This is a genomic window from Virgibacillus kimchii, assembly GCF_055379185.1.
This window is the reverse complement of sequence record NZ_AP043951.1, coordinates 3,510,687-3,626,029: the sequence shown is the minus strand read 5'-3', so window position 1 is coordinate 3,626,029 and position 115,343 is coordinate 3,510,687. Positions and strand designations below refer to the sequence as shown.

The window sequence follows — 115,343 nt, the reverse complement described above, 5'->3', positions numbered from 1 at the left end:
AGGGAAAAGAGGATATTACCCAATATCAGTATGAACCTTGGCATTTGAGATATGTCGGGGAACAGGCTGCAAAGGAAATAACGGAACAGGACATCACCTTTGAGGAATATTTGGGACAAGACTGATTCTGTCCTGATCACCCCATTCTTCCTTCATGCAGTAAGGTAATGACTTAGGCAAAAACGCATATCTCAGCATCCAAAAGGTGATCCGAAAATTTTCATTGGATCACCTTTTGCTTCTAAACCCCAAGTTAAGTTCTGAAGTTCCATGCTTTGGATGATGAACCGCTCCTCCGCGCCATCCTTACTCATTCCTCTTAATCTATAAATACTGAATCAACAATCGTCCGTTTGAAAACCTCTCCCGTACTGGTTAATCCTTCTATATCAACCGTTACATTATACACTTCAACTCTTTTTTTAAATGCCAAAGTTTCGTCTATATTTAAATTCAAATTTACACCTTTTGCCGAATGTTCTGTGCTATTTTCAGGGCTGCTGGATTGCGTAATATGGTACGTTGCTTTCATGGTATCCTGCTGCACTTGAGTACGATCAACTTCCACCTGGTAGATTCCCTTTGATTCGGATACCTCATTTCCGACAATCAGCGGGGCAGCTGTATAATCTGCCAACAGCAAATAGCCATCATCTTTCATGGCATCCATGTTGATAAACCATTCCCCGGCCATCGGATTATCAAGCGTAATATAGTGACTGGTCGCCCCGGCAAAAACATCTTCCTTATTTGTTTTTGTTGCTATGTTAGGTGTTACCTCTTCCCCGGAAGGATCTATTAAACTTATATCTGACAATTCGGTGGATGTCATTATATGCAAAGATATATTTTTTACGCCATCCTCGACAGCAAGGGAAAGCTCATTTGCGGCTCCCGCATCCAAGGCTCCACCATGAATCCACTGGTTCACTGCCGAAGAGTTGTTATCCGCATTCTTTGCAGAAGAAGATATGTCTAAAGACTGCTCAGCCATCAAATACGGTTCGAATACCGGAAAAGTTTCACCCGTTCTTATGGACGTATGGTTCCAGTCTCCAATGTCCACCTCCTGTCCACCAGGTAAATTACTGCTCTCCACCGTTACAACACCATCATTAGGTCCATACTGCGACAAATAAGTACCTCCAAACCAATTGGACGAAAACATGGACCCCCAGTCCGTTCCACCCAGCGTATAAAAATCATTATAATAAGCGAAAGGCTCTTGTTCCATTTGCGTCCGGAAGTTTTCCATATTTGCCGTTTGCATTGCATAGGTTCCGTCCCCGCGTGCTCCTATCAAATCTGCAATCCACCCTGCCCAGGAGCTGTAGGCCAAATCAGCAAGCTGGGAACCATGATGGGGGCTTGATAGCGTAATTACATTATCAACATATTGCCATGCCCCGTAATAAGCCAGTGCGGTTTGTGTATCCACCCCACCCTTACTGTAAGCTACAATGGTGATGGGGGCGCCATTAAAATGGTTGGAGATCTCTTCTATCTTCTCAGCAAGAAGTTCCCCATTATCCCACATATCCGCCGACGCTCCGCCTGCATCATGCATCTGAATAAACGCTGTCTGGTAACCGGCATTTAACGCTGTTTCGTACATGTCATTATCTTCCCAAAATATTTGTGCCACATTATTCAGACCGGGCACAAACAAAAGAACTGGTGCATTGGAAACCGGTTGAGAAGGGGTATCCCCTATATACCATTGCCCAGGTGTTTCATCATTTCCATTACCCGCTTTGCCTGAAATGGAGATGTTGTCTGTTTCCACGATCGGAACCGGTTGGTCTGGACCTGATTCCTCACTTGCAGCAGCTTGAATCTGAAAAATGACGACCATTGAAAAAATAGCTAAAAAACCGAGAAACAGGGACCGTTTTAACATTTCTATCATTTTCATTCTCCTTTTATACCATTATTTGTTGTCAAACATACGCTACTTTCGATCTATCCTCCTTCCTGCACATAGGCATTTATTAACGTGCTAATTTTCCCATTAATACAACTATTCAGTTTAATAAATGAGTTCCCTGGTTGTAAGTAGAATAAACACCCTTTTCCGGAAAATATTAGAAATTTCATTATCTCTTCCCACTCTGCGTTAATCGCACTTATGTAAAAGTAAAACTTTCTTTTCTGCTTTGGAAAATTCGAATTCACTACTCTTTGGTGAAAGAGTCACATAATAAATTTGAGCTTCCGCAAATCGACTTCTCAGTTAAAGGTTCTTAACATGCAAAAAAACCAGCATATGCTTTAGCAAGCACATACTGGCTCCTTTCACCATCCGTTTATTTAAATTAAAATGGCTTTAAGATCATTAACGCAATAACGACTAAAAAAATTCCATTTTCTATACGTTCATAGAAAAACAACTTATTGGATAAGGTGTAATATTCGGTCGGAATCTCTTCTCCATTATGGTCCTGCAATAGTTTTTTAACTGGTTTTGAGCGCGGAGATAAAACAGTCGGACCAAACGCCAAAGCGATTAAAAACAATATCAGACTGACTATATACCATCCCTGTGACAATAGATACGTATTAAGAAACCCCATCCATAAGCCGGTAATTAATAAAAGGCTACCGCCGATCATCACGAAGATATGAAGCCTGTTTCGAATCTGGTAGGCATGCCTCAGTTCAGTCATCGTATTCGCTTTCCTGACGACATGGATCATGACGAAGCCGGGCCCCATGCCCAAAATAGCTGAGAAAATATGAATAAAAACAAGTAACTCATACAAAGTCATTTCACGTGCCTCCAACTGGAATACTTTCTTCTAAACTCAGTATATAGTAACCTTTTGAAGAGACTGTGATATTTCTCACGCAGGCCCGTGTAATTTTAACAAAAAAACAACAGTTTTCCCTGTTTTCCTTTTGGTTGTACAAAATATTTCCCCTGCAGCACGATGCTTAACTGCTAACACCAGCATTAATGCCAAATTCATTGGACTACAGGCTGAAACCCCATCATTTTATTCATACATAATTTTCATATCGCCCTGCTTAACCCAGCCCTTTTTCCGGAAATACTCGGATATAAGCAGACTGATCAATGCCGGCAAAATAAAGTGCAGCAGAAGAACAGCCCATAATAAATCCCATGAAAAACCCATCGATTCAATTGTCATAATTTGTCCTACAAATCCGCTTGTCCCCATACCGGCACCGGCTGCATTATTGGTGAGTCCCAGCCAAACGGTAGCCAATGGGGCAAGTACAATCCCAGCAATAGTCGGCGGTACGATGATCAGCGGTTTTTTTATGATGTTTGCCACCTGAAGCATGGAAGTTCCAAGGCCAAGTGCCATAAAACCGCCAATCCCATTGTCACGGTAGCTTGACGCGGCAAAACCAATCATTTGCGCTGCACAGCCGATCGTTGCTGCTCCAGCCGCCAGGCCATCCATGGACAGCATAATTGCAATCGCAGCTGCCGAGATTGGGGCAGTTAACGCCCACCCCATAAGCACAGCCACTAATATTCCCATAATAAACGGCTGCTGCTCCGTGGACCAATTAATAATCTCTCCAAATCCGGTCATAAACCTTTGAATCGGAGGACCGATAAAGCTGCCTGTCACAAACCCGACTATAATTGTCGTAAGCGGTGTGACGATGATATCTATCCGCGTTTCTTTATAGACAATTTTTCCAACTTCTGTAGCCAGTAATGCTGTAACGTAGCTTCCGGCAGGACCTCCCAGTTCTGCACCAAAAGCACCGGCAAATAAAGCAGAAAACAACACCATGGGCGGTGCCTTTAACCCATAGGCAATCGCCACCCCGATTGCTCCACCCATTATTTTATTGTCCATGGCAAAACTGCCCATCTCCATGAGAGCATTCGCCAATCCAGGGGCAAAATGAATAAAAATCTGCTCCCCGGCCGTTTGAATGATTAACCCGATGATTAAAGAGGAAAACAGCCCAAGCGCCATGAAACTAAGTGCCGTAATCACATATTCCCTGATGGACAGGGAAACCCCTTTCCTTTTCAAAAACGAAACCATATTTCTTTCTCCTTTTTCTGTTTTTGTGAAGTAGTTCACAAGTAGTGGATGCTTTTTTCCGCAAAGCAATTTTTCTATACCCTATTATTACGTTAATCTTTTCACATATCAAGCCTATTTATGTATTTTTTCAATATGAAAGTTTGGCTATGAGAAAAAAATCGAAAGCTGCGGAAAATTGTACTCATTTGCTTTAAAGCGTAATATCCCTTACAATTTAATTGAAAACGATTATCAATTATATCATCTGCCTCGGGAGGAAATTTTTTATGATAGAACTTACAAAACAAACAGAGCTGGCCAAGCTGATTCGTGAGCGACGGGCTGTTAAAAAGGGCTATAATAATAATAAAGTAACGGAAAAAACTGTACTGCAGTTATTAAATGATGCTGTTTGGGCACCCACCCACGGGTTAAGGCAGCCATGGCGTTTTATTTTTATTGATTCCGAGCAAAAGCCGGACTTTGCCAAAAAAGTCGCGGCAACCTACCCGGAATCTAAACAGAAAAACCGGGAGGACTATTTGAACGAACCAAATGCCATACTCGTTGTCATTATGGAAGAACCGGAGATTCAAAAGGCTTGGGAAGAAAACTATGGGGCGACCGCTGCCATGATCCAGAATTTATGGCTGCTTGCCTGGGAGCAGCAATTAGGTATGGTATGGAAAACAAATCCGCATATTTATGATCCAAAAGTAAAAGAAATTTTAAATGTAAAAGATAACGAAAAGATTGTTGGATTTATTCATATGGGCTATTTTGATGAAGCTCCGCCGGAAAAAGAGCGTATCTCTGTGAAAGAAAAGTTCTCGACTTATCTGTCCTGATGAAAAAAAGATTGCGGGTATACGAATAAATTAAATTCCAGCCAGTGCACCACACTGTGTTGTCCGACAGATTCGATGAGTAACACCACTTTAGTCGGAATATATTATTGATGTACCGTAGAGAGTCAACATACGACAAAAGAAAAACTCCGGCAAATTCTGCAACACGGAAAAAAGCTGTTAAAACACTAATAATCAACCAGGTTTTAACAGCTTACATATTCATTAACTACACACTGCTCTTTAAATCGTTATCGTCCTTATGGCGCTGTATAGCCAATTCAATGAGTTCATTAATCAGATCGGGATAGCTGATTCCGCTGATTTCCCAGAGTTTCGGGTACATACTTATTTTGGTGAAGCCCGGAAGTGTATTTATTTCATTGACGTAAATCTCCCCGTCCTGTGTCAGGAAGAAATCGACGCGTGCCAGCCCCCCGCATTCAAGGGTTTCGAAGGCTTTAACAGCTACCTCCTGCATCCTTTTTGTTTCTTCATCTGTAAGGTCAGCCGGAATCGCCAGTTCGGCCCCCGTTTCATCAATATATTTGGATTCATAGGAGTAAAACTCCGTATTTGGCAGTATTTCCCCGAGCAAGGAGGCTTTCGGATCATCATTTCCAAGTACCGCACATTCAATCTCACGTCCATCGATGCTTTCCTCGATAATGATTTTATGGTCATACTCAAAAGCTGATTCAATTGCCTGCTTAAATTCCTCCGCTGTGTTCACTTTGCTTACCCCGACGGATGATCCCTGGTTTGCGGGTTTAATAAACAGGGGTGTTCCCAGTTTTTCCACCGCTTCATCATAGTTGATTTCATCTTTCTTACTTTTTCTATAAACCAGCCCTTTGGCAACATTAATTCCTGCTGCGTTCAACAGTCTTTTAGCAATGTCTTTATCCATGCATACAGAGGAACCCAGCACATTCGATCCCACATAAGGAAGGTTCGCTGCACGGAACATTCCCTGCAGGCTTCCATCCTCCCCAAGCGTCCCATGAACAATTGGAAAAACAACATCAATTTGATCCAACGGCAAGGATTTGGATGCATGAATCAATTGATTGTCTTCATCCCCCGGAACGATGGCTACATGCTCATTTGACTTATTTAATTGAATCAGTTTTGGATTTTCCTCGTTTAATAAATAGGAGGATTGATCATTTAAATGCCACTTGCCTTCTTTATCAATACCTATTAACATCACATCATATTTATCTTTGTCTATGGCTTCCACAATATTTTTTGCAGACTGAAGGGAAACCTCATGTTCAGCCGATTTACCACCAAATACAATTCCGACCTTCTTCTTATTCATAAACTCCACCCTTTCGGAAAAACCTATATAATAAAAATAGCATTTTTTATTAGTGCCTGTCACTACCCGATTTTTGACGAAATATGTCGAATTATTTTTTGTTAATCGCTCCGATACATTTTCACAAATACAGGGATATATAATACAAAGGATATTAAGAGAAATGCTCCAGTCACTGTCATTAATAACATTGCCACAGTCTCATTCATTTCAGGAAAGACAATTAACAAAAATGTGGCAGCATAAAACACTGCTGTCGATGCCTTTCCAAACCACATGGAACCATCCAGCCTTTTCCCCTTCCGTAACAGAACAAGCCCATTCATTCCCATAAATAATTCTTTCACTACAAATAATACGATTATAATCCAAATATATTCATATTGAAAAAGAAGACAAATGATAATTGCCATTTGCGTTAGTTTATCTGCCAACGGATCAAGGAGTTTACCAAGTTCTGTAACTTGATTAAACCTCCTTGCTATCAAACCATCCAGCAAATCCGATAAACCGGAAACTAAAATGATTAGTGCTGCAATATAATAATCCCCTGGCTCAACAGCAGTTATGTAATAATAAGCAAAAAACGGGATTAACATAATTCTTATATACGATAAAATATTGGGAATGGAAAATATTTCTTTCACTGTTAAGCTCACAGCAGCAGCCCCCCCTAAATCAACATACGTACTTCAGCCACAAATAAATGAAGCCAAATCTCCCATTGGTATCATTACAGAAACACCTGGAATATCACAAACCGGAGACAGAAATTTAAGTTACAGATAGCTACATTGTACCCTTTTTGCAATCATTAACAAACCCATTCGACAAACTTCGGAGGGGTGAAAACTCTTTTCATGGTGCGACGAACATTTAGCGCAGTCCAGGCACCGACCCTACAACATATTTCGACATATTCCGGGAAGTGACAGGCACCTGTCGAAAAATATTTTTATAAAACTGGGGTTGACTTCTTTGAAAATTTCACTTATTATAAATCCCAATACGATATTACGAAATTGCGAAGAAAAGCGATGAAGAAGAGGAGTAATCTATCGGAACACTTCAGAGAGCTGATGGCTGGTGAAAATCAGTGTGGGACAGTAGATGAATGGACTTCTGAGCTTCCAAACCGAACTTATGAATCAGTAGGCTTTGGCGACCAGGTCTCATCGTTATACGAGACGAATATGAAGCATCCCTGCTTGATATTGCTAAAGTGAGCTGTTTTTCAGCTAATAAAGGTGGCACCACGGTCCCTCGTCCTTTTTACAGGCGGGGGGCTTTTTGTTTTTACAAATAAATATTAAAAAATCGTTAAGTAAGAGGAGTAGGTTTATGACGTGCGTTTTAGAGAGCCGGTGGCGGTGGGATATCGGCACGTAACCATAAACTGAATGGACTTACGAGAGGTTTCCTGAAATTACAGTATGGAAACACGGAGCTCCGCCGTTACACGGATAGGATATCGAGCAACCATGGCTTTTAACCAATTTGGCGACTAGTGAACTTCCAGTCGCAAACAAAAGCTGCAAAGAAGAAAAACCGCTCCGTATCCGAAAAGAGATGAAAAGAAAGCCCTTTTCTTTTCAAAAGAGGTGGCAACGCGGTCATGATCGTCCTCTATAAACACATTTACCAGATGTTTATAGAGGACTTTTTTATTTCCCCTCCTATAAGCGGAGGGACATCAATATATTTCAAAACGAGGAGATGAAAAAAATGCCGGTTTCAAGCAAAACGAACGTCCCTTACAAAATGAGAAAAAAGAACGCCGACACGTTAACCCCGATTATTATTTTTAACCGATTAACAGGAGAAAAAAGATTTCTTCTGGAAAGTACCATCCATCATGATAAAAAAGGAAAATACTCTTTTATCGGAACGGGTCCTTACCAGGAAATAATGGGAAGCGGACAAGAAACTACAGACATCCACCATGAGAAACAAACAAGGGTAACCGTTAAACAAAGCCCGCTGGCGTATTTGGAAAAACAGCTGCCAAAGCTTGACCTGGATCTTCCCCTCCCTTTTTATGGAGGAGCCATCGGCTATATCGGCTACGACACCATTCGGAGCTATGAGGCCATTGGTAAAGATTTGCCGGATGATATAGACATGCCGGACATTCATTTTATGCTTTTTAAAAATATTATTGTTTTTGACCACAAGAAAGAAGAAATTTACCTGATTGCCACAAATCCGGATGATGAAACCGAGACACAGCTGGAAAAGCGTCTGGAACAGTTAAATAGAAAACTGACGAAACAAAAAAAAGAGCAGCCAATGAAACAACAAAAACTGCACTTTCGCCCGGAAATTCCCAGAGAAAACTTTTTAAATAAAGTCCGTCAGGCGAAAGAACACATTCAAAAAGGCGAGGTCCAGCAGGTGGTTCTTTCGCAACGTATGACAGCCGAAATGGATGGAGATCCTTTTTCATTCTATCGGATGCTCAGAAAGTCAAATCCTTCTCCCTACATGTTTTATATTGATTTTGATTCATATACCCTTTTGGGTTCATCACCGGAAAGTCTGATTCAATCAAAAGGGAAAGAAATCATGACAAATCCGATTGCCGGTACAAGGCCGCGCGGAAAAGATCGAGCAGAGGATGAAGCTCTGACACGTGAATTACTGACAGATCAAAAGGAGGTAGCCGAACATGAAATGCTCATAGATTTGAGCCTGCAGGATTTTGAGAATATCTGTGAGACAGGAAGCATTGAAATTCCAACGAAAATGGAAGTGGAAAAATACGAACATGTCATGCACATAGTATCGGAAGTAAAAGGCTATCTGAAAAAAGACCACACAAGTTTTGACGCCTTAACTTCCTGCCTGCCCGCCGGGACTGTATCCGGTGCCCCAAGGAGACGGGCCATGCAGATCATTAATACTTTGGAAGAAAAAAAGCGAGGCGTATATGCAGGAGGCATCGGTTATATCAATTTCAGCCATGATCTTAACATTACCCTGGCCATCCGATCCCTAGTTATTAAAGAAAAAACTGCCTACTTGCAGGCAGGTGCAGGGATTGTATCCGACTCGGTTGCGGAAAAAGAATTTGACGAAACGATCCATAAAGCGAGGTCTCTCACAGAAGTGAGTAAAGATGTCTCTTTTAATTAGGGTAATTTTCAACCTAATAAAACACATGATCAGAAAGGGGTTTACTTATGAAAATGTATCTTGAGAAGTTAATGGAACGAAAAAACCTGACCGTGGATGAAATGCAGCACGCAGTCCGGCATTGCTTTAAACCAGAAACAACCGAATCCGAGATTTCCGCTTTTTTAACTGCATTAAAAATAAAGGGGGAGACCGCGGATGAATTAACCGGACTCGTCGAAGTCATCCGTGCCAAATCCGCATTTCATGCCAGCCCCCTTCCAAATGTGATGGATAACTGCGGAACAGGCGGAGACAAATCAAACAGTTTCAACATCAGTACGACCGCTGCCTTTGTGATTGCGGGAGCCGGCGTTCCTGTGGCAAAACACGGAAACAGAAGTATATCAAGTAAAGCAGGCAGTGCAGATGTACTGGAGCATTTAGGTGTATCACTGTCATTCAGCCGGGAGCATATGGAAGAAGCACTCACCGCCAATAACATATGCTTCCTGTTTGCACCTCACGTCCATCAGGGGTTAAAACCATTTACCAAGGTGCGGAAAAATCTCGGTCTGCCAACTATTTTTAATATCATTGGCCCATTAACGAATCCGTTTGATCTTGGCTCCCAGTTAATTGGTGTTTACCGGCATGACTTGCTTCAACTTACGGCAGATGCACTGAGAAAATTAAAAAGAAGACGTGCCATCGTACTGCATGGTGCAGGCGGGATGGATGAAGCATCGCTATCAGGTACAAACCATATGATTTTGCTGGAACAAGGAAGATTGACGTCATTTACCCTCCATCCTGAAGAAATAGGATTGCCTGTATATACAAAGGAACAAATTCGCGGTGGAGATGCCAAAGAGAATGCCGCCATTACAAAAAGCGTGTTGAAAGGAGAGCCCGGCCCCTATCTTGACACCGTGCTTCTCAACGCCGGACTTGGTTTATTTGCCAATGGAACAGCTGAAACGATCTCCTCCGGGGTTGCCATGGCAAGGGAAAGTATTACTTCGGGCAGTGCCATGGAAAAACTGGAAAATCTCGTTCAATACAGCAGAAAAATTCCATCAGAGGTGGTTTAGATGTCTATTTTACAAAAAATTTTAGTTCAAAAAGAAAAAGAAGTCAGTGAACTTCTCGGGCAAACATTTATCCAGCATCCTAAAAGAACGGTTATGACTTTCAAAGAGTCGGTAAATAGTTCCGAAGATATAGGGATTATCGCAGAAATCAAGCGTGCTTCTCCATCAAAAGGAAACATTCAACTGGACGTCAATCCTGCCGACCAAGCCAGAAAATATGAAAAATACGGGGCCTCCGCCATTTCCGTATTAACCGACCGATACTTTTTCAGTGGCTCGATGGATGATTTGCGGGCAGTAAGAGAAGCTGTGAATTTGCCAATTCTATGCAAGGATTTTATCATCCACCCCATTCAAATTGACCGGGCAAGAGCCGCCGGTGCCAACATGATCTTGCTCATTGCAGCTGCATTATCCGAGGAGCGCCTGGTCCAATTGTATAACCATTGCCGGAAGCTAAATCTGGAAGTGCTGTGCGAGGTGCATAATGAGGCAGAGATGAACACAGCACTGAAACATGGGTTTGAGATTATTGGAATTAATAACCGGGACTTGAACACCTTTCAGGTAGACCTGGGAACAACAAACCGGCTTGCAGCGCAGGCAACAAACCCGAAAACAATTCTCGTCAGTGAAAGCGGCATAAAAAGCAGTTCCGATGTTTCCCATGTAAGAGATGCAGGTGCGGATGCTGTTCTGATCGGTGAAACGTTGATGGCAACCGAAGATCTAGACAAAACGTTTCAAATGCTGACAACCAAAAAATATGTGAAGGGAGTGTGAGCGGAAAATGCTCGTTAAAATTTGTGGAATTACTTCAGTTGAAATGGCAAATAGAGCGACAGAAGCGGGAGCGGATATGATTGGGCTGGTATTCGCACCAAGCAAACGGCAAGTTACACTTAGAGAAGCTGCGGTTATTACACGTACACTTCCTCCTTCCGTGAAAACGGTCGGAGTGTTTGTAAACGAAAGCACGGGAAAAATGCAGGCAATCAGTAAGCTTATCGGTTTGGATTATATCCAGCTGCATGGGGATGAACCACCTTCTGTTGCAAAGAAACTCTCTGCTAAAGTAATCAAAGCCTTTCCCGCAGACTGCCTGGCCAGAATCAAGGAGGAAGCACGACACTATGATTTTTACCTGATCGACGGACCTGCCGGTAAAAATCGTGGAGGAAACGGAAAAGTGTTTGATTGGAAGAAAGCACAAAACCTGCCAAAGGAAAACGTTATACTCGCAGGGGGCCTGACCCCCGAAAATGTACAGCAGGCTATTGAAATCGTTCAGCCTGCCGGTGTGGATGTATCCAGCGGGGTGGAAACAGTCGGGGTGAAAGACCCGGTGAAAATAAAACAATTTATTCAAAATGCCAAGGGAGGTAATCGCATTGAAAAACTATACCATGCCTGATCAAAAAGGAAAATTCGGGCTGTTTGGCGGGAGATTCGTTCCGGAAACTCTCATGCCTGCCCTGCTTGAGTTGGAAACCATATACGAAAGTGCCATGAAAGATCCTGATTTTTCACATGAACTGGAGCATTACATGAGGCAATATGTCGGCAGGGAAACACCGCTTTTTCATGCCAAAAACCTTACGGAAAAAACCGGAGGAGCAAACATTTACCTGAAACGGGAAGATTTAAACCATACCGGCGCCCATAAAATCAACAATACCCTTGGGCAGGCGCTGCTCGCCAAGCGCATGGGCAAGAAGAAAATTGTGGCAGAAACCGGTGCCGGCCAGCACGGTGTTGCCACCGCAACAGTCTGTGCCTTACTCGGACTGGAATGCATTGTGTTTATGGGGGAAGCGGATATTCAAAGACAAAAATTGAATGTATTCCGAATGGAACTGCTGGGAGCGGAAGTGCGCAGCGTGGCCAACGGCAGCGGAACACTGAAAGATGCAGTAAACGAAGCACTCCGCTATTGGGTCAGCAGCGTAAACGACACACATTATATTCTCGGTTCAGTCGTTGGCCCCCACCCATTCCCTAAGATTGTAAGGGACTTTCAATCCGTCATCGGACAGGAGACGAGACAGCAGTCATTGGAGCAAAATGAAGCGCTGCCTGATGCAGTTGTTGCCTGTGTCGGCGGCGGAAGCAATGCGATGGGAATGTTTTATCCTTTTATTGATGACGCAACCGTCAAATTATTCGGTGTGGAAGCAGGCGGAAAAGGTATTCATACAGAAGAGCACGCTAATGCTTTAAACGGAAATACAGGCGTACTGCACGGGACAATGACCAAATTGCTCCAGGATGATCATGGACAGATTCAGGAAGCCTTTTCCATATCTGCCGGGCTGGATTATCCTGGGGTTGGCCCGGAGCACAGCCACCTGCATGAAATAAAACGTGTCACTTACACAACGGTTACTGACGAAGAAGCATTGGAAGCTTTTCAGACTTTATCCAAAACAGAAGGAATTATCCCTGCTCTGGAAAGTGCTCATGCCGTCGCTTTTGCAATACAGCTTGCAGAAAAAATGAAGCCGGAGGAATCCATCGTCATTTGTCTTTCCGGCCGAGGAGATAAGGACGCAGAACAGGTTAAAAGTGTATTGGAGGGATATAAAGATGGGAATTGATAAATTAAACCACACTTTTCAAATGAAGCTATCCAATGATGAAAAGCTGTTTGTCCCTTATATCATGGCTGGAGACGGCGGATTGGATATCCTGGAAGAACGCATTGCTTTTTTGGAGGATTGCCATGTATCCGCCATTGAACTTGGCATCCCTTTTTCCGATCCGGTTGCCGACGGCCCGGTGATACAGGAAGCCGGGATACGAGCACTGCACGCGGGCACAACACTGGAAAAAGTATTAAATATACTTAAAGACAGCGCCGGAAAACGAAGGGTCCCCATCATACTAATGACTTATATTAATCCTATTCTGCAGTATGGTCCGGAAAAATTTGCAGCGGATTGTGCAGCAGCCGGAGTGGATGGTGCCATCATTCCTGATGTGCCGCTGGAGGAAGAGAAAGTCATCTCTGTTCCGTTTAAAAAATATTCCCTTGCACTCATTCGGCTTGCATCCAGAACAAGCCCGGATAAACGACAGCAAAAGTTGGCTGCAACCTCGGATGGATTTCTGTATGCTGTGTCAGTGATGGGAACCACCGGGACAAGAAGTATACATGATAAAGACGTGGAAAATTATTTAACGAAACTGAAAGAATTAAGCTCCGCTCCGGTTTTAGCCGGCTTTGGCGTCTCCAACAGCAAGCAGGCACAACAATTAAGCTCTTATTGTGACGGGGTGATTGTCGGCAGCAGAATTGTACAATTGTTTCATGAAGGGAAAACCGAAGATATTAAAAAGCTGGTGGCAGAAAGCATAAAAACAAGGGCATCTGAATCTGTTTAAAAACATGCAAGGAGAAGGGCACTGATTGCGTATGATATCAGCGCCCTTTTCAAATTCAACTGCTTTTATTTATTTTCCTCTTCTCTTTCGTGCTTCCTCATATTCTTCTTCACTTATTTCCCCTCTTTCCATTCTTTCTTTCATAATAACAAGCGAATCACGGGGAGAAATTTCTGATTTTTTTCTTGTGAAACGGATCAGAATAATAATAAGCACGATGAGAACAATAATGGTTAGAACAATTCGGACAGAAGGTGGTAAAGGCCACATGTGAATCCCTCCTTATTTTTACCATTACCTTTTTCTTATGATTTATAACCTGAACTTATATCAATTGTAAATTTAATGAAATATGTTATGATGAATCAGAAAGCTTTATAAGTTTTCGCACTGGGGGAGCCGGATTTCGGCTGAGACCCTTGGCACCCGATCTGGATTATTCCAGCGCGGGGAACGTGCAGTCGGCATGGCAGTGCTGAAATAACAATAAAACATGTTCATAAGTTGGCTGCATCTTTTAAGGATGCAGCCTTTTCAATTGTTCATTTTTTATCGTTCTTCCTCCATAAAATATGGATATTTATCTTTTATAATTACTGTTGAAATGTTAAAAAAATACAATTATGGAGGGATTTACATGAAGGAGTATTTGTTATATGTATAATTATGATGTTGCAAATAGAGAGTCCAAATATCAGGATAGGCTGTTCTTCATGGACAACTAAGATATAATCTTCCATTTTAAAAGCCCCCAGTTTTCTATATGAGGATATTCAAATGGAACCTAAAAAAAGCTGCCTACTGCAGCAGCTTTTTAATCAACTACCGGATATCCCAGTTTTTCGATCGTCTCCTGTAATTCTTGTTCAGATAACTGCATTTCATCATACTTCACTTTTACCTTACTGGATTCTAAAAAAACGGTCGCTTCCTCCACCCCGTCTTTTTTTTCAAGCGTCCGCTCAATTTTTATAATGCAAGATGGACATGACAATGACTCCAATTGAAGTTCAGCAGTTTCCATTGTCCATTCCTCCTTGTTTTTATTGTACTTCCATTATAAGCGATCTCCGGAAAAAATAAATTGACAAGGGTCAATTATTTAAAGTTTATGCTGATATTTCACTGGGAAGGATGAAAATAAACTTGGTTTGGAGGGATTTTGACATGGCACATCGAAAATATGAAGAAACCATTCATGTATTGCATGAATGCATGGAAGCTTGTAACCATTGTTATGACGCCTGCCTGAAGGAAGGTGATATCGGTATGATGCGGGATTGTATCCGCTATGATCGGGAATGTGCGGACATGTGCGGATTTTTGGAACAGGCCTTAATTCGGGATACGCCGTTTGCCGGTGAGTTAGCAAAGGTTTGTGCGGATATTTGTGAAGCCTGCGGAAATGAATGCAAAAAACACGAGCATGAGCATTGCCAAAAATGTGCAGAAGCCTGCTTTCACTGCATGGAAGCGTGCAGGGAACTGGCTGCATAAATGAGAATAAATAAAGCATGCACTAAAATCCTGATGGTTCATCAGGATTTTTTGCTATCGCTGACCCTCATTACTTTATAATCCCGGCACTTATCCAACTGTCTTAGTTTATAACAACCAAGTTTAAATATTTACGTTACTATATCCAAATTTAGTATGTAAACAAATTACCGCAAAGATCATAGACAGAAACATAGTCAAAACCTCTCAGTGAACCATAGTATATAACTATAATAAGAGGAGGGTGAAATGGTATGAGTGATTCATCTAAACAACCAATGGTATCCGAGAAAGTAGTTCAGGTGATGGTGGATAATATATTCAAAAAAAATGGCATTAAACCGGAAGAAATGAAAAAAAATATAAGTGATGATCAAAAGCAAATGCTTAGAGAAATGGTTAACGACCTAAAGGCACAAGTGGAACAGTTTAATAAAGGCGAGAAAGATATTACTAAATCAAGCGACTAATATATCTATAAAAAACACCTAATTCATAGGTGTTTTTTTTAATTCCACTAAATCTAGTTCATGTGTACAATCTTATCGGCAAACAAATCAATAGTATATTCTATAACTAAAGAAAGGAGTGTTCATATGACGTCAGGTAGACGCTATGATACTGCTCGCCCTGCCAGCAAAAAAAGTAGACAATTTTTCATTCATGGTAAGCAGAAAACCGAGCAACATTGTTGCACACAACCAGCCCGCGAGTTTCACACAAAGCATTGCCATCAATGCAATAAATGTAATAAATGCTGCAAATGCAGTGAGCACCGTAAAGAATTCAGCAAAGACCACAGCAAAAAGTCACCGTTTGATTACTATTTCAGCAATAACCCCGATGCAACAGTACTTCAGGACGGCGATCAGGTTTCATCTTTGGACCAGGAATCAACTGAATTGATATGGGTGAAAGAATCGTGCAATATCACGGTTAACTCAACGGACACACAAGCTGCAGTTACACTTCAAGCCGGATTGGAACTGGCTATTGCCCTGGTTGTTAACATTGCCATTGGTAGTAGTCAGCAGGCTGAGGGAGTGTCGCAAGAACTCTTGCAGCAAGTCAGAACAGAACAAACAAATAAGCAGAAAATATTTATCTATAATACGAAAGATGCCAACGTGACAACCAGAAACACTGATGTGGCTATTAATATTCAAGCATTGCTGCAAGTATTAATCGCATTGGTTGTAATGATAGATATTTTATAAACCAAAATGGAAAGAGGTGTATAGTATGTCAAAAACAAAAGAATGGCGTGCACTGGACCATTGTGATGATACGACACGAAATGATGAGACAGTGCTTCAAGAAGGAGAACAGTCTGTTACTACGCAACAAGAGTCATTCGAGTGGATCATAATTAAAGATTCCGAAGATATTAATGTTACAACTACAGATACGCAAGTAGCAGCATCACTGGAAGTTGGCATTCAGGTCGCAATTGCTGTTGTTCTCAGTATCGCTATCGGAAGCTCTTCCCAGGCTGATGATGTAGTTCAGGATCTTAAGCAAGTTACCAGAAATAGACAAAGCAACCGGCAAAAAACAATCGTAGAACATTCTAAAGATGTCGATATCACTACGAGAGATACAGATATAGCTATCAACCTTCAATTGTTGATCCAAATTCTTGTTGCCATTGTTGTTAGTCTTGACATTCTTTAATAAATTAAATTGAAAATAGACGGGGGATTAGACTACTACGGGCAAATATAAGTTCTAGTTCCCCGGATATTTAAAGTCACGGTACTCATTTTGCAGATAGGAGAGTATTTGATCATTATATTTAGAAAGGAAGGATTAATTTGTCACCACTGACAGACCGACAAAGAAACCTACTGTGTTTAGCAAACCAATTGTCACAAAATATGATGACAACTGATGACAGCAATTCAAATCCCAGTGTTTCCGTAGATTTACCAGGGATAGACTTTGATGTAGATTTGGGTTTTGGAAGAAGAGAAACTGAGACACCTCCATCTACTCCTACTACTCCTGCTACTCCTGCTACAATTAGAGAAGTAATGCAATCTTTAGTAAATGAACAAGTTGAAATTACGACTCCGTTTGATATGATAACCGGCACACTGCTACTTGTGAGAGACGACTATGTTGTAGTGGTTGAGAACTCAGGTGCTCAAGTATTGGTTAGAATCGATAAAATTGAACTCGTAAGCGAATTGTAAAGGAGGTATTTACGTGTTTGAAGATACTTTTGCTGCCGAACTGGCAACACGTATTGGATCAAACGTTTTGGTTGCTACCGATAATAATATGACAGAAGGAATTCTTTCCACAGTGACCCCGGATTTGGTTTTGGTTATTGAGGTTAACGATGGATACGGAGATAATACTAAAATGTATGTATCTGTTGATGCTATCAATTTTGCTCGTTTTCCTGAAACAGCATAAATAATTAGTAAATGCCCCGGCAGATTTACCGGGGCATTTACTTTTAAAAAGAGTCTGTTACAGTTCACTGTGAATATTATATAGTAGTTATATTTTCATTAGTATAATATTTTTCAATTCCCTTTAAAAGATCCATAGTGCTATTTTAAGTGTCCTCTTCTCTCGCGCTCTCTTTCTCCCTCTAGTTTATTTCTTACTATATTTCCATTGACCGTGACTAAACATATTTGACCCGGGTGCTTTTAATGATGACTTTCATTTATTATGCCACATATCCTTCTTTCTTCAGGTATGATATAATCGTCTGTACTGAATCTTGAAGATTTTGCCTATTCGTATCCAGTGTAACCTCCGGGAAAGCAGGCGGTTCATATGGTGCATCAATCCCTGTAAATCCTTTGATTTCACCCTCACGAGCTTTCTTGTACAATCCCTTCGTGTCACGTGATTCGCAAGTCTCCAGGCTCGCATCTACAAACACTTCAATGAATTCATCTTCTGCCAACAGATTTCGTATTTCATCGCGGTCTGCTCGATAGGGTGAAATGAAAGCTGCCAATGTAATTATTCCTGCTTCCACCATTAGTTTCGACACTTCTCCGATACGGCGAATATTCTCTTTCCGGTCTTTTGGACTAAAACCAAGATTCTTATTTAATCCATGACGAATATTATCTCCATCCAACCGGAAAGTTCGGATACCCATGTTATGCAACTCTTTTTCCAATTCAACCGAAATAGTTGATTTGCCTGAACCGGAAAGGCCAGTGAACCATATTACAGCGCTATGATGTTTATTCAATTGTCTGCGATCTATCTTTGTTACTTTCGAATGATGCCATTTTATATTTTCTGATTTTGTCATAGTGTTCCCTCCTAAAACCATACATGATAAATGATAAAAACAGAAGTTACCATCACTATAAAACTAAGTGGAAGACCAACTTTTACGTAATCCATAAACGTGTAGCCACCAGGACCATATACAATCAGGTTAGTCTGGTACCCAATTGGTGTAATAAAGCTTGCTGAAGCTGCTATAGCAATGAGTACAGCCATCCCACTCGGGTTAACAGCAAGTGTTTGCGCCATTTCAATTCCTATAGGAAGCATCATTACCGCCGCTGCACTGTTCGTTACCACTTCAGTAAATATATTGGTCAGGACATAGAGCATAACTAGAATGGCCACTAACCCCAACGACTGTCCAAAACTCAACAGGCAGCCCGCAATCCATTCCGTCAGACCTGTTTTTCTCATCGCTATACCAATCCCGAATGAACTGGCAATCAATAACAATACATTGAAATGAACATATTCCTTTGCTTCCTGGGGTGTGATGATCTTTGAAGTCAGGAACACCAGGACTGTGAGTGCCATCGCTTTAAACATACTGAGCCAGCCTACTGTTACAGTAACGATCATTACAAGCAGCATGGCTATGGAAAACCACCCTTTCTTCCTGCTTTGATTCAGCGAAGCAGGTGTATCAAGGGTTGACACAACAAAAAAATCCTTTGAATTCTGGTATTTTTCAACAAAGTCAGTACCTGCCAGAATCAATAGAGAGTCGCCAGGCTTTAATATAATATCTCCGATTTTGTTCCTGATTCGTTCATTATTACGATTCACCGCAATGATACCGGCATCATACCTGGAACGAAACTGCGACTGCTTAATAGTTTTAAATAAGAGGGAAGACTGGTCAGAGACAACTGCATCCACCAGATTAGTCGATCCATCCCTGAGATCATCAAGATCAATGTTTGTTCCTGTTTCGAGTTCCAAACCTCTTACCTTTTGCAATTCAGCAATGGTTGAAATTAAGCCAGTGAAAATCAGCCGGTCACCACATTGAATAACGGAGGTTGATCTAACCGGTGATATCCTATCCTCCCCCCTAATAATTTCGATAAGGTAAAGTCCTTTCAGATCACGCAATCCAGCCTGCTCAACAAACATGTTATGATATCTGAAATCATCTGTGACGTGCATTTCCGCAATATATTCTTTGGAAGCATTCTTCGTACGTTGGCTAAACCCTTTGTTACTCGGAAGCAATTTATATCCAACAGTAAATAAATAAATGAGTCCTAATACGGCAGAAGGAAGACCTACCACAGCCAATGTGAAGAAAGAAAAACCTTCGAATCCAAAGTCAAGCATTAATCCGTGAATCACAAGATTCGTAGATGTTCCCATTAATGTGATCATCCCGCCTAAGATGGTTGCGTATGACAATGGAATTAAAAACTTGGAAGGAGCAATTCCTCGTTCCTCACACCATTTCTTAATAATTGGAATAAACGTAACGACAATCGGTGTATTATTTAAGAAGGCCGAAAATGCTGATGCAGGCACAAAAAAACGCAGCATGGAACCAGCGTGAGTTCGACTGTTTTGAAGCCATTTTTCCATCATATGGTTAATCAAACCGCTTTTTTGCACCGTTCCCGCCACAATGAACAATAATGCTACAGTAAGCATTCCTTCATTGGAAAAACCACTCAGTGCTTCATTCACTGTTAGGATTCCGGTTAAAAGTAAGATAACCAATACTGAAAAAATGACCATGTCCGGCCGGGCCACTTCAAAAATCAGCACAGCAAACATGGTCAACAATACTATCAGTAGAAAAATCATATCAAACGACATGGGGTATCAAATCTCCTTTTAAACACATCTTCAGGAAATCAGCTATGCTTCATCTATGAATAAAGAGTTATTAGGAGTTTGGAACGAGTGGTGGTTTGTTTAAGTTGAGAAATGCAGCATCCTATAAGAGATGTATTTTTATCAGATAACTTCGTCCATAATGTTAACCAGATTAAAGTTAAAAAGGTACACTGTGTTGCCACAATTACGATTCAATAAAAAAGCCAGAAGTGTATGGCGTTGGGTAAAAGAAGAGATGCTCTTTGCAGGATAACAATGACTGTTACCGCGACATCCGTAACAAACATAAGATACATTCTATGATTGCATACCTTTGATCAGTATATCTGCCACTTCCGGGCGTGAAAATTCCTTGGGGGGCCGCATACTATTCCGGAGTAGTTCACGCACTTTTGTGCCACTTAAGTGCACATGATTATTCCTGTTATGCGGACAAGTTTTTGCGGATGCCATGTTTTTGCAGAGGTTACAGTAAAATGCATGTTCAAATTTAAATATTTGAATGCCGAGTTCTTCTTCATATTTTGCTATTAGATTCTGGGCTTCATAGGTACCGTAATAGTCTCCGACACCAGCGTGATCCCGCCCAACAATAAAATGGGTACAACCGTAGTTTTTTCTGACAATTGCATGAAGAATAGCCTCCTTTGGCCCTGCATAGCGCATAGCAGCCGGATAAATGACGAGACGGACACGATCTTTCACAAAGTAATTTTCCAGTATAGCTTCATAGCTTTTCATTCGAACCACAGCGGGGATATCATCCGCTTTCGTTTCGCCGACAAGCGGATTCAGAAATAACCCATCCACTGATTCAAGAGCTGTCTTTTGAATATACTCATGTGCCCGATGGACAGGATTGCGCGTCTGAAAGCCAACGATTGTTTTCCATCCCAGTCTTTCAAACATACGTCTCGTCTCTGACGGATCCATATAATATGCCGAAAATTCGCTGTAATCCGGGCGATGAAGCAGTGTAATTGGTCCGCCAAGGTATATATTTCCTTTTTCATAGATTTTCTTCACACCAGGATGCGCCATATCATTGGTACCATATATTTCTCTTGCTTCTTTCTCCTGGTCATATGCATATTTTTCTTCCAGGGTTAGGATCCCATAAATAATCCCATCGCTTCCCTTTAACGCAATCCTTTCCCCTATAGGGAGGTTTCCAGCCTGCTCTTCCGTTACCGGGAGTGTAATCGGTATGCTCCATACCGTACCATCTGCAAGACGTGTATTTTCTACGACATTCTTATAATCAGCCGATACCATAAATCCTGTCAGCGGACTGAAACCACCTGTTCCGATTAACTCCATGTCAGAAATAACCCAGGAATTGACGATTATATACTTAAGCTTTTCTGCATCCCTGAGCGCCTCATTTCTTTCTTTTCCAGTTAATTCTCGGCTGATTAATTTGCCTCCATGCGGTTGATTGACCATACAGCAAACCTCCCTCTATATAATTAAAATATCTTCAAAATGCTCTTGTTTTCTTAGAATTTCATAAACATCCACTTTGGAATGTGTTGGAGCTAATCCTTTATAACACGGAATACAGAATATTCTTACTGGGGTATATCCATCCTATCAGCCAAATTGTGAACATTTGGTGCTTAAATGGTATGACCATGCTTCATTCTCCACGCTTCTTATGGTCGCTTACCCTCCCATGTATCACGGGATGTTATCCACACATTCCCTCGTCCTGCGTATCCACAAGGTGGAGGTCGGATATGCTCCTTAGCTGGGTCATATGCCCGAATGGTGTAAATAAGCTCCGACTCTGCATTGTTGGTGTTTGTTTAATTCCAGAATTCCAAGTGCATTTATCCATCCATTTTGTTCATAAAGCTTAAGCAGCCTGTAATGATTCTATTTGAGGTAAACCTTTTAGTAACTTGCTTCCATCAAATTCACATTGTTTCTTGCCTATGGTGAACATAACGCGTATTAATTTCCCGCATAACGCAATAAGTGATTGCTGTTTCTTTAACGGATTATTGGGGCGGGTAGTGTAATACCTGTGCAGTGCCTTAAACGTCGGGTTACTTGCCACTAGGGGGCGTACAGCCAGATACAGGGCTTTTCGCAACTTTTTTCTGCCACGTTTGGTGATTTTCGTTTGTCCTTTCAATCTCCCGGAGCTGTGTTCCCGTAACGTTAAGCCCGCCATGTTTACCAATTGTTGTGGGTGATCATACTTGGTGAGATCCCCTACTTCAGAAAAGAACGTGGCAACGGTTATGGCACCAAGCCCCTTAATATTTATCAATTCCTCAGCACCCGGTATATCTTTCAATAGCTCTGTGATTTCCTCATCCAACTCTGTTAACTGATTTTGATACAGCTCATACTGGTCTAAAAGGCTGTGTAGTTCTTTTCTTGCGAACCTGAGCCCAATTTCAATGCCAATGCTCTTCTGTGCTTTCTTGACTAATTTCCTTGCCCGTTCTATACCCATGCCGCGTTTGATAACGGTTTTCCACGCTGCCAGCACTTCTTCCGGAGTCATTTGACGGATTTCATAAGGGAACGGGAACTCGCGCAGTGTGAATAACGCTGTCTTACCGGACCAGTCTTTAAAGACGTCATCAAATTCCGGGAAGTACCGCTGAATATGATTCTGAACGCGACCTTCGATGATCATCAGCTGCTTCATGAGTTGATCTCTTAATTTGATCCCTTCCCGTAATTCGGCATAAATGCCGTCGAGAAGATTTGGTACGGAGTATCTCCCATCTTTCACAAGCTGTGCAATAACGCGGGCATCTTTGGTGTCATTTTTCGTTGGTGAGTTATCATCAAGTTCTTTGGACTTCTTAACGTGCATTGGATTTACAACCACAAAGCGAATGTCTTTGGCTTTTAGATAGTAAGCCAAACCAAGCCAAAAGTGTCCGGTTGGTTCTGCGCCAACAATCACTTCGCTTTTGTTGTTTTTCTCCTGCAATCTGGAAATCCAGTCTAAAAGCTGTTGAAAGCCATGTATGCGATTGTCAAAGACCAATTTCTTACCCAATTCCACGCCCCGATCATCCTGGGCACGTGCCACATGTTTATCCATGGCAATATCGATTCCTACTATCAATGTGGATGGTGTGATTTGCGCTAATTTAAGATTTTGATTATAATTCATTACGAGTCCTCCTTGGTATTTATTTAATTTCGGGGTCAATACATTGACACCCTGTACTATACCAAGAGGGCTCATTTTTGTTCAAACCTCAAATTTCTTCATTACAGGAATGCTCCTTATTTTTTAAATCTATATACTATCATATGGAGATAAAGCTAAAGCCGGCACCACTTCCACCTAATTTTCTATTAATGATATAAATAATATAATAGGTGAAAATATTTTAATTGTACTATTAACACAGAATGATATGATTAAAGCATAGATGGCACTGCCACTACTTTGAACAGGCAGATATTTAAGTTATCCCTTCTTCCTCCAGAATTACTGCTACCTTTCTCACATCCACAACAAGGTTTTTGATCACTTCATGTCCTTTGGCTCCGGGGTTTGCAATTCGGCACTTCAATAGATGATAATCCAGATCCAAATACTGACCAATCTTCACAAATTCATCTGACGTGGCTGTAAATAACTGCAGAATTTTTGTTTTCGGTCTACAGAACATCAGATTTGCCAGACCGGCGCCATTTGGACTTATAATCACTTTTGCCGATGAAAATAGATCAATTTGTTCCTGCACAGTCAGCGAGCCAAGTGTAACTTTCTTAAATCCTTTTTTATCAAGGAGTTTTAAGAGTTTATTTTCATTGGCAACTTTTCTCCATGCCGCATCTTCACGGCTGATGTAAATGCGTTCAACATTACTCGAATTCTTTTTGGATTGTGATGTAAGAAACTTCTCCCTGATAAATTCAATCGTCCATTTCACACATGTTCCTATATTAAACGGAACCGATGGCAATATCAGCTTTTCAGCCTGCAGACGTTCTCCCGGCGTAAATTCAATAATTTTATCCCTAGGGATGCCAAGCAATTGAACCGTTTGCCATTGAAAGGGCTTCGTCATAGGTGGCAAGACATATTTATCTATCTTATAGCCACTGAGTTCCAGCAAATGAAACCTTCCCAACGTATCGTGCAGCCAATGCCAGTAATTGGTATGACCGGCCCAGGCCAAAACCCCCAGCCTTCCGTGATTGGAAGCCGTATGAGGTATCTGTTTAGCTGCAGCTTTTTCGAAATATCTCCAGTACAAATGAAAGACCATATCATATATGCATTTGTTATCAGGTGTTAATGCATATACCATGCCCTCTCCTTTGTCACACATCCAAACACTACCGTTATCGATTACGGAAACGTAGGACTTGCCAAAGGTGTGATTTTCCCCAAAACGCGGGGGATATACCCAATCCACCCATTCCGGCAAGTCCCCTTTCGGAAGAGTGTATGTTACTTTTTCATTTTTATAGAATTCTTTATATACATTCTCTATATCTGTTATCCGATTCTCTTTTTTGATCCAATCCAGTGAATGAATATATAAATTTGTCATATTTTTACTCCCCTTTCAACTCCGGCCTATGCCCTATTTCTGCACATAACTTCGAATGATCCATAATATGTAGAAAAGCCATTAATAGTGTTAAACTATTGACCAATTATATCTGCTGAAATTGTTGTGTTATTGATTAATAGAAATGGAGGAATATGGAATGCTTAACGTACTGGTCACCGGAGCAGGAGGTTTTATAGGAAAAAATTTAATTGACAGATTGCACAGGGAAGAAGGTATCTCCATTAGACAATACCTGCGCGGAGATGATCTATCACTGCTGTACAGATATTTAGATGAAGCCGATATCATCTATCATCTCGCTGGGGTAAACAGACCTCGGGATAACGATCAATTTGAGAAGGTAAATAGAGGACTTACTGAACGTATGGTCAATTATTTAAGAGAAAATCAGAAAAGACCAAAGATCGTTTTTTCTTCCTCCACGCAGGCAGCACTTAATACGCCTTATGGGGTGAGTAAAAACGCTGCTGAACAAGTGCTTATAGATTATAGTAGTGAAACCGGGGCAGAAGTTTTTATTTATCGCTTGCCGGGTGTCTTTGGGAAGTGGTGTAAACCATATTATAACTCCGTGGTTGCCACATTCTGCCATGAAATATCCCGCAATAAAGAAATTGAAATCCATGATGAGGAAAAAGTAGTTGAACTAGCGTATATAGATGATATTACAGCCGATTTTTTGGACTGTCTTAAAAGGAAAAAAACGAAAGATAAAATTTTTTACCCCATCAGGGAAACCTTCCATATAACGTTAGGGGAACTGGCTCATATCCTTTACGAATTCCGGGAAATAAGAAAATCCCTGATTATCCCGGACTTATCCGATAAATTAACAAAATACCTGTATTCGACCTACCTGTCCTACTTGGAAGAAAATAACTTTTCCTATGCATTACCGGCCCATCAAGATGAAAGAGGAAAGCTTATCGAGTTAATTAAATCCCGCCAAGCCGGTCAAGTTTTTATGTCAACCTCACGGGAAGGCGTCGTAAGAGGGAACCATTACCACCATACAAAAGTAGAGAAATTTTGTTTAATTAAGGGAGCAGCAAACATTTATTTAAGAAAGATTCATACTGATGAACTGATCTCTTATACTGTCACAGATCAGGATATTAAGATGGTAGACATCCCGCCGGGGTATACCCATTCCATTGAAAATATAACAGACGGGGAAATTATTGTATTGTTTTGGGCCAATGAAAAATTCGATCCGGAGCACCCGGATACTTTTCCCTTAGAAGTTCAGCCAAGCGAGAAGAATAATTAAGAAAGGATGATAAGTATGTCAACGGAAAGGAATTACACATGTCAGGAAGATGATATTTGCCTCGTAGCATATCCTAAATCAGGGAACAATTTTTTGCTTTTTCTTGTAACTATGTTGTTATACCAAAAAAAAATGGACTGGGCCACTAAAGGAGAATTGATTCAAAACGTTCAAAGTGAGCCTATTGAGAATTTACCTACTCCGCATCTTGTATGGAGCCATGAAAGTTACGATTCTTCCTACCCAAAAGTCATTTACCTGGTAAGGGATCCAAGGGACATCGTCATTTCCTATTATCATCATTTTAAAAGATATTACAACAGTAACCGTAACTTTGACGATTTTTTTGAGGCATTTATGCAAGGAAATATTGGGTATGGAAAGTGGAGTACAAACGTAGATAGCTGGCTTGATAATCAGGAAAAAATCAAGCATGGTTTTCTCCTTATCAAGTACGAAGATCTCCTTGAAAATACCCGAAAGGAGGCCGAAAGAATAATAGACTTTCTAAACTTAGACCGGACAGAAAAAGAAATTAACGAAGCTGTCGAGTGGGCTTCTTTCGATAATATGAGTGCTTTGGAGAAGAAACAGCGTGACCATTTAATAGGCAATTCACCAACAGTAAATCAAAGCATTCCTTTTGTACGGGAAGGGAAAGCAAATAATTGGAAGTCATTTTTAAGTGAGGCACAGCAGAGAAAAATCAACCAATCATTTGAAATTACGTTATCAAGGTTAGGTTATATATAAAATATTCTTTTGACACGCCTTCTTATCCTGGAAGGTGTTTTTTATCTCAATAAGGTGGTGGCGAACTAATGACATTCAAATTATTGTTAATCGCAGCTGATACCTCTTATTTTACCAACAATAATTACCACTTTCTCGAGAAAGAATTAGCAAAAATTACGAAGCTCACAGTTTATCGAAAATCCGGGCATATAAAAAAAATATTAAAAAACATATCTGAAAAACCGGATTTCATTTTAATCATTAATGATGTCGGAAAGACATTTTCACCTGTGGTGACCGGCTTGTCCAATATTAGTATACCAAGCGGACTGGTAGTTAACGATGCGCACCGATTTGTCAGTCAGCGCAGGAAATTTATTGAAAATAATAATATTAGGAATTTTTTCGTCATATGTCGGCATAACTTTTACAATTATTATCCCCATCTAAGCCAAAAACAGGTATTATTCCTTCCCCAATTTTCCAACACAACCATTTTTAAAGATTATTGCAGTGAAAAAAGCATTGACTTGATGATGTTGGGAGAAGTTTCTCTCCAAAAAATATACCCATTAAGGGAAAAAATTTTTAAATATTTTAAGGATGATCCAGGGTTTTACAACCGGCCTCATCCCGGATGGAGAGATTTTACAGAAGAACAGCCGAAAAATGTATTGATCGGTGAAAACTATGCCAGGACCATCAATCAGGCAAAAATCTTTTTTGCTTGTGGTTCCGTTCGTCAGGTTGTAACATTTAAATATTTTGAAGTACCGGCCTGCCGCACACTGTTAATGGCTCCAGCCCTGCCGGAACTTAATGAGATTGGCTTCCTGCCAGGCAAGCACTTTGTGGATATAAACGAAGACAATTTTCCGGAAAAAGCAGCATACTATTTGGAAAATACGAAAGAACGGGAAAAGATAACTGATAATGGCTATCGTTTCGTTCATAACTATCATTCCACTGCACATCGGGCAGAGCAGCTGGTCCGGCAGATAAAGCGTGTTCTTTATAGTATGTAACCCTCAATAACTGTCACAGTGCTATCATTCAACCATGAGAGGGTTTAAACATTAAGCACACCTTATATTAACAGGCCTCACCATTTAACTTTTTTTATAAAGCCCCTTACCACCATCACGGTGATAAGGGGGGATTTAACACTTATTTTATCTATTATAGTTTTTATCTTTAAAGAGCTTTCGATTTGATTACACCTGCTTCTTTAAGAATTCCTTCAATTTCGCCGGTTGACATTAATTCATCGTTGGATTGATATTGTTTAAATGTTACCCGAGGTAAATTTCCATAGCTTTTCATTAATTCCTTTGAAGCATTGTCTGGCAAAATAACATAATAATTTTCATCATATTTATACGTGTTCCGGGATTCAGCATTTGATACCAACACTTCATGAAGCTTTTCACCAGGCCGTATCCCTATTTCAGCTATATCAATATCTCTGACCGCAAAATGGTTTTCCATAACAGAAATCAAGTCAACAATACGGCATGCTTTCATCTTCATGACAAACGTTTCCCCGCCAATTGCTTGTTTGGATGCGTATATCAGTAAATCAATCGCTTCTGAAACAGTCAGGAAAAACCGGGTCATATCCTTGGAAGTAAGCGGTACTTTGCAATGATTTACAATCTTTTCTTTAAAAAATGGAATGACACTGCCGTTTGTGCCAATAACATTTCCTCCACGGATACAGACAAAGCGCGTTTGATTACTTAATTGATTGGCGTGAAGTATTAATTTTTCACCGATCGCTTTCGTCATTCCATAAAAATTGATTGGTTCCACAGCTTTATCTGTAGAAACATCAATAACCTTTTTAACCTTTTGATTTAAACTTGCCTTAATAATATTCTCCGTTCCATATACATTTGTTTTTAATGCTTCGTAAGGATGGTCTTCACATATTGGTACATGTTTAAGTGCTGAAAGATGAAATAAATAGTCCACATTCTCCGCTGCTTTATTTACTGATTCATAGTCTCTCACGTCTCCAATCACAAAAGTCAAGTTATGATGATCTGAAAATGCCCTTCTCATTTTCACCTGAGCAAATTCATTGCGTGAAAAGATCCTTATTTCCTTTGGTTGAAATGTAAGCAGTTTATTAACTAGTTCATGTCCCCAGGACCCTGTTCCTCCAGTAATTAATATTGTTGCATTTTGAAACACGTTTAAACAACTCCCTTCAGGGATAACACCCACTGTTGATATACTCAGGATCAGATTAAATCAAGATGGCTAATGACTGATAGAAGTCTTATTAAATAGATTCCCGAACAGATTCCATCAGACCTTGTTTAAAAACTAAACAGGTTATACCTTAATATATGAATAATATAGTAGACTGTACATGATATGCGCTTACTAAAGACAAAAGAGGCAATTGTTAAAGTCAATTCAGCAGCAGAGATGAATAGAGCAGGACACCTGCCTGTTACACTCTAGTAAATCCGCCGCACAGGCCCCTTACGCTTATACTTATTAAGGATTCGCTTCAAGATTTAAAGAGTAACGCTAAAGTTGGTAAAAAATCAATAAGTTATTTATTCGAGTAAAACACTTTCTGCAAATGATTCAGTTATTTCAGCTTGCTTAAGAAATCCTTCCAGCTTGAAAGATTGCTTTTGGTTATACTATCTTTGTGCTCCCTCACATTATATACAGTAAAATCATGGTACTTTAATTGAGAATCCTTACTTAATTGAAGTAATACACTCACATCTTCATAAAGCCTTCCATCTTTAAACGCAATTACCGGAAATCCGCCGATCTCTTTTAATGAGTCAGTCCGATATATCCTGGGTCCAAGAGGAAAACGATACGACAGTAGCTCAGTTCTCCCGTTAACTTCTTTTCCTTTGGCAACACCTTTAAAGAGAACCTCTCCCTCTAACTGCTTCCACTTTCTCAGATTGCCATACAATACAGAAGTATCTTTTGGCAGATCGATTAATTGTTTTTTAATTACGGAAACAGCATCAGGGTCCAGCCAATCATCAGCATCCAATTCCAATATAAAATCAGATGAAACATGTGGCAGCAAATCATTTAAAGCCCTTGCTTTACCCCCATTCTGTTTATGAAAAACCTTGATCTGTGCTCCATCATTCCATTTTTCAAGCTGTTGAAAGGAATGATCGGTAGAACCGTCATTCATAATTAATATCTGTTCCGGCTGCTCACTTTGCAGCAGGCAGGAAGCAATTGCGGTATTCACGTATTTTTCCATATTATAATTTGCAATAATGACAGAAAGTGCCGGCGCATCGGTATTAATTTTTTTAAATTTGTATTTCTGTATTATTTCCTCCCTTTTGACTTTATTTGTCGTACTATTTTTCTTTACTGAACTGATTAAACCATCACTAATTAGTTTGAATGAATTGTCTACAGTGGATAGCCAAGCCGGGAAAAGAGATTCTTTAAACGGAAGCTGAGCATCTGACAGGAGTTTATGGTGTTTTAGATATGAAGTGCGTACGAGCAAAGGATGCTGCACTACTTCTTGTTTACGATGACAGCAGCTCGTCACTAATACTTCTTTTCCATGGGGCAAAAAAAGGGAATCTGTTTCTATAGCAGAAGAAAGGTAATCCGTATCATGAAGAAATAGCAGGTAATCAGTATGAATAAAATTGACCTTTTTATTCAGTGTTTCCCCTGTATCATGATTTTCAGTATAAATACATTCCAACTGCTTAATCCACTCATATTTTTCAGAAATACGCAGTGGCAAGCTCGGTTTCTGCAAAATAATAACTGATTTCAGTCTCACACACACGTCTTTTAATGATTGCAGTGCTTGATCAATTACCTTCTGATCAGAATAATGGACAAGCACAGCGGTTATATCATTCAATTTGGATGCTCCTTTCAGAGTTTTTCCTCCCTAAAAATATTGAAGTAAAAAGCTGTATAACCAAGTACTTATAAATGAAAAGCCACTTGAAGTAATATTTAGTTAATTTCATGTGGCTTTTCCTCATGTTTGTATTTAATAATTAGCTTAATTCTTTGTGCCAGCCTTGTTTTCTGAAACTTCTACAGGTTGTTCCTAATGTTATCGGTAAAAGCATATGATACTGAAACCTGATGTTCAGAAAGTGTCGGGTTTTGGATGCAGGTAAAACCTAGCAAAAGGAATGAGAGACGGGACATTCACCTGTGTGCATTGGAGTAATGGGATCCAAGCACGTAATTCCAATAAATTTATCCACTTCAATGGTTATACATATACCGGTTGCCTGAAAACCTATAACCGGGTCATCAGCAGGAAAAAAGGGAGCAATAGTTTTGTTGCAGCATTTTGATTCCGGCATTAAAACCCTGCACTTTTCTGTGACTGGCAGCAATAATTCCACTTTCAGACAACAGTCACTGTCTTTTACAAAATGTTTTGCACGAAGGATTGGAGTTTCTGCACTCCCAAACAAATTCTCGCTTTTCTTACCCATTGGGGCCTGAAACACACCGCTTCCAATAAACGGTTTACCATCTTTACAGTAAAGTATAAATGGAATGGTAGTGTTCCCCGATCCCGGGGTATTCCCTTTCCGCAATTGTTGTATGACTGAATCACATGGGGGAAGATGCGATTCAGCAGTTTTCTTCTGTGCATTAATGATACGAATAATCTTATCTTTAACACAGTTATCATATTTTTTCTTTAGTTCGAAAAATCCTCTGCCTCTATATTTACCCATCAATGACGCTCCTTTTTATTTATAAATGACTATTAGTTTATGCAGGCATTAGTTTAGTAGATTGTATGTAAGTCTATTGCTGCAGGAATTAGTTAAATAGACTATCTGCTAAATTCTTTCATTTGAATAATATGTAAGAAAGCCGGTTACAAACCGACTTTCTCAGGAGTAATATTCATGGGTAAATCATCAACAAGCTTGCAGTGATTTATATTATTTATATGTAACAACCTGCCAGCATGTCTCGGCATTTCCACTATTAGACGAACACAGTTTTAAAAATTCGTAGGTGCTTTTGTCATTTTTTTGGAAAATAGACTAGTAAATCAAATGGAAGGCAAAAGAAGTAGGAGGAAAGGTTTTTTCCTGACACCTTAAATATGGATGAGAAGAATGTGTCTGAGAGTTGGAGAGGCTTAGCAATTAAGCATGTTATAACTGACTATATAAAAAACCCCGTTTCCTCGGACGGAAAACGGGTTTTTATTTCGGCTGATCACTTCTATGCTTTCGTTCACTTTGGGATGCATCCTTTGATTTTGTTTTTTTCTTTTCTTCTTTTGCTTCAATCTTCAAATCCTCCAAAGGGATATCGTCCGTGAATTTCTGGTTTTCGAATTCATCCAGTTTATTTCTTCTCTCTACGCCTCGTTCCTGGCGTTTCTCTTTATCTCCGGCAGGCGATTTATTCTCTTTTGCCACCGTATTCACCTCCCCTTCCTGTTTCAAAGTATTTACCTTTTTTCCGCAACGCCTAAACATACACATGAGTCAGCTTCCCTGTTATAATGTTTTTATAGGACGGTGACTTCAATGAGGGAATTTATAGAACTGACAAGTATTTCAGAAACAGAAGCATTTATTGCGGATCATCCATTGACTTTTCTTTATATATCCCGTCATAATTGCAGTGTCTGTCACGGCCTGTTGCCGCAAGTGAAGGAACTGCTGGATCAATTCCCTGATATTCAACCGGGACATATTATCGCAGATGATGTAGAAGAAGTTGCCGGGAGGTTCTCTGTATTTACTGTTCCTGTTTTATTGCTTTTTGTCGAAGGAAAAGAATATATACGGGAAGCACGTATAGTACATATGGATCTTCTGGAGGAAAAAATTAAACGTATTTATAACAATGTAACATAGTGGGATATCGGGGACAGATTCCTTGCCCCCTGTCCCGCTAATGGATCACCATATCGAACAAATGGAAGGTATAATCGTTTGTATCACCGCCGTTCCCTTTTACCTGTCCTTCATATACTAATTCACCGGTTTGAACATCCACAACGAGGATGTTTGCCTGTATATATTCTTCATCCGTGTAACTGACAATGTATATCTTCCCGTCTTTTATTGCGGTAAGAGGCTGTCCCATATGCATATCCACATTGTCCTGTTCGATGGTAAGCGAGCGGCTTTCATCCAGTTCCTGATTTTCCAGGTCATAAACCATAATTTCAAATCCGCTTGCACTGGAATCGATGAAATACAACGAGGAACCCTCCAACTTTACCGTATTGGCTAAGTCCTGGAATTCATCAGGCAGTTCAAATTCTGCGTATTCATTCGTCTCCACATGAATGGAAACTACCCTGCTCTTAGATAAATCCGTATAGTGAATCCCTTCTCCATCTTCTCCCGTTTCCCACTCTTCAAGAATAAATACCGCATAGCTGTTGGACTTCAGGGAACTTCCCCCCTCCGGTATATATACACTCGTCATGGTTTGATCAGCCGTTCCATCTTTATAGGATATAATCTCCTCATTATGTACAAGAGATTTTTGGTTCATGTCAAAATCGTATACATGAATTTCCGTAGCAAAACCCTCACTTGTGCCATTTACATAATTGTTCGTAAGGAGCTTAATCTGATCTCCGACAATATGTACCTGTTCTACATGTATAAAACTGTATTTTTCTCCGTCAGGAACATCTGCACTAAATTCCGTCGTCCCACCCGAATCTTTATCCAGTATCTCTACTTGAAATTCCTTATCCCTGTCCGTGTTGGAAGATACATCGGCATAAACTGCATTCACCTCATTTTCAGCCAACTGGGATTCCCTTAATTTCCCCCGCATAAAACTTTTGTAATCCTTCTGCAGCTCTTCCATTTCCTGAGACATGTTTCTCCCATGAAGCCGATCCAAGTATGATGATTCGCTATAATACTGTGTTCCTTCTGCTGTAATTTGAAAGTTGTCTCCTTTTATATTTTCTATCCTGTAATCACCGTAAAGGGTCAGGTTTTTCACTTCTGCTTCATCTCCATGAAGTGTCTCCATCATAAATTCCGGATAATTGCTTCCCGCAAATGCAGATTGAATATAGAAAGAACCTATGGTAACCATCGTTATAATAGCTATACTTATCGATTTCCAATATTTTCTCATGCTTTTTCACCCCGCCTAAATCGTAATTTTTTTCGTTAATAAATAATGACTTACCCAAATAGACATTGCAGCTACAATGACTCCTAACATCATTTCCACGACCAGAAGTTCAACAGGGTATAAATATTCGGTTAATACAAAGAATGGCCATGTAAATAAAGCAATGGCAAAAAGACCATAAACTGCACCCAGCAACACGCCCTTCCAGCGGAAGCTCCGCTCAAATAAAATGGCAGTAAATACAACGAAAACAACCATAAACCCTATACCATAATGGATCATAAATTCCATGAAACTTAGCGGTAATAAAATTTGTAAATAGCCAAAGCTGTCAATCACTTCATTTACGGTCATATCCACTCTAAGCTCCCGTGGCACCATCCACTGCAAAATAATACTTTGCAATGGGATGAGCATCAGCTGGAGGGCAATCAATCCAAGCACCATTAAAAAGATGGAAACAGCTTTGGCCAAATAAACATTTATTCTGGCAGTAGGCAGCATCAGTAACCGGTAAATGAATGTATTTTTCGCAAACCAGTCTCTGTACCAGATGAAAAATGTGTAAAAAATCAACGCGGCAATACACAATGCGATCGGCCCCATAAACCAGAGACTGTTCGTTACCTGAAACATACTCATCGGTCCGTACTGTGTAATAAACTGCTCTATAGACATCCCCTGCGCATAAATGGATTCGTTCGCCCTGTTTACATACTGGTTGGACAAAACGATAACACCGGTGATCTGTGATAAGATGGTGATCACAATCAATACGAGATACAATTTAAAAAATCGGCTGATTTCAAAATGCACCAGTTTTAAATACCTGTTCATGCTTGAAACACCTCTCTCATGACATCTACAACAGACTTTCCTTCTGTTTCCCGCATTTCTTCTGAATTAAATTGCTTTAAAACAACACCTTCATCCAGCAGAACCACTTTATCGATTAAATGTTCAATATCACTGATCTCATGCGTTGTTATAATAACCCCACGGTCTTCAATCAGATGACTGGTAAATACTTCAGCGATTTGTTCGCGACTGAAAATGTCAATCCCGGAAAATGGTTCATCCATTAATAAAAAGTCAACATCCATCGCCAGACCGAGCAGCAAATTCACCTTGGCTGTATTCCCCTTGGATAATTCAGAAATCCGGTCGCTTTCCTTCAATTTGAAAAAACCAAGTATTTCCGTTGCCCGCTCTTGATTCCATGAGTCGTAAAAATCCTGCATAAACTCCATCGCGCCGGCAATCGTCATTTGCGGCAGCATCGTAATCGCATCCGGGATGAACGTAACTTTCTCGTAGCTTCCTTTATGTATTTTTTCGCCGTTAATTAAAATGTTCCCGCTGTTCAATGGCGTCAAATTCATGATTGCGTTCAGAATCGTTGTTTTTCCTACGCCATTTACACCGATCAGACAGGTGATCTCCCCTTTTTCTGCAGTAAAGGAAACCCCGTTCAACACCTTTTTCCTCCCAAACTTTTTTGTGATTTCTTTAACCTCAATCAATTATATCCCCTCCTCTTCATTACGTTCTTTTCTGTACTGTTCTTTAACCAGTCTTATGATTTCTTCCAATGGAACATTGATTGGGCGAATGGATGAAACAAAAGCATCTACCGCCTCCGAAATCAATTCTTCCCGAACGGATCCCAAGATCTTTTCATCCTTTGTAATTTTGCTTGGCTGGTTTCTTTCCGTATAAATCAAGCCTTGTTCCTCCATTTCTTTATATGCCCTTTGCGCTGTATTTGGATTAATTTTTAACTGATTCGCCAATTCCCGCCGAGAGGGAATCTCCTGCCCAGGCTCCAGCAAGCCCGTTGCCATTCTTTCTTTGAAATGACGAACCACCTGGACATACACTGGATCCCGCTTATTAAAATTCACATTCATGATCACAGCCCCTACTTTCCTGTTCTGCTGTTGGTATAGTGTATCAACCACTTAATACACTATACGTAAAAAAATATATGTATTGACCGATTAATACGCTTTAAGTGTATTATATGCGTAATACACTTCATATGTCAATATCTTTTCCGTGATTTATGCTACAATGGGAAAAAACGAACATGAGGGAGAAATACGGAAATTGATGAAACTTGTATCATGGAATGTGAATGGCATCAGGGCTTGTGTAAGAAAAGGGTTTATGGATTATTTCAGGGAAATAGATGCAGATATTTTTTGCCTGCAGGAAACAAAAGTACAGGCCGGTCAAATTAATCTGGATTTGGAAGGCTACCATCAATACTGGAATTATGCAGTACGCAAAGGGTATTCCGGCACAGCTGTTTTTACAAAGCAGAAACCGCTGTCCGTTAAATATGGGCTAGGTGAAGAAGATGTGGAGGAAGAAGGGAGAATCATCACCCTTGAATTTGAGGCATTTTACCTGGTCAATGTTTATACGCCGAATTCAAAAAGAGATTTAACCCGATTGGATTACCGGTTGGAATGGGAAGATAAGCTCTTTGATTATTTAACGGAACTGGATAAAGAAAAACCGGTTATTTACTGCGGCGACCTTAATGTTGCCCATCAGGAAATTGATTTGAGAAATCATAAAACAAATCACGGCAATTCCGGATTTACGACGGAAGAACGGGGGAAAATGACACGCCTGCTGGATTCCGGCTTTGTGGACAGTCTCCGTTATTTTCACCCTGATAAGGAAGGACTGTATACTTGGTGGTCGTATATGAAGACGGTGAGAGAGAGGAATATCGGATGGCGGATTGATTATTTTATCGTTTCCGAAAGGTTGACTGACAGGTTGAAAGATTCCCAAATTCACGCGCATATTATGGGGAGTGATCACTGTCCGGTTGTATTGGAGATGGATGACTTGTGTTAGTTTTTATTCCGCAAATAAGCTTCCATTCTTATAAAAATCTGAAATTAAGGTGTGATTCATTTGAATACATACAGCAAAACACTATTACGTTTCTCGGCAATTTTTGCATTAATTGGCGCATTTATCGGATCCCATATGGCGGGTGCCGGCGGCTATGAATTTCGGACTGTTCACGCACACATTCTCCTGGTAGGCTGGCTTACGCTGTTTGCCTGGGCTGTTTACTATAAAATTTTTACTCCTGCCAATACAAAGCTCGCAGCATTCCATGTGTGGACTGCAATTATTGGTGCAATCGGACTCACAGGAGGTATGTGGCTGTATTACCTGAGACCATTCGATTTGGGAGATACATTGGTGACAATCATATTCATCGTTGGCGGAACTATTTCCCTTATTAGCTTTGCATTATTTGCAGTGTTGACCTTTATGAAAACAGAGGAAGAGAAGAATTAGACCGTTCTAAACTGAAACGGCAGTATCTGCTTGTTACTGATTGTATATAATGCCTTTATATTGATTGCGTCTTCTGTCCAAGTTTTGACTAGATTATTGACCACAGAATATAAAAAGAAGGGGAAGAAGGATAATATTTCCTTCTTCCCCTTCGTGTAAACTAGCACATTATCTCAGGTCCCTAATTTCAAATTAATACAGTGGAATATCTGAAGTAATGTGCTATTTTTCCCACTTTATTCCAGCTTTGGCAATAAATAATCACTTTATTTCTCTTCTGTTTTTTTATGAAAAAAGGATGCCTCTTAAAGGACATCCTCTTCTTTCAATAAATTTATGGACACTACTCTTACTTTATAAGCCTCAAACTCCCGAAGATTAAAAGCAACATCTTCAGTAAACTCCACAAACCACGAATTGTATTCAGTATAATCTTTTCCTATATTAACTTTCACATAATGATTCTGTATCTTTATTTCTATAGGCAATCCTTCGTACGCTACGTACTCCTCTTGATCAATCCATATTTTCCAGAAACCCATATGAAAAATCATAATACCTTCAACCATCATAAAGCCCTTTCCTCAGCTGCCAGACGGACGATTTCCTCATCAATTTGTTCTTTCTTCTGTTGTGCCCCGTACAAAAGGCAGTTCATTGTTAATGTATTGATGACACGCGGCCAGCCTTGTGATCGCAAAGCGATTGCTTCCAGGGCGGTGGAACTGAAAATCGGCATTCTGGATCCTGCCAGTTCTAAATGGTGCTCTATATACGCATACACATCCTCTTTACTTAATGGTTGAATTTGATACTTCATAATGATTCGTTGAGCCAATGGCCGGTGATGATTCAAATTCAGTCGTGTTTTTAAATGTGGTAGTCCGGCCAATATGAGAATAAATGGATTCGATGAATCCATCTGAAAATTAAAAAGTATTGCCAAATCCTGTAAAAAAGCATCTTTTGCCATATGCATCTCATCCAGTATAAAAACAGGGGTAACTTTACGTTCCTGCGCCATTTGTTCAATTCCTGATTGAATCTGGCGAAACAAATCTACTTTACGAAACTTTGGTTCTTCCCCCAAACCATAAGCGAGTCCCCGGTAAAAATCCATTACACCTCCGGTAGACAATGGAAAATAGACCACATGATATAACGCCGGATTAAGTGACTCCTTAAATGAACGCAGTGTAAATGTTTTCCCGGCACCCGGATCACCAATAATTAAACCAATGCCTTTGGACTTTTGTAAATATGACAACCCGTTTAACGCTTCTTGATAAATAGTGGATTCAAAAGCGTCGGCATGTTTCACATCCTTGAGAAATGGGGTTTTTGCCAGTGAATAAAAGGATTTATACATGAGCCGTTTCCTCCCCTTCATCTTCATCTGTTGTATCCGTGACAGCGAACGGAGATGGTAATGGCCCTCGTTTGACGTGCGCGTTATCTCCCATGGAAACCGGAATAGCTTCAGCCACTTGCTTTCCATCCTCAAATACATAAACTGCTTGATCATCAAGTCGAAGTTCAATCTTTTGCCCAATATATGCAGCGGGAACCTCATATAATTGCTTTTCTAACGTAATCGTTCCATCCAATTTCACTTTTCTCTCTGCTTTTTTTAAAAAAATTGTTTCTAATATGGATAGATCATCTAAAAATGTGATATGATCTAACTGTGAATGAAATATTTGATGGGGTGATTCTCCATCAAGTGAGGCGTGTGGCTTTCGGTGGTAATCCTCCTCCAGCCACCGCCCAAATCTTTTATTTAATTCTTCCAGAGAATGAGCCGGATCACTTTTTAATAACGGATAAAACCGTGTTTGTATTGTTTTGAATAGTCTTTCTATTTTCCCTTTGCTTTTTGGATCGTATGGTTGCGTATGCACCAGTGTGATCCCCAACTCCGCACAGGCATACTGCAGCGTTTCTGATCTATAAATCTTTCCGTTGTCCGCATAAATCATGGTTGGCTTTCCACGTCGCACTAGCGCTTCTTTTGTCACTTCTCTTAATCCATCAAACTTCTCGGAAGAGAAAAATTCGGCATATGGCACGATCCTGGAACAATCATCGATATAGGCGATTAGAAAGGTTTTCTTCATCTTCCCATCGATGGGTATATATGGTCCATGTGACAGGTCTGCCTGCCATAGCACATTGACTTTGTCATAGGCAAAACGCTTCCGTTCTTTTTCCGGGTGAAAGCTCATGTGATTCCTTCCGGCCAGGTTATGTTTTTTGAGTAATCGGTTAATGGTCGAATAGGATACCTCATGTTTATGAACCTCTCCGCGGTTAATCAGCTGTTCGTAAAACACACTGACCGGCATGTGAAAAAATTCTTCTTTTCTTATTTTGAGAATGTGATCCTTATCATCGGGAGAGAGTCGGCGAGAATTCCCGCGATCTGCCCGTCTTTTGGGCTTTAATGCTTCAAACCCATTTCTCCGATAATGAAGAAGCCATTCCTGCATCGTCTTAGCCGCAATTTTTCGTTCCCCGTAGTAAGGAACCTGGTGAACTTTCCCCTCCAATTCCTGAAAATATTCCTTTGGCTCCCTTTGCCCATTGAAAAGCGGGGCAATCAGGCCATAGCGAAATAAAGCAATTTCTTCCCGTGTTTTTTCATTCATGAATTTTTCCTCCTTTGAATAGAAGGACAACCGGTTATCCATTGCTTTTATTCTACCTTTTCCGACAAGAGATTCATAGGCAATATTTATGTGGGACTGATTTTATTTTTTTCAGGCGATAAATATGGTAAAATTAATTTGCCCATAAAATATGATGACAAATGACCCCAGGACCTTCGAAAGAAGGTGGATTCGCCTAAATCCAGGATCATTTTCACGTATTTTTGGGCTTCTTTTTTTATGTCCCGGGAAAACCCTAATTGATGCCCCTCGTCCACAAAAAAACTATGTATCCAAGGTAGCCTTTCTTTAAAACGCTTGAAGTGCTGGGCAAACTGCTGGCGACAACCATCCAATTTCTCCCCATCAATGATACGGTGTATATTATGAATGACCGTATCCAAGGTATGTTGAAAATACGGAATAAGAAACTCAGGAAGAATAGAAATGTTTACCTTACAAGCCAAACATCTCATTCGACATATCGGTATACACTGATCTGCCTCCCTATCAATTCCATAACGAAAATAATATCCGTTACGGTGCAGGTTGCCCTCAGCAATACAATTACAGCCGGGACACCTTTCATACCTTGGGAAATCATTATCTTTCCCCTCTAAAGCATAACCTTTAAGACTTTTTCCAAAATAATGTGGTATCATCATAAAAAACTCCCCCTTATAATATGCAAAAAATTTAGCACATTACTTCAGGGAAGTAAATAATTAATCTGGAGGAATTTGAATAGAATGCCCCTATTTCGGAGGGAATAAAGTGACGTTTTACACCCTTCGTTCAGTTAGCCAATTTTAGATGTTTATATGATATACATTACCTATGCGAAGGTCGAATCGAACATCTTCCTCCATGATAATATACCAATCCAACCCCAACTCGAGCCTAGAAGGGATTTTATACTGGCCAACAATAAGTTCAAATGATTCACCGCAAAAGAGTGTATAATGATAACCGTTTAATTCAACTACCCAGGCGTCTCTATTGTATTCATAGGTCATCATTCCTTCTGTCATGACAGTTCACCTTCTATCACCAGTTTTACCATATGATCATCGATGAGTTTTTGTTTATTTTGGGCACCGTAAATGAGACAATGCGTACAAATCTTATTGATCAGCCTTGGTGTACCATTCGAAAACTGAAAAACTTCATGAATCGCTGCATCTGTGAAAATGTCGCTTTGTGCACCGACTTCGGTTAAATGTTTTTGTATATATCCACCTACCTGCGCACGATCATAGTGCGGGAGCTTACATTGCAGGTCGATTCGTTGCCGAATAGCTGCAAATGATTGGAGCCGAAGCCGGTCCCAAAGTTCACTTTGTCCGACAAGAATCAAAGCCATTGGACTTTCAGCGTCCATTTTAAAATTAAGCAGAAAGCGAACTTCCTCCAGCATTTCCCGGTCCAGTAGATGTGCTTCATCTACAATAACCACAGGTAATAAACCATGAATTCCACGCATCATTTCAATCTGATTGTGTAACTGCCGTTTAGCATCTCCACGATAAAACTTGGCTTCGCACCCCAACTGTTCCAGTAACCCTTTATAGAAATGCCGGGGTGTTAATTTAGAATCGGCCAGATATAAAACCTTAAACAAACCGGAATCCAGTTCATCCGTAAATTTCCTGAGCGTCGTTGTTTTCCCGGTGCCAGCATCTCCTGTCACCACCGCAAATAATTGTGATTCAGCTGCATATTCCAATCTCCCAATGGTTTCATCCAGCATATCCGGATAATATAATGCCGATGTGAGAATATCGCGGTTAAAAGGAGTGTGCGTAAAACCGTAAAAATGGTTAAACATGTGAAGCACCCTCTTTCTTAACCCTGCGATAGGAAACCGCTGTCTTCTGAACGTCTTTACGGGAAGCATACTGTTCCGTCGCTGCGTCCAACAGTCTGGAGTGCTCTGTGGACTGTTGTCCAAGATGATCCGGCATCGTTGGCCGTTTCCCGGCATGTTCACCAATCACCAATTCACGAGCTGTCCAAGGTGCATGTCCTTCGTACTCAATGGTCACTTCCGTAATATCCGAAGGATCATAAACCACATCGACCCTGCAGCCAATAAACGATAATCCAGCCTCGTATTTCTTACCCATAAAACTAATACATCCTGATTTATCCACTTTACGCGTCTCACAGTGTAAAAATGCTTGCGCCAATTCTTCTGTACTGACAAACCGTAAGGCTTTGTCATCACTGCGGAAAGCTGCTTCCGGACTTTGGTTTTCCCCCAAAGCACTATGCGGCTTGTACTGGTAGCATTCACTCAACCACACACGGAGTCGCTCATTTAGATGATCCAGTGTTGTGGGCTTCTCCAGTGAAACCTCATCCAGGAAACTACCCACTATCCGATTAAACCTTTCTACCTTCCCGGTAGCCTCTGGCGAGTACGGCTTAGCGTATAATAACCGGATGCCTAACTTTGAGCAGGTTCGTTTCATCCATTTTGTCCTGTATTGTTTTCCGTTATCAAAATAAACAGATTCGGGAACACCGTATAATTGAATAGATTCACGAAAACCCTGTTCCACAATACGTTGATCCATGGTGGGATAAAACCCGGCATGCATCACAAATCGAGAAGCATCATCCAGGAACACCACCAAATAAACTTGTCTTTTCTCTCCACCTGGACCAATAGGAAGGTACGGTCCATACTTAATATCAGAATGCCATAATTGATTGCGAGTTTTCCGTTGGAAACGCCTGGCAGCCACACCAGGATCACTGTACATTCGCATATGCCGAGCACTATACCCCTTTTCAGCAAGCTTTTCCTGCAAGGTACTCCGCTTCAATTGACCGGGCTCAGCTCGTTTTTCCCATTCCAGGATTTGAATAATTTGGGCAATACTGCGTGATGGTACTTCCCGACGCAATAAGATAGCCTGTTTCAATAAATGATCGGGAATAGCTTCCCTGATTTGCGTACCTTTTCCTTTTGGTTTTAAACCTTCAAACCCTGCCTGTCGATATTGTGCTAAGTATCTTCGAATAGTTCGTTCAGAAAGTCCACTTGCTTCACAAATTTGCCGTCTGATTTGTCTGGCCTTGGCGGCATCCAATCCATCCGCCAACAATGGAGACAGTAATTGTACCCGTTCAGCAGCAATCTCCTGTGCTTTCTTTTGATTTCTCATGTCAATGAGCCTCCTTTTAAGCTATTAAACATGAGTCTATCTCAAGAGTATCCGGACAGGAATGCAGAACGGGTCTGTATCCATAAATGAACATTAACAATAGGACGGACAACTTTCGCCAGCCATCCATCTAATGTTCTTCCGTCACGTCCGATTTTTTGGAGCACGGTCCTTGGGGCACCGGACGTGCTCCCCACAGGTAAGTCCAATTGAAACCGCTTTATAATAGAAATCATGCAGCCCACAGCATATGGTCCCCAGATCTGAAACCATTCACGCCAGCGACCCAATGTCGATTCATCAGCCGGAACATCTATCAAATTATCATCCACAACCTGTTCAATGCTTTCTACTCCATAACGTTTGTAAGGGATTAAAACATCAGGTAATTCATGATGTACTTTATGACAACGTTTACAATAAAGCCGGCGTATAATAAGTTTCTCTTTATCTCCTGAATTTCTATACCATACCCTCCGCCGGCTTCCAGCCACTACCAAAGGGCTTTCGCAAATAGGACAGTGATTGATTTCCGCACTCCTAACAAAAAACACCTGCTTCGTCCTTCTTCTCAATTAACGTATAGTCTGATATACTAATCATATGTTAGGTTTTAGTGGACGTCTCCAGTGAAATTGTTTCCGCAATTTCACGTTAATGGGGGCGTCCTTTTCCTTTCCTGGATTTTTTTCTGGTCATATTATCAGTCTACTTCTGGTCAGACATAACCGTCAACTTCCGGCCTGTTTAACATAGCTAAAACATCTGCTCCACACAAATACTGCCGTTTCCACCTTTATCACTGCTTTAATTTTTGAAAATAATCTATAATTCCCAGTGCACAAACCTGCATGTCAAGATTAATGATAATATACACTTCATGTTCATCATTAATCCCAAGTCCCTGCAAATGCAACTTTACCTTTTCAAACAATCTTCCGGAAAGTTCGTCATACCCTTTGCCTTCTGCAACAACCTGCTCGCCCTCTTCCACAAAAACCTCCAGCCATTCAGATACCTGATGGAGTGCTTTTGACGGGTTTTCTGTCATGCCATAATGACCAAAATAAATTCGATCTACATTCATGTCAAGGATCCGCTGGATAGACTCCTGCATGGCAGCCGGATCAAAATGGTTCGGTGAAGTAGACGGCAAAAAGAACCCGACTCCATCATGAATCAGCTGCTGATACCGGACGCCCACGGTATCTCCGGTAAAAACACCATTGCTGACCGGATCATAAATGCTAAAATGGTGCTTGGCATGGCCCGGCGTGTACAAAAATTCCAAGGTACAGTCCGGCCCAATGGCCAGCGTGTCGCCCTCGTCTTTTATAATCAATCGTTCAGCATCAATCGGAACAATGGGATCAAATAATTCAGAGAAGCTTTCTCCGTAAATCGCCCTTGCCCCGGCCGCCAGTTTTTTCGGGTCAATCAAGTGTCTTTCCCCACGCGGATGGACGACCACTTTGGCATTTGGGCATTCCCTCAATAATAATCCTGCACCGCCGGCGTGATCCAGGTGAATATGTGTCACAATAATATATTTCACTTCGTCCAATGAGAAACCCAAATGTGTCAAGCCCTGTTTTATATATTTCACGGACGGGCTTGGACCTGTCTCCACGATAGTCAGTTCTTCTTCATTTATCACATAAGTACCTGTCCGCTCCGGTACCCCTAAATCAAATCCATCAATCAAGTGAATACGGTCATCTATTTGCTGCGGCCGCTTATCTTCCATGGGAAAAACCTCCTGCATAATCTTTTACTTGCTTTGCTTGAAATTCAGTCAATACGTTGTTAATTAACCTAATTATACAAGCAAATATCAAAATAATCGAATAAGAATAACTTTCGTATTCCTATAGAACATATCATTTTTCCAGGAAAATAAATCCGTTAACAAAATGATAACTCTTTAAAGCGGAATCCGTATATTTGATGTGCAAGTAAAAGTAACATATCAGTTTAAAGTTATTTGATAAAAATACCTTTATCAAGAATATCGGAACGTAAGAATTTCCATATAAGTTTGAAAACAACTTTATTTGAAATAAAGTATTCGAGATAAGCTCTTATCCTGTGGTGATGGATGGTCTCAAATTAGCTTTTCAAATCGAAACCTACTACAGTTCGCTAACCCTCTTCATAGTAAACTTTCGCTTTCTCAATGGCTTGATGTGCATTTCTTCCTTTACGGAATTTATAGCTGTTGTCTGAGAAATGTGGATCAATAATTGGATCATGACCTGAAGAATAGCTTGTTTACTACTTTGTCAAGGACACTTGGTATACCCAAGTATCTTTTGGAACCATCAGGTTTTGGAATGGCACCCTTTGTACAGGTTGGGGTTGATAACTTTCACCACCAAATTATAACCCATGCCGGGCGCACAATTAAAGACGGCACTGAATTTGGTGTCATTCAAAACTAATTCATTCTTTTATATTTTCAGTTTTTATTGAATAAACAACCCAGCTACTTCCTCACTATCATTAAAAGTTATTGTAAAGACACGATTATCGTCACTGTAATTTCCGACAAGAACAGCGACGTATAAACCATCCTTTTCCTCAACCGAGGCTTTATCGATTTCTTCAAAGTTTCCGGACTCTTCAATAATAGGAGTAAGTTCTTCCATATCTTCCACTGGTAAACCTGTTTTCATTTCTTCATCAAACTTGGAATGTACTGTTTCATAATCACCCTCATTTAATAGTGAGATGATTTCTTTTGCTTGAGTAATATATTTCTCAGAAGTTGAACCATCTACATTGTTACCTCCACATGCAACCAGCAGAAGCACCATTACAGCACCACACATCATTATAAATACTTTCCTCATTTTTATCTTTCCTTTCGTTTTATTTTTAAACTATAACTAAAAACAGCTAATGCAATTATTGCTATTGAAAGTTGTACAGTAATAACAGCACTATTGGGAGACATAAATAAAGGAAGAATACCAACCAAGGCATTAAGAGATCCATGAATGAGAATTGCTAAAACAACATAAAGGAATTTTCTTTGTATAACACCTTGTAATACAATTATTGATAAACCAATATGTAACAACATAGCGAATATTCGTTCTATTCCTCCTAAGAAAAATTCTGCAGTGTAAACATTAGCTGTCAATGAGAACAACATAGCAAATGCATTAATTCCTACAAACAATAATGCTTCAATACCACCATGCCCAGCACCAAATAAAAAACCGGATTGCCAATCACGTTGTTTCATAAAGAAGCGAATCATAATGAAACGTGCAATTTCTTCAAAAATTCCTGCTGTTAAAGCTAATAAAATGGCATACAGAACAGGTTGTGTAGCTCTAAACATTAAATATTCTGTACTATGTTCTTGTAAATACTCCAATATCGGTATACGGATAAAAACTTGCGATACTAAAAATGCTAAAACCCCTAAAAAAAATGGTATGTAGCGTTTTCTTACACATGCATATATAAATAAGAAAATAGGTATCCCAATACTGATAAACATAGCAAAAATAATACCAGGCACCGAGTTCACCCCTCCATTGCAGTGTACAATATTGTAGGTAGAAATTACAGAGCTTCTTCATAATCAGTGCAAATTTCATCACAATCGGCAATGAAAAAGTAGTTAAGTATGAATAGCTCTTTTTTTATGATTAATGTTTGTTTGAAAAAGGGTGTTTTAAAGCTTGTTTGTAATGTTGCAATTTAATAAATAAATATACTCATACGATTACACACCTCAAGTTAATATATAGAACAATACAAACAGCCTATCATTTTCTGCAGTTGCTTCAATAAGGTTTATTTGAATCAAGCTCTGTTTCAATCCTGGTATCAGCTGAAAGGATTAATTTAATATCCTTTTATATTTATGTGTCTTTTAACGGGAATGAAAACAAACTATAAGGTGATTTGTGTAAAACGAATAATAACACAGATATAAATGAATTAGAAGAAGTACTAAGTACTAGTTCGCGTTTCACGGCAAAGATCGATCTAATTAGTGATGATTACCTATAAATCATGATTATAGTCTATATTAATCATTGTCCTAAAATAATAATGTAGGCGAAATTGATCATTTTGAATTATTCGACAAAATATGACAGGCAGTTTTCGAAAAATATGATAATGTCTAATTAACCCATCAGAGTTAATATATGTATTTAATTCAGAATTATTATATAAATATTAAAAAACATAAACAACTATAATAATGTGAAAAAACTAATAGGAAGGAATTTTTATATAAATATACAGGAGGTTTTGATTTATGACTAACATTTATTGAAATAAATAGTTTCAAATCAATGCGATTCTCTATTTACCGGTTATATTCTCAACTGCTTAATAGATTACAGTTAAAAAATAGAATGGTCCTTCATACCCCTTGCATTAGAATTACTGCAGAAGATAATTTTTACTTCACTGTTCACCCATCCATAATGAATTCGCTAGCGTAACGAACATAACCAGAATTAATTAGATTTAACAGGATGAATCATAGATGTATATTCTCACTCTGATAGACCTAACATAACAGCAGTAATTCATAACCGCACAAAATCTTTGAAACTAACAAGAAATTAGACAACTAAACAAATAAAAAAGTAATTGATTTAAAAAGAAATCTTTAACATTAGCTTTTGCTAACATTTAGTACACATTTACCTACCCGGCATTGTAAGTGAATATAATGAGGAGTGTAGTCATTATAGAGGATTAAGAATCTCACCAACAGAGTTATGCTTTTACTCTCTAATAATAATAATAATAGATAAATGAGAAGTTCAATTATCCATAAAAACTATTAAAGGAGTTGAAAGTATGAACAATAAAGATAAAAGGAATTATGGAATTTACTTTGTTTGTTTGCTTTTTTTTGCTTTTCTATTATTCTTTAGCTCAATTTATTCGTCCTTGCCACGTAATGCCCTAACATTGCCGTATATAGAGAACCTGTATATGCAATCATGGTTTCCGCAAGGATGGGGGTTTTATAGTAAAGACCCCACCGAACCAGCCCTTTTTATTTATGATTATAAAACACATGAACCATCAACAAGTTGGCCAAACAACACGAGAGAAAATCTTTATGGATTAAAAAGAGCGGGACGGGCCCAAGGTATCGAAGCGGGTTTAGTGCAGTTTAAGGTACCTGAAGAAAAATGGATAACTTGCGAAGAATCTCCTTTTGGCTGTGCTAAGGAAAGCGACAGTATAGAAGCGGTGGAAGTTCAAAATGAATCTCCTTTCCCTACGATTTGCGGGGATCAATTGGTCGTAGTACAGGAACCAGTGCCTTGGGCATGGAGCAAGTATAAAGACACTACTATTATGCCATCTCAAATTACAAGGGTGAATGTATCATGTTCAACAAGTTAGGTGAAAAAATAACTCTATATGCGGAAAAACAACCGTTGTGGACGAATGTCTATGGTTTTGCCAGAACACTTTTAGCGGGTTCATTAGCATTGCTTTTATTGTTTAATCCGACACAGACTTTTTTCAGACCAGGGGCCGGAATTCCTGAATATCCGTTATGTGGCGGCAATCTCAGTGTTTTTTGTTATGTACCAAATGATTTTTTCTACTTTGAATTGATACGGTGGATATTTATTATATTATTACTCATTATTGCCAGCGGATGGCGCCCTCGAATTACGGGTGTTTTGCATTTTTATATTACTTACAGTTTTTATACTACAGCTTTGACTCTGGATGGAGGCGAACAAGCCAATGTCGCGTTAACCCTGTTGTTAATCCCCTTGACGCTGACTGATAAGAGAAAATGGCATTGGCAGCGATCAGAAATACCAAATACCTCATCAAAAGCATATATGTTCGCTTTCATTACGGGATTATGCACATATTTTGCAATTCGCTTCCAAGTAGCCATTATCTATCTTAACGCAGCTTATTCAAAAGTAACAGGAGAATACTGGATAGATGGAACTGCAGTCTACTATTTTTTACAAGATACTTTACTCGGTATTTCAGAAAACCTGGGAAATATGCTATTTCCTTTGTTGGAAACACCATTTGTAGTAATACCGACATGGGGAACCGTTATCCTTGAATTCCTCTTATTTGCAGCTTTATTTACCCCTAAAAAGTATTGGAAATGGTTTCTGGTCTCAGGATTAGCGTTTCATTTTATGATAGCTCTTGTTATTGGCTTGTTCAACTTTGCCATCGTTATGTTTGCTGCTCTAATTCTTTTCTTACGACCATTAGAACAAACGTTTAATTTTCATCAAGTTTTACAAGTCTTAAAATCGCCATCAAGAATTACTCATATATTTAAAAAACCAACTGTGAAAGGAGGGAATATTGAAGAAAGGTCGGGATGAAGAAAGCTTTATAATCAAATTGATTAAAAAGGAGTGATTTCAGTGATTCGTTTGATGAAGAAAGGCCTGGTGTTATTGCTTATTTCCACATTGGTTGTGTTTTCACTAGGTTCTGCTGTCTCAGCAAATCAGAAGGCAGCTTTCGAAAGTAAATTGACAGGAGAAGAAATTTATAAAGGAATCGTATTTGGCACAGGTGAATTAGGTGAAAAACTGGAGCTGATGGACTCTAAATTAATGCTTGATGCTCAAAAAGATCAAGAAGCCCTTGATTTAATTGACAAAATCGTAGGTGAAATAGGTAATATCGATCCTGGTTATTTTACTGAATTACAAGATGCCGCATATAGCCAAAATCCCATGCAGGTAGATAATGCCATTGATCGTGGCGGGGAACTACTTGAAAAAGCCCTTGAAAACTTAGGTTATCACATCTCTTCACAAGAGGATGTTGATATAACTGCCGCAGTGGCCGGATGGGTCGCAATGGTGGGGGCACTTGCATACAATTATGCAGGGGCTGTTCACACAGCCTTAGCAGGGGTTAATGCGGGAGCATATTTAAATCTTTATGTTTATCAAAACGTTGAATTCTGGGGAGGAAATTCCGCTTCTTCCAAACTCGAAAGAGAAGCGTATATTATCGATGTTATAGAAGCATTGCACAATTAAATAGATGGAATTAATCTGACCCGGCCTAGTTAAACAAAAGCCGCAGGATATAACTGCGGCTTTTGTTTAATACATCCAATAAGACATCATAACTTATTGGTAAAGGGCTTAGTCTGAAATGGTTAATGATCATGAAGGAGGTAATAAGCACCATTAACTCATGAACTCATGGAAATAATTTGATGCTCACCCTTAAAAATAATATTGACCGAATTAAAAATAAGTAATCACGCTCAAAAACCATCTGTAGAAAGAACCTTTTCCACATGATAAGATACGATGCGAGAAACGTACTTGATACGTTATAAGAAGAGCGGCAAATTAAAAAATATTATTCACCATTGCTCCCGGATCTTACAAGTTTCAAAGATAACATTCTATTTCAGGAACTCGACCGGATGAGATCTTTTCTTATTAATAACTTCAATGAATTTCTCAATGTTTGCAGGTGCAATAATTGTATAATCATTTGCATTGTAATATAAAAAATAGCGTTCTTTTGAAAGTGCGATAGATGCTACTTGCGCATAAGTTTTTTCGATCTTCTTAATAGAATTCAGTTTAATTTTCCTTTTAAATGGGCCCAGATAAATAATTAAAGTATGGTCTGTCACTATATAGAATGTTCGAAACCAAAACCATAAAATAAAGAAACCACTAATACCAAATAGAAGAGAAAATATAAGGCTTGCAACTAACCCAGCTTCATTATAGATAGGAAAAAAGAGACCTAAGGAAAGTCCTATGAATAGCAATGCCGATGCCCAAATTAGAATACCGTATGTTAAGTCTTTGTTGGAATGAAATTTCATAAGTTCACCTTCCTAAAAATTCAAATTGAAATAAATTATTGTTATCGCATACAATCAGGAGCAGCAGATTATTACCTTCCGAAAAATGTAATAAATTCAAGACATAACATAAACTGACCAATTTTCAGTCTAAAAATCGATCGTGAATTTCAGGAGAAGGAATCTTACAGCTTTCGCTTTTCCCGAAAAATTTGTACCTATTGTTTGCGATGAGTGAATAAACGGCATTTCGAATCGGCTTGGGAATAATGAGAAAAAAGGTCATTAGTTTCCAGGGTTGTTTTAAATATTTACATATACGAAGGGCAGCGTCAGACCTTAAATACGCTTTGTTATCTTTAATCAAAACAAAACTATTAACATCCAAAGGAATATTGTGTTTTTTCAAAATTGATTGACCAACTTTACCCTGTAATGAAGCAAAACGTAAGTTATCACATGATTCCCTTTTGATAATAAATTGAATACTTTTATTACAAAAATTACAGACTCCATCAAAAAGTATAATAGCTCCCATTCTTTGCTGCCCTCCTTCATTTTCTTTTTATAATTAGATTCTTAGTATTATATATACTACTAAAAACTGGTTGAATTGTCAATTATTTATTATTTAAACTATTACGATTTGAATCAGTATTATATAAACAATTTACATTATTGAATATTCCTATTCTTCCTTCATCACTGCTTGTATCTCGACTGTTTGTTCAGTATTTTATTTATAATTCACATCAAAAATCTAAACAAGTATAATCTTTTTCTTTTGGATAAAAATAACGTTGATATGAATTTACTTAAGGAGGATACAGATGGATAACCAACAGCAGAACCAAAGCTTTCAGGATGCAAGTCAAATGCCTGCCGAACAAACCTTTGGGGGCCATGAAATGTTTGACGCCCACAGAGCAATTTCTACTTTAGCGGAAGGAATGGAGCAGCATTTGCTGTATGAGCAGCATGTTCAGGATCCTGAACTAAAAACAATGATGCAGCAGCACCAGACATATTTAACAACACTTTATAATACGATCGTGGAGACACTGAAAACCGGCCAGAAACCCTCGGTGTCAACAATAACCTATAATATGACCCAGGATACAAATGTCATTTTTGGCATGCAGCCATCACAGCCAACCTCTCCAGCGCAATCAATGAATGAGATTGGCGACCAGCAAGTTACAAGCTATATGATGAGCTGTTTAAAGCAGGCTGCAGTCGGCTTTACCAATGCAGCAATGGAGTCAACCAATCCTGTCATGCGCAGGGTTCTCGCAGACAGTGTCCCTAATTTAATTGAAATGGCCTATGAAATCTTTTTATACCAAAATAAAAATCAGTATTATCAAGTGCCGCAAATGAAGCAGCAGGATATGGAGCAATATAAAAATAAATTTGCACCGATTCAGGGGAATATGCCACATTAATCATTAAAAGAAGTGGTTAAATGTATCTAATTAAGAAGGATTTGCCCGGCCATTAAATGATTGGGCAAATCCTTAACACTACTCCAATAAAAGTGTACAATTGAAAATTCGTGGTATAATAAACATAGAAACAATATTGTTGCATACAATATTAACTGATAATGGAACGGTAAAAGGATCTCCCGAATCAGAGCGGTCAACTCAGAGGGGAGGTCCTAATCTTTGTTGGACATAATCAAAGCGACCAGTGTCCCAATTGAACTACCCACCACTTAACGCTATTACGAACTGTTTGAAGTGGGGGATTCCTAAGAACACCAACCTATCGGTCGGTTATTAATTAGGCTAACCCCGAAGTTCCTTCGGTTAGAAGCCTTATCGCTTCGGCTTCAATGTTTTTACTTGCGTTAATATCTCTATCGTGGTGAGTATGACACGTTGGACACTCCCATTCACGTAGGGCGAGATTCTTAACGTCTTTAAGGCGGTAGCCACAGCAGGAACAAATCTGACTTGAAGGGAAGGTTTTTCCGACTGCAACAACCTTCTTACCATACCATTTCGCCTTATATTCGAGCATAGTTCGAAACGCTGACCAACTCACTTCGCTAATGGCTCTTGCAAGTCTATGGTTTTTTAACATATTTGACACCTGCAAATCTTCAATACCTATGATGTCGTGGTTTTTGACAATATTGGTAGTAATTTTATGCAAGTAGTCTGTCCGTGCATTTTTGATCTGTTCATGAATACGGGCAACTTTTACTTTCTGCTTTTGGTAGTTTTTCGCTTCGTCCAACGGTTTTCCGTCTTTTTTCGCCTGTTCATATCTTCGTGACAGTTTACGTTGTTCCGTTTCTAATCTCTGCTCTAACGTGCGGAGAAAGCGCGGGTTTTTATGAACTGTGCCATCTGAAAGGATAGCGAAATCCTTTAAACCAACATCAATTCCTACTGTTTCTTCGGTTTTAGGCAGTGCATCGGAAATGAAATATTTTCCTGTTACGTTCCGTCTGATGGCAGCAGACAGAATACGTCCTTTGACTTCACGACTTTTGGAAAATTTGACAAGACCCAGTTTTGGAAGTTTGATCTTCTTATCAATAATAGCAATATTTCCGTTTGTGTGCTTTGTTGTATAGGATTGAACAGGATTCTTTTTCGATTTAAAGCGTGGGGCTTTGCTTTGCTTCTTGAAGAAACGGTCAAAACTGTCTGATAGATATTTAACGCTTGTTTGTACAGCAATACTATCCACTTCTTTTAACCATTCATGTTCTTTTTTTAGTTTCGGAAGTTGAGATGAACAAGCACTATACGTTAATCCTTTTCCTGTTTTTGTGTAGGTATCATTCCACTTGGAAAGAAAGTGATTGAATACAAAACGAGAACAACCAATGGTCTTTGCGATCAGAATTTCTTGTTCTTTATTTGGGTAAATGCGGAATTTATAGGCTTTGTTGATTATCATGACTTTCACCTCCTTATGTGATACGATATACCTATTATATTAAATTTTCAATATATTTTATATATTATTTTTTGGGGGGTTATCATGGAAAAACAAAACAGTTGGATTAAAGTTTACAAAAACACTTTTAAATAGAGTAGACAAATACAAAGCAGAAAAAGGGTTCGGAACTCGTACGCAAACTATTTTTCACTTAATATAAGTATGCACTCGATAAGTTAGACAATTAAGATGGGAAAAAACATCCCTTGTCCGAATGCGATTCATCCCCCACTTACTCATTGGGCTTCACCCTTCACATTTCTTGAAGATGGGAGTTTTCTCGCCGATTGCTGATAAAAAGAAAAAAATAATTAAATGCTTATATCCCGTACAAAAACCGATGAAATTTCTTTCATCGGTTTTTAAATGTAACAGACTTTTATACATTTTATGCTGACACCAACTTATATCATACTTTCAGATCAATCCAGCATCCGGTTATTCTCATCCACGGACATGACCCTCGCCGATCTTTCCCTGTCGGAAGCGGCGTAGATGCCATCTCCATTACATACACCACATCGGTACTGCCATCCTTCATCATCCGAAAGCATGCCGGTTCCTTCACAGGCTTTGCATACATTATCCCGGTGAGCCATAACGATATCTCCTTTTCCTTGATTATTTTTTTACGGCCCGATCTTTTACCCAATTTATAATGCCGCCTTTTAGCATTATTTCCTTTTGCCTTTCAGATAATGCATGGGTCACCTTTATTTTTTGCTCTTTTCCTTTTACATTTATTTCAAATTCATTTTCATGCTTTATTTTTTCTTTCACCCCTTTAAACTCCAGCACATCCCCTTGTTCAATCAGATCATAGTCTTCTTCCTTCACAAAGGTTAATGGAAGTACACCGAAGTTAACGAGGTTTTGCCAGTGAATACGAGCAAAATCTTTCACCAATGCCACACGCAACCCAAGATACCTTGGCGCCAATGCAGCATGTTCTCTGCTTGATCCCTGTCCGTAGTTAAACCCGGCAACAACGGCGTGACCTCCTGATTCCACCGTTTCTTTTCCTCTTTTGTGGTACGTTTCATCAATAATTTCAAACGTAAATTTGCTGATCTCCGGTAAATTACTTCGATACGGCAACACCCGGGTACCGCCGGCAAGTATTTCATCCGTAGATATATTGTCTCCCATTTTTAATAGAACAGGTATTTCCAACTCATCCGGAATATGATCCATTTTAGGGATGGAAGCAATATTCGGTCCTTTTTCCAATCTGATTTGTTTGGCTTCTTCTTCAGGGATTGGTTCATCCAAAAGCCTTTCATCCACTGTCGGATTTTTTGGTTCCTGCACTTTCGGGTATTTCATATCCAGTGTTCGAGGATCTGTAATCTCGCCGGTTAGCGCAGAAGCTGCAGCAGTTTCCGGGCTGCAGAGAAATACACTGTCCTCGCGTGTTCCGGATCTTCCCGGAAAGTTTCTCGGTGTGGTCCGCAGACTGTTGCGTCCGGATGCAGGTGCCTGCCCCATTCCAATACAGCCATTACACCCTGCCTGATGCAATCGTCCACCGGCTTGGAGCAAACTGGCAATATGACTGTCCTTGACCAGATCCTGCAGCATTTGTCTGGAGGTTGGATTGATATCAAAAGATACACCAGGAGCTACTTGTTTTCCCTTCACAATTTCAGCAGCGATAGCAAAATCCCTGTAACCCGGATTGGCGGAAGATCCGATATAAGATTGGTAAATCGGTGTTCCGGCAACTTCCGAAACAGGCACAACATTACCTGGACTTGTCGGTTTGGCAATAAGCGGCTCCAGTTCAGATAAGTTTATTTCTTCATCCATATCGTATGTTGCACCTTTATCAGCAACCAATTCAACCCAGTCATTTTCCCTGTCCTGTCCTTTTAAAAATCGCTTCACTTCTTCATCGGACGGGAAAATGGTTCCTGTGGCCCCCAGTTCTGCCCCCATGTTTGCAATAACATGACGATCCATGGCACTTAGCTTTTTTACGCCGGGACCGTAATACTCAATAACCTTACCAACACCGCCTTTTACATCATGCCGCCGCAGCAGTTCCAGAATAATATCCTTGGCACTAACCCAATCAGGCAGTTCACCGGTCAGCTTTACCCCCCACACGCTGGGCATTCTTACGTAAAATGGTTCACCTGCTATTGCCATGGCCACATCAATTCCGCCTGCACCCATGGCAAGCATACCCATACAACCGTTGGCACAGGTGTGGCTGTCGGAACCCAACAATGTTTTCCCCGGTTTAGCCAAACGCTGCATATGAACAGGATGACTTACACCATTACCAGGACGGCTATAGTACAATCCAAACCTCCTCGCCGCACTATGTAAAAACAAATGGTCATCCGGGTTTTTATTGTCTTCCTGAATCAGATTATGATCTACATATTGCGCTGAGGCTTCCGTTCTCGCCCGATCCAATTCCATGGCTTCCAATTCCTGCATGACTAATGTTCCAGTAGCATCCTGCGTCAATGTCTGATCAATTTTTAACCCAATCTCTGTACCTGGCTTCATTTCTCCGGAAACAAGATGGTCTTCAATAATCTTTTGCGTAATATTCTTTGCCATCAACAGCCCCTCCTTCATTCATAACATATGCCTTATTATGTGATAAATCACTAGCGTTGCATTAAAAAGTAAAAACAATGTCAATCAATAAATTTGGTAGCTTCAGTTATTTAGTTCAATTTTCTGATAAATACCTAGTTTTATTCGAGAAAAAAAGTTAATAGGCTTTAAAGGTAGCCCTTCATCCATTTTTAGAATTTTATATATTTATTAGTTAACTGGATCGTAGCTTAGATCATCTAAGTGCAAAACCTCCTCTGATTCGTATTGTGCCAAGGTTTCATTAAAAACCTTTTCGTGGTCCAGCCTTCGTCGTCCATTGGATGATCGTTCTGGTTTCCTGAATAATTCGGAAATAAAAAATGTCATGGATTGTGACCAGAAATCACGGGTCCAACGCAACATTTCGACTAAAGTTCCTTCATAGCCCAACTTGTTTTTCATTAACAGGGTTAGGCAGAAAGTAATCATAGCTATTAGTATTTGATTGTATACAGCGTTTTCACTCTTTCCATACAGTTTTTTGATAACCAGATGTTGCTTTATCCATTTGAAAAACAATTCAATTTGCCAGCGATGCCGGTAAATATCACTGATTTCCTGTGCACCGACGGTTGCATCGTTACACACAATTCGGATCTGGTTCCCTTCGCTGTCTACAGTTTCTATTAACTGCAGCGGATTCTTCATGTTTCCAATCTTCACGATCGCATGCCTGGAGATTGAAGAATCCTCATCTACCGGCAATTCCTCGATGACATTTACAACAGTATTCGATTTAATTCTTGTGGCAAACCGGATACCTTTTTCACAATAATAATCAAACTTAGCAAAGTTGAAATAACCTCGATCGAAGACATGAAGGACCCCTTTATCCGGCACAATTAATGAATCCAACTGAGTTTCATCAGCAGGTCTTGCAGGGGTAAGTATCATATCATTTGGATAAGAGATATCATCACAAAAGACGATGGAAGTATGCATCTTCACTCCCGCTTTTGTCTCCCGAAAATCTGCCCATTCATATTGGCTGAGACACATGGAAATGGTCGATGAATCAATCAGATGAAGCTTTCCAAGTGATTTGTCTGTCATTGTTGGGCCAAGTATTTGGTGCAGCTTTTGAATTAAATGATGCAGGATCGCCTGAAAAATCTCGGGTGGAATATCTCCATTTTTTCGAGAGAGTTGTGATTTACTAATGCTCTCTATACCAACAAGTCTTTGCACCGTTTTCTTTCGTTTAATCGTATCACTTATCCGCTTCAGACTATCTAAGTTTTTTAACTGGGCATAGATAAAAGCATTCGTAAACGTAAGTACATCAAGCTTTTTGACGTATTTGTCAACTTCGGCATGATCAATCATTTTTTGTATTACCTTTGAATCTAATGGATGAATGTATTCCTTGAATACAGTTTTTATGGTATTATTGTCCATGGTTTCTCCTTATAGTTAGGGATTTGGACAGGACTACCATACCCTAATTATAAGGTTTTTTTAATGGATTTTAAAGTGAAAAGATCTAATATTACCAACTTTCAAATAAAATATTTTACTTGATTTTTTAATATTATTTTCCTGCAACGCTAGTGGTGATAAATATAAATATTTATTTGTTCATTACTCATATTCACTCCTAAATAACTGGTTAAACCCCAATTCACCGTGTTTTAATAATCCTGGTTAAATAATGGTTTCATCACATGTAAAAAATTGCCGTTTTCCTATTGTTCGACTTGAAAATAATCCAACCTCCTTCGCACATACTAACAATGAAAATGATGATAAGAGGTGATTAGAATGGGAAGAGATGACCATAAAAGATCAAAAAATAATTTTCTTTCACAAACTCCAAAGAACCAAAAATCAGATGGCCGGGATATAGAATTTGCAGAGGAATTTGCTGATCATGAAGATAAAGAGGCACAGGCAAGAAGTCGTGCTGCCGACAAACGTGCGAAGAAGAAGTAGTATCAATTTAAAAACGAGGCTGTCCGGTTGGAGAGCCTCGTTACGATTATTATTTTTCACTACTCTGCGACAGAATTTTGTTTTACATTTAATGCCATACGTACGGTTTTTAACTTATGTCCGGCAAAGTCTTCATCAAATTCCGACATCGTTTTAAACCCTTTTGCTTCATAGAAATGTATGGCTTTTGCATTATTCTTTTCCACACTAAGATGAATTTCTCTTAAGCCAAACAACTTATCCATTCCTTCATTTAATAATGCCGTGCCGATGCCTTTCCCCTGAAAATCGAGAAGTAGGTAAATGGCACCAAGTTCTGCTTTTCCACGCTGGTCTACAGGTGTATAATTCGCAAAACCTACAATACCTCCATTCATTTCCGCAACGAAAATATAGGAGCTTTTCAACCTCCGCTTCAAGGAATCTTTACTGTACGCCTGCTGTAAAAAGCTGTCCTGTATGTTTCGGGGAATAATTCCTTCATATGTGGCATGCCAGCTTGTTTTCGCTACATTTTGCACCTGTGGGATGTCTTTCTTTTTCATTTTCCGAACGTGGACTACCAATACAATCAGCACCCTTACCGTATAGTAAGTATCATTCTATCACTTTATGATTTGTATATCTATCGTTTTTTTAAGATTATAATTTCTCTTCAGATCAGAGCGGGAAAGTCTACATATAACACAATAAAACAAACGGCATTCTGTGTCGGCTTGCAAAACGTTATTTATGTTTACTGGAATTTCTATTTTCTTCCTCTTCCAATAGCTTCCGCCTCATTGCCCTGCCAGTTTCAGATCCATCAATGCCCCTTCTTACGCCGGCAGCAATCACAAGATACAAAACAACAAATGGGATAATGTATAAAATAATAGTTAAAAATAACTCCATATCTATTCCTCCTTGTCTGCGCTAACTCCCATTATACTTGTTTGATTGATGATGCCGCAAAAATTACCGTCTGTAATATTGTTATAACAGTTATAACGCATTATAATATTTATAACTTATTAGACGGGGTGAAAGCTATGCACAAACATGAAAGAAAGATTATAAAGGTCGGTAACAGCTACGGGATTACATTTCCTAAAGATTTTTTAAAGGAAGCCGGGTTATCTTATGGAGATAATGTGGAAATGGAAATGAAAGAGGGGAACATTACATTGTATAAAAAGGAGGAAATCGAGTTACCTGAGGGCATAAGTCCAGATTTCTTTAAGGTTCTTGAAAGAAATACGAAGAAACATAAAGAAACGATAGATGAGCTGGTGAACAGGTGAGATATTTAACGTATATGGAAGTCGCTGCAATTAATCAATATACAATCGAATAATTTAGTCCCGGAAAACAAATTGGAATAAAGTCACATCATGTATTGGATTCCGCTGTAAACCGGCCAAAGCAATCAGCGTTCGGTCAGAATGCTTATGAAACGGTTTTCCAAAAAGCCGCGGCACTGTAGTTTATTGCTCAAAACTATGCTTTCCATAATGCCAATAAGCGGACTGCTTTTTTATCTTTAACACAGTTTTTATATTATAATGGATATGATTTTGAAATGGACAGTACTTCGGAACAAGCTGACTTTACAGTTAATGTTGTTAATAAACAGTATACATTTACCGAATTAACAGTGATTATTGAAAAACATAGTAAAGAATTATAGCCATACTGAAAAGGAGTTGCTGCAAATGCTTCCATTTTTTATCACCTTCATCATTACAACTGTCATCCTACTTGCTTTCAGCTGGTTTTTTTCGAGAAAAAAATCATCCATGCGCTATATGCTTCCAATGATCATCGTATTGATTAGTGCTGTCCTTATTTTCATCTCATTTGTGATCGGCGAGCGGGAAGGCATGGGTCTGGGTCTATATGGGTTTGCTATATTCATTGGCGCTGCTTTCTCCCTGATCGTTACTGCATTTGTTTCCAGTGCCAGGGACTTGAAAAAATCGCTCTGAAAAACCACCTTTATTTGTTTAAATTCCACCTATTTGTTACATCATAAAATGAAAGTGAGGCATTAAAATGGGAAAAAAAACAGTAGATGATTATATAACAGAAGGCTTGTACGGAAAACGGCGTCCAAAAGAAGCGGAACGAAAAATATTTCTTGGTACATTGCGTGAACGGATTGTCATAGCGCTTACCAAAGGGCAGGTGATGTCGGATCACGGTCTGAAAAAGCTGGAAGAGGAGATGAAGGAACATCAGGATGCCAAATTATTGCTTAATGGCCATGTGTCTTCCCGGTTCTTAAGGGAAGAAAAGGAACTGGCCGATAAATATAATATTCCGTATACGTCCATTACAAACGAGGACAGTGAAACAGATATTGGAGCTGTATTAACGTATGATTATGCCATTAACAAAGAAAACATTTTTATAGAGGATGAAGAAAACGAAGAAGAAACCGCTGAATCAAATTCTTTTCTGTCCAAACTGAAAGATATCTTTTTGTAGAAAAGGTCAAGCGCAACATTTGCTTGACCTTTCTCTGAAGAATTCCAAACAATTGACATTGATTTTTTTCATAAGCCTCCCTGCATATTTTTACGCCTGTAACAACAATCTAATACCAAAACAAGCAGGAGGTGTTCCTATGACCCAGGCCTATCTTTGCCCCAATTGCAAAACGAACAGATCCAGGTTCAACCTGATCGAGCAGGTTGCCAAGCCGGTTAAACTGGATCCGCAAACCGGCGAATTGCTTCAGGACTATACAGATGAAAACATAGACCCCTTTCACACGATCTACAATGGCCCGCAATATAGAGTACAATGCGGTTCATGCGGGCTTATTGAAAACGAAGAAACTTTTATTAAGTTTGCGGTTTATAATCAAAAGTAAGTGAGGAAAGCATCACCTATTCCGAGGTGATGTTTTTTTATGCAGGATTTTCTGCATTTCAAACATGGAACTCTGCATATTATTTTAATTTCCAACGTAAAGCCAAGCACCTTTGCCATAATAAAGAAAAGTAAGAGGAGCTGATGCATTTGCTTACAATTAATAATGTAACTAAGCTTTTTCATTCAACCGAGGCTGTTAAAGATATTTCTATTACTATCCCCAAAGGTGTCTGCTATGGATTAGTTGGTCCTAATGGCGCTGGAAAGTCCACATTAATGAAAATTATTGCATCGATTATTCGTGACTACAAAGGAGAAATTCAAATTAACGGAAAACAATATGTACGACAAACACCTGGCTATGTCCCCCAGGATATTATTCTGGAAGAAAACATTTCAGCGACAGGCAATTTATATTTGTTTGGCAGACTATACGGTTTAAAAGGAAATCAATTGAAGATGCGCACACAAGAGGTATTGGAACTTATTGGCCTCCAGGAAAGAAGTAAAGATAGAGTATTTACTTTTTCAGGAGGAATGAAACGCAGACTCAACATTGGATGTGCGCTTATGCATAACCCGGATCTCATTATTATGGATGAACCGACTGTCGGTATTGACCCTCAATCACGAAAATACATTTTTCAAATGATTGAAGAACTGAAAACAGCTGGCTGTACGGTGATCTATGCCAGTCATTACATGGAGGAAGTAGAAAAACTGTGTGACTATGTTGCCTTTCTTGATAGGGGAAGGATGGTGGAGCATGGTGCGATAAATGAATTACTTCTGCAATATGCCATTCCTTCTATTTATATAAAAGGAAACTCCTTTTATCCAGATAAGCTACAACAATTTGGCACTGTTTCGTCCGAAGAAGATGCGTTTTTAATTTATGCAAAAGATCCGCTGCAGACAATGGAAAATTTAATTTCCTACTGTCGAAGCAATAAACTTGCCGTGGAACATTTGGAGCTTGCACGGCCGCGGCTGGAGGATGTGTTTTTTAGTTTAACCGGTAGTATTTTGAGAAATTAATTTGGAGGGATAGGAATGAATGCAATTTTGATGATAGAATTAAAGAAACATTTACAGGACAAAGGACTGATCTTTTGGAGTCTGATTCTGCCGATTATGTTTACGGTATTATTTATTTCCGTATTTACTGCAAACACCGATGCTGCAGCAAGACAGGAAATCATCTTGTCCATCGTTCCTGGCTATATCGTCATGTTTGTATTTTTTATTATGATTTCAATGGTGAACGCTTTTATAAAAGACAGGGATAAAGGCATGACATCCAGACTTTCAAGCACACCTCTAAGAGGTTATGATTATTTGCTTGGAAAGTGGCTTCCATTTATGTGCATTGTCTTTATTCAGATTTTTGTGTTATTTTTATTTGGAAGACTTGTTTACAATGTGCCGTTGGGAGAGCCAATTACCCTTCTGATTTTATCTTTATTCCTCACGTTTACTGTTACCGCAATTGGTCTCACATTGGCACTTATGGTAAATACCGAAAATATGGGTATTGCCTTCACACAGATTATTGCATTAGGCGGCGCGATGATTGGGGGGTTATGGTTGCCATTTGATATGATGCCTGAATTTATGCAGACGATCGCCCGTTTTCTACCGCAATATTGGGCACACCAGTCTTTTCAGGATGCCATGACTGGAACTACCAAGTTTGCGGAACTGATGCAATCCTTGGGTATACTATTTGCTATGGGGTTGGCCGCATTTATTATTGCTATCATCCGCTATCCGTACTTTTTGAAAAGATGCGTCAACTAGAAGAAGGTGTGAAGTGCACTTAGGGGGAGAAGGGGAATGAAAATAAACATCGATATTGATGAAAATTATGAGAAAACGCAGGTAACAATTCAGGCGAAGGAGTGGACACCGGAACTGGAGGAAGTCGTTAATGTCATTAATAAGAAAAAACAGCAGCGCTTATTTGGCATTGATGAAGATCAAACAGTACTTCTGGAGCCAAATAAGATTGATTTTATTCATGCAGAAAAAAGAAAAATATATGCTGTTGCAAAAAAACGGAGTTTCGAAATAAAAATGAAGCTGTATGAAGTGGAAGATCTCTTAACACCACATGGTTTTATGCGTTTTTCAAAGTCTGTAATTGGAAACCTTCACCGTATCGAGCGATTTGAAGTATCTTTTAACAACAATCTATGTGTTTATTTTCAATCCGGAAATAAAGAATATATTACCCGAAAGTATGTGAGTGCAATTAAAGACAAACTGATGGAGGGAGGGCGATAAAATGGTAATTGAGATTTTAAGGCGCAGTATGCTGGGCATAGCATTTGGAGGTATATTCACATTTATTGCCCTTACCATTATGATCATCAATGAGTTTGAAGCAACTGTTTCGGAAATATGGATGCACATGGGAGCAAGTTTTATATTAGGCATTTATTTTGGCATATCATCTCTTATCTTTGGAGACGATGACAGCAACATAATAAAAAAGTCTGTTTTTCACTTTTTTCTTACTTATATTGCCTGGCTGGTTATTTCCGGAACTGTCGGTTGGATATCACTTACTATGTCAGCCGTTTTATGGAGCACCCTCATTTTCATCCTGCTTTATGTATTTAACGCTTTAGGCTGGTATCTTTATTTTAAAAAAATGGAAGCTACGCTGAATAAGCATTTGGAAAGTAAAAAATAAGATTTCCCCGTGGACAGCGGGGTTTTTTGATCCTTTACACAAGGTAAGCGATTTCATATAATGAGATTAAATGATATCAGTACAGGAGGGACGGAATGAGTCAAATTAAAGAAGGTACGCTGCTGTGGGAGCCTGATGAAAAATGGAAAAAGCAGGCAAACTTACAAACATATATGAACTGGCTCCAAACACATAAGAACTTACATTTTGAAGATTATCATTCGCTTTGGAAATGGTCTGTAAATGAGATGGAAGCCTTTTGGGAATCCCAATGGGAGTACTTTAATATCCAATCAAAAAAATCTTATACTTCTGTATTGTCCACCCATGAAATGCCCGGTGCCAAATGGTTTGAAGGAGCGGAAATTAATTACACCGAACATATTTTCAGAAATAGAAAAGCAAACAAACCGGCCATCATTCATGCATCTGAATTACGTGAAACTTCGGAGATCACCTGGGATGAACTGTATAAGCAAACCGCTGCGATGCAAAAGACACTGCAGGACCTTGGTGTCCAAAAAGGAGATCGCGTAGTTGCCTATGTATCAAATATCTATGAAACTATCGTTGCCTTTCTCGCCAGCGCAAGTCTGGGGGCAATCTGGTCCAGTGCATCACCTGATTTTGGAACTCAGAGTGTCATTGACCGGTTTAAACAAATTGAGCCCAAGGTAATGATCGCGGTAGATGGGTATCGCTATGGCGGAAGAAATTTTGACCGTATGAAGACCGTTAAAGAAATTCAGGATGAACTGCCAACACTAGAAGCAACGATTGCTGTGCCGTATCTTAATCAAAACGCTGATTTTACAGGTCTTATAAATCCAATTGTGTGGAAGGATGCAGTAGAAAATAAATTATCGCACACACTTACTTACGAACATGTCCCGTTTAACGATCCGCTTTGGGTGCTATTCTCTTCCGGCACCACCGGAAAACCAAAGCCAATTGTACAAAGCCAGGGCGGCATTTTACTCGAACATTTAAAAACACTGACTTTTCATTCAGATTTAACCGAAAATGACCGCTTCTTCTGGTTTACAACCACAGGGTGGATGATGTGGAATTTCCTTGTCGGCGGATTGCTGACAGGCAGCACGGTCATTTTATACGATGGCAACCCGGCATACCCGGATAAAAAAATGCTCTGGAAATTTGCGGAAGAAACAAAAATGACTGTATTCGGCACAAGTGCCAGCTATATTACAGCATGCATGAAGGATGAACATTTGAAGCCGGGAGAAGAATTTGATTTAAGCCATCTGAAAAGCATCAGTTCCACGGGTTCACCATTACCCCCGGAAGGTTTTAATTGGTGTTATGAGAATGTGAAAAAGGATTTATGGATTGCTTCAGCAAGCGGAGGGACAGATGTATGCACCGCCTTTATTCTCGGCGCACCGATTTTGCCTGTATATGCCGGAGAGCTGCAATGCCGCGGCCTGGGAGCTAAAATCGAAAGTTTCAGTGACGAAGGAAATCCGCAAATTGAAGAAGTTGGTGAACTGGTACTGACAAAGCCGTTCCCGTCCATGCCGATATATTTTTGGAATGACACAGACGGAAGCCGATTGCATGAAAGCTATTTTGATGTATTCCCGGGAATATGGTGCCATGGTGATTATTTGAAGATCACAGATAGACATACATGTGTAATCTACGGCCGCTCCGATGCAACGATTAACCGAGGCGGCATCCGTATCGGCACAAGCGAAATTTATCGCGCAGTAGATCAGGTTAAAGAGGTGGCCGATAGTTTAATTGTTGATATACCAAAAGGGATAGATTCGGAAACGCCACTCTTCGTACAAATGAAAGATGGGTATGAATTAACCGACGATATTAAACAGGCTATTAAAATGCAAATACGCACCCATTGCTCACCAAGGCATGTGCCAACGGGTGTATTTGAAGTAAATGATTTACCAAAAACGTTGAACGGCAAAAAATTGGAAATTCCGGTGAAAAAGATCCTCATGGGTAAACCAGTGGAAGAGGTAGTGAATAAGGGGTCACTGAGCAATGAAAAAGCATTGGATTACTTTGTGGAATTTGCCCGGAAGGATGTAAAACTATAAATTCGGATAAGGCTAATTGAAGCTCGGGGATTGGTTTATGAAGAACAGGCATTTGCATGTAGAATATTATTTACTGAAAAAATCCATATGTTGAGTAATCTCTCGCCTTAACTAATGAGCGGGCGGCTCTCTGATACAGGGCTGGCGGGACTCTCAGGGCTGCATGTATCTGAGAGGGCGTCTATGATACAAGACTGACATGATTTGCAGCGCGTCATGTACTTGAGTGGTAGTCTATCATACACGACGGACGCGATTTGCGGAGTTCCATGTACTTGAGGGGCGGTCTGTCATACACGACGGTCGTTATTTGCGGCGTTCCATGTACTTGAGTAGTGGCCTATAATACATGACGGACACAATTTGCAGCGCGTCATGTACTTGAGTGGTAGTCTATCATACACGACGAACGCGATTTGTACCGCTCCGTGTACTTGAGTAGTGCTCTATCATACACGACGGACGAGATTTGTACTGCTCCGTGTACTTGAGTAGTGCTCTATCATACACGACGGACGCCATTTGTACCGCTCCGTGTACTTGAGTAGTGCTCTATCATACACGACGGACGAGATTTGTACCGCTCCATGTACTTGAGTAGTGGCCTATAATACATGACGGACACAATTTGCAGCGCGTCATGTACTTGAGTAGTGGCCTATAATACATGACGGACACAATTTGCAGCGCGTCATGTACTTGAGTGGTAGTCTATCATACACGACGAACGCGATTTGTACCGCTCCGTGTACTTGAAATGAAACCTCTAATACATGACTGACGGGGTTTACAAGGCTCTATGTACCTGAGAAGACGAATCAGATACAATAATGAAACAGATATAGCCTCACAATGCATCAGAGAGAGCAAACCTGATGTATGGATACAACAAATAACGTTTCATATCATATATACCTGAGCACGCCAACTTGATCGTATAATGAAATAACCGATGAAAAAAGTTTTTCTTTTTCATCGGTTATTTATTTCTGGTTTATTCCGCTCACGGTCTTCTCATCATGTTTTATATCCCTGCGGCCTTCTTTTGTGTACCAAGACTTACAAAAACATAAGCAAAAAAGGAAAACACTACCGGCAGCACAACAGAATGCAATCCCAGTGGCTGCGGGAAGAACGAATCAGACAGGATATAAAGCCCCACCCCTACTACCATGGAAGCAAGTGCACCGTATTTATTCCCTTTACTCCAATACAACCCGAGAATGATGGGCCAGATAAATGCCGCTTCCAGTCCGCCAAAGGCAAACAGGTTCAGCCAAATTATTAAATCAGGTGGGTTTAATGCCATGAAAAATACGATAATTCCCAGTATAGCTGTGACACCAATGCTGAGCCATTTTACCCTATTATGCGGTGCATCCGGCCTGACATAATTCAAGTAAACATCCTTGACGATGGTGGAGCTGACCAGCAGTAGCAGAGAATCCACTGTCGAAATGATTGCTGCCATTGGCGCAGCCAGTACCACACCCGCGAGCCATGCTGGCATCACCTCTAGTGCGATCAACGGCATGACCTGATCCCCAATTTCAATTCCAGGTAAAATCGGTCTGGCAAATACACCTATCAAGTGCATATTCAGCATAATAAAACCAACGACAATAGTTCCGATGATAATCGCACGGTGCATGGAACGGGTGTCTTTATACGCCATCGCCCGGACTGTAACTTGCGGCAGCGCCACTACTCCTACACCGACAAGAATCCAAAAAGACGATACGAATGCCGGGTTTAACGTACCTTCCGCCCCATAAGGTGTAATTAAGTTGGGATTTTCTGTATGTAAATCTGAAATAATTGCAGGGACACCGCCACCGGCAATAATAACGGCAATAAGCAATACCAATGTACCAAAAAACATAATGGTTCCCTGTACAGCATCAGTTAAAGCTACTGCCCGAAATCCGCCAATCGTAACGTAGATTAGTACGGATAATGCAAATAAAATCAAGGCAGCCGTGTAATCAATACCTATTAATGACTCCAGTAAACGGGCTCCACCAATCCATTGGGCAGCCATGGCCGAGAATAGAAAAATTATAATACTTAAAGCTGAAAACAGCACCACCCATTTAGACTCGTACCTGCTTTTTAGAAAATCCACCATAGTAACAGCTTTATACCTTCTGGTTACCACGGCAAATTTCTTGCCCAGCACCATTAATACAAAATAGCCCGTCACTACCTGGGACATTGCCAAAAGTACCCAGCCCAATCCTTCAGTGTAAGCTGTCCCTGGACCGCCGATGAAGCTGCTTGCACTTCCGTATGTCGCGGTCATCGTCATTGCAAGCAGAAATCCGCCCATACTTCTGCCGCCCAGAAAGTAATCCTGTAGAAAGGAAGATGACCCTCTCACATATCTGCTCGCCCAGATTCCCACTCCAAAGATTATAATCAGTATGATAGCCAACGGTAAAATTGCTTGCCAATTCATTTGTTTTCCTTCTCCTCATCAAGCGGTATTTCTACAAAGTATTTTTTTACTACAAAAATAACCAATATGGAAACCACTATAAACCCAAGCACACAGCTGTAAAAGAACCAGGCGGGTAAGCCGAATACATAGGAATAGTCTGCAGGATCACTGCTGCCCAATCCATATGCAAATGCATACCACCAAATGAAGTTAAAAACTGCCAGTCCTACTCCAATCAGCGCTTCCCTATTTGCTATTCTGGATAAATAGACATCCTTTTCCAATTCACTCATAACTTATAACTCCTTTTGCTTTTAAACTGTTTCGATACGCTTTATTCATATAATATAACGCAAAGTCACTTGTCTGTAAATAATGAAAATTTGAATAACCTGATCTTAATACCAGACTATAAACAAAATTTTCCCACATATTCTAAAGGGCTTGAAATATTTTAGGTTTCATTATATAATTTCTATTTGTAACGGGGCATTAGCTCAGCTGGGAGAGCGTTTGTCTGGCAGACAAGAGGTCAGCGGTTCGAGCCCGCTATGCTCCATATATTGAAACGCCCGTCCTGCAAGGGATCGGGCGTTTTTTGTTATTTAAAGTAATTATAAATAAGCCATTTTTGATGACACCTTGATGACACTTTTTAAAACTAGAATATATGCTCCTGTTTGAAGTCGTTTAGGATTTATCATTCTCTGTATAAACCCTTTTTTACCGCGTCGGAAAACTCTCTTTTTTAAGGACTCGGATTTCTCGGATTCCTGTTTTTAGGATGTCTCCATTTTTGGATATATCCTCTTTTTCTGCGTCCAAAAAGCAAAACCTCACGTAATCCATTTAGAAGCCTGTACAGCAGTTTTATGTGTTTCGGGATCAATAACCCTAACAAGGATTAAAAAACGACACACCTCGCAGATTTTTAAGCCTGTTCATCCGCATTGCCCTTTTTAGGGACACCGGAAACTCCGGTTATCCTTTCCCTTTTTAGGGCAGCCGAAAAAGCCGGAAACCCCTTTTTATGGTGTCCGGTATGTCCGAGTACTTACCATCCATCAGATAACTTATTCTTATCATTATTTGCAAAAATAATTTGTTAAAGTTATAATATAATTATTCTTTATTATCGATTTTGTTTTTGCTGCTTTCCTTATATGGAAAAAAGATCTCTGCCACCTCCATATTGTGCGAGGTCTTTTTTTGTGTCTTCTCATGTGCCTGAGCCACTGTTTATTTATTTCCGTTCATTAATTCCGGAGAAATCCAATCTACGATATTCGTAGATTACAACCTATAAAAATCATGTCGAAGAAGATGACCTAGCCGTCCACGAGGTCACAGACAGATTAGGAAGATATCAACAAAAGAAATTTGTTAACGAATCAGGTCTTTATAGTCTAATAATCGGCGCAGCCAAACAAGGAAACAATAAAGAAATCAAATTATTTTTTTCATTCATTAACCCCCTACCCATTAAAAGAAGGCCATCTATATTCTTGTTTGAATTGTACAACTCTTGTTAAACTATTGCTCTAATATTTTCCCCACCCTATGACTGGGTAGATTGCCTAGGCATCCTCTTCGTCGATTCGCCCCGTCCGTCTTTGGATGCGGCTGAACTTTAAAGTTGCATACTATTAGGGTTGCAACTCACACCCCGCTCATAATACACATAAAAAAACCCAGGTTTTATACCTGGGCAATAAAAGTAAATACGGAACTTTTCAATAGCAACAACCTACGGCTCGCATGTAAATTCAATAACCGAGGGAGTTGATACGCAAATCGGAAAAGAATTTGAAAATGCAATGGGTAATATTTATCTCTATTTTTATATTAACATGATCAGTAACAGTTATATACTCTCACGTTTTTAATCAAGCAGAATGCTTACATACCTTTTATCCCTCCTGCTTTGATATGAACCGGCGTTGCATACTTCCATAATGGTTTTCCAATTCTTCACGAACTTTACGAGCGATCCTGTCACCATCACCTCTACTACCGCCACCTTCCACATTAACTACAATGTGAGGGCTATAGGTGAAATCAATATCGCTGTCATAGGAAGTGTAATGCTCGTCATAATCATTATACTCATGATATGGACCGTCACCTTCCGGATCGTCATCGTCATCAGGCTCATCAATGATGATTATACTTCCGGGATCCGGTACGTCTTCCGGTTTGTCTGGGTACAGGTTTCCAAATCCAAGCGCATCGGCTATTCCGCTGCCCAATAAACGGAATATCCTCCTGTTTAATGGGATTACAGCTTCATTGTCTGCCCCTTCTCCAATTACGCTTAATGTGGCGTCGGTTACCATACCACCATCGGCCAAATGAGGTATTTCAGGAATGTTGAATCCGATAGATTCCATGTCGGGTACGCCGGGTATCTTGCTTACCCAGCCGGGGATATCAATCTGCACACTATTAATGCCGCTTATCATGCTGTTCACGGCGCTAATAATATTGTTTACAAATCCCTTGATTCCGCCAACTAAACCATCCCAGATTCCAAGTATTCCGTCACTGAAACCTTCCCACATTCCGACCCCGAAATCGAGAATAGAATTAAATCCGTCCGTTATTCCGTCACCCAGGGATGTTACGAAATCGGATATTCCAGTAGTAAATCCATCCCAGATTCCAAGGACGCCTTCAGAAAATCCGGTCCATAAACTTATGCCGAAATCACGCATAAAAGTGAAGGAATCAACGAAAAAGCCACGTATAAACTGAAGTCCTAAACTGAATTTTTCTCCGAGCCAGTCCACAGACAAACCGAACCATTCAGTGATTTGATCCCAGTTGTTCCAAGCCCAAATGAACGCACCAACAACGACGCCGATAGCTGCGGCAATACCCAAAATAGGCCATGTAACACCTAACATTGATGCCCCCAGGGCAAGCATTGTTTTAGTGAGCGTTATTGTAGCAGGTACACCAACAGTTATAAACGCTGCTCCAATTGCCGGACCTAGAATGTGTAGGTTGTCTATCAAGAATCCGATAGTTGTGCCTATACCTTTGAATATTGGTTCCATTGTAGATTGAATCTGCGGCATGTTTCCTTCTATCCAGTCCATTGTACTGTTCAGGGATTCTGTAAACTTTGGTCCCACAGCTTCACGGAACGGATCTATAACATCACGCATAAGCAAAGTAAAGCGTTCGCCTAATTGTTGATCGAAAGCATTCGATGCATCCGAGACAACACCTTCGGACCCCGATACCGTTCCGAGCATGTCATCAAAAGCCTCTCGACCTTCCCCTAATGCTCTGGCCATTTCTCCCGAGGTTGTACCAAACAATTCCATGGCCGCATCACCGCGTTCTGTCTCATCAGTCATATCCATCATGTCAATGACGACACCTTTTAGCTCTTCGGGACTCTCCACCTGGTTCATGGCCGTCCGCATTCCGCGCAACGCGCGTTGAGAATCAACTCCCGATTCTTCAAACATACCCATTAATCCAAGCGTTTCGTCTAGCGAAAAACCTGCTTGCTGCAAAACAGGCCCAAATTGCTCAATGTTTCGTTGTAGACCTTCCACAGGTGCGCCAGTTTGTTGAGCGACCGATAGGAATTTGTCCAGCATTCCACTAGCTCCATCAGTCTCAATGCCATATTGCTTTTGGATCCTAGAAAGTCCTTCTATTGCATCCTCGCTCTGCCCTGTGACTTTCGTGTAATCAAGGTAATCCTGTGTTAGGTTTTGGAGCGCTTCTCCCTCTACATCAAATCGCTGGCTTACCATTGTGGCCGCACCGGCAAGCTCATCATAGCTATCTGTGTTATTAGAATGGAGATCCTGCAATACCCCGCCGAATTCTTCAGCAACTTCTATAGAATTGCCTGTTTCAGCTTGGAACACATACATGCTGTTTTCAATTTCGGCCATGCTGGAAGTTGCATCAGCAGCTGCCGTTGTGAATGCTCCTCCTAATGCCAGAACAGCCCCTACAGCCACGCCTTTTATCCAAGTCTCTGCTTTAATTCCCATTAACCTGAAGCCCTCGCCGGAACCATCAGCCGAGTCTCGAATGTCGCTCAAACTGCTAGATGCTTCGGAACCAGCTGAAGAAACAGAACTTCCCGCGTCACCGGCTGCGGTTCCAATATCATTAATGCTGTCAGCTGCATATGAACTGGAATCGGATATTAGTTCTCCTGCTTCTCCGGCATGGGAACCAAGATTATTAACAGAATCGGCCGCGTTTCCGAATTCAACGGTGATTACATTGCTTGCATCTCCTGCGGTGTCGCCAAGATCGTCCAGACTATCAGAGGCATCGCCGCTAGAATCGGTTATCATGTCTCCCGCATCCTCGCCCTGGTAGCCCAGGTCCTGCATAGAATCGGCTGCATCTTCACTTGCGTCCGTTATCATGTCACCGGCATCTTCCGCATGGTAACCTAAACTATCCAATGATCCTGCTGACTCATCGAATTCATCACGCATGGTATCGCCTGCTATCCCCGCCTGACTCCCTAGATTATCGAGTGAAGTAGCACCATCCTCCACGTTATCTTTAAAGTCATCAGCGGCTTGATCGGCACGCTTAAGTGGACCGTCTTTAACCTTAAAACCTATATCTATATTCATATCTCTTAAAGACATATTTCATCACCCCCCTTCATAGGATAATTGCTAGGCACATTATTCAAATTCTCTTAGTTTCTTATCAATCACTTCAAGGACAGTTTTGCGGGTCTCGTTTTTCTTAAATTCTTTTAAAAGCGGCATAGAGAATGTATCTTCAATGAGTTCAATTGCCTTAGGTGTGCTTAAATCCTTAGTTGTCTTATCGAGTGCAACGATTTCCCCGGAATCAACAATCTTTTTCATGATAGGGTGGCTACTAAAATCATTAAAATCCCTATGATCTATATCGTTAATCCCCGGAACCAATGTAACCTCTCCTGCGGTCCGAATGTAGTCCCCTTTATTATGAACTAACATATTAACTGTCTCTCCTTCCTATATATCTACCCTTATTTGATTTCTAATTCTCCGTTTTATGTCATCTATTCTTGAGGATCGGTTTCCATTTATTGAATTAAGCCTTTGCCCAAGACTCCAATCCTTACCCCCGCCACCAGCAAACATAAGATGGACGTCCCTTCCGCCATGCAATTGTTTCAGTTTTTCTTTATACTCTGATGTTTTCTTTTCAATTTGAGCAATCTCCTTTTCCAAGTCGCGAGCCTCTATGTCGAGTTTTTCAAGCTCCTGGTCTTCCCATTTTACAATTTCAGATTTTAAAGATTCATATGCACCTTGTAAATTTTCTTCAAGTTCTTTCAAGTCATTTTCTGCCGACTGGATTTCTTGATCTATCTTCTCAACTTCCTTCTTGCCACCCTCGAATTTAATTTGTGGGCGTTTCATCTTGGAGAAATGAACACGATCTTCATACTCCATAATTTTTGGTTTGTTTTTTAAGATGAAATCCTCTATTTCTATAATCTTTTTCGGTTTCTCCATAATCTTATTACCCCCTTAGGTTCATCCGTTTTCTTTTCAATTCCTCAACATCCTGAGTAAACTCTTTATTCGCTGCATCGCCGGAATCTTTTCTTTCCTCAAATAAAGCATTGAATTTCTCTATTTCATCCTCTTCAATCCGGGAATGTGCATAATCTTGTTTCATGTTCAAACGTTGGTTTTTCTTTTCTTTCATGTCACGTGCTAATTTAGCAGGTTCACCAGATAAAACCCTTTTTGCTTTTAATAAATAATCCATATGGTTTGATGCATTGGATCCATTGCTTTTAAAACTCATGTCCTCACCCCCCTTCAAGTTTTGCTTTAATTTTCTCTTTTGCACGCCTAATATATATCTGTACTGCTGATTTCGATACTTTTAATTCTTCGGCAATCTCTTGCATACTCCACCCCTGCGCCATATGGAGAAGAAAACATTGCCTTTCTTGGTGTGATAGATCAATAAGGATGTCCGTTATTGCCCGCTTTTCATCTTCGGTTAATTCTCTTTGTTCCGGTTCTATATCCAAACTGGGCATGAGTTCCATGTCAATCAAGGAGGTTCTTTGGTAAACGGACCTTCTCTCTATGCCTCGTAAGTTCCCTGGTCTTCTGCCTGTTTTCATCCATTTGATAGCATATTCCATATCACCAATCATTCTGCTAATGCTTTTACGATCTGGATCATCTACGTCCATATTTTCATACCGCCTTTTCAAATCCTTCAATCCTTCTTTATATTCAGGGATAAGATTATAAACCATACGACTGTCCTCCTAACTGTCATATCGCCTTTGCTGCTCCCCTGAATACTTATTGATTTCTATGGTCCAACAATTTCCTTGTCTGATATAGACGATAACCATCTTTTAAACATTGAATAACTCGTCCTCATCCGGTTCTGCTGAACACCTACACCCATAATCAATGGCAGGGTATAGACCGTTAGCACCATCTTTCCAAGTAAACGTTTTTCCATCTAATTCAGCATGGGAGTCTCTGACTTTTTCGTCGTCGCTGGTAGACCAAACGAACTTTTTCAGTCCCATTTGTTCATGGCGAGTTTTGGTCATGTCGCCATGAATACTGCCTGCCTGGTCTCTGGCAATGAACTTTGCCCTTGCTTTACTCACATCGGAAACCTTTCTAATTTCCTTACCCATTTCATTAATAGACTTACCGCGCCTTACTCCTTGGATAATAACCGTTTGAACTTTGTCGTGTAACTCTTTTTCAATCGACTTAATATAATCAACATTTTCCTTTACCGCCGAAGCCATGAATGCTTTTAACCAGGGCTCTCTTTCGATGGGATCTATTCCGGTTACAGACTTAACTTGCTCTTGAAACTGACTTCTATTTGTGATGTTTACAAGTTCGACAAATTGGTTTGCTATCCGTTTTATGGCAGAATCAGTAAAGACGAACTCAGCTGACCACCTTCTTGCCAGCTCCAATAATTCCTCTATTTCCTCTAGTTCGTTGTTATCCGTAATGAACACACTGTCCATTCTCCGCCGGTACTCATGGATTAATGGTCTTATCTGATTATTCCAGGTATCCCAGAGCTTCTTTCTGTCCTGGTCAATCATTTCTACAAGTTTTCGGCGATACTGAACGGCTGCGGCCGTAGGAAATCTCCCTTTTGGTACTTTTGGAGCCATGTTTATCCCCCTTTGTTATTATTTCCATAGATTGTATGCACGATGTATAAATATACGTGTTTTGATTCCCAAAATATAGATTATGTTAACTAGATTATTACCACAAACCTTGATGAATCAACATTCCTATTTTTAAGTGAAAATATTTATATACACTTTTTTATACATTGCTGATATACCAACGTTTTGTACACTCCTGCCACAAAAGGCAGTAAGGAAAAAATGCATAAAATACTGCATAAACAAACCGGAATGACCCTTAAACCAAAATGCCCCCATGCAACCTTTTTCTTGGTTCCTTTAAGCAAAGGTTGCATCTTTCAGCTATACAAACTATATCCGTTCTGTTCTAAAACTGCTGCAATGTCGTCTCTGATCCATATGAGCCCATCGTCAATATAAAACCCTTCTTCTTTTATGGTAAAGGCGCTTACGCCGTTGCTAATATATAAAGTTCCATCATCCCTTAACTTGGTAACAGGCAGCTTTTCAAAGAACCCATGTTTTACTGCATTCCTGTTTCCCGTTTTAGGCTTTGTGTTTCCTTTGTTACCCTTTGCCATTTGATTACCTGGTAGGAAACGCCCCCGGTTATCACGCTGCATCAAATCACCTCACACGGTGTTCGTTTTGGAAAGCCTTAGAATTCTCCACCATTCCAATTGGTCTCAAGGTATTTAATAAACTGCTTTATTTCTTCATCCGACATTCTGCTGGTATCGATAAACTTTTCAAGGCGTTCACGATCGACCGAAACATCACTAGCAATTGTCATAAGTTTAGCCCCCTAGATAATTACAATTTCCCTCGACCTTTTGCTTGTCTTACCAACCGCTTCAGTAACTTCTTTAGTAGTCATTCCTTAAATGGTTATTCTTTCTTTTCGCTCACCTCCCTCCCGTTTGGTTTTCTATTTTATCTTTTGCCCTGGAAATATATTGATCTACTGTTCCTTTTGCAATATTTAATTCTTTAGCGATCTTCCCCATGCTCATGTTCTCAATAGTGTGCATTAGATAACATTGCCTCTCTCTTTTGGATAAGACGGTTAACAACTCTATTGCTTTTGTTTTCTGCTCGTGGGAGGGAAGCAGTGTATTAAATAATTCATCCATCTTGTCATCATCAATTAATAACTTGCTAAGTCTGCCTTTAATCATGTGCAATTGCATAGCTTCGACAACTGAATTCATTGTTTCATAAGGTGATAGCCCCTTGCCCTCTATTTCTTCAAGATTAAGCACGTTTTCTCATCTCCAATTCGGCATCTATTTTGTCTTCAACTTCCTGGAATGGATCCTTATACTGTTCTCTTGGAATGAATGCGCTTATTGAACTATCCCAAAATTCTGTACCGTTCCTATCTACTAAACTAGCTTTAAATGCTTAGGCCTTGGCTTCAATACTTTTTGTGTTCTTCCTTGCTTGTCCATTAAAAATTGTTTGCCTTGATTGTCTGTATGCATCGTATACGTTTCTATCCCGTGCATATCTGCCCATTCCTCAAACGGGTAAGGTTTACCCTCAAAATGGTTTATGTCGCTCATAAGCCCCATGGTTTTAATTGTAAAACGCCCAGTGTCCTTATTCTGATACTCCCAAAAGAATTCTATTATTTCCTCGCCGATGGGCTTGTCCTGGTCAAGCGTCTTGACGTAATCCCTGGTGTAAAAATAATCCTTCATGTCGTACTTGTGTCCTTTAAAGTCCTTATCTATCGGAAATACATTCATGAATTCTTTAGGTGTAAGCTGTCCTGCTATTTGCTTAATTGCACTGGCGAACTCAAAATTATTGACAGCCTCATCATAGGTTTTAGAATCCGGCAGCATGCCAACAATATTCACACCGTAAAATACATTCTTCTTAATGAGATCCTTATCGTTTTCATTTTTAACAAGACTTTTAATTGAGTTTTGGCAGGCTCTAAGATATACATTGTATTTATTCATTCGGCAGCTCCTTTCCTTATATCTGTTATCAATGGGGGGAGTCGTGAAACACGCCCCCTTTAAACGCCTATGAGTTCCCTGTTAGAAACTTCATCCTTCCATTTCGGAGAATATCGTCTACTGAATATCCATCATGATCCAATTGGCCCTTATTCTCTAAAAACTTATCTGCAATAAGATGCAGCTGCTCTTTCAAATGGTTATCTAATACGAGTCTTGCAAACTGTACTAACCGTAATTCGCCATTGGTCCATTTAAAAATACAGGCAATTTTCTTTTCGGGATCCTGATCCACCGAGAACAAATAGTTATCCTTTTCAATCTCGATTACGTTCATTTTTAACACGCTCCTATATTTAATTTATTTGCAAGTTTTTCCGGTAATCTTCTGTGAAGATATTTATATACTTTGTGTTATCCTGAAGCCGACTGGCCACCCTTTCACCTACAACTTTTGGCAGTGTTATATCGTCGTAGTTGGTGGTGTACACTGTCGGTCTTCCGGCCCGGCTATTCACTATTTCAAATAGCTTTGATCTTGCCCAACTGAATTCGTTTGTATTACCTGCTTCAGCACCCAGGTCATCAATAACCAGGCAATCCAGCTTTTCAATATCATTTAGAATTTCATTTTCTGTCCGGGTAGCACCCCGGTCATAAGTTTCCTTAATTAAAGCCAGTATTTTTCCGGTAGTTGTGAAGCCTACAGAACCTATTTCCTTGGACCTTAAATATTGAGCCATCCCGAACGAAAGGTGGCTTTTCCCGGCACCTACGGTTCCAATAAGCAACAAATTGTGCTGTTTGTCTTTTTCTCCGCTTACTAACCCCTTAACATACTGGGTACACGCATATAATGCATCGCTTGTTACTGTGTTGGTTTGTTTAAAGCCTTTCAACGTAGCGTCTTCCAAGCCCTTTGGTGGGAACCACCATCTCGAGCTAAGTCTTTCATTTAATTCTTTTCTATACCATTTATTATTAACTTTCATTTCTTCACGGACTTGACAATCACCGCACACGGATTCTTTTTCATAACCTTTCCATTCATTCTCTGCATGAATTTTATATGCGGTAGTGTAGGCTTTTCCGTTGCATCTAATGCAATGAACTTCAAAGGTCCGTACATCATAATCATTTAAATCGAGATCTTCTAATACTGGCCACGTTTTCTTTGCTGCCTTTTTTTGAGGAATAGTTAAATCTAGTTCTTGCCCGTTTTTGCGAACTGCCATTTTCATCCCTCCTCATAGAGTTCACTTAGCATTTTATCCAACTCTTTTTGCTTATCCTCCGTGAAAACTGGATCCTCTACATGTTTCGGCTTTTCTGTTGCAATTAACTTATCTTTTCCTTTTTTGGAATTAGGTTTTCGATCATCATTCATTCCCAGTAATAACCTGTCATATTGTTTCCGCAGCTTGTCCGCGCTAAGGATATTCTTATACCAGAAATGGTGTTCCTGGCTCCAGAGAATCACGTCCTGTATCTCTTTGCCTTTCCTTTCGTCACGATCCATCATCAATCGAAAGGTGTTCGCCCATGAATTTATATTTGGCTCTTTTGCATTTGGATTGTTTTCTTGGATTTTTTTAAATAACAATTTGGCCAATTGCAAATGATGGGTTTCAAATTTTAATTTGGAACGTAATGTATTATCTTTATTACCATTATCAGCATTATTACCATTATTGTTTGTGTCTTTTTGCTGTCCTTCTGCTGTCCTTTTGCTGTCGTCTTTGCTGTCGGTTTTTTCTTCTTTGTCTTGATAAAAATCCCAATTAACAATGGTTACAACACTAAATTTGTTGGTGGCTTTGATGTCTATAGTTTCATCACTCTTTAAAAGGTTCATGTAGTCTCTAACTGTCGATTCTTTCATACTCAATTCCATGGCTGCTTTTTTTCTCCCGAATATGAATTGACCAGGCTTTAACTCTATAGTTTGCCTCCCAACTTTCTGGGAATGTTCTGTATGAGAAGCTTTTAGTAAGCAGTAAATAAATACTTTTAGCAGCTTTTCATTCTGAAAAATATCACTGGTCATTAATTTGCGATGCAGACTGATCCACCCCCGCATATCACCTCACCCGCCATTCAAGCTAAACATATATTTAAATCGTGTTTTATTTTCGCTATATTGTTGGTATAATAGATACAAGCTACCGGCCAAAAGATCCGTAGGCTCCGGAATAGGCCGGGCTTGTCTTATGTGGTTTAGATGCTCTAACATCTAAGCCTTTTTTAATACTCATATTCCATGCTCTCTTGCATTTGCTTCTCTATCCATTGATCAATAGCGTATTTTTTAAACAGGATTCTCCTACCCGCTCTAAAGTGAGGGATTGCTTTCTCCCTGGTCATCTTGTAGATCATATCTACTGACACCCCGATATACTCTGCTGTTTCCTCTACAGTTAAAGTGCTGCGTTTAATCGGTACCAACTTCGGTTTAAACATTTCCATTTTATTTACCTCCGTTCGGATTCATTAGATTGTAGGCAATTTTGGCCAGTTCTTCATCCTGTCTTTTGACGTTATGTTCCTCTAAAGCTGTAACCATTTTGGCCACTTCTTCATAGCTGGCTGTGATCTCTATTTTTTTAGTAGCAGTGTTATTTTTAACTATCACCTGGATCCCTCCTTTCTGTGAATTGGTCAAAGCCGGCTGACCTCCCTTCCATTTTTATATCTTTTGTTATCAAAATTGATAAAAAAAATATCTTTAACATCCATCTCGAGCCCTTTGGCAATTTTAACAGCTACATTTGGAGAAGGATAACGGTCCCCTTTCAATATTTGAGATAAATAAGGTTGCGAAACGCCTATTTGTTTAGAAAAAGAGCGTAAACTCATTCCTCTTTCAGCTATTTGGATCCTTGTTTTCTCAGGATTGACCAGTTTCATTTTCACAATCTCACCTCCCTGTATATCTTTTGTTATCAAAAGAATACCATACAAATATATCTTTTGCAATATTATTTTTACATTTGTTATCAATTGTTGTAAACTATACCTAAATACCAAACAGAAAAGAAGGTGAAGAGCGTGACTTTTGGTGAATTCATAAAAGAAAAGAGAACGGAAAAAGGCTTGACTATGCGGGAATTGGAAAGAAGAACCGGGATTTCCCAAGCTTATATTTCACAAATTGAAAGTGGGAAAAGAAATGTTCCTAAGCCTGAGTTGATAAAAAAAATATCTAACGGGCTGGATGTTGACTACTTGGATTTACTCCAAAAGGCTGGATATATTGGTACCTTGGCTTTAGCTTCTGAATCATACAAAAGTGAAAGCTGGGCAAAAAAACCGATTAATAAGGACTATGTTACATTTCTTACTTATATATTAGAAAACCAACACATCCCCCTTGATGCAGCGTTATCTATTGGTTACCCAATCTCTTGGTACGGTACAAAATTTTCTAATGAAGAAAAGGAAAAATTGATGGACTTCATAAAAGAAGAGGTTATAAACAAAAGGAGTGAATAACATGGCCGGGTCCATACAGGATAGAGGAAATGGAAAGTACTATTTGACTGTTAGCGCCGGTTTCGATGGAAAAGGGAAGCGGATCCGCAAAACTAAAACAGTAACTGCAAAAAGCCCAGCGGATGCCAGGAAGAAACTTGCCTTATTTATTGCTGAGGTAGAAAGAAAGGAATACATTTCCCCGTCTAATACAAAGTTTCATGTGTTTGTGGAGCTATGGAAAAAAAGAGCCAAAAAGCAGCTTGCACCAAAGACAATGGAATTGTATACCTATCTGCTGGATAGTAGGATGATCCCTGCCTTTGGCAATATCAGATTAGAAAACATAACCCTTATTCGTTTGAATGACTACATGGAAGGGTTAGAAGAGGAAGGACTTTCGTCTAATACCCGGTTGAAGCACTATAATTTATTAAACAACATTTTCAATTTGGCTTTAAAACTAAAATTGATAAGTCAAAACCCAATGGATGGCGTTGACCGTCCAAAAAGAGAACATAAAGAAACAAACGTTTATGATTCACAAGAATTAAAACGGTTATTTCTGCTGCTGAATAAGGAAGAAAACAAACAAATGGTACTCATGGTTAAACTGGCACTTAAAACTGGAATGCGTAAAGGGGAATTGCTGGCTCTAAAATGGGAAGATGTGGACTTTGCTAGCAATACGATCCATGTGCGCCATTCGTTAAGTTACACAAAAGAAAATGGGTACCAAATAAAGGATACCAAGACAACGAACTCTAATCGTAAAGTAGCACCACCTAAAAAGCTAATGAAGGAATTGCAGAAACATATTCATCATAAGAGGGAAGAAAAGGCAGCTACTGCCGAGTTATGGGATGGCACTTTCGGAAATTTAGTCTTTTCTACACCGGGAAAAAGCAAAGATGACACACTAACTTTATTCGGTAAACCATTACATCAGGATTCACCTAATAGATGGTGGAGAAGGTTCCTGGATCGTGTGAATAAAGAAGCAGAAAAGAATGACCAGCCAACGCTTAAAAAGATTCGGTTTCATGATCTAAGGCACACCGCTGCCACTGATCTAATTAATAAAAATGCACATCCAAATGCAATTTCTAAACGCCTGGGCCACGCAAACATAAGCACAACCATTAATATCTATGGCCATCACCTGGAAGAAGCGGACCAAAAGATAGCGGATATGTTGGATGAGGATTATATATAAACTTTCCCACCTCACAAAACCCAAACATCATATTTTTATGGTGTTTTTTCTTGATGACACTTGATGACACCTTGATGACACTTTCAATCATTTTCAAGTAAAATTTAAACGATACACCAAAAAGAAACTTGCACAAAAGGCTATACAGCAAGGTTTACCACATCATGACATAAACGAAAAAATCCCATGTCTATCTCTGGCAGACAAGAGGTCAGCGGTTCGAGCCCGCTATGCTCCATATATTGAAACGCCCGTCCTGCAAGGGATCGGGCGTTTTTTTGTTTGTTTCCCTCTACTTTTTCATTTTGTTTTAAAAATATCCGTTAACACCGTATCCATTTTCAAGACATGAGCGATTGTTGTCTCCTAAACTCGCCTTTCTTTTGAGTTATTTGCTTTTGTCCCATCTTCCCTCTCCTCTCTTTTACCGACTTTCCATTTCAATAACAATTTAATCAATCGTTTGATTTAATTGTAAAAGCATATGCATTTTATCCATCCTGGGTAACCGCCCATTCTCTTCAAATCAATCCCCATACGGAACAAACACCCATATAATAAAATGAAAACAAATATAGGAGGATAAAACATGCATTACTACCAACTACCTTTAAATGAGGAGAGACAATTTAATTTACCTGGATATTTAATGGGGCAACTTTTTGGTCCTGGCGGGTACCAGTTTCCGTGGCAAAGCGGACAATTCCCAGGCTATCCGGGTAGTCAGTTCCCTTGGCAACCGTGGGCTCCCCCGGGACAACCGGGAGGACAGCCACCAGAAATCCCACCATCACAGCAGGGAGCCGGACCTCCCAATACACCGCCACCGCCTTTTGAACCACAGCAGTCCCAATTTCAAACCTTTGCTGTAGATCCTGGAGGAATACGTGGATGTTTATACCGCTTCACTTACATTTGGGCAACAAGGGATGCTTTCTGGTTTTACCCAACCTTTGTGGGAAGAACCTCTATTGCAGGATACAGATGGCTGGGCAACAGATGGGTGTACTACGGTCTGGACTTGAACAGAATCCAATCTTTCCAATGTTACTAAGCTTGCATTCTTACCAATTATAACGTTGATGATACCCTGCCCCTGTCATCAAACAGAAGTACAATCATCCTTCCTTTCTGTTTCATAGGTTATACGGAAAGGAGGGTAAAAATATGCAGCAGTTAGCCTTACTCTATTTAACTTGTATACTTGCTGCGTTTGGGCTTGCCAACCTGCCAATTTCAACCGTTATATCTCCTGAGATCGCTAATTTCTTTTCCATCCTCGGCGGACTTGCCATCATCATATTTGCACTTGCCACCCTGTACCTCGGAATGAGAGCATTATTTAAAAGATAACATTAACACATCCTCTAAACTGTATGAAGCAAAAAGAGTGCAGTTCCCCAACTTGCGGGAAATGCACTCTTCTTCTAATATTTATTTACCTTTTTTCTCATCTCACGCTGCCAAATGAGTCCTTGTTCCAGCGCCATTTTCCTTGCTATTCTCGGCGCATTCCATAAAGGCGGTAATAGCAGTAATGATACAGGAACGGCAGTGATGACTATCGAATTTTGGATCGACGTGATACTGTCTTCTCCAATGGATAAAATCATAATTGTCGTCAGACCGAATATCATCGCCCAGAATACACGCAGCCATCTCTTCGGGCTATCAGTCCCTGTTAATGTTGCAGCAACCGTGTAGGACATCGTATCGACGGTGGTCGCAACAAAAATGACCGATACAAGTAAAAAGCCAAGCCCCATCCAGACACCCAGTGGTAATTGATCGGTAATGGCCATTACAGCTGCCGGCATTCCTGCTTCACCTAGAGGGCCGGAAACAGAACCCGGTGATTCCATTTCATAGAAAATACCTGACCCGCCTATTACAGAGAACCAGAAATTATTCACCAGTGGCGCACTAATCGATACTGCAATAATTAGTTCTCTAATTGTTCTTCCCCTGGAGATTCGGCTGATAAAAACAATCAGCATAGGTGCATAACCGATAAACCAGCCCCAGAAGAATATAGTCCAAGCCCCTAACCATGCACTGTCCCCCCGGAATAATGTCATGGAGAAGAAGTTCTGCAGGTGTGAACCCATACCGCCGACAAAAGCATCTATTATGAACAATGTTGGGCCAATGATCAAAATGACAAATGCAAGAAAGATGGTAAAGGCAACATTATACCGGCTCAATGTCAAAATACCTCTATCCACTCCTGTTGCTGCTGAAATAGCTGCAATAGTTGCAAGTATAATCACTACGGTAATGGATACTGTCAACGTATTGGGCACATCGAACAGGTGATTGAGCCCATAGGATATTTGCAGTCCAAGAAATCCTAATGGTCCCAGCGTGCCGGCAACTGTTGCAATAATGGAAAATATATCTGCAGATGATCCAATAATACTCTTATGATATATTTTCTCACCGAATATCGGATACAATAATCCTCTCGGACGGAGAGGCAGTCCTTTATGATAATGCACATACATCATAACAATGGATGCCAACGTTCCCAGGATGGCCCATGCCAGAAATCCCCAGTGCATAAATGAATGTGCCATGGCACCAAAAACATCATTAAACTCGCCACCGCCATGCAAAGGCGGAGTATCCATATAATGATACATTGGTTCAGACGCTGCCCAGAATACACCACCACTTGCAAGCAGTGTCACCAATATCATGGCCACCCATCGGAAATAACTATACTTCGGTTTATCCTGTTTTCCTAATTTAACTTTTCCATACTTCGATATTGCCAAACCTATTCCAATGAAAAAATTTCCCAGTAACAATAATTGCCAATAAGCACCAAACCAATCAGCTGAATAGTCAAACAAGGTTGTGATAGCGCTACCAACCATATCGCTATTCATAAAAGATAAAATGATGAAAAGAATTAAAAAACCGCCACTTACTATAAATACAGGCCAATCAAGTCTTTTGCCTTTTTTTGAACGCACGCTTTTCCTCCTAATTTTTTTAGGAGCAAGTGTCTAAAACAAAATATTCCAGCTCATTAAAGACCGTTGGATGGAATCTGATCATCGCCTGTTTTTGACAAACAACCGCTAATAAATACCCCATCAGCTTGCTCATTTTTATAATACAATTTTTCATTATAGGTAATTTACCCTCGGTCGTCAATGTTTCGAATCCTTATTAATTAACAAGCATATTCTTCGACAATGCCTGGTGGAGGGAGCCAAATGTCTTCACATCTGAAAATTCAACACCCAGACTTACCATGGTTTGGGTTACCTCCGGACGGATGCCCACCAGTACAGTGGATACTCCAACTAAATCAAGCGCCTGCACAATTTTGTATATGTGATAAGCCACCATAGTGTCTATCAGGGTTACACCTGACAAATCAATGAACAACTTATTTAAATTCCTGTCCACCGCTTCCTTTAATGCTTTATCCATTAAAAGTTCCGCACGTTTCTCATCCATCCCGCCAATAATCGGAAGAATTGCTACCTGCTCCATAATCGTTACTATTGGTGCAGATAGTTTTAAAAATTCATCCTCTGCCTGCTGAAGATTTTTATTATAAGCTTCAATATATGCGGTACTGAACGCGAATATCACTTTGTCGAATAAAGGGTCAAAATCATCTGCTATCTTCAGAGCTGCTTCCAGAGATACTTTTTCATCAAGCATGATCTCTTTTATTTCATGCCACATCTCTCTTCGTATAATAGATATACTATTAATGGAGTCATCCAGTTTATTGCCATGCTTCAGTACCATTTCCCCGGTTTCTTTTCCATATGCAATAGCTTTTTCCATCATTTTTTCTTCATTTGTATCGTGGAATCTTTCCATTAGTATATCGATAAACTCATGAATGGAACTGGATACCAACTCATTCCGGTTAAAGCCTGAAGCTATTTTTTCGGTAAAGGCCTGCTTTAGCTCCTTCACTCTATTGCTTATCAGTGCTATTTCCTTTTGTACTTTATCTTCCTCCTTATACATGGTGACTCCCCTCCCATTATTTTATACTCAAAGCTTTATTCATTTATTATATTTTCAACAGTGGTTTCTACTTCGTTTCGCGACATTTTTTCTTTGCCGCTTTCCATTGCTTTGAGCGTTCTTTTTGCCAGCTCCAATGGAATTTTACAAAACAGCACAATATTTCTTGTTTGAATATCCTTAATGTACTCGTCAGCCTGCCCAAGTTTATCTTTTGCATAGGCAAACAAGTCATTTCTTGTCCAACCCTCCGGAATAAACTGGACCCCGCGCTCTGCATCTTCATCCTGATTTCGGAGCATGTTTACAGCCTGCAGGCCTCTTCCGTAACCGATCGCCAGGCTGCGGTCTGTTTCCGTGCCGTCATACCACTCCCATATATCAGAAAGCATCACACCAACCAGACCTGCTACATAATACGTATAGTCATCCAGGTCTTCTTTTGTTTTTATCATGAAATCCTTTTCTACCCAATCCGCCATGCCGCCTGCCATGATACTGGTTGACTCCTTCACTTTTGGCGCGATTTCTTCAGGACATACGAAGATCCAGTCGCCAAGCCTTTTTGTCACCTCAGGCAGATGAGTTGCATGCGGCTTAATGAGCTGTTTATATGCTTTATGATCAAAGGTATCTTCCAACAGAAGCTCCCTTGTCGTTCGGAGTAAGTGTTGCTTTATTTGTTTATCAAGTGTTTCATGATCTTCCATTTCATCAATCGCCCGCATACATAAATAAGCTGAACCAACAGCTTTTTTCAAGGTAGGGTTTAATAATTTTATCGGTATGTAAAATGTTCTGCTCGTTTCTTTCAGCGCACGCATTGCATCTTTTTGTAATTTAGCATGATTAAGCAACGGAATGTTCCTCCCTTTGAAATCTCTATGGGATTATTTTAACACAAATAGAGGAAAGTCTCCTTTAATATAGTTAAGTCATTGACTGTAGTATACCCATACTTTATCAGATCATTGGCTCAGGAGTCACTAAAAAGTTTATATTGATTCTTTCCTTTGTCTTTCGAAGCATATAATGCGGTGTCCGCTCTTTTATATAATGCATGAATGTCTTTGCCATCCTCTGGTGAAATGGCTATGCCTACACTGACAGTCACCTGAACCTGATCCACTTCTTTATCTTTTGCCAATGTCTGTTTTATCGTTTCAATCAATTGGATTGCTCTACCTTCAGCATCATGCTTTTTATAGGCCGGCCTAATAATCATAAATTCATCTCCGCCAAGCCGGATACCACTATCTTCTTTTCGTATAACGGAACGAATACAATCCGCTACCATTTTCAGCACTTCATCCCCTCTGTCATGGCCCAATCTATCATTTACCAGCTTAAAATTATCCAAATCCATCATAAGCAATGATAGATTTCCATGGTTTTTCTTCAGCTCCTTTTGTAACAGATCATTAAAGGCAGCCCGGTTTTTTAAGCCGGTCAAACTGTCATGAAAAGCCAAATGCATGGGTCCTGCCACCCATTTTGCAATAATGAATGCGATCAAAGTGGTTACGATCAGGATCACAGTCAGCTGAATGTAAAAATGTTTTCGGTTTTCATTGTACTGCTTCCAATTGGTGCTGATTATAACTGATTTCCACTACTCTGCTTGTAGACAGTCCCTGCCTATTGTCAGCGGTATAATTAACATAGCGGTAAATCGCCCCTTCCCCATTCCAGTCGTCCTTAAGTTCTACTGTTTTATCTGAAGTTACCGCTTCTTCAAAGGCTTTTTCCCTTGCGCTGGAGAAAGTATTCTCGTCCGTGACTTCCCCCAGTGTATATCCATCTAAATTAAATACATTTATTTCATTTATAGAAGGGAAACGTGCTTCAAGTTCTTCTATTTCTTTTAAAAAATTAAATTTATTAAAGATCTCGTCATCGCTCAGATCATATCCGAGCTCTATTATGTACTTTCCATCAGGGGTCGGCATATAGCTGAACTTTTTTAACTCTCCTGTTTTTTGCTGGAGATCCATTCCATCAGAAATAAACTCCCCTGCTTCTCTACGCTCATCCAACAACGCAGAGAAATCTTCACAGCATAAAGAAAAATCAAGTCCCACATCCTCCGTATAACTGGTATGTGTAATCTGATTCTTTTCATTTAAAATATACACATCCATCCCGAGCATCGATTTCAATTCCTGAAAGTCCCATTCATCAAATACAGGATTTTCCTTATATAAATCCAGCAAATAGTGGGAGTGCGCTTCCATTTCCTTTGAAATTTCATTATCAAACAACAGATACGCTTTATCAATTGCTTCCAGGGAAGATGTAACCGCGACTTCCGTCTGCCGGATTTGAAAATCATTGTGCTTCATTGCTTCTTCACTTATCCTCATATGATCAAATGTCGTAATGGCAAAGGACATGAACAAAGCAAAACCAATCATTATGAAAAATAATTTAAAACGAAAACGCATAACCATGCTGCCCCTCCCTTATAAACACTATTTATAACGTCATTATAATGCAAACCAGCCATTTCAGGTACAATTACCTATTATTTTCATGTATTACTTATGTTTTTATATCTTTATCCCCATACGATTATCCGTTTTTTAGCAGTTTATTGTCGTTGTCCCCATTGGTTTGCCTGCCTCACAAAATGAAAGCGCTTTTATTTATAATTGCGAAAATTCACTATTGCCATCAGGGTCTATTCGTGTTTTAATAGCTATTAAAATACATAATGAGGTGATGGTGTGGAAAGCAATGTTTCGATTGGTTTATTAGGTTTAGGCGTAGTTGGTTCAGGAGTCATCAAGTTAATTGAAAATAATCAAAAAGAGCTTGCACATAAGCTTGGATGTTCTGTACATATAAAAAGTGTACTTGTCCGCAATCCGGATAAGCACCGTGAGGTAAACCTGGATCGAACGTTACTTACCACAAATCCCGATGATATATTAAATGACCCGGAAATAGATATCATTGTCGAAGTGATGGGTGGAATTGAAGAATCATACCAGCATATTTTAAAAGCATTTGCAGCAAAAAAACACGTAGTGACTGCAAATAAAGATCTGGTTGCACTGCATGGGATTGAGCTTCAGGAAGCTGCCACAAAAAACAAATGCGATTTCTATTATGAAGCAAGTGTGGCAGGCGGCATTCCTATTTTAAGAGGAATTACAGATGGACTTTCCTCCGACCGCATTCAAAAAGTCATGGGCATTGTTAACGGCACAACCAACTATATATTAACAAAAATGTCCAAAGAAGGTGTCTCTTACACAGAAGCACTTGAAGAAGCACAGGACCTTGGTTTTGCGGAGGCTGATCCTACCGCTGATGTAGAAGGGCTGGATGCCGCCAGGAAGATGGCAATATTAGGCAGGTTGGCTTTTTCCACCAATGTTTCCCTGGACGATGTGGAAGTGAAGGGGATTTCCCATGTTGATCTGGAAGATATCCATTACGGGGATAAACTGGGCTACAACATGAAGCTTATTGGTTTTGCCCAGTGTGAAGATGAACAGGTTGAAGTATACGTGCAGCCGACCCTTATTGCAAAAAGTCATCCTTTGGCACAGGTAAAAGATGAATATAATGCTGTATATGTATACGGGGAAGCTGTTGGAGAAACCATGTTCTACGGACCGGGAGCAGGAAGCATGCCTACTGCTACAGCTGTCGTTTCCGATATCGTCTCTGTCACAAAAAATATTCGCTTAAATGTAAATGGAACCCATGTTGCACCACTGCAGTTTGAACGAAAATTGAAATCACCGGAGGAACAATATTCCCATTTTTATATGCGTCTCCATGTAAAAGATGAGGCCGGTGTTTTTTCTACCATTTCGTCCCTTTTTCATGATCATGATATCAGCTTTAAACGGATTCTCCAGACACCAATGAAAATGCTTGATCTGGCTGAAATTATTTTTGTTACCCACGAAACCACTTTGGGAAATTTCGGGAAGGCAATGGAAGAGCTGCATAAACTGGATGTTGTATTAGATATAAAAAGCCATTATAAAGTGGAAGGGGATGTTGACGATGAGTTGGACGGGGTTACTGAAACATTATAAATCGAATTTGCCCGTAACGGTAAAGACACCGGAGCTGTCACTGCAGGAAGGCAATACACCACTCATCCACTTACCCAGGCTTTCAGAAGAATTGGGGATTGAATTATACGGAAAAGTGGAAGGGGCTAACCCGACCGGTTCATTTAAAGACCGCGGCATGGTAGTGGCCGTGGCAAAAGCTATAGAAGAAGGAAGCAAGTCTATAATATGTGCTTCTACCGGAAATACTTCCGCTTCTGCAGCAGCCTATGCTGCCAGAGCCGGTGTGAATGCCATTATCGTCATTCCAAAAGGAAAGGTTGCCCTCGGCAAGCTGGCACAGGCTATTATGTATGGCGCCGAGATTGTGGAGATTGACGGCAATTTTGATGAAGCGTTGAAAATGGTGCGGGAGCTGAGCAGGAAAACGCCCGTCACATTGGTGAATTCTGTAAATCCATACCGGCTGGAAGGGCAGAAAACGGCTGCTTTCGAAGTGTGTGATCAGTTGGGACAAGCACCGGATATTCTTGCCATTCCTGTGGGAAATGCAGGAAATATCAGTGCGTACTGGAAAGGGTTTAAGGAGTATCATGAATTAAAACAAACCGGTCTTCCAAAAATGTTCGGATTTGAAGCAGAAGGTGCTGCAGCAATTGTGAACAACAAAGTGATTGAACAGCCGGAAACCATTGCCACCGCCATACGGATCGGAAATCCGGCCAGCTGGGAACTTGCTGTTCAGGCAAGAGATGAATCAAATGGTGCCATACATGCAGTCACAGATGATGAAATAAAGCATGCATATAAATTACTGGCGGAAAAAGAGGGTATCTTCGCCGAGCCTGGATCAAATGCTTCCATAGCAGGGCTGATTCAGCAGTGCAAAGAAGGCAAAATCAAGAAAGGCAGCAAAGTCGTTGCTGTCCTTACCGGAAATGGCTTAAAAGATCCGCAAACAGCGATTGATCAGCTGGAAATCAAACCGACAACTGTGCCAAATGATGAAAAAGCAGTGCTGGCATATCTGGAAGACAAGGTGAAGTTATGAGTTCCTTCCGTATTACTGTTCCGGCCAGTTCGGCAAATATCGGCCCTGCTTTTGACTCAGCGGGGCTGGCATTAAATCTGTATTTGACTTTGCGGGTGACAGAAGCAGACAAGTGGGGGTTCGAACACCTCTCCCCGCTTCTGCCTGACCCTGCCCCATATGAAACACATTTTATTTACCAGATTGCTAAAAAAATTGCTGATCAACACGATAAACAACTGCCCCCTTGCAACGTACAAATGGAAAGCGACATTCCGCTTGCACGCGGCCTCGGCAGCAGCGCCTCTGCGGTAGTTTCCGGTATTGAGTTAGCCAATCAGCTTTGCAGCCTTCACTTAACCGCGGAGCAAAAACTGCAAGCCGCAACAGAAATAGAAGGTCACCCTGATAATGTTGCACCTGCCCTCTTTGGGGGTTTCATTATTTCTGCAACAACGGATGGGCGTAACGTCCACCCTGTAAGACTGACAGCTTTGGACACAGATCTTATTCTCTATATTCCAAAGGTGGAATTAAAAACAGAAGCAGCGAGAGAAGTGCTTCCAAAAGATTACGCTAAAGAAGAAGCTGTCTCCGCCAGCAGCATCAGCAATGTGATGATTGCTGCCCTGTTAACCGGTGATTATGGGCTGGCCGGAAAAATGATGGAAAATGATTTGTTCCATGAACCTTATCGGTCAGTACTTATTCCGAATTACGCTGAGATAAGAGAAGAGGCCAGAGAACAGGGTGCATATGGCACAGTGATCAGCGGTGCCGGCCCCTCCCTTATATCCTTTGTCCCGGGAGGACAAGGAACGGATATGGCAAATCGGCTCCAGACACTGTTCAAAGAGCATCAGGTCCTCGCATTAAGATTGGATAAATACGGGGTACAGGTAAGTTAAATATTCTAATTATAAAAAAGAGCTTAAATCAGTTGATTTAAGCTCTTTTCCATGTCTTTCTATTCCCGTTAGTCTTCCCTTGTTGTATCTCGTATAAACAAGGAAATAATAAATCCGCCCACTGCCAGTAAAGCAGCAACGAAAAACGACATGTTCACACCATGAATCTCCCCCATCACCCCTTCACCAGGAATCGCCTGATAGGTCATCACTGATACAAGCATTGCCGTACCCACAGCACCCGACATCTGCCTTAACGTATTGTTCATCGCAGTGCCATGCGGCAGCAGCTTTGACGGCAGTGCATTTAATCCGGCTGTGGTCGAAGGCATCATAATCATCGAAATAAACAGCATCCGCAGTGCATTCACAGAAGCTAAGTAAATGAACGAAGTGGAATCATCCAGATTCGCAAACATGAAAGTGGTGATGGCCACCCCGAGGGACCCTCCAGTAAGCAGCCACTTCCCGCCAAATTTATCAAACAGCGTTCCATTGATTGGATTCATGACTCCCATCAATAATGCACCTGGCAAAAGCATGAGACCGGATTCCAATGCTGTAAAGCCAAGCATATCCTGCATATAAATCGGCAATATAATTGCTCCGCCAATCATGGACATAAAAGAAACCATGCCAATTGACGTAGCCAGTGTAAATGTGGGATACCGGAAAATCCGAAACTCCAAAATCGGTGTTTCCAATTTAAGCTGTCTGTAAATAAAGAACGTAAGCGTGATCGCTCCAATCATGAACGAGACTATTGTCTCCGTTGAAGTCCATCCCACATCCCCGGCAATACTGAACCCGTACAGAAGCCCGCCAAATCCAAGCGTGGATAAAATAATTGATAGGATATCCACTTTCGGATAAGTTTGCTCTGTTATGTTCTTAAGGATAAAATACGCCACAATTAAATCTATAATCGCAATAGGGAGAACCACGTAAAATAAGCTGCTCCAATGGAAGTTTTCAACTAAATAACCGGAAAGAGTAGGGCCAATTGCAGGGGCAAAGGAAATCACCAGACCAAAATAACCCATTGCTTTTCCCCGGCTTTCTCTCGGGTACACAAGAAAAAGAATGGTCTGCATTAATGGCATCATAATGCCTGCACCGGAAGCCTGCAATACGCGTCCGGTCAAAAGCATTTCAAAATTAAGGGAAACCGCACATACCAATGTTCCCACAGCAAATAAACCCATTGCTGTCAGAAATAACCCTCTGGTTGAAAACCGTTCTATCAAAAATGCAGTAATCGGAATCATTACTCCATTTACAAGCATAAAAATCGACTGCAGCCATTGTATTCTGTTTGCATCCACATTCAAATCATCCATCATGTGGGGAAGTGCGGTAGCCAGCAGTGTCTGATTCAAAATAGCTACAAATGCACCGGATATAAGCACCAGCATTAAAGGAATTCTATTAATTTTTTTGCGTTCTTCCTCGGTCATCCTGATTCCTGCCCTTAATTTAAATTACTCTATAGTATAGCAGAATCCTTCAGGAAACGAAAAAAATGAATCTGAGCGAAAAGCACCGGGAGAATATTCTCCCGGTACTTTTGACATTTTTTATAAAATTACCCCATCAACGCAACCATTAAGGCTTTTTGTGCATGCAGCCGATTTTCCGCCTGCTGAAAGACAGCCGAATGCCCGCCATCAATCACACCTGCTGTCACTTCTTCCCCACGGTGTGCAGGAAGACAGTGCATAAAAGTGACGTCCGGCTTTGCCAGTTCAAGAAGCTTTTCATTCACTTGAAATCCGGCAAAATCTTTTTCCCTTTTTGCCTGCTCTGCTTCCTGACCCATACTTGCCCATACATCTGTGTACACAACATCCGCTTCCTGAGCAGCTATTGCAGGATCATTTACAATTTGAACTTTTCCATTGTGCGCTTCAGCAAGTTTTTCAGCTTTTTCCACTACCTCAGCTTCCGGCTCATAATCGTCAGGTGTGGCTACTGTTATCTCCATCCCCATCATGGCCGCTCCTATCATAAGCGAATGAACCATATTATTTCCGTCGCCTATATAGGCCATTTTCAGATTTTCCAAAGAGCCTTTTTCTTCTTTGATCGTTTGTAAATCGGCCAGCACCTGGCAAGGATGATACAGATCAGTCAATCCGTTAATTACCGGAATGGTCGCATTTTCAGCCAATTCTGCCACCATTTCCTGAGAATAAGTTCTGATCATCACTCCGTCCAAATAGCCGGAAAGAATCTTCGCTGTGTCGGAAACTTCCTCACCTCTGCCCAACTGTAGATCATTGGCATTCAAAAACAGGCCTGACCCACCCAATTGGTATATACCTGCTTCAAATGAAATCCTTGTTCTTGTCGAGGATTTTTCAAAAATCATTCCCAATGTCTTTCCTTTTAACGGCTCATATACATAGCCATTCTGTTTTTTCCTCTTCACATCATCAGCCAAGTCAAGCAAATACTGTATTTCTTCCTGTGTATAATCAGCAAGTGTTAAGAAATCACGCCCTTTTAGCGATTCCTTGTTCACGTTTGGATACTCGAGTTTAACTCCCATTTCTCTTCTCCACCTTTTCCAATACTATGTATGAATTATTATGCATTGTTTATTATAAATATGCAATAGTTTTTTATGTTTTTTTCAGATTGTTATGGGATTTATTTCTCTTTTTAGGTACAATGGAAATAATATACCTTGGTCGTTAGAGGAGTTGGATTTCATGAGACAAATATTTATAAACGGGAATTTTTATACATTTAACCAAAATGCTCCACGTACGGAAGCTGTTGTGGCAGAACATGGCCGGTTTATCGATATGGGTAGTTCTGACAGCATGCTTTCCCGATGGAAACAAGCCGACAGCCGGGTAATTGATTTAAATGGAAAAACGGCAACACCTGGATTGATAGATAGTCATTTACACCTTGGGCAGATTGCCTACAAATTCATTAACATGGATGTCACCGGCCTTACGTCCAAACAGGAAATGCTCGGGAAAATTCGTACAAGCGCCAGGAATTTGTCACCCGGGGAATGGCTTGTCGGGAGCGGATGGGATGAAAATTTATTTACAGACGGCGGAATCCCCACACTGGAAGAGCTTGATCGGGTTTCCCCGGAAAATCCATTATTTATATCACGCGTTTGCGGGCATGCCTCGGTTGTTAACTCGAAGGCACTTCAGATGAGCGGTTACCATAAAGATATTACCGTCCCGGAAGGCGGGCAAATTGTACTGGATGAAATTACAAAACAACCAACCGGACTGCTTTTGGAATCAGCAGGAAATCTGGTTCGCAGACATATACCGGAGAATTCTTATGCAGTATGGAAAAATGCGGTCAGGAAAGCCATTCAACTGGCATTATCAAAAGGGTTGACCAGCGTCCATACAAATGACCCGCATACACTGGGCGGCTTGGTTCAGACATACCGGATGTACGATGAATTACTGAATGAGGAAAAGCTGGGGCTCCGCTGCAATTTATTGATCGACCATGAATTTCTCGATGATCTGCAGCAAAGGGGAATGTATGCCGGCTACGGCAATGAAACACTGCAAATAGGTGCCGTTAAACTGTTTGCAGACGGTGCTTTCGGCCGGAGAACAGCCCTTTTATCAGCGCCATACAGTGATGACCCCGGTAATTACGGGGATGCCATGTATGATCAGCGTACATTATATGATATCATTCAGCGCACAAGGGAGCTTGATATGCCAATTGCCGTGCATACAATCGGAGATCAAGCCCTGGAAAATATACTGGATATCCTTGATCAGTTTCCCGCCGCTCCCTATCGTGACAGGCTCATTCACACCCAGGTATTAAGGTCAGACCTGCTTACCCGTTTGGCGAAACCATATCGCATTGCCGATATTCAGCCCCGTTTCCTGGCAAGTGACTTTCCATGGGTGCAGGATAGACTTGGTCATGATAGAATCAGCCAATCCTATGCTTGGAAATCCATGATGGATGCCGGGATCATCTGTGCAGGAGGTTCCGATTCCCCGGTCGAGCCGATTGATCCATTACTAGGTATTCATGCAGCTGTCACAAGGAAAACTCCCGGACAAACACATGAAGGCTATATTCCGGATGAAAAGCTGACCATGGAAGAAGCTTTTCAGTTATTTACAGAAATGGGAGCTTATCCAACTAATGAAGAAACCGTCAAAGGAACGATTGCCAGAGGAAAACTTGCGGATATCACCGTGTATTCGAAAAACCCTTTTGACATGGACAACCCGGATGAACTGCTGGAGACGGATATCGAGATGACGGTAATCGGCGGGGAAGTGAGGTATCGGAAAGGGGAATAATAATACTTTGCAAAGCATGTTAAGTTGATCTATTATTGATATACTTAATTAGTTAATAACACAGATGAGGTAACAGCATGGGAATAAACGACATCATAGTTTACATCATAGTTGGATTTTTAATATTAGGTGCAATTGACAAATTAACAGGAAATAAATTGGGGTACGGAGAGCGTTTTACAGATGGCTTTAAGGCCATGGGGCCACTCACACTTTCTATGGTGGGGATTATCTCTCTCGCTCCCGTTATAGCCATAGTTTTAACCCCTGTTATTTCACCTGTATATAATTTCATTGGAGCAGATCCAGCTGCATTTGCCAACATGATCTTGGCAATTGATATGGGAGGGTATTCACTGGCACAGGAGATGGGAAAGGACCCGGAAGCTATTTTATTTTCCTGGGTATTTTTAGGGACGATGATGGGGCCTACCATTGTTTTCACCATCCCCGTTGCACTGGGAATTATTCAAAAAGAAGATCATCGTCATTTTGCCAATGGCATATTAATTGGATTAATTACCTTACCTGTCGGTGCCCTGATAGGGGGACTTACGGCGGGAATAGGCTTCATAGTAATCCTTAAAAATCTGCTACCTTCATTTCTATTTTCTTTACTAATTTCTATCGGCTTATGGAAAAAACCAGAAAAAATGATTAGAAGTTTTTCTATTTTTGCCAAACTCATAGAGAGCATTGCCATTTTCGGTCTTACTGCCATTATAATAGAAACTGTAACTGGGCTTGTCATAATCCCCGCTATGGCTCCAATAGAAGAAGGTATACGAATCGTTGGCTCGATTGTTATTTTTCTTGCTGGAGCTTTCCCAATGGTTCTTTTTATTTCGAGAGCATTTAAAAAGTTGTTGCAGCACATCGGTGCATTACTGGGAATTAATGAAAGTTCCACTACAGGGTTGGTCGTATCTCTCTCACATGTTATTCCAATGCTAGCAATATTAAAGGACATGGACCCGAAAGGAAAAGTCATCAATGTTGCTTTTTCCGTTAGTGGTGCATTCGTTTTTGGAGGACATTTAGGCATTGTAGCAGGCATAAACCAGGAAGTAGTATTTGCCATGATTATCGGAAAGCTTACAGGTGGTTTAACAGCTGTTATACTCGCTTTATTTATTATGAAACATGACAAAGGCCTTCCTGTATCAAAATGACTTGATACAGGAAGGCCTTCATTTCCCCTTTTCTATTTGGATTGGATCCGGTTATTTCAAACAATCATTGTGGCTACCACCTGTTAAAAAGCGATCCACATTATTTTTCCAAACCAAACACCTATATGCACAAATGCAGCTGGTATTTATTTTGTTTTGACAAATACACTTTTTACTTCGGTATAGTTCGCTAACCCATATTCTCCGCCCATTTCTCTGCCAATACCGGATTGTTTATAGCCTCCAAAAGGCATTGTTTCCCATTCTAGTCCAAAGTCATTCACCCAAACAGTTCCCGCCTTTAGTTTATTCGCAATATAGTGACCTGTTTTAATATTCTCAGTCCACACACTGGCAGCAAGTCCGTAATCACTATCGTTTGCACGTTTGATTACTTCTTCTACAGTGTCAAAAACAAATATTGACATAACCGGACCGAAAATTTCCTCGCGGGCAATCACCATATCATCTTCCACATCAGCAAAAACTGTCGGCTGTACGAAATACCCTTTTTCCAGTCCTCTTTCACCACCAGCCACAAGCCGGGCTCCTTCTCTTTTCCCTTGTTCAATATAGTCAAGAACCCTTTTTTGCTGCCTTGCTGAAACAAGTGGTCCCATATCCGTTTGCGGATCCATTCCTGCTCCTAGCTTTATTTCATTTACTCGTTTTGTAATTTCTTCAACAACCTTGTCATAATGTGTACGATGAACAAAAACTCTTGTAGTGGCACTACAATTTTGCCCATGATTGTACATGGTACCATTAAACGCACCCTCAATGGCTTCTTCTAAATTAGCATCCTCAAGAATGATGCTAGGAGACTTACCACCAAGCTCTAAAGTTATCCCTTTAACCTGGTCTGCCGCTTTCTTCATCACTTCTTTTCCAACAACAGTGGAACCGGTAAAAGCTACTTTATCAACCTGTTTATGCGTTACAATTGCTTCACCTGCAACCTTTCCACCACCAGGCACAACATTCACAACGCCGTCCGGGAAGCCTGCTTCTTTAAACAATTTTGCTGCATAGAGAAGCGAAAGAGGCGTCTCAGGTGCCGGTTTAATAACAACAGTACATCCAACAGCAAGAGCCGACCCCAATTTCCAGCCTGCCATGGCAAGCGGGAAATTCCATGGAATAATTTGTCCGACAACACCTACCGGCTCATGAACCGTATATGTTACATATTCAGGTGAAACCGGAGTTGTTTTTCCTAATAACTTTGTAGCCCAGCCTGCATAGTACCGGAAGTGTTGCACTGTTCCATCTACATCATCTTCCAGTGCTACATTATATGGTTTCCCATTGTCTAATGCTTCAAGCTGTGCAAGTTCTTCCCTGTTCTCTTCCAGCAAATTGGCAAATTTATATATAAGGTGGGAACGCTCAGCTGCCTCCATCTTTGTCCATTCGCCTTCATCAAATGCCTTTCTTGCTGCTTGGACTGCTTTATCAACATCTTCTTCCTGCGCTTCACTCACTCTTGCAAGAATTTCATCCGTTGCAGGATTATATACGTCCAATGTTTTTCCGCTTACTGAAGGAACATATTCCCCGTTAATATATAAGTTTTTCTCATTTTCCAGAAAAGCTTTCACCTTAGGTTTCAGTTCAATTTGTGAAGTAATCATAATAAGTCCTCCCTTTTTATTTGCTAACCAATAGACTGTCAAGGATTGTCTGAAGTTTTGCATCTTCCTCATCTGTCAATGGTAGTCTTGGCTTACGTGAAGGTCCTCCTGCCAAGCCTTGCAAATCCATTGCCCGCTTGACAATCTGTACAAATTTTCCAGAACCTTCCAAGAAGTTACACAGTGGCAAAACTTGATCATATAACTCCCATGCTTTTTCCAGATTATCTTCTTTCACGCTATTATAAAGTTCCGTTACCAGTTTAGGCGCAATGTTTCCAGCTACAGAAATCCATCCGGTTGCACCTACCAAAAATGATTCAAGCGCTAAGTCATCTGATCCACAAAATGTTATTATATCCCCCTTCCCTTGTCTTGTAATATCACGAAGCTTCGCAATATCTCCACTGGATTCTTTTATATGCGTAATATTTTCCACATCTCTAGCAACCTTTAGTAACGTATCTGTTCCGATATCGACTCCGGATGTAAATGGGTTATTGTAAATCATAATTGGAAATTTCACTGATTCAGCTACTGTTTTGAAATGTTCATAGATTTCTTCGTCTTTTGGATGTGCATAATAAGAGTTAATAAGCAACGCCGCATCCGCTCCAATTGCTTCTGCCTGTTGTGTGTAAAACACAGCATCTTCTGTCGTTTCTGCTGCCGTTCCTACAACTAACGGAATACGTCCCGCGACTTGATCTACAGCAACTTCTGCTACAAGGAGACGCTCTTCTTTTGTTAGACTTACAAATTCACCTGTACTGCCATTTACGGCTATGCCTGCCACTTCTTCGTCAATAAAATGATCGATATTTTGTCTTAACCCTTCTGTATCCACCTTCCCATCCTTAGTCATCGGTGTGATAAGTACCGGGAATGCTCCTTCTAAATGTGTCAATGTAATTTCCTCCTTCAATTTTTTTGATCAATTGTAGTTTTGTGCAATTTTTGGAATTAGAACAGCAAGGCCTCCCTTTTATTATTTCAACAGGAACCCATTTTTCAGTTGGTCTGCTTCGTCATATATGAACTGATGTATTCCTGTAGTAAATGCTTGTATATCAACCGAAAACCGGTCCGTTGTTTCAGACAAGGGATAGGCAGTAATCGAACTGTTAAAAATACTGTAATTAGTAAGATGATCATATTCATTTGATTTCTCTCTTATTGCTGTAAAGATAGCAAAAGTACTGTCCATCACCGGGGAACGCGTAATAGCTCCATCTTTTTCAAAGGTTACGGAACGAATTTTGTTTTTTGCTTTATCCAGCATCTCCGTCATGATAATGCCGTCAAAAAGAATATTTTCGTTGATAAATCTTTCCGTTGTCTTTTTCCCCCATTGTTTTATGGAAGATAAATGATCAATATTGATCCCGGGGATTGAATCTAGCAATGGAAAAATAGCATAATTTCTGGAATCATCCACGGTTACTATTTGGTATTCGGGACTAACTTCCTTAACCTTACATGTATTACTCTCTAAATAAACATTCGACACTTCCTGGTTTTCAAATGTTACTTTAACTGAAAACGTACCGTGGATAGTTTCTATTTTATAAATACCATTTTCCTTTTCTTTTAGATTACCAGTCTCCAGTAAAGCAGTTACGGATGTTACCAGCCCCTCATACTTGAACGGAACTTCCTGATCATGATTGAAAAACAACACACCAAAATCTGCTACATTGGAAGAAGTAACAATACACCCATTCATTCCGCGATGCCCTCTCGGTTCATTCAACAATAATTCTTTTTCATCCTGAAATGATTGTTGCAACAGTTGATGATTTGATTTAATATCATCTCCGTTTAAATTGATGGATGATTGAATAACAATCCGAAATGGTTCCCCGGCCACATGTGCATCAATAGTGGAGTACATTTTTTCAAAATTCATTTAAACACCTTCTTTCGTCCGATCGTTCATTGGAGGAATAAGCAAGTAACCTTCCCGTAACGGATCTTTTTCATTATAGAAAAACCTATGCATTCCCATGATCCATGCTGACCCAGTCACTTCAGGAATGATAGCGTCATAGTTTTTGATTTTTGACGTCTCTAGTATTCTTGCTTTAAACAGGGAACCTACAATGCTCTCATGTACAAATAACTCATCTACGCCAATTTCATTTTTTGTGAACATCGTGGCGAGCTTGGCGGAAGTACCGGTTCCACATGGCGAACGGTCAATTCCGCCTGGAGGTACAACGACTGTGTTTTTCACATCTGCCTCTGGATGAACAGGATCTGTGAAAAATTCAATATGTGTTAAACCATTAATAAAAGGATGTTCTGGGTGTATAACAGATTCAGACTCATTAATTGCATTACGAATGGTTATTGCTTTATCAATGATGGTAGAAGCATTATCTTTCGTAAGTTCCAAACCAAGTTTACGAGCATCAATGATTCCATAAAAATTACCGCCATACGCGATATCGCATTCTACTTTACCTATATCATCTACATCTATGTCAATCGATTTCAGCAAGAATGAAGGAGCATTTGCAAAAGTAACCTCTTGTGCTTTCCCGTTCTCCACCTTGATTTTTACTTCTATCAATCCGGCTGGTGTATCCATATTTACATAGGTATACGGTTCGGAAACTTCGATTAGACCTGCTTCAACTAATGCTGTACAAGTGCCAATCGTGTCATGTCCGCACATTGGGAGGTAACCGCCGGTCTCAATGAAGATCGCTCCTACATCTGCATCTGGGTGACATGGTTCCACTAAGAGCGTTCCGGACATCACATCATGTCCCCTCGGTTCATTCATTAAAAAGTTCCGAATCCAATCATAATTTTCCTTCATATAAAGCATTTTCTCTGACATCGTATTTCCCTTTACAACCGGAAGTCCACTTATTACTGTCCTGGTGGGATTGCCCCCGGTATGTGTATCTATGGTTGAAAATAATCGTTGAAAATTCATTTAGTTCATCACCTTTTCCTGAAATCTATCGTAACGAAGCTGTTTTATTGGAATGCAGGTTTCTTTTTCAGACAGCATTTCTTCAATCACTTTACCTGTAACTGCTGCAAGACTAATTCCATCACCTTCATGACCAGCGGCTACATAAAACCCTGGTACTTCATCCACATGCGAAATAATGGGCAAATGATCTTCCGTCCATGGACGCAATCCTGCATATGTCCGAATAACTGTCATATCTGCAATTTTTGGATAAAAACGCAATGCTCTTTTGGCGATATATTTTGTAACTTCATTACTCACTGTCGTATCAAAGCCAATAAATTCACGGCTACTGCCAATTAAAAAATTTTGACTTTCTGTTGGTTCAAATACAAGCGCAACCCCATATTTTTCTGTTATCGGATCAACCATTCGTTCCCCACCGAACTTGGAGATTAGATAGCCGAATTCCATTACTTTTCGTAAACCAACAGGTTGTTGTCTTGAAGCGACTATCAGTTGGCCTTTCCTAGGTTGGATCGGAATATGGACACCCACCATTTCACCAATTATAGGAGCCCACACTCCACAGGCATTTACTACCTTTTTTGCTGTAAAGGATTGTTGATTTGTTTCAATAACAAAATTGCCTGATTCATTTTTATTTAAATTTCTTACTTCTGTATTGGTATGTATCTTTGCACCTAACTTTTCAGCACTGTAAAACATTGAATACGTTAACATATAAGGGTTAACCGTTGAATCAGTCCTACATTCCAGTCCACCGAATAGGTCATCGGCAAAATAGTTCGATTCATTACGTAAGTCTTCACGGTCCAGCATTTTAAAATCCAATCCCGCTTCCTGCTGTTGATTCACCCATTTTTGCGCCGCATCCATTTCAGTATCATTTTCACAAACAAGAATGCTTCCCGGATTTCGATATTCAAATGAAACTTCAAGCTCTTTACTTAGTTCATGAACGAGCTGTTGACTTTTCAATGACATCTGGCTATCAAAACCAGGGTCTTTATCTATTGCCAGGATATTTCCATCACATCTTGATGAGGTTCCACTTGCCAACTCATTTTTTTCAAGTACTGTAATGTCCAGTCCTGCTTTTGAACTGTAGTAGGCAATTGCTGCTCCGATAATGCCTCCGCCTATTATGACTATATCCCGATGAAGTACATTATTCACAAATATACACCTCTCTTTATCCGCTCATATATATTTATGCAATATACATGCCAACTAAAATATGCAGGAGCAGAAAATCAATCCTAACAATAATTGGATTTATGTTGACCAGTTCCAGTACAACACTATATCGAAGACCACATTGTTTTTTTAACGAGTTTGTGTAAAAATAGTTATAATGTTGTATATATCTTTTTACACAAAGGAGGAATAGGAATGTCTTTGTTTTTAACAAATATTGAACAAGTGATGGATACAAACATAAAAGTAATAGAGAACGCCAACTTAAAAAAAGAAGACTTATACACATTCATAAAGACCAGCAAGCCAAATAAATTATTTCTAAGTAACAACAAAGAAATACAATTAGCAGAAATTATTAACGAAAAAGTCTACCTTCAAACTTGTAAAGAAGTTTCTAATAGACTAACCATCTATGAAATGCTAGATGTCATCGAAACAAATAATCATTTAATCATCCGTAACGATGAAAAATATATTGGCTATATTACTCCCGTTAATCTTTCTAAACAACTGGTAAACATGAACGACAAAATGAAAGCGTTTTTCCAAACTATTCTTGATACAATTGACAGCTCATGTACAGTAATCGACGCTGAAGAAAATGTACTAATTTGGACGGAAGGTGCAGAAAATATATTTAATATTAAAAAGGAAGAAATTATAGGGAAAAAAATTACTGATTTTTTCCACCCAGAACGCTTAGCACTTCTTAAGTCACTAAATGACGGAACTTCTGAAACTAATTCTCAACATCATGCCAGGGAGGATTTGGTAGTTTTAATTAATTCCAATCCAGTTTATTTAGATAAGAAGATTATTGGAGCAGTAGTTTCAGAAAGGAATATCACAAGCCAAATACGATTGCATAACGAATTATCAAATACAACCGAAAAACTCTTCAACCTTGAAAAAGAAGTGAATAAATTACTTCCCTCCGAAGACCCATTTACTCCTATTAAAGGGAATAGCTCCATATTAAATAGGACTATTAGCATGGCAAAAAAATCAGCATTAACAAGTACCAATATACTGATATATGGAGAAAGCGGTGTTGGCAAAGAATTATTTGCAAAAGCAGTTCACAGTATCCGTGAAGGAGAAGATGCGCCATTTGTAGCAATAAACTGCGGCGCTATTCCTTCAGCTCTTTTTGAAAGTGAGATTTTCGGCTATGAAAGAGGGGCTTTTTCAGGTGCTGATCAAAGAGGAAAGAAAGGAAAAGTTGAGCTGGCTAAAGGAGGAACTTTGTTTTTAGATGAAATTGGTGAAATGCCTTTAGATATGCAAGTGAAAATTTTAAGGCTATTGCAAGAAAAAAAGTTCTATTCAGTTGGTGGCACAAAGGAGAAAAAAGTTGATTTCAGAGTAATCGCTGCAACTAATAGAGATTTAAAGGAATTTGTACAGGAGGGAAAATTCAGGGAGGATCTTTATTATCGTTTAAATGTTGTAAGCCTGGAAATACCACCCCTTCGTAAACGTCCAGAAGACATTATTGAACTAACGCATTATTTTCTATATGAGCTTTCCATTAAGTATAATCGGCCAATTCACGGTATATCCCAGCAGGTCATGCAAGCTTTATTAAGCCACCATTGGCCAGGAAATATTCGTGAACTAAAAAATGTCATTGAACGATTAGTTGTTTTTTCAGAGAATGGCGAAATAAAACCAGAGCATTTACCATTTGAATCAAATAGTATAACACCCGTAGCTAACGGAAAAAGTCCTTATGTTGGCGACAATGACAATCGCTCTCTTAGCGAAAGGCTTCAGGAAACAGAAAAGGAAATTATTCTTAAGCAACTTGAAGAAGTAAATGGCAACAAGCTCGAATGTGCAAAAAAATTGAAAATTACACGTGCAACACTGTATAACCGTATAAACAAATTAGGCTTAGATGTATAAGAAATTCAAATTTTACCGCATATTTATAAGCGGATTCATATGATTTTAGTAGCAGCAGTATTAAGCACTGAAAAGATAGGATATTATTAGCCAACTGCAGATCATGCAGATATAATATACAACTCACATTCGCAAAAAATATTCTTGGCTTGATTTTTGCATGTATTATAGATGAAATCTATGAAAGCCGGGTGATCCAATTGACGGAAAGTGAAATGATTATATGTAGATGCGAGGAAGTAACTTATAAAGAACTCATTGATACAGTGACTAACTACAACTGTAATGCAAGAGAGCTAAAATTACGTACAAGGGCAGGGATGGGATATTGCGGGGGCAGATCATGCAGGAGCATGATCGATAGTATAGCGAAAACAGAAAATTATATAGAAAATCATACAAAGGTATCACTTAAATATCAGGCACCAATACGTCCGATTAGTTTTTCTGATTTAGGAGGGGAGGATAAATGACCGAAAGAATTTTTGATCATCCTATACTTGGTAAGTTGACGGAAAGCAATTATGTTTCTTTTACCTTTAATGGGAATAGCTACAGTGGTCTTGAACATGAGTCATTAGCTGCTGCACTTTTAGCCAACGGCATTCGAAATTTAAGACAACATGAAGAAAGCGGAACCCCTAGAGGTATTTATTGTAACATTGGTCATTGTTATGAATGCAGAGTAACCATCAATGGAAAACAAGGGCAACGTGCATGCTTGACTCCCCTAAGGGAAGGTATGATTGTAGAGAGCAGCAAGAAGTTTCCGACTTCCGTAAAGGATTGGAGGCCGGATAATGAATAACGTTATCATTATAGGATCAGGTCCAGCAGGCTTAACTGCCGCCATCACCTGTGCAGAAAGGGAACTCCATGTTACAGTAATTGATGAATATATGCTTGCGGGAGGGAGATTGCTGGGACAACTCTATGAACAACCGGACGGCACCTGGTGGAACGGAATTAAAGAATCTGAAAATCTTTATAAAGAGGCACTGAACCTTGGCGTAAAGTTCCACTTGAATACTTCCGTAAATAATATCGAAAAGACAGGTGACTCCTGGATTGTCTATACTGAAAGCAACAATTTTACAGCCAATCATATACTGCTGGCAACCGGGGCAGCAGAGTCTCCTGTTCCAGTCCCTGGTTGGACATTACCAGGTGTTATGTCTGTTGGTGCTGCACAGGTGATGACAAATGTTCACCGTGTGAAACCGGGAAAACGGGGTGTCATTATTGGTGTCAATGTCCTTTCAGCTGCAATTGCTATGGAGCTAAACCTTGCCGGTGTCGAAATAGCTGCTATCACACTCCCAAAAAATAACCAGGTAACAGCTGAAGCAGCCCACCCAAAAAGAGTAATGGATTCGTTACTTCATGTATCACACATGGCACCGTCTCAATTTGTTAAAATCGGCAGTAAATTCATGAAAAATGAGTTTATGAAACGAATAGGAATTACTTTTTATCCAAAGAATGGTGTAAAAATGTGGAATATCCCAATACAACTGAGAAAGGCTGTAACTGAAATATATGGTGAGGATAAGGTGGAAGGTGTAACAGTTGCAACGATTAACACAAATGGAGAAGTTATCCCAGGTACAGAAGAAAATATATCTGCAGATTTTGTCTGTATTGCCGGTGGTCTTTATCCATTGGCAGAACTTGCAGCAGTTGCAGGATGTCCATTTTTTCTCGTTGAAGAGTTAGGAGGATATGTTCCCTTACATAATGAGAGAATGGAAACAAATTTAGAAGGCCTATATGTCGCCGGGAACATTACTGGCATAGAAGGCGCACAGGTTGCTGCATCCCAAGGTCGAACTGCCGGACTAACGATCGCCAGTAAATCCGGTCACAGCGGTCTCGATGTTGAAATACAAAACTCCATCAGAGCAACTGAACAAACGAGGGAGAATGCGTTTATTCAATTTCATCCGGATGTGAAAAAGGGGAAAATATCCATCCAAGAAAAGTGGGAGTCTATGTTAAAGCAAGAAAGTAAATAGTCTGTAAAATCAGCAATTCCGCTAAGGATTGCATATTAAATGAAGTAGCTTGCCAAAGATAAAGAGGCAAATGCGGAAGAAGGTAAAAATACTACAAAAAATGGTTCCAATCCACTTGGAACCATTTTTTTAGTTATTTTATACTTTCATAATGCTCCATTTCACGCGAGTACTTAAAATTCTATAAGAATAGTAATTTACACCTATCTTCTGTAAAAAACTTATTATAAGCAACTTATAAAATGATGTGCGGCTATTCCATTATATTTGATATTGACGTAATAAAACGATCTATATCGCTTTTTGTATTATATAGATATGGTGACACACGTATGGAGGAACCGCGAATACTCACATAGACTTTTTGCGCGACAAGTTGTTTGGCCAGTTCCGGTGGAATTGAATCTGGGTGCTGTAAGCCAATAATATGTGCAGAGCGAAACTGCTTCTCAATCGTGTAAAACCCTATTTGTTTAGCTTCTTCTGCGAGATAGTCTGTCAATGATTCCAATGTTGCTTCTATATTTTCCACTTCCCAGGAAATAATTTGTTTTAATGCCGCAATCGCCATTGGAGTTAAAGTAAAGTTACTTGTTTGCCCCACATCATAGCGTCGAGCTCCGGGTCTGAAGTTTTCCGTATAATCTACAAGACGAGAAAAATCTTCGCCACCTTCCCTAGTGATCCAACTATGTTCAATTTGTTTTCCTTCCCGGTGTTCCTCTGCGATCCACATTAAACTGAAGCTATAAGGATCTAATAACCATTTGTACATTGCACTTACCAGAAAATCAGGCTTAATCTTTTTCACACTAAATGGTTTTACTCCAAGTGATTGTGTCGCATCAACTACAAGTGCAGCACCAACATCTTTACATCTTGCGCTTATCCGTTCTAAATCGATATTACTTCCATCTGTCCAGTGACAATGAGGTAAAGCAACAATACTCGTATTATCCGTAATTGCTTCTTCCAGGGGGGTTGTCCAGTTACTATCCTTTGGTCGCTCTACCACCTTAACTTCAGCATCCGTTTTTTTAGCCAATTCCCACCACGGGTAGACATTCGATGGATATTGTTCAGATACGTTAATTATAGTACTGCCCTTGGGCGCAGGAAGATTTTCCGCTGCTATTGTTATGCCATAACTAACTGAAGGGATAATTGCTACTCCATCTACATCTCCATCGATTAGCTAGGCAGCCAAGTGACGAAATTTTTCTGTGTCCAAAAAAAATCAACCCTCCGTGATGGTCCATGCCTTTGATTCTCTTTTCACAGCTTCCTCTCCAGCTGTACGAACAGAACGAAGAAAAGGACTCATTGATGCACAATTTAAAAAGGTTATATCTTCCGGGATTTCAAATAAATCATGCTGTGGTTTAAGTATGTGTACCATTTAATCAACTTATATCTCACGATCATTCTCTTTACTCACTCTTTAGTTCAGAATCTTCTTTTTTTCTATTAACATAGTTTCTAATAAGAGGAACAAATAACATCAAAATGGTTAGCCCTATCATAATTAATACAATAGGACGTTCTAGAATTTCCAAATATCTTCCATTGTACATTATCATCGTGCGAGTTAACTCTCCATCAGCAATGCCGCCAAGTATCAATCCCAGCAAAAGTGCAATAATAGGGTAATCTAACTTACGCATTATAAACCCTAGAAAAGCAAAAATTAATATTAGTACAGCATCAATATAAACTCCACGAATAGATAAAGATCCCAGAACAGCTAAAACAGCAATTATAGGAATCAGTAAGCGAGAAGGTATAAGTACTATTCTGCTAAAGTACCACACGAAAATGAGACCCAGGATTAAAAGGAAAAACATTTGAATTATATTTCCTATTATCACTGCATATGCCATATCCATGTTGTCCCTGATCAAATAAGGGCCCGGAGTTAAGCCATGAATCATAAATCCAGCCATTAACACCGCTGTCACGCTACTACCGGGAATACCAAAGGTCATCATGGTAGTCATACTTCCACCCTCGGAGGAGCTATTAGCTGTTTCCGCAGCAACAACGCCAGAGGGTTCACCTTTACCGAAATTTTTCCTGTTTTTTGAATAGACCTGAGCCTGTCCATAGCTCATTATAGCAGCCACCGTACCTCCTGCTGCAGGCATTAATCCGACAAATAAACCAATAACCATGGAACGCAGGCTATTAATTTTGTCTTTAAACGGGTAAATTAATCCTCTTAAAATATCTTTAAAGTTTTTTTGAACCTTTGTTGCATCATCAACAATCATTTTCCTTGAGATAAGAAAAAATAATTCTGAAACTGCAAGCAGACCCATAATAGCTGGAACTATTTCAATTCCTTCATATAAGGTTGCCTGACCAAATGTTCCTCTTGCGTTGCCAAAAGCTGTTGCTCCAATCGTACCAATCATAAGACCTACAACACCTGATATAAGCACCTTAATAAAGTTACCTTGAACTGCTCCAATAACAGAGAAAGCAAATACGGTTAACATCAGCATTTCCGGGGCGCCAAACTGCAGGACTAATTGGCCTAAAGGTTGTATAAAAAGTAATACAACTATATAACTTAGAAACGCTCCAAGAACAGAAGCACCCAGCCCAATACCTAAAGCCTCATTTTGTCTGCCTTTTCTTGTCATTCCGTACCCATCAAATGTAGTAGCAACCGCCCCAGGGCCGCCAGGAATATTCAATAAGATAGCTGTAACTCCCGAAGCATACACAGACCCTGTAAATATACCAGTCAGGAACATTAATGCATCAATTGGTACCATTTGATATGTAAGGGGAAGCATAATTGCAATTCCCATCACTCCTGATACCCCTGGTAAAGCTCCTAACACAATACCAACAATTAAACCTAAAATGATATACAGTACAACGTTAAAGGATAACAGCAAGTCTATTCCCGCAAAAAAAGATGGTACCTCTATAAAAAACATCTTCTCCCCCCTTATACGTTAAATAAGAAATCCATCAGGTAATCTTACATCCAATACAAGGACGAATAGTATATAAACAGAAATCAAGATTGCAATGGGTAATAAGGTGAGTTCCCATAATTTCTTACTTCCCAATAAATAATTATAAGTGACCAAAAAAATAGCAGAGGTCACAAAAAATCCAATTATTGGTAATAACAAGATATAAAGGGACAAACCAACAAATAGCATGACTGGTTTATTTAAAATCCATCCTTTTAATATACTCTTTATACTTTGCTTATTATTCTCATTTTTATTTTCTTTCCAAAGTTTATAAGTGGTTCTGCTAGCTTCTATCGCCAGCAGAACCACCAATACCCAAAAAAGAATTTCAACGATTACCCTTTCCTGAGGATTAGGTAGGGAACGAACATCCAGAAAATAATAGAGTCCAAATGCTCCAATGATAATTAACAATAAGTAATTACCGATATTTGCAGCCATTTGTTCTCCTCCTTTAGTCTTCAACTTCTGCGTATTCCAAGAAGATCTCATGTGCTCCACTCAAGAATTCATAAGTTTCTTCCGGACCAACCCATTCAAGATTCATACCTTGTTCAAGTCCCCATTCAATATATTCATCACTAGTAACCGCAGCTTCCAGTGCTTCAATCAATGTATCCCATCTTTCCGGGTACTCTTCTTTAAAGCCCTTTTTCACTTTTAAATATCTCACACTAGACATTTCAGGAAATTCTGCATCTATACCTAATTCCTCCATCAAATCATTCATTAACGGGATGTCAGGATCATCTACATATGGGTCATTAGAAAACATCCCCAGTGATCTTGCTTCTTCTCTAATACTGGCATATACACCTTCAATATCTGTAAAAGCAAAATCAACTTCTTGAGAAATGAGAGCAGTACGTAATGGTCCACCACCATCATAAGGTACAGCATTTGCTTCCAGTCCTAATTCCTCTAATAGCATGACCCCTGCAATATCTTCCCACGAGCCCGGTAAGACGCCATAATTTAATTGACCAGGATTGTCTTCCAGATCTGCGATTAAAGTTTCAAGAGAATCATATTCAGAGTCCACATGTACAAACAAACCTATCGGAGAATTGTGTACAGTTCCCATGTAATCATAATCATCAAATTCGTATTCCGCACCTCTTAATATTCCTGCATCAAAGTGAGGTGAGGAATGAAAAAGGATGTGTGATCCATCATCTGGATCACTTTGAAGGTGATCCTGAGCACCTACTAACCCATTACCGCCCTCTCTATTTTCAACCACAACTGAGGCATCTAAATTCTCTTCTAAGACTGGAATTAATGCCCTTGACTGTCTATCTATCGAACCTCCACTGCTAAACGGGTTAACAATTGTTATCGTCTCATCCGGCCAATTGTTCTCGCCGCCTACCTCGTCTGTACAGGCTGCCATTAATGCTCCAAGTGCAAGTACAAGAACAAGCAATAATCTTTTATTGTTCATTAAAATCCCCTCTTTTCAAAGTATAGATTCTTAATTGATTCTTTAACTACTTGACCCAACCATACAGCACATTGTAATTACCACGTCAGCAGAATAATACATATTAACTGAATAATATCAACCAGTAAGTTTATATTTATTCCTTACATATTTTCGCAAATACTAATGCTTGTAATTCCCCTAAAATTTAACTCTATTTAATTAGTTTATATACCCTGGTTTTCTTAATTATTTTAATATGTACTCCACAATATATTGATGTGGTTATCTACAAGGCTTATCCAGTCAAACATACGAAACGGCATTTAAATTAAACGACAAGCAACACCAACTATCCTCCTCACAAGTTTTTAACTATCTTTTTTTAAAAACTTTTCTTATCTTACTTACTATTATTGCAACATTTATGCCAATTTAAATTTTTGCTATCTTCAATATCCTTAAAATTCATTTATTTTTTACTTCTGACTACTGTGTTATTGCCCTTAACCTAAAGCGTCTGTTCTAACTAAAATATTTATTCTTTTTTCTCAATGCCTTGTTAACCCAGAAATAAATATTCTCTTTATTAGATAGATAGTTTAATATTAGGTTGATTTGTCTAAAACATTTAAATAAACATTACATATTTAAAATAATTAGACACTTTTAAATTTGTTACTTAAGCACTCCCTAAATTGTAAAAGTAACAAAACTGATAGATTTGTTACACTTTCTCCAACACCTTTTAGGCCAATTCTTGAGGTCATTAACAGACGTCCTTTTATATTTCCTCCAATAAAAAGCCTTGTGGCAGTGTATCCTCTGGATCAATCACAAATTGGTGAAACCCTGTAATAAATGCAGACCCTGTAACTAAGGGGACAACTGCTTGATAATTACCCACTGTATCTTTTCCAATTATTTGTCCAACAAAATGACCGTCTGTAATACTTTCATGTACAAAACTGCCATTATCATCTATTTCACTATGTTCAAAAAGTGATGCTAACCTAGCACATGTACCAGTTCCACATGGTGAACGATCTACCTGTTCATCTGCAAAAACGGTAACGTTACGTAAATCTGCGTCATTTCTCGTTGGCTTGTCCGAGAAAATCACACCATACATTCCTTCTAGGTCTTTTTCCAGGGGATGCACAATATGCCAATTATTTTCAATATAAGCTTTTATCTTTGTTCCCCATTTTTGTAAATGCGGTAAATTTTTTTTGCTAACCTCTAGCCCTAAACTTTGACTGTTTATAATCGCATAAAAAGCCCCGCCAAACGAGATATCTGCAATAATTTCTTTGCCATCAAGTTCCATTTTTATATCTTTTTTCAAAACAAAGGAGGGTACATTTTCAAAAGAAACAGACCTTACCCTATTTCCAGCTACCTCGGCATAAGCTGTGACTTCACCGGCAGGGCTATCAATAATAAATTTATTCTTACCATCCTTTGCTTCAAATCTCCCTGTCTCAATACCCATCGTTACTACGCCAATAATTCCATGACCACACATCGTACTCCAGCCCTCATTGTGCATAAACAATACACCAAAATCCGAAGTTTCTTTAGCAGGGCGGGTTATGATACAGCCGTACATTCCGTGATGTCCTCTCGGTTCGTACATTAATACTTCACGAATGTGATCCAGGTTTTCCTTGCAGTAGGCTCTTCTTTCCAGTTGCGTCTCCCCTTTAATTTCCGGTAAACCATCTATTATAATCCTTAATGGTTCTCCCTCCACATGAACATCTACAGTTTGATACATTTTCTTAGTAATCACCTTAACCGCTCCTCTTCTCTTATCTTAAAATACTTTGAAAATATTGGAAATTCAATTAAGACCCAGAACAATTAAACGCTTACATTTTTTAATTTTATTTGTTCTATAGTACAATTTAATTTCATTAAAATAATTGGATAGTGATAAAAACTGAAAATTAAATTAATGTTTATGCAACGCTAGTGAGTGTGAAATTATTTATAATTAGACTAAAGTGACAGTGGCAATTTGTTTGTTAAGAGGCAGCTCTTCCTTCTATTTTCAGAAGCCAGATATATGCTGGTTTCCACAGAGATGCTCTTAAAAAACTTCAAGCCCAAAATGCTTCAACTCTTCTCCAAGTTTACATTTGAGTTGATAAATGAGTTTTCTTCACTCGGGAATAGGAATTATATTTTGGAAAAGGATAATTATTCGGTTATATTGTGACAAATATGCTGAGTTCCTTTATTACGTTTATCAACTCATAAGGCAATCCGAGGAAAACACCATAAATACTAAATTTTTTACTCACTTTGATAGCTGTCCTACTTCTAGATGTGCTTCCATATAATAATTCCCAATCTAGTCAAATTCATTAATTTTTTTAAGGTGTAAATTTAATTTTACACTGTCTTGAATTGCATAAAATGATCTGTCAAATTCGGTATCATCTAAAACTTATGTTCAGCGATTATTACAGCAAAACCTTTTTGACACACATTTAAGAAGGGACAATTTCAAATTCTACATCCTCCACAGCTGGAGGTGTAACAATACAACTGTAGATAGATGGTGCTCTTTTCTCCCAATTCATACATCAGCTAAATTTACATACAGTGAGTTCTTTTTTCTGGTTTGTTTTATTACCCTTTATCTACCAAGTAATAACATGACGGAAAAGCATCTAACGGTTCTGTCTAGTAACCATTCTGCTCTAGCTTATTGGAACTTTCAATAGAGGCACGGTAATCGTCCCTTCCCAGATTCACGATTATTTCTTCTACACTGCGGCCTGATAAGAAATTTTTAAAATATTGATCTCCGTTTTATTTGGCATGCCTCCTGTTGAAACCTCTTATGAAAATAAACTGGTATAGCCTTTTCTGAATCTATTTCAATTGATTTTTAGAAATCACCTCTTTTTCTCTGTAATCATTGATATACCATGTAATAGTACATGCAATATATATGCCATTTTTAAAACTTTTAACGAAAAGTAATGTGGTACAATTATTTGGCTCTTCGCTATTTAATGTTGAAAAATCAAATTACTAGACCTGAATAGTAGTCTGCCATTCCTTGTTTGCCGCCCTGCATTGTCTTGGATAATTTATAGGTAGTCAAGGAGTTCGCTTGACAACCTATAAACTATCCAAGGTAGTGGTCGCCAAGGCAAACAAAGGAACAACTACAGTCATGGCTCAGGTACCAAATCCAGCTTATTAACTGTCGCATAGGCCATGGCAATGAAATTCTCAGGTGTTCGATACCCACGGGCTTTCCGCTTAGCTGCTTGAATCAAGCTGTTTATCCCTTCAAGCA

Annotated in this window: 125 protein-coding genes, 1 tRNA gene and 2 other annotated features (2 of these 128 cut by a window edge); of the genes, 50 read left to right on the top strand and 76 right to left on the bottom strand. The window is 39.8% G+C overall.

Annotated features, from left to right (window positions below; all coding sequences use genetic code 11):
• On the top strand, window positions 1–125 hold the 3' portion of the coding sequence (locus ACZ42C_RS17610) for a D-alanyl-D-alanine carboxypeptidase family protein (RefSeq protein ID WP_464891298.1). The gene continues 919 nt to the left of window position 1, outside the view; only the last 125 of its 1,044 coding nucleotides appear in the window; the start codon falls outside the window, past its left edge; the stop codon is at window positions 123–125.
• A gap of 194 nt (window positions 126–319) precedes the next feature.
• Here the strand turns inward: ACZ42C_RS17610 and ACZ42C_RS17605 are convergent, their stop codons facing one another.
• From ACZ42C_RS17605 to ACZ42C_RS17595, 3 genes are all read right to left on the bottom strand, one after another.
• A complete protein-coding gene (locus ACZ42C_RS17605; protein WP_461180430.1) occupies window positions 320–1,909 on the bottom strand; it encodes an esterase/lipase family protein in 1,590 nt (529 codons plus the stop codon).
• Between the two features lie 406 nt (window positions 1,910–2,315).
• On the bottom strand, window positions 2,316–2,768 hold the full coding sequence (locus ACZ42C_RS17600; protein ID WP_461180429.1) for a DUF2269 domain-containing protein: 453 nt from the start codon (window positions 2,766–2,768) through the stop codon (window positions 2,316–2,318).
• Window positions 2,769–2,996: 228 nt separating this feature from the next.
• Complete coding sequence (locus ACZ42C_RS17595; RefSeq protein ID WP_461180428.1) at window positions 2,997–4,034, bottom strand: PTS sugar transporter subunit IIC; 1,038 nt, start codon at window positions 4,032–4,034, stop codon at window positions 2,997–2,999.
• Window positions 4,035–4,303: 269 nt separating this feature from the next.
• On the opposite strand from ACZ42C_RS17595, the gene ACZ42C_RS17590 reads away from it, so the two are divergent.
• Window positions 4,304–4,864 (top strand): nitroreductase family protein, encoded by a 561-nt coding sequence (locus ACZ42C_RS17590; RefSeq protein WP_461180427.1) that lies wholly within the window; start codon window positions 4,304–4,306, stop codon window positions 4,862–4,864.
• 229 nt (window positions 4,865–5,093) lie between these two features.
• On the opposite strand, the gene ddlA is transcribed toward ACZ42C_RS17590, so the two are convergent.
• Both ddlA and ACZ42C_RS17580 read right to left on the bottom strand, forming a co-directional pair.
• The gene (ddlA, locus tag ACZ42C_RS17585; RefSeq protein WP_461180426.1) at window positions 5,094–6,188 is read right to left on the bottom strand and encodes a D-alanine--D-alanine ligase; all 1,095 of its coding nucleotides are present in this window, start codon (window positions 6,186–6,188) and stop codon (window positions 5,094–5,096) included.
• A gap of 101 nt (window positions 6,189–6,289) precedes the next feature.
• Complete coding sequence (locus ACZ42C_RS17580; protein WP_461180425.1) at window positions 6,290–6,847, bottom strand: CDP-alcohol phosphatidyltransferase family protein; 558 nt, start codon at window positions 6,845–6,847, stop codon at window positions 6,290–6,292.
• 369 nt (window positions 6,848–7,216) lie between these two features.
• Window positions 7,217–7,462, top strand: a binding site (T-box leader).
• A 37-nt stretch (window positions 7,463–7,499) separates the two neighbouring features.
• Window positions 7,500–7,818: a binding site (T-box leader), on the top strand.
• Window positions 7,819–7,913: 95 nt separating this feature from the next.
• Between ACZ42C_RS17580 and trpE the strand changes: the two genes are divergently transcribed.
• From trpE to trpA, 6 genes are read left to right on the top strand one after another with little or no spacing between them, the layout of a single operon-like run.
• Window positions 7,914–9,323 (top strand): anthranilate synthase component I, encoded by a 1,410-nt coding sequence (gene trpE, locus ACZ42C_RS17575; protein ID WP_461180424.1) that lies wholly within the window; start codon window positions 7,914–7,916, stop codon window positions 9,321–9,323.
• A gap of 47 nt (window positions 9,324–9,370) precedes the next feature.
• On the top strand, window positions 9,371–10,396 hold the full coding sequence (gene trpD / locus ACZ42C_RS17570; RefSeq protein ID WP_461180423.1) for an anthranilate phosphoribosyltransferase: 1,026 nt from the start codon (window positions 9,371–9,373) through the stop codon (window positions 10,394–10,396).
• Complete coding sequence (trpC, locus tag ACZ42C_RS17565; protein ID WP_461180422.1) at window positions 10,397–11,179, top strand: indole-3-glycerol phosphate synthase TrpC; 783 nt, start codon at window positions 10,397–10,399, stop codon at window positions 11,177–11,179. It abuts the gene before it with no gap.
• A 7-nt stretch (window positions 11,180–11,186) separates the two neighbouring features.
• Window positions 11,187–11,810, top strand: coding sequence for a phosphoribosylanthranilate isomerase (locus tag ACZ42C_RS17560; RefSeq protein WP_461180421.1), 624 nt, complete (start codon window positions 11,187–11,189; stop codon window positions 11,808–11,810).
• On the top strand, window positions 11,803–12,993 hold the full coding sequence (gene trpB, locus ACZ42C_RS17555) for a tryptophan synthase subunit beta (RefSeq protein WP_461180542.1): 1,191 nt from the start codon (window positions 11,803–11,805) through the stop codon (window positions 12,991–12,993). The genes ACZ42C_RS17560 and trpB overlap by 8 nt, the downstream gene beginning before the upstream one ends.
• Window positions 12,983–13,780: a tryptophan synthase subunit alpha gene (gene trpA, locus ACZ42C_RS17550; RefSeq protein ID WP_461180420.1), complete on the top strand. Its 798-nt coding sequence runs from the start codon at window positions 12,983–12,985 to the stop codon at window positions 13,778–13,780. The genes trpB and trpA overlap by 11 nt, the downstream gene beginning before the upstream one ends.
• A 69-nt stretch (window positions 13,781–13,849) precedes the next feature.
• Here the strand turns inward: trpA and ACZ42C_RS17545 are convergent, their stop codons facing one another.
• Together ACZ42C_RS17545 and ACZ42C_RS17540 are read right to left on the bottom strand one after the other, a co-directional pair.
• Window positions 13,850–14,050, bottom strand: a complete 201-nt coding sequence (locus ACZ42C_RS17545; protein ID WP_461180419.1) for an SHOCT domain-containing protein — start codon at window positions 14,048–14,050, stop codon at window positions 13,850–13,852.
• A 544-nt stretch (window positions 14,051–14,594) separates the two neighbouring features.
• Window positions 14,595–14,804, bottom strand: coding sequence for a heavy-metal-associated domain-containing protein (locus tag ACZ42C_RS17540; protein ID WP_461180418.1), 210 nt, complete (start codon window positions 14,802–14,804; stop codon window positions 14,595–14,597).
• 143 nt (window positions 14,805–14,947) lie between these two features.
• On the opposite strand from ACZ42C_RS17540, the gene ACZ42C_RS17535 reads away from it, so the two are divergent.
• From ACZ42C_RS17535 to ACZ42C_RS17510, 6 genes are all read left to right on the top strand, one after another.
• On the top strand, window positions 14,948–15,277 hold the full coding sequence (locus ACZ42C_RS17535; protein WP_461180417.1) for a four-helix bundle copper-binding protein: 330 nt from the start codon (window positions 14,948–14,950) through the stop codon (window positions 15,275–15,277).
• Window positions 15,278–15,531: 254 nt separating this feature from the next.
• The gene (locus ACZ42C_RS17530; RefSeq protein ID WP_461180416.1) at window positions 15,532–15,747 is read left to right on the top strand and encodes a spore coat protein; all 216 of its coding nucleotides are present in this window, start codon (window positions 15,532–15,534) and stop codon (window positions 15,745–15,747) included.
• 126 nt (window positions 15,748–15,873) lie between these two features.
• Window positions 15,874–16,494 carry a spore coat protein gene (locus tag ACZ42C_RS17525; RefSeq protein ID WP_461180415.1) on the top strand — a complete coding sequence of 207 codons (621 nt, stop codon included), beginning with the start codon at window positions 15,874–15,876 and terminating at the stop codon, window positions 16,492–16,494.
• A gap of 25 nt (window positions 16,495–16,519) precedes the next feature.
• Window positions 16,520–16,951, top strand: coding sequence for a spore coat protein (locus ACZ42C_RS17520; RefSeq protein ID WP_461180541.1), 432 nt, complete (start codon window positions 16,520–16,522; stop codon window positions 16,949–16,951).
• A 140-nt stretch (window positions 16,952–17,091) separates the two neighbouring features.
• A complete protein-coding gene (locus ACZ42C_RS17515; RefSeq protein WP_461180414.1) occupies window positions 17,092–17,472 on the top strand; it encodes a DUF2642 domain-containing protein in 381 nt (126 codons plus the stop codon).
• A gap of 13 nt (window positions 17,473–17,485) precedes the next feature.
• On the top strand, window positions 17,486–17,698 hold the full coding sequence (locus tag ACZ42C_RS17510) for a hypothetical protein (protein WP_461180413.1): 213 nt from the start codon (window positions 17,486–17,488) through the stop codon (window positions 17,696–17,698).
• A 262-nt stretch (window positions 17,699–17,960) separates the two neighbouring features.
• On the opposite strand, the gene cysC is transcribed toward ACZ42C_RS17510, so the two are convergent.
• The 5 genes from cysC to ACZ42C_RS17485 all read right to left on the bottom strand — a co-directional run bounded on the left by cysC (window position 17,961) and on the right by ACZ42C_RS17485 (window position 24,915).
• Window positions 17,961–18,563: an adenylyl-sulfate kinase gene (gene cysC / locus ACZ42C_RS17505; RefSeq protein ID WP_461180412.1), complete on the bottom strand. Its 603-nt coding sequence runs from the start codon at window positions 18,561–18,563 to the stop codon at window positions 17,961–17,963.
• Between the two features lie 11 nt (window positions 18,564–18,574).
• Window positions 18,575–20,353: an SLC13 family permease gene (locus ACZ42C_RS17500; RefSeq protein WP_461180411.1), complete on the bottom strand. Its 1,779-nt coding sequence runs from the start codon at window positions 20,351–20,353 to the stop codon at window positions 18,575–18,577.
• 318 nt (window positions 20,354–20,671) lie between these two features.
• Window positions 20,672–21,820 (bottom strand): sulfate adenylyltransferase, encoded by a 1,149-nt coding sequence (sat, locus tag ACZ42C_RS17495; RefSeq protein WP_461180410.1) that lies wholly within the window; start codon window positions 21,818–21,820, stop codon window positions 20,672–20,674.
• Between the two features lie 412 nt (window positions 21,821–22,232).
• Window positions 22,233–23,516: an IS110 family RNA-guided transposase gene (locus ACZ42C_RS17490; RefSeq protein ID WP_464891249.1), complete on the bottom strand. Its 1,284-nt coding sequence runs from the start codon at window positions 23,514–23,516 to the stop codon at window positions 22,233–22,235.
• A gap of 298 nt (window positions 23,517–23,814) precedes the next feature.
• Window positions 23,815–24,915 (bottom strand): glycosyltransferase 61 family protein, encoded by a 1,101-nt coding sequence (locus ACZ42C_RS17485; protein ID WP_461183612.1) that lies wholly within the window; start codon window positions 24,913–24,915, stop codon window positions 23,815–23,817.
• Between the two features lie 160 nt (window positions 24,916–25,075).
• On the opposite strand from ACZ42C_RS17485, the gene ACZ42C_RS17480 reads away from it, so the two are divergent.
• The 3 genes from ACZ42C_RS17480 (at window position 25,076) to ACZ42C_RS17470 (ending at window position 27,969) form a co-directional block, all read left to right on the top strand.
• Window positions 25,076–26,209 carry a polysaccharide biosynthesis C-terminal domain-containing protein gene (locus ACZ42C_RS17480; protein WP_461183611.1) on the top strand — a complete coding sequence of 378 codons (1,134 nt, stop codon included), beginning with the start codon at window positions 25,076–25,078 and terminating at the stop codon, window positions 26,207–26,209.
• 15 nt (window positions 26,210–26,224) lie between these two features.
• On the top strand, window positions 26,225–26,962 hold the full coding sequence (locus tag ACZ42C_RS17475; RefSeq protein WP_461183610.1) for a sulfotransferase domain-containing protein: 738 nt from the start codon (window positions 26,225–26,227) through the stop codon (window positions 26,960–26,962).
• A 68-nt stretch (window positions 26,963–27,030) separates the two neighbouring features.
• Window positions 27,031–27,969 (top strand): glycosyltransferase, encoded by a 939-nt coding sequence (locus ACZ42C_RS17470; protein ID WP_461183609.1) that lies wholly within the window; start codon window positions 27,031–27,033, stop codon window positions 27,967–27,969.
• A 169-nt stretch (window positions 27,970–28,138) separates the two neighbouring features.
• Here ACZ42C_RS17470 and ACZ42C_RS17465 read toward each other — a convergent pair whose 3' ends face one another.
• The 4 genes from ACZ42C_RS17465 to ACZ42C_RS17450 all read right to left on the bottom strand — a co-directional run bounded on the left by ACZ42C_RS17465 (window position 28,139) and on the right by ACZ42C_RS17450 (window position 32,376).
• Window positions 28,139–29,140 carry a polysaccharide biosynthesis protein gene (locus ACZ42C_RS17465; protein WP_461183608.1) on the bottom strand — a complete coding sequence of 334 codons (1,002 nt, stop codon included), beginning with the start codon at window positions 29,138–29,140 and terminating at the stop codon, window positions 28,139–28,141.
• A gap of 409 nt (window positions 29,141–29,549) precedes the next feature.
• A complete protein-coding gene (locus tag ACZ42C_RS17460) occupies window positions 29,550–30,830 on the bottom strand; it encodes a glycosyltransferase family 2 protein (protein ID WP_461183607.1) in 1,281 nt (426 codons plus the stop codon).
• A 271-nt stretch (window positions 30,831–31,101) separates the two neighbouring features.
• The gene (locus ACZ42C_RS17455) at window positions 31,102–31,674 is read right to left on the bottom strand and encodes a CotY/CotZ family spore coat protein (protein WP_461183606.1); all 573 of its coding nucleotides are present in this window, start codon (window positions 31,672–31,674) and stop codon (window positions 31,102–31,104) included.
• A gap of 483 nt (window positions 31,675–32,157) precedes the next feature.
• A complete protein-coding gene (locus ACZ42C_RS17450; RefSeq protein WP_461183605.1) occupies window positions 32,158–32,376 on the bottom strand; it encodes a hypothetical protein in 219 nt (72 codons plus the stop codon).
• 111 nt (window positions 32,377–32,487) lie between these two features.
• Here ACZ42C_RS17450 and ACZ42C_RS17445 point away from each other — a divergent pair, with 111 nt between their 5' ends.
• Window positions 32,488–32,820, top strand: coding sequence for a thioredoxin family protein (locus ACZ42C_RS17445; protein ID WP_461183604.1), 333 nt, complete (start codon window positions 32,488–32,490; stop codon window positions 32,818–32,820).
• 37 nt (window positions 32,821–32,857) lie between these two features.
• Here ACZ42C_RS17445 and ACZ42C_RS17440 read toward each other — a convergent pair whose 3' ends face one another.
• The 4 genes from ACZ42C_RS17440 to ACZ42C_RS17425 are packed head-to-tail and all read right to left on the bottom strand — an operon-like array spanning window position 32,858 to window position 35,982.
• On the bottom strand, window positions 32,858–34,072 hold the full coding sequence (locus ACZ42C_RS17440) for a hypothetical protein (RefSeq protein WP_461183603.1): 1,215 nt from the start codon (window positions 34,070–34,072) through the stop codon (window positions 32,858–32,860).
• 15 nt (window positions 34,073–34,087) lie between these two features.
• Complete coding sequence (locus tag ACZ42C_RS17435; protein WP_461183602.1) at window positions 34,088–34,909, bottom strand: hypothetical protein; 822 nt, start codon at window positions 34,907–34,909, stop codon at window positions 34,088–34,090.
• The gene (locus ACZ42C_RS17430) at window positions 34,906–35,595 is read right to left on the bottom strand and encodes an ABC transporter ATP-binding protein (protein ID WP_461183601.1); all 690 of its coding nucleotides are present in this window, start codon (window positions 35,593–35,595) and stop codon (window positions 34,906–34,908) included. The genes ACZ42C_RS17435 and ACZ42C_RS17430 overlap by 4 nt, the downstream gene beginning before the upstream one ends.
• On the bottom strand, window positions 35,596–35,982 hold the full coding sequence (locus ACZ42C_RS17425; RefSeq protein WP_461183600.1) for a GntR family transcriptional regulator: 387 nt from the start codon (window positions 35,980–35,982) through the stop codon (window positions 35,596–35,598).
• A gap of 202 nt (window positions 35,983–36,184) precedes the next feature.
• Between ACZ42C_RS17425 and ACZ42C_RS17420 the strand changes: the two genes are divergently transcribed.
• Complete coding sequence (locus tag ACZ42C_RS17420) at window positions 36,185–36,946, top strand: exodeoxyribonuclease III (RefSeq protein WP_461183613.1); 762 nt, start codon at window positions 36,185–36,187, stop codon at window positions 36,944–36,946.
• A gap of 60 nt (window positions 36,947–37,006) precedes the next feature.
• On the top strand, window positions 37,007–37,402 hold the full coding sequence (locus ACZ42C_RS17415) for a hypothetical protein (protein ID WP_461183599.1): 396 nt from the start codon (window positions 37,007–37,009) through the stop codon (window positions 37,400–37,402).
• A gap of 305 nt (window positions 37,403–37,707) precedes the next feature.
• Here ACZ42C_RS17415 and ACZ42C_RS17410 read toward each other — a convergent pair whose 3' ends face one another.
• The 9 genes from ACZ42C_RS17410 to ACZ42C_RS17370 form a co-directional block, all read right to left on the bottom strand.
• The gene (locus tag ACZ42C_RS17410; RefSeq protein WP_461183787.1) at window positions 37,708–37,974 is read right to left on the bottom strand and encodes a hypothetical protein; all 267 of its coding nucleotides are present in this window, start codon (window positions 37,972–37,974) and stop codon (window positions 37,708–37,710) included.
• Window positions 37,971–38,771: an ExeA family protein gene (locus ACZ42C_RS17405; RefSeq protein ID WP_461183788.1), complete on the bottom strand. Its 801-nt coding sequence runs from the start codon at window positions 38,769–38,771 to the stop codon at window positions 37,971–37,973. Before ACZ42C_RS17405 ends, ACZ42C_RS17410 begins: the two co-directional genes overlap by 4 nt.
• Window positions 38,764–40,050 (bottom strand): DDE-type integrase/transposase/recombinase, encoded by a 1,287-nt coding sequence (locus tag ACZ42C_RS17400; protein ID WP_461183789.1) that lies wholly within the window; start codon window positions 40,048–40,050, stop codon window positions 38,764–38,766. Before ACZ42C_RS17400 ends, ACZ42C_RS17405 begins: the two co-directional genes overlap by 8 nt.
• Window positions 40,051–40,136: 86 nt before the next feature.
• A complete protein-coding gene (locus ACZ42C_RS17395) occupies window positions 40,137–40,715 on the bottom strand; it encodes a hypothetical protein (RefSeq protein WP_464891285.1) in 579 nt (192 codons plus the stop codon).
• A gap of 144 nt (window positions 40,716–40,859) precedes the next feature.
• A complete protein-coding gene (locus tag ACZ42C_RS17390; protein WP_461181899.1) occupies window positions 40,860–41,081 on the bottom strand; it encodes a DUF5348 domain-containing protein in 222 nt (73 codons plus the stop codon).
• On the bottom strand, window positions 41,078–41,878 hold the full coding sequence (locus ACZ42C_RS17385) for an ExeA family protein (RefSeq protein WP_461181900.1): 801 nt from the start codon (window positions 41,876–41,878) through the stop codon (window positions 41,078–41,080). Before ACZ42C_RS17385 ends, ACZ42C_RS17390 begins: the two co-directional genes overlap by 4 nt.
• Window positions 41,871–43,223: a DDE-type integrase/transposase/recombinase gene (locus ACZ42C_RS17380; protein WP_464891255.1), complete on the bottom strand. Its 1,353-nt coding sequence runs from the start codon at window positions 43,221–43,223 to the stop codon at window positions 41,871–41,873. The genes ACZ42C_RS17385 and ACZ42C_RS17380 overlap by 8 nt, the downstream gene beginning before the upstream one ends.
• A 41-nt stretch (window positions 43,224–43,264) precedes the next feature.
• Window positions 43,265–43,777: a DUF6431 domain-containing protein gene (locus ACZ42C_RS17375; protein WP_461181744.1), complete on the bottom strand. Its 513-nt coding sequence runs from the start codon at window positions 43,775–43,777 to the stop codon at window positions 43,265–43,267.
• A gap of 245 nt (window positions 43,778–44,022) precedes the next feature.
• Window positions 44,023–44,970, bottom strand: a complete 948-nt coding sequence (locus tag ACZ42C_RS17370) for an MBL fold metallo-hydrolase (protein WP_461183614.1) — start codon at window positions 44,968–44,970, stop codon at window positions 44,023–44,025.
• A gap of 496 nt (window positions 44,971–45,466) precedes the next feature.
• Here ACZ42C_RS17370 and ACZ42C_RS17365 point away from each other — a divergent pair, with 496 nt between their 5' ends.
• Window positions 45,467–45,664 (top strand): hypothetical protein, encoded by a 198-nt coding sequence (locus ACZ42C_RS17365; protein WP_464891297.1) that lies wholly within the window; start codon window positions 45,467–45,469, stop codon window positions 45,662–45,664.
• Window positions 45,665–45,688: 24 nt separating this feature from the next.
• On the opposite strand, the gene ACZ42C_RS17360 is transcribed toward ACZ42C_RS17365, so the two are convergent.
• Both ACZ42C_RS17360 and ACZ42C_RS17355 read right to left on the bottom strand, forming a co-directional pair.
• The gene (locus tag ACZ42C_RS17360; protein WP_461183615.1) at window positions 45,689–46,075 is read right to left on the bottom strand and encodes a DUF3887 domain-containing protein; all 387 of its coding nucleotides are present in this window, start codon (window positions 46,073–46,075) and stop codon (window positions 45,689–45,691) included.
• A 2-nt stretch (window positions 46,076–46,077) separates the two neighbouring features.
• Window positions 46,078–46,755, bottom strand: coding sequence for a YhfC family glutamic-type intramembrane protease (locus ACZ42C_RS17355; protein WP_461183616.1), 678 nt, complete (start codon window positions 46,753–46,755; stop codon window positions 46,078–46,080).
• A gap of 1,304 nt (window positions 46,756–48,059) precedes the next feature.
• Between ACZ42C_RS17355 and ACZ42C_RS17350 the strand changes: the two genes are divergently transcribed.
• Genes ACZ42C_RS17350 through ACZ42C_RS17340 form a run of 3 tightly spaced genes read left to right on the top strand, consistent with a single transcriptional unit; the run spans window position 48,060 to window position 50,257 of the window.
• Entirely contained in the window at window positions 48,060–48,617 is a 558-nt protein-coding gene (locus ACZ42C_RS17350) for an SdpA family antimicrobial peptide system protein (protein WP_461183617.1), read from the top strand.
• Window positions 48,602–49,585 carry a sporulation-delaying protein SdpB family protein gene (locus ACZ42C_RS17345; RefSeq protein ID WP_461183618.1) on the top strand — a complete coding sequence of 328 codons (984 nt, stop codon included), beginning with the start codon at window positions 48,602–48,604 and terminating at the stop codon, window positions 49,583–49,585. The genes ACZ42C_RS17350 and ACZ42C_RS17345 overlap by 16 nt, the downstream gene beginning before the upstream one ends.
• Window positions 49,586–49,627: 42 nt before the next feature.
• The gene (locus ACZ42C_RS17340) at window positions 49,628–50,257 is read left to right on the top strand and encodes a sporulation delaying protein family toxin (protein WP_461183619.1); all 630 of its coding nucleotides are present in this window, start codon (window positions 49,628–49,630) and stop codon (window positions 50,255–50,257) included.
• A gap of 377 nt (window positions 50,258–50,634) precedes the next feature.
• On the opposite strand, the gene ACZ42C_RS17335 is transcribed toward ACZ42C_RS17340, so the two are convergent.
• Complete coding sequence (locus ACZ42C_RS17335; RefSeq protein WP_461183620.1) at window positions 50,635–51,069, bottom strand: PH domain-containing protein; 435 nt, start codon at window positions 51,067–51,069, stop codon at window positions 50,635–50,637.
• A 124-nt stretch (window positions 51,070–51,193) separates the two neighbouring features.
• On the bottom strand, window positions 51,194–51,586 hold the full coding sequence (locus tag ACZ42C_RS17330) for a thiol-disulfide oxidoreductase DCC family protein (protein WP_461183621.1): 393 nt from the start codon (window positions 51,584–51,586) through the stop codon (window positions 51,194–51,196).
• 292 nt (window positions 51,587–51,878) lie between these two features.
• Here ACZ42C_RS17330 and ACZ42C_RS17325 point away from each other — a divergent pair, with 292 nt between their 5' ends.
• On the top strand, window positions 51,879–52,493 hold the full coding sequence (locus ACZ42C_RS17325; protein WP_461183622.1) for a spore coat protein: 615 nt from the start codon (window positions 51,879–51,881) through the stop codon (window positions 52,491–52,493).
• 340 nt (window positions 52,494–52,833) lie between these two features.
• On the opposite strand, the gene tnpB is transcribed toward ACZ42C_RS17325, so the two are convergent.
• From tnpB to ACZ42C_RS17305, 4 genes are all read right to left on the bottom strand, one after another.
• Window positions 52,834–53,964, bottom strand: a complete 1,131-nt coding sequence (gene tnpB, locus ACZ42C_RS17320; RefSeq protein WP_461183623.1) for an IS200/IS605 family element RNA-guided endonuclease TnpB — start codon at window positions 53,962–53,964, stop codon at window positions 52,834–52,836.
• Window positions 53,965–54,428: 464 nt separating this feature from the next.
• A complete protein-coding gene (locus ACZ42C_RS17315) occupies window positions 54,429–54,605 on the bottom strand; it encodes a hypothetical protein (protein ID WP_461183624.1) in 177 nt (58 codons plus the stop codon).
• A gap of 22 nt (window positions 54,606–54,627) precedes the next feature.
• Window positions 54,628–56,580 carry an aconitate hydratase gene (locus tag ACZ42C_RS17310; protein ID WP_461183625.1) on the bottom strand — a complete coding sequence of 651 codons (1,953 nt, stop codon included), beginning with the start codon at window positions 56,578–56,580 and terminating at the stop codon, window positions 54,628–54,630.
• A gap of 210 nt (window positions 56,581–56,790) precedes the next feature.
• Window positions 56,791–58,020 (bottom strand): IS4 family transposase, encoded by a 1,230-nt coding sequence (locus ACZ42C_RS17305; protein ID WP_461183821.1) that lies wholly within the window; start codon window positions 58,018–58,020, stop codon window positions 56,791–56,793.
• 363 nt (window positions 58,021–58,383) lie between these two features.
• Between ACZ42C_RS17305 and ACZ42C_RS17300 the strand changes: the two genes are divergently transcribed.
• Entirely contained in the window at window positions 58,384–58,554 is a 171-nt protein-coding gene (locus tag ACZ42C_RS17300) for a YfhD family protein (RefSeq protein WP_461181833.1), read from the top strand.
• A 59-nt stretch (window positions 58,555–58,613) separates the two neighbouring features.
• On the opposite strand, the gene ACZ42C_RS17295 is transcribed toward ACZ42C_RS17300, so the two are convergent.
• Window positions 58,614–59,120: a GNAT family N-acetyltransferase gene (locus ACZ42C_RS17295; RefSeq protein ID WP_461181834.1), complete on the bottom strand. Its 507-nt coding sequence runs from the start codon at window positions 59,118–59,120 to the stop codon at window positions 58,614–58,616.
• Between the two features lie 160 nt (window positions 59,121–59,280).
• Window positions 59,281–59,448 carry a hypothetical protein gene (locus ACZ42C_RS17290; protein WP_461181835.1) on the bottom strand — a complete coding sequence of 56 codons (168 nt, stop codon included), beginning with the start codon at window positions 59,446–59,448 and terminating at the stop codon, window positions 59,281–59,283.
• Between the two features lie 137 nt (window positions 59,449–59,585).
• Between ACZ42C_RS17290 and ACZ42C_RS17285 the strand changes: the two genes are divergently transcribed.
• The 10 genes from ACZ42C_RS17285 to ACZ42C_RS17240 all read left to right on the top strand — a co-directional run bounded on the left by ACZ42C_RS17285 (window position 59,586) and on the right by ACZ42C_RS17240 (window position 66,192).
• Window positions 59,586–59,837: an AbrB/MazE/SpoVT family DNA-binding domain-containing protein gene (locus ACZ42C_RS17285; RefSeq protein ID WP_461181836.1), complete on the top strand. Its 252-nt coding sequence runs from the start codon at window positions 59,586–59,588 to the stop codon at window positions 59,835–59,837.
• A 185-nt stretch (window positions 59,838–60,022) separates the two neighbouring features.
• Window positions 60,023–60,223: a hypothetical protein gene (locus tag ACZ42C_RS17280; RefSeq protein ID WP_461181902.1), complete on the top strand. Its 201-nt coding sequence runs from the start codon at window positions 60,023–60,025 to the stop codon at window positions 60,221–60,223.
• A gap of 25 nt (window positions 60,224–60,248) precedes the next feature.
• The gene (locus ACZ42C_RS17275) at window positions 60,249–60,521 is read left to right on the top strand and encodes a YesK family protein (RefSeq protein WP_461181837.1); all 273 of its coding nucleotides are present in this window, start codon (window positions 60,249–60,251) and stop codon (window positions 60,519–60,521) included.
• Window positions 60,522–60,588: 67 nt separating this feature from the next.
• Complete coding sequence (locus ACZ42C_RS17270) at window positions 60,589–61,023, top strand: YueI family protein (protein ID WP_461181838.1); 435 nt, start codon at window positions 60,589–60,591, stop codon at window positions 61,021–61,023.
• 139 nt (window positions 61,024–61,162) lie between these two features.
• Complete coding sequence (locus ACZ42C_RS17265; protein WP_461181839.1) at window positions 61,163–61,411, top strand: DNA alkylation repair protein; 249 nt, start codon at window positions 61,163–61,165, stop codon at window positions 61,409–61,411.
• A 143-nt stretch (window positions 61,412–61,554) separates the two neighbouring features.
• Window positions 61,555–62,451 carry an ABC transporter ATP-binding protein gene (locus tag ACZ42C_RS17260; RefSeq protein ID WP_461181840.1) on the top strand — a complete coding sequence of 299 codons (897 nt, stop codon included), beginning with the start codon at window positions 61,555–61,557 and terminating at the stop codon, window positions 62,449–62,451.
• Window positions 62,452–62,466: 15 nt separating this feature from the next.
• Entirely contained in the window at window positions 62,467–63,213 is a 747-nt protein-coding gene (locus ACZ42C_RS17255) for an ABC transporter permease (RefSeq protein ID WP_461181841.1), read from the top strand.
• 36 nt (window positions 63,214–63,249) lie between these two features.
• Complete coding sequence (locus ACZ42C_RS17250; protein WP_461181842.1) at window positions 63,250–63,699, top strand: LytTR family DNA-binding domain-containing protein; 450 nt, start codon at window positions 63,250–63,252, stop codon at window positions 63,697–63,699.
• 1 nt (window position 63,700) lies between these two features.
• Window positions 63,701–64,111 carry a DUF3021 domain-containing protein gene (locus tag ACZ42C_RS17245; RefSeq protein ID WP_461181843.1) on the top strand — a complete coding sequence of 137 codons (411 nt, stop codon included), beginning with the start codon at window positions 63,701–63,703 and terminating at the stop codon, window positions 64,109–64,111.
• Window positions 64,112–64,206: 95 nt separating this feature from the next.
• Window positions 64,207–66,192 (top strand): acetoacetate--CoA ligase, encoded by a 1,986-nt coding sequence (locus ACZ42C_RS17240; RefSeq protein ID WP_461181844.1) that lies wholly within the window; start codon window positions 64,207–64,209, stop codon window positions 66,190–66,192.
• Between the two features lie 1,024 nt (window positions 66,193–67,216).
• Here the strand turns inward: ACZ42C_RS17240 and panF are convergent.
• Window positions 67,217–68,650 (bottom strand): sodium/pantothenate symporter, encoded by a 1,434-nt coding sequence (gene panF, locus ACZ42C_RS17235; protein ID WP_461181845.1) that lies wholly within the window; start codon window positions 68,648–68,650, stop codon window positions 67,217–67,219.
• The gene (locus ACZ42C_RS17230; RefSeq protein ID WP_461181846.1) at window positions 68,647–68,925 is read right to left on the bottom strand and encodes a YhdT family protein; all 279 of its coding nucleotides are present in this window, start codon (window positions 68,923–68,925) and stop codon (window positions 68,647–68,649) included. Before ACZ42C_RS17230 ends, panF begins: the two co-directional genes overlap by 4 nt.
• Before the next feature lie 193 nt (window positions 68,926–69,118).
• On the opposite strand from ACZ42C_RS17230, the gene ACZ42C_RS17225 reads away from it, so the two are divergent.
• Window positions 69,119–69,191, top strand: a tRNA-Ala gene (locus ACZ42C_RS17225).
• A 1,351-nt stretch (window positions 69,192–70,542) separates the two neighbouring features.
• On the opposite strand, the gene ACZ42C_RS17220 is transcribed toward ACZ42C_RS17225, so the two are convergent.
• From ACZ42C_RS17220 to ACZ42C_RS17145, 16 genes are all read right to left on the bottom strand, one after another.
• On the bottom strand, window positions 70,543–73,269 hold the full coding sequence (locus ACZ42C_RS17220; protein ID WP_461181847.1) for a phage tail tape measure protein: 2,727 nt from the start codon (window positions 73,267–73,269) through the stop codon (window positions 70,543–70,545).
• A 39-nt stretch (window positions 73,270–73,308) separates the two neighbouring features.
• Window positions 73,309–73,611, bottom strand: a complete 303-nt coding sequence (locus ACZ42C_RS17215; protein ID WP_461181848.1) for a hypothetical protein — start codon at window positions 73,609–73,611, stop codon at window positions 73,309–73,311.
• 18 nt (window positions 73,612–73,629) lie between these two features.
• Entirely contained in the window at window positions 73,630–74,136 is a 507-nt protein-coding gene (locus ACZ42C_RS17210) for a hypothetical protein (protein ID WP_461181849.1), read from the bottom strand.
• 7 nt (window positions 74,137–74,143) lie between these two features.
• The gene (locus ACZ42C_RS17205; RefSeq protein ID WP_461181850.1) at window positions 74,144–74,434 is read right to left on the bottom strand and encodes a hypothetical protein; all 291 of its coding nucleotides are present in this window, start codon (window positions 74,432–74,434) and stop codon (window positions 74,144–74,146) included.
• Between the two features lie 4 nt (window positions 74,435–74,438).
• Window positions 74,439–74,900 carry a sigma-70 family RNA polymerase sigma factor gene (locus ACZ42C_RS17200; RefSeq protein ID WP_461181851.1) on the bottom strand — a complete coding sequence of 154 codons (462 nt, stop codon included), beginning with the start codon at window positions 74,898–74,900 and terminating at the stop codon, window positions 74,439–74,441.
• Window positions 74,901–75,005: 105 nt separating this feature from the next.
• Window positions 75,006–75,800: a phage head morphogenesis protein gene (locus ACZ42C_RS17195; protein ID WP_461181852.1), complete on the bottom strand. Its 795-nt coding sequence runs from the start codon at window positions 75,798–75,800 to the stop codon at window positions 75,006–75,008.
• Between the two features lie 320 nt (window positions 75,801–76,120).
• Complete coding sequence (locus tag ACZ42C_RS17190; protein ID WP_461181853.1) at window positions 76,121–76,405, bottom strand: hypothetical protein; 285 nt, start codon at window positions 76,403–76,405, stop codon at window positions 76,121–76,123.
• A gap of 35 nt (window positions 76,406–76,440) precedes the next feature.
• Window positions 76,441–76,575 (bottom strand): hypothetical protein, encoded by a 135-nt coding sequence (locus tag ACZ42C_RS17185; RefSeq protein ID WP_461181854.1) that lies wholly within the window; start codon window positions 76,573–76,575, stop codon window positions 76,441–76,443.
• A 112-nt stretch (window positions 76,576–76,687) separates the two neighbouring features.
• Window positions 76,688–77,044 carry a sigma factor-like helix-turn-helix DNA-binding protein gene (locus ACZ42C_RS17180; RefSeq protein ID WP_461181855.1) on the bottom strand — a complete coding sequence of 119 codons (357 nt, stop codon included), beginning with the start codon at window positions 77,042–77,044 and terminating at the stop codon, window positions 76,688–76,690.
• Window positions 77,045–77,167: 123 nt separating this feature from the next.
• The gene (locus ACZ42C_RS17175) at window positions 77,168–77,752 is read right to left on the bottom strand and encodes a hypothetical protein (RefSeq protein ID WP_461181856.1); all 585 of its coding nucleotides are present in this window, start codon (window positions 77,750–77,752) and stop codon (window positions 77,168–77,170) included.
• Between the two features lie 67 nt (window positions 77,753–77,819).
• Entirely contained in the window at window positions 77,820–78,089 is a 270-nt protein-coding gene (locus ACZ42C_RS17170; protein ID WP_461181857.1) for a hypothetical protein, read from the bottom strand.
• 19 nt (window positions 78,090–78,108) lie between these two features.
• Complete coding sequence (locus ACZ42C_RS17165; protein ID WP_461181858.1) at window positions 78,109–78,987, bottom strand: ATP-binding protein; 879 nt, start codon at window positions 78,985–78,987, stop codon at window positions 78,109–78,111.
• A 2-nt stretch (window positions 78,988–78,989) separates the two neighbouring features.
• Entirely contained in the window at window positions 78,990–79,640 is a 651-nt protein-coding gene (locus ACZ42C_RS17160; RefSeq protein ID WP_461181859.1) for a hypothetical protein, read from the bottom strand.
• Between the two features lie 356 nt (window positions 79,641–79,996).
• On the bottom strand, window positions 79,997–80,218 hold the full coding sequence (locus tag ACZ42C_RS17155; protein ID WP_461181860.1) for a helix-turn-helix domain-containing protein: 222 nt from the start codon (window positions 80,216–80,218) through the stop codon (window positions 79,997–79,999).
• A gap of 1 nt (window position 80,219) precedes the next feature.
• Window positions 80,220–80,384, bottom strand: coding sequence for a hypothetical protein (locus tag ACZ42C_RS17150; protein ID WP_461181861.1), 165 nt, complete (start codon window positions 80,382–80,384; stop codon window positions 80,220–80,222).
• Between the two features lie 26 nt (window positions 80,385–80,410).
• Window positions 80,411–80,659, bottom strand: a complete 249-nt coding sequence (locus ACZ42C_RS17145; protein WP_461181903.1) for a helix-turn-helix domain-containing protein — start codon at window positions 80,657–80,659, stop codon at window positions 80,411–80,413.
• A gap of 141 nt (window positions 80,660–80,800) precedes the next feature.
• On the opposite strand from ACZ42C_RS17145, the gene ACZ42C_RS17140 reads away from it, so the two are divergent.
• Together ACZ42C_RS17140 and ACZ42C_RS17135 are read left to right on the top strand one after the other, a co-directional pair.
• Window positions 80,801–81,244 carry a helix-turn-helix domain-containing protein gene (locus ACZ42C_RS17140; protein ID WP_461181862.1) on the top strand — a complete coding sequence of 148 codons (444 nt, stop codon included), beginning with the start codon at window positions 80,801–80,803 and terminating at the stop codon, window positions 81,242–81,244.
• A gap of 1 nt (window position 81,245) precedes the next feature.
• A complete protein-coding gene (locus tag ACZ42C_RS17135) occupies window positions 81,246–82,439 on the top strand; it encodes a tyrosine-type recombinase/integrase (protein ID WP_461181863.1) in 1,194 nt (397 codons plus the stop codon).
• A 629-nt stretch (window positions 82,440–83,068) separates the two neighbouring features.
• Here ACZ42C_RS17135 and ACZ42C_RS17130 read toward each other — a convergent pair.
• Window positions 83,069–83,233 (bottom strand): hypothetical protein, encoded by a 165-nt coding sequence (locus ACZ42C_RS17130; protein WP_464891296.1) that lies wholly within the window; start codon window positions 83,231–83,233, stop codon window positions 83,069–83,071.
• A 93-nt stretch (window positions 83,234–83,326) separates the two neighbouring features.
• Here ACZ42C_RS17130 and ACZ42C_RS17125 point away from each other — a divergent pair, with 93 nt between their 5' ends.
• Complete coding sequence (locus tag ACZ42C_RS17125) at window positions 83,327–83,464, top strand: hypothetical protein (RefSeq protein ID WP_464891295.1); 138 nt, start codon at window positions 83,327–83,329, stop codon at window positions 83,462–83,464.
• 142 nt (window positions 83,465–83,606) lie between these two features.
• On the top strand, window positions 83,607–83,792 hold the full coding sequence (locus tag ACZ42C_RS17120) for a hypothetical protein (RefSeq protein ID WP_461181865.1): 186 nt from the start codon (window positions 83,607–83,609) through the stop codon (window positions 83,790–83,792).
• A gap of 74 nt (window positions 83,793–83,866) precedes the next feature.
• Here ACZ42C_RS17120 and ACZ42C_RS17115 read toward each other — a convergent pair whose 3' ends face one another.
• The 5 genes from ACZ42C_RS17115 to ACZ42C_RS17095 all read right to left on the bottom strand — a co-directional run bounded on the left by ACZ42C_RS17115 (window position 83,867) and on the right by ACZ42C_RS17095 (window position 88,888).
• On the bottom strand, window positions 83,867–85,417 hold the full coding sequence (locus ACZ42C_RS17115) for a BCCT family transporter (RefSeq protein ID WP_461181866.1): 1,551 nt from the start codon (window positions 85,415–85,417) through the stop codon (window positions 83,867–83,869).
• 199 nt (window positions 85,418–85,616) lie between these two features.
• Window positions 85,617–86,438: an STAS domain-containing protein gene (locus ACZ42C_RS17110; RefSeq protein WP_461181867.1), complete on the bottom strand. Its 822-nt coding sequence runs from the start codon at window positions 86,436–86,438 to the stop codon at window positions 85,617–85,619.
• A gap of 35 nt (window positions 86,439–86,473) precedes the next feature.
• Window positions 86,474–87,295: a squalene/phytoene synthase family protein gene (locus ACZ42C_RS17105; RefSeq protein ID WP_461181868.1), complete on the bottom strand. Its 822-nt coding sequence runs from the start codon at window positions 87,293–87,295 to the stop codon at window positions 86,474–86,476.
• 119 nt (window positions 87,296–87,414) lie between these two features.
• Window positions 87,415–87,915, bottom strand: coding sequence for a diguanylate cyclase domain-containing protein (locus tag ACZ42C_RS17100; protein WP_461181869.1), 501 nt, complete (start codon window positions 87,913–87,915; stop codon window positions 87,415–87,417).
• Window positions 87,916–88,006: 91 nt separating this feature from the next.
• On the bottom strand, window positions 88,007–88,888 hold the full coding sequence (locus tag ACZ42C_RS17095; protein ID WP_461181870.1) for a hypothetical protein: 882 nt from the start codon (window positions 88,886–88,888) through the stop codon (window positions 88,007–88,009).
• 276 nt (window positions 88,889–89,164) lie between these two features.
• Here ACZ42C_RS17095 and ACZ42C_RS17090 point away from each other — a divergent pair, with 276 nt between their 5' ends.
• The 3 genes from ACZ42C_RS17090 to thrB are packed head-to-tail and all read left to right on the top strand — an operon-like array spanning window position 89,165 to window position 92,410.
• On the top strand, window positions 89,165–90,493 hold the full coding sequence (locus tag ACZ42C_RS17090) for a homoserine dehydrogenase (RefSeq protein WP_461181871.1): 1,329 nt from the start codon (window positions 89,165–89,167) through the stop codon (window positions 90,491–90,493).
• On the top strand, window positions 90,462–91,523 hold the full coding sequence (thrC, locus tag ACZ42C_RS17085) for a threonine synthase (protein ID WP_461181872.1): 1,062 nt from the start codon (window positions 90,462–90,464) through the stop codon (window positions 91,521–91,523). The genes ACZ42C_RS17090 and thrC overlap by 32 nt, the downstream gene beginning before the upstream one ends.
• Entirely contained in the window at window positions 91,520–92,410 is an 891-nt protein-coding gene (thrB, locus tag ACZ42C_RS17080) for a homoserine kinase (protein WP_461181873.1), read from the top strand. The genes thrC and thrB overlap by 4 nt, the downstream gene beginning before the upstream one ends.
• A gap of 68 nt (window positions 92,411–92,478) precedes the next feature.
• On the opposite strand, the gene ACZ42C_RS17075 is transcribed toward thrB, so the two are convergent.
• A complete protein-coding gene (locus tag ACZ42C_RS17075) occupies window positions 92,479–93,867 on the bottom strand; it encodes a DHA2 family efflux MFS transporter permease subunit (RefSeq protein WP_461181874.1) in 1,389 nt (462 codons plus the stop codon).
• Between the two features lie 128 nt (window positions 93,868–93,995).
• Window positions 93,996–94,961 (bottom strand): ornithine carbamoyltransferase, encoded by a 966-nt coding sequence (argF, locus tag ACZ42C_RS17070; RefSeq protein ID WP_461181875.1) that lies wholly within the window; start codon window positions 94,959–94,961, stop codon window positions 93,996–93,998.
• Window positions 94,962–95,124: 163 nt separating this feature from the next.
• Here argF and ACZ42C_RS17065 point away from each other — a divergent pair, with 163 nt between their 5' ends.
• Complete coding sequence (locus ACZ42C_RS17065; protein ID WP_461181876.1) at window positions 95,125–96,726, top strand: amidohydrolase; 1,602 nt, start codon at window positions 95,125–95,127, stop codon at window positions 96,724–96,726.
• A 77-nt stretch (window positions 96,727–96,803) separates the two neighbouring features.
• Window positions 96,804–97,898, top strand: a complete 1,095-nt coding sequence (eutH, locus tag ACZ42C_RS17060; RefSeq protein ID WP_461181877.1) for an ethanolamine utilization protein EutH — start codon at window positions 96,804–96,806, stop codon at window positions 97,896–97,898.
• Between the two features lie 146 nt (window positions 97,899–98,044).
• On the opposite strand, the gene ACZ42C_RS17055 is transcribed toward eutH, so the two are convergent.
• The 5 genes from ACZ42C_RS17055 to ACZ42C_RS17035 all read right to left on the bottom strand — a co-directional run bounded on the left by ACZ42C_RS17055 (window position 98,045) and on the right by ACZ42C_RS17035 (window position 103,661).
• On the bottom strand, window positions 98,045–99,532 hold the full coding sequence (locus ACZ42C_RS17055) for an aldehyde dehydrogenase family protein (RefSeq protein WP_461181878.1): 1,488 nt from the start codon (window positions 99,530–99,532) through the stop codon (window positions 98,045–98,047).
• 16 nt (window positions 99,533–99,548) lie between these two features.
• On the bottom strand, window positions 99,549–100,439 hold the full coding sequence (gene dapA, locus ACZ42C_RS17050) for a 4-hydroxy-tetrahydrodipicolinate synthase (RefSeq protein WP_461181879.1): 891 nt from the start codon (window positions 100,437–100,439) through the stop codon (window positions 99,549–99,551).
• Window positions 100,440–100,520: 81 nt separating this feature from the next.
• Window positions 100,521–101,441 carry a proline racemase family protein gene (locus ACZ42C_RS17045; RefSeq protein WP_461181880.1) on the bottom strand — a complete coding sequence of 307 codons (921 nt, stop codon included), beginning with the start codon at window positions 101,439–101,441 and terminating at the stop codon, window positions 100,521–100,523.
• Complete coding sequence (locus tag ACZ42C_RS17040; protein WP_461181881.1) at window positions 101,442–102,479, bottom strand: proline racemase family protein; 1,038 nt, start codon at window positions 102,477–102,479, stop codon at window positions 101,442–101,444.
• Window positions 102,480–103,661, bottom strand: a complete 1,182-nt coding sequence (locus ACZ42C_RS17035; RefSeq protein WP_461181882.1) for an NAD(P)/FAD-dependent oxidoreductase — start codon at window positions 103,659–103,661, stop codon at window positions 102,480–102,482. It abuts the gene before it with no gap.
• Window positions 103,662–103,877: 216 nt separating this feature from the next.
• On the opposite strand from ACZ42C_RS17035, the gene ACZ42C_RS17030 reads away from it, so the two are divergent.
• The 4 genes from ACZ42C_RS17030 to ACZ42C_RS17015 all read left to right on the top strand — a co-directional run bounded on the left by ACZ42C_RS17030 (window position 103,878) and on the right by ACZ42C_RS17015 (window position 107,608).
• On the top strand, window positions 103,878–105,593 hold the full coding sequence (locus tag ACZ42C_RS17030; RefSeq protein ID WP_461181883.1) for a sigma-54 interaction domain-containing protein: 1,716 nt from the start codon (window positions 103,878–103,880) through the stop codon (window positions 105,591–105,593).
• Between the two features lie 215 nt (window positions 105,594–105,808).
• The gene (locus tag ACZ42C_RS17025; protein WP_461181904.1) at window positions 105,809–106,066 is read left to right on the top strand and encodes a (2Fe-2S)-binding protein; all 258 of its coding nucleotides are present in this window, start codon (window positions 105,809–105,811) and stop codon (window positions 106,064–106,066) included.
• Window positions 106,063–106,401, top strand: coding sequence for a (2Fe-2S)-binding protein (locus tag ACZ42C_RS17020; protein WP_461181884.1), 339 nt, complete (start codon window positions 106,063–106,065; stop codon window positions 106,399–106,401). The genes ACZ42C_RS17025 and ACZ42C_RS17020 overlap by 4 nt, the downstream gene beginning before the upstream one ends.
• Entirely contained in the window at window positions 106,394–107,608 is a 1,215-nt protein-coding gene (locus ACZ42C_RS17015) for an NAD(P)/FAD-dependent oxidoreductase (RefSeq protein WP_461181885.1), read from the top strand. The genes ACZ42C_RS17020 and ACZ42C_RS17015 overlap by 8 nt, the downstream gene beginning before the upstream one ends.
• A 253-nt stretch (window positions 107,609–107,861) precedes the next feature.
• Here ACZ42C_RS17015 and ACZ42C_RS17010 read toward each other — a convergent pair whose 3' ends face one another.
• The 6 genes from ACZ42C_RS17010 to ACZ42C_RS16985 all read right to left on the bottom strand — a co-directional run.
• Window positions 107,862–108,743 carry an aminotransferase class V-fold PLP-dependent enzyme gene (locus tag ACZ42C_RS17010; protein ID WP_464891369.1) on the bottom strand — a complete coding sequence of 294 codons (882 nt, stop codon included), beginning with the start codon at window positions 108,741–108,743 and terminating at the stop codon, window positions 107,862–107,864.
• A 295-nt stretch (window positions 108,744–109,038) separates the two neighbouring features.
• Complete coding sequence (locus ACZ42C_RS17005; protein ID WP_461181886.1) at window positions 109,039–110,556, bottom strand: tripartite tricarboxylate transporter permease; 1,518 nt, start codon at window positions 110,554–110,556, stop codon at window positions 109,039–109,041.
• 18 nt (window positions 110,557–110,574) lie between these two features.
• Window positions 110,575–111,042 (bottom strand): tripartite tricarboxylate transporter TctB family protein, encoded by a 468-nt coding sequence (locus ACZ42C_RS17000; protein WP_461181887.1) that lies wholly within the window; start codon window positions 111,040–111,042, stop codon window positions 110,575–110,577.
• Window positions 111,043–111,055: 13 nt separating this feature from the next.
• Window positions 111,056–112,045 carry a tripartite tricarboxylate transporter substrate binding protein gene (locus ACZ42C_RS16995; protein ID WP_461181888.1) on the bottom strand — a complete coding sequence of 330 codons (990 nt, stop codon included), beginning with the start codon at window positions 112,043–112,045 and terminating at the stop codon, window positions 111,056–111,058.
• A 763-nt stretch (window positions 112,046–112,808) separates the two neighbouring features.
• Entirely contained in the window at window positions 112,809–113,804 is a 996-nt protein-coding gene (locus ACZ42C_RS16990; RefSeq protein WP_461181906.1) for a proline racemase family protein, read from the bottom strand.
• Between the two features lie 1,411 nt (window positions 113,805–115,215).
• Window positions 115,216–115,343, bottom strand: the final stretch of a protein-coding gene (locus ACZ42C_RS16985; protein ID WP_461181889.1) for an ISL3 family transposase. 1,105 nt of this gene lie beyond the right edge of the window; the window shows 128 of its 1,233 coding nt (coding positions 1,106–1,233); the start codon falls outside the window, past its right edge; it ends in the stop codon at window positions 115,216–115,218.

Coding starts and splice junctions, on each gene's coding strand:
- ACZ42C_RS17110 (WP_461181867.1), bottom strand. CDS start 86,438: ATGTATAAGGAGGAAGATAAAGTACAAAAGGAAATAGCACTGATAAGC.
- ACZ42C_RS17535 (WP_461180417.1), top strand. CDS start 14,948: ATGGCACATCGAAAATATGAAGAAACCATTCATGTATTGCATGAATGC.
- ACZ42C_RS17210 (WP_461181849.1), bottom strand. CDS start 74,136: ATGGAGAAACCGAAAAAGATTATAGAAATAGAGGATTTCATCTTAAAA.
- ACZ42C_RS17285 (WP_461181836.1), top strand. CDS start 59,586: ATGCACAAACATGAAAGAAAGATTATAAAGGTCGGTAACAGCTACGGG.
- ACZ42C_RS17215 (WP_461181848.1), bottom strand. CDS start 73,611: ATGTTAGTTCATAATAAAGGGGACTACATTCGGACCGCAGGAGAGGTT.
- ACZ42C_RS17350 (WP_461183617.1), top strand. CDS start 48,060: ATGAACAATAAAGATAAAAGGAATTATGGAATTTACTTTGTTTGTTTG.
- ACZ42C_RS17485 (WP_461183612.1), bottom strand. CDS start 24,915: ATGACAAATTTATATATTCATTCACTGGATTGGATCAAAAAAGAGAAT.
- ACZ42C_RS17345 (WP_461183618.1), top strand. CDS start 48,602: ATGTTCAACAAGTTAGGTGAAAAAATAACTCTATATGCGGAAAAACAA.
- trpD (WP_461180423.1), top strand. CDS start 9,371: ATGAAAATGTATCTTGAGAAGTTAATGGAACGAAAAAACCTGACCGTG.
- ACZ42C_RS17155 (WP_461181860.1), bottom strand. CDS start 80,218: ATGGAAATGTTTAAACCGAAGTTGGTACCGATTAAACGCAGCACTTTA.
- argF (WP_461181875.1), bottom strand. CDS start 94,961: ATGGGAGTTAAACTCGAGTATCCAAACGTGAACAAGGAATCGCTAAAA.
- ACZ42C_RS17560 (WP_461180421.1), top strand. CDS start 11,187: ATGCTCGTTAAAATTTGTGGAATTACTTCAGTTGAAATGGCAAATAGA.
- ACZ42C_RS17380 (WP_464891255.1), bottom strand. CDS start 43,223: ATGAGAAATCAAAAGAAAGCACAGGAGATTGCTGCTGAACGGGTACAA.
- ACZ42C_RS17315 (WP_461183624.1), bottom strand. CDS start 54,605: ATGGCTCACCGGGATAATGTATGCAAAGCCTGTGAAGGAACCGGCATG.
- ACZ42C_RS17425 (WP_461183600.1), bottom strand. CDS start 35,982: ATGAATGTGAATTTTAATAAGCGGGATCCAGTGTATGTCCAGGTGGTT.
- ACZ42C_RS17370 (WP_461183614.1), bottom strand. CDS start 44,970: ATGGAAGATAAGCGGCCGCAGCAAATAGATGACCGTATTCACTTGATT.
- thrC (WP_461181872.1), top strand. CDS start 90,462: ATGAGTTGGACGGGGTTACTGAAACATTATAAATCGAATTTGCCCGTA.
- ACZ42C_RS17260 (WP_461181840.1), top strand. CDS start 61,555: ATGCATTTGCTTACAATTAATAATGTAACTAAGCTTTTTCATTCAACC.
- ACZ42C_RS17025 (WP_461181904.1), top strand. CDS start 105,809: ATGATTATATGTAGATGCGAGGAAGTAACTTATAAAGAACTCATTGAT.
- ACZ42C_RS17250 (WP_461181842.1), top strand. CDS start 63,250: ATGAAAATAAACATCGATATTGATGAAAATTATGAGAAAACGCAGGTA.
- ACZ42C_RS17490 (WP_464891249.1), bottom strand. CDS start 23,516: ATGAATTATAATCAAAATCTTAAATTAGCGCAAATCACACCATCCACA.
- ACZ42C_RS17330 (WP_461183621.1), bottom strand. CDS start 51,586: ATGGGAGCTATTATACTTTTTGATGGAGTCTGTAATTTTTGTAATAAA.
- ACZ42C_RS16990 (WP_461181906.1), bottom strand. CDS start 113,804: ATGTATCAAACTGTAGATGTTCATGTGGAGGGAGAACCATTAAGGATT.
- ACZ42C_RS17185 (WP_461181854.1), bottom strand. CDS start 76,575: ATGACAATTGCTAGTGATGTTTCGGTCGATCGTGAACGCCTTGAAAAG.
- ddlA (WP_461180426.1), bottom strand. CDS start 6,188: ATGAATAAGAAGAAGGTCGGAATTGTATTTGGTGGTAAATCGGCTGAA.
- ACZ42C_RS17385 (WP_461181900.1), bottom strand. CDS start 41,878: ATGTTTAACCATTTTTACGGTTTTACGCACACTCCTTTTAACCGCGAT.
- ACZ42C_RS17310 (WP_461183625.1), bottom strand. CDS start 56,580: ATGGCAAAGAATATTACGCAAAAGATTATTGAAGACCATCTTGTTTCC.
- ACZ42C_RS17395 (WP_464891285.1), bottom strand. CDS start 40,715: ATGATGATACCACATTATTTTGGAAAAAGTCTTAAAGGTTATGCTTTA.
- ACZ42C_RS17040 (WP_461181881.1), bottom strand. CDS start 102,479: ATGAATTTTCAACGATTATTTTCAACCATAGATACACATACCGGGGGC.
- ACZ42C_RS17600 (WP_461180429.1), bottom strand. CDS start 2,768: ATGACTTTGTATGAGTTACTTGTTTTTATTCATATTTTCTCAGCTATT.
- ACZ42C_RS17500 (WP_461180411.1), bottom strand. CDS start 20,353: ATGTCGTTTGATATGATTTTTCTACTGATAGTATTGTTGACCATGTTT.
- eutH (WP_461181877.1), top strand. CDS start 96,804: ATGGGAATAAACGACATCATAGTTTACATCATAGTTGGATTTTTAATA.
- ACZ42C_RS17135 (WP_461181863.1), top strand. CDS start 81,246: ATGGCCGGGTCCATACAGGATAGAGGAAATGGAAAGTACTATTTGACT.
- ACZ42C_RS17270 (WP_461181838.1), top strand. CDS start 60,589: ATGGGAAAAAAAACAGTAGATGATTATATAACAGAAGGCTTGTACGGA.
- ACZ42C_RS17020 (WP_461181884.1), top strand. CDS start 106,063: ATGACCGAAAGAATTTTTGATCATCCTATACTTGGTAAGTTGACGGAA.
- trpA (WP_461180420.1), top strand. CDS start 12,983: ATGGGAATTGATAAATTAAACCACACTTTTCAAATGAAGCTATCCAAT.
- ACZ42C_RS17290 (WP_461181835.1), bottom strand. CDS start 59,448: ATGGAGTTATTTTTAACTATTATTTTATACATTATCCCATTTGTTGTT.
- ACZ42C_RS17590 (WP_461180427.1), top strand. CDS start 4,304: ATGATAGAACTTACAAAACAAACAGAGCTGGCCAAGCTGATTCGTGAG.
- ACZ42C_RS17475 (WP_461183610.1), top strand. CDS start 26,225: ATGTCAACGGAAAGGAATTACACATGTCAGGAAGATGATATTTGCCTC.
- ACZ42C_RS17300 (WP_461181833.1), top strand. CDS start 58,384: ATGGGAAGAGATGACCATAAAAGATCAAAAAATAATTTTCTTTCACAA.
- ACZ42C_RS17200 (WP_461181851.1), bottom strand. CDS start 74,900: ATGGTTTATAATCTTATCCCTGAATATAAAGAAGGATTGAAGGATTTG.
- ACZ42C_RS17540 (WP_461180418.1), bottom strand. CDS start 14,804: ATGGAAACTGCTGAACTTCAATTGGAGTCATTGTCATGTCCATCTTGC.
- sat (WP_461180410.1), bottom strand. CDS start 21,820: ATGGTCAATCAACCGCATGGAGGCAAATTAATCAGCCGAGAATTAACT.
- cysC (WP_461180412.1), bottom strand. CDS start 18,563: ATGACAAAATCAGAAAATATAAAATGGCATCATTCGAAAGTAACAAAG.
- ACZ42C_RS17075 (WP_461181874.1), bottom strand. CDS start 93,867: ATGACCGAGGAAGAACGCAAAAAAATTAATAGAATTCCTTTAATGCTG.
- ACZ42C_RS17360 (WP_461183615.1), bottom strand. CDS start 46,075: ATGAGGAAAGTATTTATAATGATGTGTGGTGCTGTAATGGTGCTTCTG.
- ACZ42C_RS17325 (WP_461183622.1), top strand. CDS start 51,879: ATGGATAACCAACAGCAGAACCAAAGCTTTCAGGATGCAAGTCAAATG.
- ACZ42C_RS17440 (WP_461183603.1), bottom strand. CDS start 34,072: ATGAGAAAATATTGGAAATCGATAAGTATAGCTATTATAACGATGGTT.
- ACZ42C_RS17435 (WP_461183602.1), bottom strand. CDS start 34,909: ATGAACAGGTATTTAAAACTGGTGCATTTTGAAATCAGCCGATTTTTT.
- ACZ42C_RS17525 (WP_461180415.1), top strand. CDS start 15,874: ATGACGTCAGGTAGACGCTATGATACTGCTCGCCCTGCCAGCAAAAAA.
- ACZ42C_RS17220 (WP_461181847.1), bottom strand. CDS start 73,269: ATGTCTTTAAGAGATATGAATATAGATATAGGTTTTAAGGTTAAAGAC.
- ACZ42C_RS17420 (WP_461183613.1), top strand. CDS start 36,185: ATGAAACTTGTATCATGGAATGTGAATGGCATCAGGGCTTGTGTAAGA.
- ACZ42C_RS17400 (WP_461183789.1), bottom strand. CDS start 40,050: ATGAATGAAAAAACACGGGAAGAAATTGCTTTATTTCGCTATGGCCTG.
- ACZ42C_RS17410 (WP_461183787.1), bottom strand. CDS start 37,974: ATGATGGTTGAAGGTATTATGATTTTTCATATGGGTTTCTGGAAAATA.
- ACZ42C_RS16995 (WP_461181888.1), bottom strand. CDS start 112,045: ATGAACAATAAAAGATTATTGCTTGTTCTTGTACTTGCACTTGGAGCA.
- ACZ42C_RS17605 (WP_461180430.1), bottom strand. CDS start 1,909: ATGATAGAAATGTTAAAACGGTCCCTGTTTCTCGGTTTTTTAGCTATT.
- ACZ42C_RS17030 (WP_461181883.1), top strand. CDS start 103,878: ATGTCTTTGTTTTTAACAAATATTGAACAAGTGATGGATACAAACATA.
- ACZ42C_RS17530 (WP_461180416.1), top strand. CDS start 15,532: ATGAGTGATTCATCTAAACAACCAATGGTATCCGAGAAAGTAGTTCAG.
- thrB (WP_461181873.1), top strand. CDS start 91,520: ATGAGTTCCTTCCGTATTACTGTTCCGGCCAGTTCGGCAAATATCGGC.
- ACZ42C_RS17245 (WP_461181843.1), top strand. CDS start 63,701: ATGGTAATTGAGATTTTAAGGCGCAGTATGCTGGGCATAGCATTTGGA.
- ACZ42C_RS17175 (WP_461181856.1), bottom strand. CDS start 77,752: ATGAATAAATACAATGTATATCTTAGAGCCTGCCAAAACTCAATTAAA.
- ACZ42C_RS17045 (WP_461181880.1), bottom strand. CDS start 101,441: ATGAATTTTGAAAAAATGTACTCCACTATTGATGCACATGTGGCCGGG.
- trpB (WP_461180542.1), top strand. CDS start 11,803: ATGCCTGATCAAAAAGGAAAATTCGGGCTGTTTGGCGGGAGATTCGTT.
- ACZ42C_RS17265 (WP_461181839.1), top strand. CDS start 61,163: ATGACCCAGGCCTATCTTTGCCCCAATTGCAAAACGAACAGATCCAGG.
- ACZ42C_RS17405 (WP_461183788.1), bottom strand. CDS start 38,771: ATGTATAAATCCTTTTATTCACTGGCAAAAACCCCATTTCTCAAGGAT.
- ACZ42C_RS17480 (WP_461183611.1), top strand. CDS start 25,076: ATGCTTAACGTACTGGTCACCGGAGCAGGAGGTTTTATAGGAAAAAAT.
- ACZ42C_RS17000 (WP_461181887.1), bottom strand. CDS start 111,042: ATGGCTGCAAATATCGGTAATTACTTATTGTTAATTATCATTGGAGCA.
- ACZ42C_RS17170 (WP_461181857.1), bottom strand. CDS start 78,089: ATGAACGTAATCGAGATTGAAAAGGATAACTATTTGTTCTCGGTGGAT.
- ACZ42C_RS17520 (WP_461180541.1), top strand. CDS start 16,520: ATGTCAAAAACAAAAGAATGGCGTGCACTGGACCATTGTGATGATACG.
- ACZ42C_RS17455 (WP_461183606.1), bottom strand. CDS start 31,674: ATGGGTAAATATAGAGGCAGAGGATTTTTCGAACTAAAGAAAAAATAT.
- ACZ42C_RS17055 (WP_461181878.1), bottom strand. CDS start 99,532: ATGATTACTTCACAAATTGAACTGAAACCTAAGGTGAAAGCTTTTCTG.
- ACZ42C_RS17390 (WP_461181899.1), bottom strand. CDS start 41,081: ATGACAGAAGGAATGATGACCTATGAATACAATAGAGACGCCTGGGTA.
- ACZ42C_RS17470 (WP_461183609.1), top strand. CDS start 27,031: ATGACATTCAAATTATTGTTAATCGCAGCTGATACCTCTTATTTTACC.
- ACZ42C_RS17230 (WP_461181846.1), bottom strand. CDS start 68,925: ATGAGTGAATTGGAAAAGGATGTCTATTTATCCAGAATAGCAAATAGG.
- ACZ42C_RS17145 (WP_461181903.1), bottom strand. CDS start 80,659: ATGAAACTGGTCAATCCTGAGAAAACAAGGATCCAAATAGCTGAAAGA.
- ACZ42C_RS17255 (WP_461181841.1), top strand. CDS start 62,467: ATGAATGCAATTTTGATGATAGAATTAAAGAAACATTTACAGGACAAA.
- trpE (WP_461180424.1), top strand. CDS start 7,914: ATGCCGGTTTCAAGCAAAACGAACGTCCCTTACAAAATGAGAAAAAAG.
- ACZ42C_RS17275 (WP_461181837.1), top strand. CDS start 60,249: ATGCTTCCATTTTTTATCACCTTCATCATTACAACTGTCATCCTACTT.
- trpC (WP_461180422.1), top strand. CDS start 10,397: ATGTCTATTTTACAAAAAATTTTAGTTCAAAAAGAAAAAGAAGTCAGT.
- ACZ42C_RS17190 (WP_461181853.1), bottom strand. CDS start 76,405: ATGCAGCGTGATAACCGGGGGCGTTTCCTACCAGGTAATCAAATGGCA.
- ACZ42C_RS17095 (WP_461181870.1), bottom strand. CDS start 88,888: ATGGTTATGCGTTTTCGTTTTAAATTATTTTTCATAATGATTGGTTTT.
- ACZ42C_RS17335 (WP_461183620.1), bottom strand. CDS start 51,069: ATGAAATTTCATTCCAACAAAGACTTAACATACGGTATTCTAATTTGG.
- ACZ42C_RS17015 (WP_461181885.1), top strand. CDS start 106,394: ATGAATAACGTTATCATTATAGGATCAGGTCCAGCAGGCTTAACTGCC.
- ACZ42C_RS17545 (WP_461180419.1), bottom strand. CDS start 14,050: ATGTGGCCTTTACCACCTTCTGTCCGAATTGTTCTAACCATTATTGTT.
- ACZ42C_RS17100 (WP_461181869.1), bottom strand. CDS start 87,915: ATGCATTTGGCTTTTCATGACAGTTTGACCGGCTTAAAAAACCGGGCT.
- ACZ42C_RS17205 (WP_461181850.1), bottom strand. CDS start 74,434: ATGAGTTTTAAAAGCAATGGATCCAATGCATCAAACCATATGGATTAT.
- ACZ42C_RS17165 (WP_461181858.1), bottom strand. CDS start 78,987: ATGGCAGTTCGCAAAAACGGGCAAGAACTAGATTTAACTATTCCTCAA.
- ACZ42C_RS17305 (WP_461183821.1), bottom strand. CDS start 58,020: ATGGACAATAATACCATAAAAACTGTATTCAAGGAATACATTCATCCA.
- ACZ42C_RS17240 (WP_461181844.1), top strand. CDS start 64,207: ATGAGTCAAATTAAAGAAGGTACGCTGCTGTGGGAGCCTGATGAAAAA.
- ACZ42C_RS17120 (WP_461181865.1), top strand. CDS start 83,607: ATGCAGCAGTTAGCCTTACTCTATTTAACTTGTATACTTGCTGCGTTT.
- ACZ42C_RS17065 (WP_461181876.1), top strand. CDS start 95,125: ATGAGACAAATATTTATAAACGGGAATTTTTATACATTTAACCAAAAT.
- ACZ42C_RS17445 (WP_461183604.1), top strand. CDS start 32,488: ATGAGGGAATTTATAGAACTGACAAGTATTTCAGAAACAGAAGCATTT.
- panF (WP_461181845.1), bottom strand. CDS start 68,650: ATGAATTGGCAAGCAATTTTACCGTTGGCTATCATACTGATTATAATC.
- ACZ42C_RS17595 (WP_461180428.1), bottom strand. CDS start 4,034: ATGGTTTCGTTTTTGAAAAGGAAAGGGGTTTCCCTGTCCATCAGGGAA.
- tnpB (WP_461183623.1), bottom strand. CDS start 53,964: ATGATAATCAACAAAGCCTATAAATTCCGCATTTACCCAAATAAAGAA.
- ACZ42C_RS17005 (WP_461181886.1), bottom strand. CDS start 110,556: ATGTTTTTTATAGAGGTACCATCTTTTTTTGCGGGAATAGACTTGCTG.
- ACZ42C_RS17195 (WP_461181852.1), bottom strand. CDS start 75,800: ATGGCTCCAAAAGTACCAAAAGGGAGATTTCCTACGGCCGCAGCCGTT.